The following is a 113377-nucleotide window of genomic DNA, read 5'->3' as shown; positions in this document are numbered from 1 at the left end:
TATTACGTGCAGGAGAAAACAAGCATGTGAAGGTTCCAGAAGATACTTGGTACCATAATCCAGCATCAGGCGTACGTTTTCAAGTAAAAGATGCTGTAGAGTCCTGGAAAAGGGAGCAAGAAGAATGGGATTCTAGAGAAAAAGTCTCTGAATCTGAGCTTTATCAAAGATATGTGGACCACTTTGAACATAAGTACGGCGGAAAGTTCGCAGACACCCTAGGAAAAAAAGAATGGAACCAACTATCGGACGAGGAAGATACGGACAAGTCGATGTGGGCTTTCTTTTTAGAAAGGACACGCGATGTCGCTGGGGATTAGTAAAAGTAACTTCCACTTGATTGAGAATCTACTCTTTAAGGATATCATTGAGGAAATTCGCCCTGGAAGTGCAAAGGATTTGCCTTATTACAATTCAAATGTCATTTCCGTTGTATCAAAAGTTATTGTGTTTCGAGATGACATGAGTAAGATGTACTGCGTAGAATTTGTAAACGCCAGACAGGAGCTCGAAGCCTATTATTACGACTGGGCAGACAGTCAGAACAGGATGTTTTTGAAGTTCCATGCCCATTATCATCCAGAAGAAACGGACCCGAGTGTTGCACAATTTGACCCGTTTCATTTGCACAAGAAGGCGAACGATGCGGACGATAAGTTAACATTAAGAGTCAAAGATGAGAGATACATGGAACTCAATAACGTCCTTGAATTCATTCGAGATTCCGTTTATGTAAAAAAGAATCGCAAATAGACGGTATGACAGTATCTCCTTTGAGTAGACAGTGTAAAAAGCCCACCCGCTTAGCGAGGGACGGCACACTCTACTTGGAGGGGATTTTTCATGACCCAAAAAGGTCAAACATTCAAGCGAAGCAATGTAAAAAAAGCCTTCCATTCAGGAAGGCTTAATCATTTATCGGGAGCATGCGTTCTTTTTGTAGTATTTGTCCGCGAATTGTCTCCCTTAAATCTTACAGATCGTAATACAACTCAAACTCTTTCGGATTCACCGTGCGCTCGACTTGTTGGATGTCGGCGCGTTTCAGGGCGATCCAGCTTTCGATGACTTCCTTCGTGAACACGTCGCCTTCGAGCAGGAAAGCGTGGTCTTGCTCCAGAGCAGTCAATGCTTCCTCCAAAGAGCCAGGGGCGCGCTTGATCTCGTGTTTTTCGGCGTCGGTCAAGTCGTAGATGTTTTTGTCCAGCGGGCCGTAGCCAAGCTCGCGCGGGTCGATTTTGCGCTTGATGCCGTCCAGACCAGCCATCAGCATGGCAGCGAAGGCCAGGTATGGGTTGGCGGTAGAGTCTGGCGTGCGAAATTCGATCCGGGACGCTTTCGGAGTCACGGCTGCTACCGGAATCCGTACAGCGGCGGAGCGGTTTCCTTTGGAGAATACGAGATTGACTGGCGCTTCGTAGCCAGGAACCAAGCGTTTAAACGAGTTGGTGCTCGGGTTAGTCAAGGCGATCAGGGCAGGCGCGTGGTGCAAAATGCCGCCGATGTAGTGGAGCGCAGTCTCGCTCAGGTTTGCATAGCCGCCTTGCTCGTAGAACAGCGGAGTGTCGCCGTCGAACAAGCTTTGGTGGACGTGCATGCCGGAGCCGTTGTCGCCGACGATTGGTTTCGGCATGAAAGTCGCTGTCTTGCCGTGCTTTGCCGCTACGTTGCGCACGATGTATTTGAACAGCAGCAAGTTGTCGGCAGTGCGTGTCAAAGTGTCGAAACGGAAGTTGATCTCGCCTTGGCCGGCAGTAGCTACTTCGTGGTGATGACGCTCCACGTAAAGTCCAGCCTGAGTCATCAAGGTGCACATTTCGTTGCGGATATCCATTTGGGAATCAGTCGGCTGCACAGGGAAGTATCCGCCTTTGTTGCGAACTTTGTATCCCAGGTTTTGGCCTTCTTTTCCGGTGTTCCAGAACGCTTCCTCGGAATCGATATGGAAGTAGGAGCCGGATGGGCCGGAGTCGTAGCGCACGCTGTCGAACAGGAAAAACTCGGATTCCGGGCCGAAGTAGGCTGCGGTAGCCAGACCAGTTTGTTGCAAGTACGCTTCTGCCTTGAGGGCGATGCCGCGCGGGTCGCGAGTGTATGTGGTGTTGTCCGGATTGGCAATGTTACAGACGATGTTCATTGTTTTTGCTTCTACGAAAGGATCGATAAAAGCGGTGGACGGGTCCGGCATGGCAACCATGTCGCTTTCCTCGATGGATTTGTAGCCGACGAGACTGGAACCATCGAAGGCAACGCCATTGCGGAAGGTGCCTTCATCTACGGCGTAAGCAGGAACGGTAACGTGGTGTTGACGGCCAAGCAGATCGACGATACGGAAATCTACATATTCCACTTTCTCTGCATCAATGGTGGACAAAACAGTTTTCATATCCAAAACAACCCACTCCAATCGCGAAATATTTTCGTATTTGGTAAATTATTGTTCGTGTTTTCGTGAATTTCTATATCTCGAATTATAGCGATAACAAACAATGTTCGTCAAGAGGTTTTCTAACTTTATATGTTAGTTTTTCTAACATGATATTGCGGGGTTTTGAAATTGGTTCCGGTTTTGTAGAATATAGACGAACTATTACGAATAAATGGAGGCGAACGGCGATGAAAGTATTGGTACTGGGAGCGGGCGGAATTGGCGGTTACTTTGGCGGCAGATTGGCGGAGTCAGGGGTGGATGTAACGTTTCTGGTGCGCGAACGTAGATACAAGCAAATGCAAGAGCGGGGATTGCGGGTGCAAAGCATTCACGGCGACTTGCATCTGGAACAGCCGCAGATGATTCAGGCGGGGGAAGCTGCGGGGCCTTTTGACGTCGTATTGTTGTCCAACAAAGCGTACACGCTAACAGAAAGCATCGACGCGATTGCTCCCTACGTCAGTGAACATACGGTCGTCATCCCGTTGCTGAACGGAATCGCTCACATGGAGCTGCTGTGGGATCGCTTCGGGCGCGAGCGTGTGCTGGGAGGGCTTTGTTTTATTGAAACAACGCTGAATGCAGAGGGCGATGTCGTGCAAACCAGCCCGATCCACGATGCGGTGTTCGGGGAATGGGAGGGCGGAAAAAGCGAGCGTGTCGAGAAGATCGAGCAAGCTTTTGCCAATATTAACGGAACGATGCGGGCCAGCAACAACATCCAGCGAGAGGCTTGGCACAAATACTTGTTCATTGCGACGTTCTCCGGGATCACCACGCTCATGAACTCCGCTGTCGGTCCGATTCGCGAAGCGGCGTACGGTGTAGAGCTGACAAGACAGCTGGCTGAGGAAATCGTTTCGGTCATGCAAGCTCTGGAAGCACCGATCAAGCCGGACATCGTCGAAAAGCAAATGGAGACTTTCCAAAACCAGCGCCCGCAGACGAAGTCCTCCATGCTCCGCGACATGGAAAAAGGGCTTCCGGTCGAAGCCGACCATCTGCAAGGCTACCTTTTGGAGCGAGCCGAGCAAAGCGGCTTGTCCACTCCGCTTTTGAAAGTTGTCTACAATAATCTGAAGGTTTACGAACTGAAGCGGGAAGAAGGCAAATAAGGTATAATAGTGGGCGAACATCATTAGAAATTTAGGAGGGGTTATAGATGGAAGTCATCAAGATTTCCCCCCGCGGATATTGCTATGGTGTTGTCGAGGCCATGGTCTTGGCAGCGCGTACAGCCAACAATCTCGACTTTCCCCGCCCGATTCACATATTGGGCATGATCGTACACAATGCCCACATCGTTGAGGCGTTTGAAAAACAAGGCGTCAAAACGTTGGACGGAGAAGACCGGATGGCTCTCTTGGATCAGATCGACGAAGGAACCGTCATCTTCACCGCGCACGGCGTCTCTCCCGAGGTGCGGAAAAAAGCAAGGGACAAAGGGCTGACAGTAGTCGATGCGACCTGCCCGGACGTGACCAAAACACACGATCTGATCCGTGAAAAAATCGCGGACGGCTACCATGTGATTTACATCGGGAAAAAGGGGCATCCAGAGCCGGAGGGCGCTGTCGGCATTGCGCCGGATCGCGTGCATCTCGTGCAAAAAATCGAAGAGCTGAAGCAGCTCGACGTACCGACTGACAAACTCATCGTGACCAATCAGACGACGATGAGCCAGTGGGATGTCAAGCATTTGATGGACGCCATTCTGGAGCGCTTCCCAGGGGTGGAAGTGCACAACGAGATTTGTCTGGCAACGCAAGTTCGTCAAGAAGCGGTGGCTGGCCAGGCAGGAGAAGCCGATCTGTGTCTCGTCGTGGGCGATCCGCGAAGCAACAACTCGAACCGATTGGCCCAAGTGTCGGAGGAGATCGCGAATGTGCCGTCCTATCGGATTGCCGATTTGTCCGAGCTGGACATCGAATGGCTGCGCGGAAAGAAAAACGTGGCGGTTACGTCCGGGGCGTCTACGCCAACTCCTTTGACCAAGGAAGTCATTTCGTTCCTGGAGCAATTTGACGAGTTCAACCCGGCTACATGGGAAAAGAAACGGACTGTCGACATGACGAAAATTTTGCCGAGGGTGAAATAGGAGAGCCATATGCCAGGATCACAGGTCGGTATCGGATTATCGGGCGCTGGCGGGAGATACTTCAGTCTCAGCGCCCTTTACCTTTTTATTTATTACGGGTTTGGGGCATTTTCTCCGCTCATTACCCAGTATTACAATTCCATTTCGCTCACAGGCACCCAGATTGGATTGATCAGTGCCGTAGCCCCAGTCGTTTCGATTATCGCTCAGCCGATGTGGGGCCTTTTTTGTGACCGCTTTCAAATTCGCAAAACTGTGTTGATTCTGACACTTGTTGTCTCGGGATTGGTAGGATTGTTTTTCATCGGGACGTCTGCCTTTGCTTTTGTCTTTTTGCTTTACCTGATCCTGTCGTTTTTTCAAAGCGCGATTATCCCGGTCTCCGACAGTCTGGCGTTGGGATATGCGAAAAAAAACGGGCTGCAATTCGGCGACATCCGCTTATGGGGAGCGGTAGGGTTTGCGCTTGCGGCATTTGTCACAGGGCTGCTGGTTGAGAAGCTGGGGCCGTCCGTGCTCTTTTATTCTTACTGTTTCGCGCTGTTGATCGCCGTGCTGCTTGTGTTGCGCGTACCGGATGAGTCGCAGGAGACGCCGCGCTTTCGGGTTGGCATGCTGACTGGCATGCGCGATCTGCTGCGGATGCCGCGCTATTTGTTGTTTCTTTTGGCGTCGTTTTGCGTGCTCGGAGCTGTGAACGCGAACAACATCTGGTTTTCGCTGTTTTATCAGGAGATTGGCGGCACTGTGGCGGGAGTAGGGCTGGCTTTTCTGTTGTTCGCAGGCAGTGAAGCGCCGTTCATGAAGCTGGCAGGCATGATCGTGCGGCGGTGGGGGCTGGAGCTGACACTTTTGCTCGCCGCTGTATTCGGAGCGGCACGCTGGCTTTGGTACAGCTCGGCTCCAAGCACGACGCTGGTCATCGCCATGTTTTTCGTCCAGGGAATTTCGGTCGGATTTTACTTGGCGACATCCGCCCAATTTGTGCGCGAAAATACGCCCGCTTCCCTCCAGGTGACGGCGCTGGCCATCTTCTTTTCCGTGGGAGGCGGGCTGGGAACGATGCTGTGCAATCTGGCGGCTGGCTGGATCAAAGATTCCTATTCCACGCTAGGCATTTATTTATTTTTCGGGATCATCACGGTAATCGGGATCATTCCGTTGGTGATGATCAAATTCGGGCCGTGGAAGCAGCGTTCGTTCGACGAGGACGCGGAGGTTACTCAATAATGAGCATGCCCTGATAGCCGCTTTCCGGATAGCCAGGTGCATCCGAAACGAAGAAGAACCGCCCTTTTTTAGCGGCGGAAAACTGCAACATGGTCGACTGGGTAGGCTTCAGCTCCATGGAAGCCAGGTTCAGCTCGCGTATGGACAGATTGTGCGGCCGGGTGTCTGTGTTGACGATCATGAGGGAGACTCGCTCGCCTTCTTTGGCAGACAGCTGGCTGGGGAGAAAGCCGGCGCCGGAAATCGTGACGGTGTGCGTCCGCGTTGTGGCGGCGTAGGAAGTAAGCATGTGTTGATGATGATGCGTCCAAAGCAGCGTTAATGTCACGGCAAGTGCGAGGAGTGGATAGCGAAGCTGCCGGAACCATTGACGAGACATTTTGCATTCAGCTCCTTTGCGGCAATAACATGGTGGTTGTAGATTGTACTATTATCCTGTCCTCAGTCATTGCCCAATAAACACATTTTTCCTCAGCCCCCGACGCAAGGCGAAATGCTGCCATGGCGGGCGAAAGGTCTGTGCCTTGCAGGAGTGAATAGTGAAAAGCTCTCTTGAAAAAGAGGGCTTTTTCTTTTTGCGGAACAGAGCGATTCAATCTATCTCACGCATATTACTTTGTCACACATAGTAATATGTGCTATGCTGTACTTGCGAGGTGAGCCGGATGAGTGACAAAGGCATTAGCAGCGATTTGATCCGCGGACACATCGATACGATCATTCTGCGGGTTTTGTGTGAAAAAGACAGTTACGGATATGAGATCATCAAAACGATTTTTCAAAACAGCGAGCAGCAATATGAATTGAAGGAGCCTTCCCTGTACACCAGTCTGAAAAGATTGGAGGGGCAAAAGCTCATTTCGTCATATTGGGGCGATGAAAGTCAGGGCGGCAGGCGCAAATATTATCAGATCACCGCAGAAGGCAGGGCGGCATATGCAAGCGCGCTCGCTTCGTGGCAGGTCGCCAAACGGTTGATAGACAAGCTGATCGCCAGACAGGAGGAAGCGTGATGGAACATCTGCAAGCTCATGTGGAAAAGCTGTTTTACAAATACAAAAAGAGCAACCAGATAGAAGAGTTGAAGTGGGAAATGCTGAGCAATCTGGAAGCGCGAGTCGCGGATTTGGTCGCAGACGGGATGGAGCTGGAAGAAGCGATGCGTGTCGCCATCGAGCAGCTTCCCTCGGCGGATCAGCTCGTCGGGGAAAAGCGCAAGGTATACGTCGCGATCTTTTTGCAGGAGCTGGTACAGCGCGCGCTTTTGTACACCTTGGTCGCCTGGGTGCTGACGATGCCGCTGCGGATATGGGGAATGGGCATTTTGCTGAATCACAGTTTGCTTGCCCTTTGTTTGCTGGAAGGAGCTGTGTTTGCTGTTTTGCTCGGGATAAATCGGAAGACTGGCAAGCGAAAAGCTGTCGAGCTGAGCCTTCGCTCTGCTTTTACTTTGCGAAAAACGGCCTGGTTGCTGTGGGGATTGTATATGGCTGTATCGGTTGCGTATACGACAGCGCTGCATTTTGGCAGCGATATTTGGTTCGCCAGGGAGATCAGCCTGTCCGGGCCGTATCAGTTTGCCACGGTCGCCGTAGAGTATGTGTTGCCCCTCGTCTCTATCATCGTGCCGCTGTTGTTGCACGTCGTCCCAGATGTGATGATGCAGTGCGAAGCGAGGGAGGAAGATTGAGATGAGAACGAAGCTGATTGTTTTGCTCGCGGTAATCGGTTTGGGGATGTTTGCCTTGATTCAGGGCGTCATCATTCCTGACAGAGAGCTTGCTGCCAAACAGTATTTGGAAGACCAGCAAAATCCGCTGACACACGATTTGCAAACGATTTTGCCGTACAAGCACAAATACATGGGGGCGGTTTCCAACCTGAATTTGTTCAACCATTTGCCGTTGAGCAATGAGCGGCGCTCGTTTCAGCTGCGTCCCGAGCAATTTGCGATTGAGGTCAAGTACGAAGCCAGCGAGTTGCGTTCCGACGAGAAAAAGATCAGGCAAGCTCTGCTGTACAATTCTGTTGCGGCTTTTGCCCTGATTGACAATTTGCAAATCATCGAGTACCAGTTCGTGGACGAGACGCTGACGATTGCCCGCGCCGACATTCAAAAAGCGTTTGGAGACGATTTGGATTTGAAGTCGCTGTTGACGACAGACAAGTGGCGGTCCGAAGTGCAGGAGAAGTGGAGAGACGAGGCGTTTTTGGCAGAGAGTGTGAAGTTGCTGCAAGAAAAGCGGCAGTAGAGGTGGGAAAAGCAAGAAGTCTTCTGTTTGGGGGTCAGTCCCGTCTCCCGGCAAGCAGGGGAAGGCTTGCTTTTTCTGTTTGGCCGGGAGCAGGCTTGAGGGCCGCTTGCGCTTGCCTTAGGCAAAAAACGCTGGAGAATAGCGAACCGTTCCATGGACGCCATCCAGACCGCCAGGAACAAGCTCCAGCGCCATGAATGCTTCGTCCGGCACTTCAAAAGGAGCGCGGATATCCCATTGCGAAGCGGGACGGAAGCCGAACTTGGGGTAGTATTTCGCATGTCCGAGCACGACGATCGCTGTATACCCAAGCTCTTTGGCGATCTCGATCGACTTGTTGATCAGCGCAGTCCCGATTCCTTTTCCTTGCTGGGAAGGGAGGACGGAGACGGGAGCCAGGGCGAGCGCCTGATGGGAGGAGCCGCCAGCGTGAACGATCTCGATTTTGCTCAGCAACAAATGTCCGATGATGCTGTCGTGCTCTTCATAGACGAGTGACAGGGCAGGGATGAATGCGTCGGATGCTCGCAAGCGCGAAACCAAAAGATGCTCGCTGTGATCACTGAAAGGCTCATCGGCAAAGGCGGCTTGTACTACTTGCTCGGTTGCGAGATAATCGCTCGGTTTTTCTGCACGAATCGGCATGATCTATTCCTCCGAATGTCTTTTCCCCATTGTACATCAAGCTGATTCAGATGGCGTACTGGCGATCACATTCGCGAAGGCGGCTTTGAATACAGCCCCCCATTAAAAAAACAGGCTTAACACGTAGTAAAAGAAAGCAGCAAGCAGCGCGGAGATGGGGAGGGTGATAAACCACGTAATGATGATTCGCTTGGCGACGCCCCAGTTGACCCCTTTCAGCCGTTTTGCCGCCCCGACGCCCATAATTCCCGACGAAATCACATGGGTGGAGCTGACCGGAAGCCCCAGTTGTGTAAAGGTAAAAATGATCGTGGAGGAGCTTAAATCGGCGGTTGCGCCGTTGATCGGCTCGATTTTCGTAATTTTGCCGCCGACGGTCTTGATAATTTTCCAGCCGCCAACAGAGGTGCCAAGCCCCATCGATATCGCGCAAATCAGCTGGACCCAAAACGGGATGGTCGCCGTATCAGTATGCAAGCCAGCAGCTACCAGGGCAAAGACGATAATGCCCATCGCTTTTTGTGCATCGTTCGTTCCGTGTGTAAAAGATTGCAGGGCGGCGGTGACGATCTGAAAGTAACGAAAGCCCCGGTTCACTTTGGCGGGCGGGATGTGGATGCTGCGAAACACGGCGTAAACGAGCTTCATCAACACAAAAGCGGCGACGAGCGCGATGATCGGCGACAAAATCAACGCCTCGAAAATTTCGATGAAGCCGTTCCAGTTAATTTGCTGCACGCCGGCCGAAGTGAGAACCGCTCCCACGACTGAGCCGATCAACGCGTGGGAAGAACTGCTGGGAATGCCGTACCACCACGTAACCAGGTTCCAGAAGATCGCGGCCAACAGCGCAGCCAGCACGATCAATACGCCAAATTCCAGCTTGGCGGGATCGGCGATTTTTCCTCCGATCGTTTTCGCGACTCCGGTAAAGGCGAGAGCGCCGACAAAATTCATCACGGCAGCCAGCGCAATAGCCGTTTTCGGCGGCAATGCTTTTGTCGAGACGGTGGTGGCGATCGCGTTGGCCGTATCGTGGAAGCCGTTGATAAAGTCAAAAGAAACAGCCAGCACAATAACAGCCACAACAAGAGGCAGGCTTGTATGCATGAGAGTAGCCTCCTAGGTTTATGTATTGCCCATGATTACAGTCTCCATCGCGTCAGCGACATCCTCGCAATGATCCATGACGTCCTCCAGTACCTCGTAAATCTCCTTGAACTGCATAATGTGAATCGGATCGCTCGACGCTTTGAACAGCCGGCGAATACTTTCCCGCTCAAGCTCATCCCCGGTACTTTCCAAATCGTTGATCCGAATAATGTACTCCTTCATGCCTGGCAGCTTTTGCTTTTGCAACAGCTCGATGGCGAGCAAAATTTGCTGGGTAGAATCCTCGATCAGTTGGCCGAACCGCACCATCGTTTCATCCGGCTCCATGATGTCGTACATGTAAAGGCGAGCCGCACACCCTTCCAGACCGTCCAGCACATCGTCCAGCTTGATCGCCAGGTTCATCACGTCTTCACGCTCGATTGCCGTGATGAACGTCTTGTTGATGCGCACAATGATTTCGTGGATCAGCTTGTCGCCCTTTGACTCAAGCACTTTCATTTCCTCGGCAAAGCTTTTTAAGGTGTCCAGCGAATTGATTTTATATTGGTTGAAATACACAGCGGAATCATGCACGTTTTTGGCGATTTCGTACAAGTCGTCCAAAAGGGCATCCGATTTGGTAAAAAGCATAAAAAGACCTCCACATCGTAAGTCGACTAGACATAGTGTGAGTGGAGGCGGGTTTCGTTATTCACTTTTCGCAAATCTAGAGCGAAAGGAGCTGGCTTGCCATGTAAACGGCGACACCCCACATGATCAGCGCCGAAACGATGTTCAATGTGCGCAGCAAGCTGCCGGAGCGATCCAGCTTGCCCGTGATTCTGCCTGCCAGCGCCAAGCCGAAAAACCAGAGGCAGGATACGAGAATGCAGGCGAGCGTAAAGCCCCACTTTTCCGTGCCTGCATAGCTGAGCGAGCTGGTCCCGATTATGCCGATCGTATCGAGGATCGCATGCGGATTGAGCAGCGACACCGAAGCGGCAAACATCATTTGCTTTTTCGCGGAAAAGCTTTCCTTCTCTCTGTTTTCCGGATCGGGACGGCTGCGCCAGGTCAAGTAGCCCATGTACAGCAAAAAGCAGACGCCGATTATGTACAAGACCGTTTTCAACCAGGTCACGGTCAACACGATCAAGGATACGCCGAGAACAGCGAGCAAAATCAGGATGGCATCGCATACGGCAGCCGTAACAATGACAGGTGCGGCTCGCCACAACGTAGGCTGCGAAGCTCCTTGATTGAATACAAACACGTTTTGCGCTCCAAGCGGCAAAATCAGCCCAAAGGCGAGCACAAAACCGTGCAAAATGGCTTCGGCCACGATTTCTTCCTCCTTTTTCCCATAAGCACATGAGTGATTGCGTTACCGACATTATGGCGGAGGAAGGGCGGAATGTCTCCAGCCAATTGGTTTGCTCGCATCCCAACCAATTTGTAAAATGGACGTAAGAGGAGGAGAGAACGGATGCTGACGATTGACTGGAAGCCGGACAAAGCGGGAGACATGCCTGTGTATGCCCAGATTGTCGCCTATATAAAAGGGAAGATTGCCGGGGGCGAATGGCCGATCAACAGCAAGCTGCCTGCGCAGCGCGCTTTGGCCGCAGCTTTCGGAGTGAACCGCAGCACGGTTGTGACCGCCCTGGAGGAGCTGAAAGCGGAAGGACTGATTGAAGCGACGGTCGGCAGCGGTTCGGTCGTCTGCAATAACTCGTGGTCGCTCTTGGCCACTACGCCGCCTCCTGATTGGCTCGGGTACGTGCAGTCGGGCACGCATTTGCCCAATTTGCCGACGATTCAAGAGATTAATCGCTACGAGCCAGATCCGCGCTACATCCGGCTGGGAACGGGAGAGCTGTCGCCGCGGTTGATTCCGACAGCGGAGATGGAGGATGTTCTCGCTGATTTGCGGGGAAAAATGACGCAGCTTGGCTACCCGGAACCAAAAGGGCTGCTTCCGTTGCGCGAAGCCATCAGCGCGCATCTGCTCACGCGAGGAATCGCAGCCTCGCCAGCATCGATTTTGGTTGTATCGGGAGCGTTGCAAGCGTTGCAGCTGATTTCCCTCGGCATTTTGCACAAAGGCTCGACGATTTTGCTTGAGCAGCCATCCTACTTGTTTTCGCTGCCGCTGTTTCAGTCTTCGGGAATGAGACTGGCAGGTGTTCCGATGGATGAACAAGGAATATCGCCACAAGCCCTCACACGGCAAAAGCAGCTTCACAACGGGGCGCTGTTGTATACGATTCCCGCCTTTCACAATCCGACCAGCATTTTGATGAGCGAACAGCGCAGACGCCAGATCATGGCGACATGCGAAAAAGCGCAATTGCCGATTTTGGAGGACGATGTGTACGGGGAGCTGTGGCTGGACGCGCCGGGACCTGCTCCGCTGAAAGCGAGTGATCGAAGCGGGCTGGTGCTTTACATGGGCAGCTTGTCCAAGACGCTAAGTCCTGGCTTGCGGATCGGCTGGATTGTCGGGCCGCAGCCGGTCATCGAACGGCTGGCTGATGTGAAAATGCAGATTGATTACGGCTCCAGCGCCCTCTCGCAATGGGCCGCAACCGAGTGGCTGACGTCAGGACGCTACGAGCGTCATCTGAGGCACATTCGCCAGTCCTTGCGTGTGCGAAGAGATCGCATGTGCGAGTTGCTTGCCCGCTGGTTTGGCGATTTGGCCGACTGGCATGTTCCCCAAGGAGGATTTTACGTCTGGCTCCGCTTGCGCCAGGCTGTGTCGATGCGCAAGCTGTTTACCCAAGCTTTGGCGGAAGGCATTTTGCTCAATCCTGGCTATGTGTACGACCAGACGGACAGCCAGCATTTGCGCTTGTCTTATGCGTATGCAGATGAGGCAGAAATGGAGCGGGCGCTACACACTGTCGCCAAGCTATTGAGGGCAAGCGAGTGAAAAGCGATCAATGAAAATGAATTGCGCCAGATTGTCAGCGCAAAACAGCCACGACCCGCAAAACAGAACGGGCCGTGGCTGTCCAAGACGGATGCTGCGTGAGCAGGCTTAATGATAAGGGAACTGGGTGGAATACCCGGAGAACTGCTGGTACGCTTGCTCCAGCTTTTGCTGTTCTGCCGCTTCGAGCTTGTACCAGCCTTTTTGGAACATCAAGTTGTACGCTTCCCGCGCTGATTGGTGCGTTTCATCCAGCATCTGCATCATATCGGCGTGCAGCTGTTGGTGGCTCGCTTCACGAACAGCGACGTTCAAGCCGTCGGTCACGTATTTGCATGTTGCCAGGCAGTCGTTGATAAAGTCGCGGTCGTTCATTTGCGGACCTTTGACTTGTGGCAGTTGACCGGATTGCGGATTGGCGATCTGATTTTGGTTTGGCATCGTCATTTTCCCTCCCTTACTGCATTTGTTGCTGCTGTTGTTGGGATTGCGTCTGCGGCAAGGTAGCCATGATCGCTGTGTTGTTGTTCTGGAGATGGGAGAGCAGCTTCTGGTAATGCTGTTGGTGCATGCGTCCGGTTTTCTCCAGACATTGTTTTACATCCGGGTCAGTCGCTTGCTGGGCAAAGAAATGTAGCTTCTTAAAGGCAAGCAGCTCCCAGGAGAGCGCGTCCTTTATATAGCTCAAGTCTTTTGTCGAGATGACTTTGGGCGGCTCGGGAATCGGCGCTTGCGTAAAAGGCAGGGAAGACATGATGGATGGCATCTGATTGCTCCTTTCATGTTGAGATACATGTATAGGATGGACAACTCCGAAGCAAGTAACCCTGCCTGTTTCCGGCAAAAAAAAGAACCGATCAGCGCAGGATCGGTTCCATATATTACGAATGAGACAGCTCCAGCGAGGCGACCTGGATGTCGATACTGGCAGGAGCGATATTCAGGCAAAAGCTTGCTTCCTTGTGCAAATCCTCCTGAATGTCGCGGACGAGCTTGGTTATATCCGTCAAATAAGGCAGCTTGAGCGCCAATGTAATTTGAAGCCGCGGCAAATCTTCAAACGAGAACAGCACTTTGACGACCTGGCTGACTTCCTCATAGCGGCTGCATGTAGCCTGAGCGATTTTGCGCAAAACTTGCGGGTGAATGACGATCCGTCCGCCGGAAAAAGGCGGATGCACGACGGTCGATTCTCCGATGACCTCTTTTTTCGAACTGAATATTTGGGTGGCGGAGGAGATCAGCCGTTGCAAAAAGTCTTTTTCCACTTCGACGCGCGGAATCGGAATGACGTGTCTGCCCATCGTTTCCCGTACATAGCGGGCAGCCTCGATTTCCTGCGGCGGTTTGATCGATTCGATGGGAATGTATTCGATGGAAGCGGGCAAATGCAGCGCCTCTACAATCCGGGTGATCATGCGCTGGGACGTGCCGAGAATCAGCAGCCGTCCCGGTTGATGCTGTTCGAGACTGCGCCGCACTTCCTCGGCGTGCTCCTCGTAATGAAAAATCGCCCGTTTGACAGCCTGGATTTTCGTCTTTTCGTATTTGGCGGAGGTTCCGGCCACCTTGCGCCCCTGGTAGATCAGGATGCCATCGTCAATAATGGCGTCGATGTTCATGCGATGGGCGAGTTCTAGTGCGCTGGAGCTTTTTCCTGTGCCACTGGTTCCGTACAGGGCGTAGATTTCCATGGAATCCCTCCTTCGACTGTTTTTTTCTATTATACAAGAAGCAGAAGAGGGACAAAAGCTTAGCGGTACTCGGCACCCATTTCTCTGGACCGTTCTGTCGCCCGCAAAATCGCGGCGGTGACGGCCTCCTGAAATTGATACGATTCCAACACGGCAAGCCCAGCCTGCGTCGTTCCTCCCGGACTGGTCACTTGCTTGCGCAGCAAGGCTGGCTCCGCTCTTGTTTCCAGCAGCATCGTAGCGGCTCCGATTACGGTTTGAAGCGTCAGTTGGCGGGCCATTTCCCGATCCAGTCCCGCTGTCGCACCAGCGCCCATCATGGCTTCGACCAGGTAGTAAATGTAGGCGGGACCGCTGCCGGACAGACCCGTGATAATATCCAGCTCTTCTTCCGCGACTTCGTACACGGTGCCAATCGCTTCGAACAGGCGCGTAGCGAGAGTAAGCTGCTCTGGCTGAACAAAAGCGTTGGCGCTCATCCCGGTTGCGGACAGCCCGACAGCAGAAGAAGTGTTGGGCATCGTGCGAATGATCGGGCAGTCAACGCCCAGCCATTCCCCGATCAGGCTGGTGGAAACGCCAGCGACTACGGAAATGATCAACTGATGGGGAGACACTTTTCCGCGAAGCTCCATCAGCGCTTCCCCCGCATCTTTTGGCTTGATTGCCAAAATTAATATATCGGATGTGCGGGCTACTGCGAATTTGTCCGTCGAGGTGCTTACGCCGTAGGCAGTAGCCAGCTCCTCCAGCCGTTCGAGGTTGTTCCGGTTTGTGACCGTCATTCGCTCAGCCTGAATCAAGCCTTTTTTCAAAATTCCCGAGAGCATCGCTTCGACGATGGAGCCGGCTCCGAGAAAGCCGATTCGTCCGTTTGTGATGGCGGTTGCTTGGTTGCTCATAGCTGTTATCCTCCTTTTGGACTAGCGGATTTGTCCCGTGCCGCGCACGACGTATTTGTAAGAGGTGAGAGCAGGCAGTCCCATAGGCCCGCGAGCGTGCAATTTTTGCGTACTGATGCCGATCTCGGCCCCGAAGCCAAATTCGCCGCCATCGGTGAAGCGGGTAGACGCATTGTGATAGACGGCAGTAGCATCGACGGAAGCCAAAAAGTGCCGGGCTGCCTCCAAGTCCTCCGTCACGATTGCTTCGGAATGCCCTGTGGTATGTGTGGCGATGTGCTCAATCGCTTCTGCCAGACTGTCCACCGTGCGGACAGCCAGGACGAGATCGGAGTATTCCGTATCCCAGTCAGTCGGCTCAGCGCTGACCAACAAGTCGGCGAGATCGTGGTGAACTGCTCGCGTCTTTTCGCAGACGCGCAACTCGACCCCGGCTGCCAGCAGCTTCTGCAAAAGGGAGCGCTGGGAATCGTGCGCCCAGCTTGCATGGATCAACAGCGTTTCCGCAGCGTTGCAAACGGCAGGCCGGCTTGTTTTGGCGTTGACCGCGATTGCTTCCGCCATGTCGTAGCGGGCGGCTTGATCCACGTAGATGTGACAATTGCCCACCCCTGTCTCCAACACAGGCACGCTTGCCAGCTTTAGCACCCGCTGAATCAACCCGGCGCCGCCGCGAGGAATGATGACGTCCACGAGTCCGTTGGCGGTGCATAAAACGTCGACAGATTCATGTTCGGCAAAAGGCAAATATTGGACAGCTTCTTGCGGAAGGCCAGCGACCGCCAGCGCTTCGCGAATCGAGCGGACGAGCGCCAGATTGCTGTGAACCGCGCTGTGGCTGCCGCGCAGGACGATGGCATTCCCGGTTTTGAGCGCGATCGCTGCCGCATCTACCGTGACATTCGGCCGGGCTTCGTACACCATGCCGATGACGCCAAGCGGAACGCGAACTTGCTCGATGACAAGACCGTTGGGCCGGGTCCATGAGTCGATTTGCTGCCCGACGGGATCGTCAAGAGCCGCCAGCGAAGTCAGGCTGTCTGCCAAATCTGTCATCCGCGCAGGCGTCAGACGCAAGCGATCGAGATAGGAAGCGGGTTGCCCGTCAGCTTCCGCCTTGGCGATATCTTGTTCGTTGGCTGCCAAAATGATCTTAGTGTCTGCCAGCAGCTTTTTCCCGATTTCCGTGAGAGCTTTGTCTTTTTCCGCTCGGCCAAGCAGAGCCATCTGCCGCGAAGCCTGCTTTGCCAGTGAGAGTTGTGCCAGCACGTTTTCCTTCAAGCTTTTCATTTTCTCCCCAACTCCTTGTTCTTTGTCTCTTTGTCTATAAAAAGGCGCTAAAAAACGCTTACCGTGTCGGTGTCCATTCATCGCGATGTATGACTGTGCCGCTGCGTCGCGTCAAGTTGGAAGGAGAAAGAGAAGCGAGCAACTGGTCAGCGCCATATCTGCTGACGCCCCGTCCGATCAGGGAACCGTCGCAATACACTTCAATGACTTCGCCTTCCGCGAACTTCCCTGAGACTTCGCGCACCCCCGCAAGAAGCAGGCTGCGGCTTTTCTCTAAAATCGCTTCTGCCGCTCCGCTGTCGACCGTGATCGTGCCGCGAACAGGGGAGTGCAGCGCAATCCATTGTTTGCGGGTAGAAACGCCGGAGGAGGAAGGAGCTTCCGGGTGATAGCCGACATAAGTGCCATCGCCGTTGCCTGCCAGCGCTTGCACGAGATCTGCTGGTTGCGCCAATTTTCCGATAAAGCTTGGAATCCCCAGACCTTGCGCCGTTCGCGCTGCAATCAGTTTGGAGCGCATCCCGCCAGTACCTAGCTGCGACGCCCCTTTTGCCAGTGCCTCGATTTCGTCCGTGACTTCTGCAAGCGAGCTGATCCGCTGGGCGTCAGGATGGTAGCGAGGGTCTTTGTCATACAGTCCGTTCGTATCGGTGAGAATCATGTACAAATCGGCGTGTACCAAGCCTGCGACCAGTGCGCCGAGCATGTCGTTGTCGCCAAAGGTCAGCTCTGCGACCGATACGGTGTCGTTTTCGTTGATGATCGGCAAAATGTTTTTGTCGAGCAAAAGCGACAGCGTCTGAAAAGCGTGCTGATACCGCTCCCGGTGCGAGAAGTCCCCCCGCGTCAGCAAAATTTGCGCCACGCTGAAGTGGTGGGCAGCGAACATTTGCGTGTACGTTTGCATCAACAGACTTTGGCCGATGGCTGCGGCAGCCTGCTTTGCTGCCAACGAGCGGGGGCGCTGCTGATAGCCGAGACTTTGATAACCGCTTGCGACTGCTCCCGAAGAAACGAGTACAACCTGATGCCCGGCCGCGCGGAGCTTGCTGATGGCTGCGACGAGCAGCGACATTTTTGCGGGATCAACTCCACCGCCCACAGCGGCAATCGAGCTGCTGCCCACTTTGACAACGAGACGCAATTTTCCCTTCTTCATGCTTTAACCTCCTAGCTAGGACAATAAAAAAAGCCCAATCGTCTCTTTGATTAAGGACGAAAGGGCATGTTTAGCCTTACGCGGTACCACCTTATTTGACGTTTGCGGACAGGGAAGTCCAGTCGCAAACATCCGGCTCTCTTTCTTTGATAACAGGTGAAAGAAACCTGTCCAGGTCTTCCCTGGATGCTCTGGGGTGGGTTCGAACCGATTCATGGGCGAAACCTCTCAGCCGCTGGATTTCGCTCTCTGGACCTGAAGGGCGGTTTTACTGTTCCCCGTCATTGCCGATCACTATGCGCTTATTAATTCACTATTATTCTGTAGGCCCACAAGAAATGTCAAGAGGGTTATTGAAATTGTTCGCTGCCATATGCTCCCGATCTGGCCTTGATCTCGAAGCGCTTCGTCTTCTGATCGCGGACGAGACGGTAGCGCAGCGTGCGGTCGGAGGCAAAAGACGAATCGGTTGCGTCCTGCACCGTGACATCCAACTCGCCGTTGCTTTTGGCTACTGTCGTATTGCGCACGGAGATGAGAACCGGATAGTCCACGCGCGGAATGGCGACAAATACTTTGTCCTTGATCAGCTTGGTAGTCAGCTTGTCGTACATGGACAGAGCAAGCGGCATGCTCCAATAACGACCGAAGTAGCCGACGATTTTGTCTTTGCTCTCAAATTGCTTCGGCAGCTCCCGGAAGACCAGCCCATCTTCGTAGACGGTTTTGCCTTTCGCGTTGTCGAGCGCCGCGAAATACACTTCTTCCAGTACATGCTCTGCGCGGTTCAAAAACAGCACAACGTCCATTTTGTTGTCGCCGAGCTTCTGAATAGCGGACAGCTTCACAGGCTTGTTTTGGGCTTTCGTCTTGCTTTTGCTCTCCTCTTTGGCGGGCATCGTGCAGCCGACAGAGAACAGAGGCAAGGAAAGAGAAAGAAAAATCACCCAGTTTTTCCAGTTGTTTTTCATGGCGCACCTCTTTTGAAAAAACGGTAGTTTCCTGTTAGCGTGTGTGGGAAAAGAGATCAATAACCAAGAGAAAAGCTGCCAGTTGCCAAAGGATGAGGTTTGCGCGGAAAAAGGAAACAGGATAGGGGTTGTCTGACACACGGATTATGTCTATCATGAAGAGAGTTGTGCAGATCGAACAATTGAGGTGGAAAATAAATGTTTGGATTTGGAAAAAAGGCAAAAAAACCGGACGGTATTGATATTTTGATCATCAAAACGGTCGATGCCAAAAACCGTAATTTTTACCAGGTAGCTTTTCCGAGCGTAGTAGCAAATGATGTACTGTCTATGCTGCAAAAACTGGAAAAATCGAAAATCAACCAGCAAGAGTTTTTGGGGGAAATCGGCGGATTCCGGATCGTTACCCATCTGGAAGCGCTGACCAGCTATGACGTGCTCGACGATGCTGACATGGAAGCACATCCTATTCAAATTCCTGACTTCGCCAATATGCTGCTGCGCCGTCTGGAAGCGTTGGATGAGAGCGGAGCGATGGGAGAATCCGAGGATTTGGCTTTTATCATGGGCGAGTTGACCATGCTGCGCGACGGCAGCTTTGTGCCGCAAAACTAAAACGAAAAAACGTAAGGTATCTGCTGGCTCGTGCCGGGCAGAATACATCAGGGGCCGTGGGAGAAACCGACGGCTCTTTTGCGTATTCGCAACTTTTGGGCAAGACCGTTCGTATACATAAGGTGGAAGCTGCTGGAAACAGGCTGGGAAAGAGCGCGGGCTAGGAGGGACAAACATGATTGAACTGGTGAATGTGACAAAAAGCTACAACGGTGCGACAAAAGCAGTCGACCAGTTGACGCTGACCGTGCCAAAAGGCGAGATATTCGGGTTTCTTGGCCCAAACGGCGCCGGAAAAACAACGACGATCAAGATGGTGACAGGAGTGATTCGCCCCGACCAAGGCGAGATCACGATTAACGGAAAAAATATTGGCACGACCCCGCTTGAAGCCAAACAGCAATTTGGCTATGTGCCCGATAGTCCCGATCAGTTTTTGCGGCTCAAGGGGCTGGAGTACGTCAACTTCATGGCCGATATGTACCAGGTGCCAAAAGAAGTGCGGGGGCAGAGAATCATGGAGCTGGCCAGAAGATTCGACATGACGAGCGCACTGGGCGATTCCATTCAGAGCTATTCGCACGGCATGCGGCAAAAGATCATGATCATGGGCGTGCTCGTGCACAATCCGGAAGTGTGGATTCTCGATGAACCGCTCACAGGACTTGATCCGAAATCGTCGTTTACGTTGAAAGAAATGATGCGGGAGCATGCAGACAGTGGACGGACCGTCTTTTTCTCCACCCACGTGCTTGAGGTGGCCGAAAAGTTGTGTGATCGGGTTGCGATCATCAACAAGGGGAAAATTTTGTTTTGTGGCACCTTTAAAGAGATGCAGCAGCATTTTCAGTCGGACGTGTCGCTGGAAAGCTTGTTCCTGGAGTTGACCAAGCATGAATAAAGTAGTGGGTTTGACAAAAGTGCTGCTCAAAAACGCAGGAGGGACGAAGCAAAAAGCCAGCGCCTGGAAGACGGTCCTGATTATGATTGCGATTGCCATGGGAATGATCCCGATGATTCTCGGGGCTGTCGTCTTTCTTTCCGCGCTATATGACGGGCTGGAACTGATCGGGCAGCAGGCCGCATTGCTCGGACTCGGGGTGACAGTGGCTTCCCTGGCGATTTTTATGTTCGGAATTTTGTACGTTCTGAGCGTTTTTTACTACTCGCAGGATGTGGAGCAGCTATTGCCTTTGCCTCTGTCGCCTGGGCACATTCTCAGTGCAAAATTCCTGGTTGCACTGGTCTATGAGTATCTTACGGCACTGGTCTTGCTGGGGCCGCTTCTGATAACATACGGAGTGAAGAGCGGAGGGGGCTTTTTTTACTATTTGTTTGCCCTGTTCATTTTTTTGCTGGTGCCGATCTTGCCGCTCGTGATGGCGGCTCTCGTCGTCATGCTGTTCATGCGCTTCACAAACGTAGGCAAAAGCAAGGAACGCTTCCGCTTGATCAGCGGTTTGCTGGCGATTGGTGTCGCGCTCGGCTTCCAGATGTTTGTGCAGCGTCAGGTCAGCAGCAAGGCGGACAGCATTGAACAGTTGCAACAGATGATCGTCAGCCAGGAAAACGGACTGCTGAACATGATTACGCAGTTCTTTCCGGCAAGCAAGCTGGCAGCCCTCGCCCTGCAAAACAGCGGAACGTTGCTCTCCTGGGGCTTTCTCGCCAGTTTCCTGCTGGTGGCACTGGCGAGCTTCGGCGTGTTTCTGGTGATTGGAAACCGTTTTTACTTTGCCGGGGTAATGGGAATCAGCGAAGCGGTGGCCAAGCGAAAAATGGTCGGTGCGGCCGCTTTTCAAAAGCTGATCCGTGAGCGCTCCAGGCTTGCGTCTTACTTTTTAAAAGAATGGAAAATACTTTGGCGAACGCCCGCGTTTTTGCTGAATTGTACGTTATCCAGCATCCTCGTTCCGCTCCTTGTTTTGCTGCCGCTTTTGGCACGAGAGGATAGCGAAAAGCTGATTGCGCATTTGCAAAGCCTCATGCAAGGCGAGCAGGCGGGCGGGATCGGCCTGGCGATCGTGTTCGGGGCGTTTTTGATACTGGGCAGCATGAATAGTACATCGGTAACAGCCATCTCTAGAGATGGGCAAGGGTTTTTTTACAATAAAACATTGCCGATCGGGCCTGGGCAGCTGATATTGGCGAAGGTGCTGCCGGGATTGCTCCTCAGTGGCATCAGTGTTCTTGTGCTGCTGGCCGAAGCTGCCTGGCTGCTGGCGCTGCCTGGCGAGTTCCTCTTGTTCGCTGCCTTGTGCGTGATTCCGTCCGTGCTGTTCACCAACCTGGCAGGCATCGCGATTGATCTGCTTCATCCCAAGCTTGGATGGGGTTCAGAACAGGAAGCAGTAAAGCAAAACATGAATACGTTGCTGCTGTTTATGATCGGCTTGGTGGCGGGAGGGTTGGTCGTTGTGGCTAACTTCCTGATCGGGGCTTCGCTTTGGGTCACGGCTTTGGGACTTTTTGTGCTTTTTGTACTCCTCGATTTTTTGATTTACAGACTGCTTGTTGCCAAAGGACCAGGATGGCTGGAAAAGATCGAAGAGTGAGGATACGCTAGGATGCTTGCAAAAGCCGTTCTCCCCTTGATGGAGCGCGGCTTTTTTTGCTTATGACGTTTTACCGAGCACATTTTGCGAAAAGAGGGTATAAAGAAGTGCGTGATACCGCCCGATACATGTAAGGGAGATCGTTTTGCATTCGGGACTATAGTCGGTTCCGGGGCGACGCTCGCAAGGGAAAAGGGAATAAAGACTCTGGCAAAGGAGAAAGGAGTAACTGCAAACATGATGAAGCGTTTTGCTCTCTGTTTTTTGATGGCATGGCTGCTTGTTCAGGCTGTGTGGACGAGCGGAGCGAATGCCGCCGCTGGTTTTGACGACATCGATGGACACTGGGCAGAGCAACAAATTAATGAACTGGCGAGCCTGGGGATTATCAAGTCGAACGGCAAACACTTGTTTTATCCCAACAAGCCGATTTCACGCGGCGAAGCTTTGGCGCTGCTCAATCGCGTTGTTGAGAAAGTATACGGTTCGCTCGATCTTCCGCAGCGGAAGGAAAATCTTGACTACAACTTTCTGCTCCGGGGGGAAGTAGAACAGCTGCTGGTCAATATGAAAACGGTTTGGCAAGTCGAGACAAATGCCCTGTCGACGTACGATCCTGGCGACAGGATGCTCTATTACTTGTATCTCGCTGAAAGCGGTCAGTTGATCAAAAAGCAACAGAAAGAAAATCCGAAATGGTGGCTGTCCAGTGCAGCTTTGCAGCAGTCGCTGTCTAGAGAAGAGGCCAGCCTGTTGCTCTTCCATGTGCTTGCACCGCAAAAATTCAGAACAGCCAATCTAAAACCACAGGACGCGGCTACGTACTTCGACAGCTTCTATGAGTGGAAGCAGGATCGGTATTACCGCGATACATACTCGCCTTACCCATTGGCTATTCGAGAGTTTCAGCTGTTTTTGACGGAAAAGACATTCTCGCCTGACAAGGTCATGACGCGGGCAGAATACGCTGTAGTCATGAAGCGCTTGCTTGATTATTATCGCATAGACACGCTGGCCCAATTTCGTGCCGCGATCAATCAGCAGCAAAAAATCGCTCAGTTGTATTTGCGTTCAGCCAATTTGGCCTGGGAGAAAAAAGATCAGGCCCGTTTGTCCGTCGTATTTAGTCCTGACGCATTGAAAAGCATGGCCGCGCTCCCGCAAGTTCCCAAGTACAACGGCCCGGTAACGATCACGAGCAAAGTAGACATCAATGATCCGAAAATTCTCTGGCTGATCGGTTTTTATCCCGATCCGGTAAAAGGAGATTTTCAAATCGAATACAAGCTGGAGCAGGCAGACGCCAATGCATTTGGACGCAAAATTACTGCGGTAATCTACAGCGAAAAATAGACAAAGCAATCAGGGCATTCGCGATGGATGCCCTGATTTTTTTAAATGCCGCACCGACAAGTGACGATTGCAAATGACAGAATTTTCGATTACAATAAAACTGAACGGTGACTCAGTAAGTGGCAGCCGGATCTGACATCTCAAGGCGGGAACTTTAGCCAATATGCGAGATGTATTTTTTGGCCCATCTACTGAATGAGTATTCATTCAACTAAGACATGAGCTTTTGCATACAGGAATATCTTTAAGAATGGTAGAAGTAAATAAAATGATCTAGTAGTCAGAAAATTATGGGATTATGGCAACAACCGTGAGTAGCCTCGACAGAGGATTTCTAAAGGAGGATTTGGAGATGGAACGCAAAATTCGCAAAGCGGCGGTTCTCGGTTCCGGTGTCATGGGTGCGGGAATTGCAGCTCATCTGGCAAACGTCGGGATTCCTACCTATTTGCTTGACATCGTGCCACGGGAATTGACGGCGGACGAGAGCAAAAAGGGACTGACACTGGCTGATTCTGTCGTCAAAAACCGGATTGCACAAGCGGGCAAAGACAGGCTTTTGAAAGAAAAGCCGGCACCGCTTTACGATAAAAAGAACATGGAACTGATCACGGTAGGCAACTTCGAGGATCATCTGCCACTCCTCGCAGAAGTCGACTGGATCATCGAAGTAGTCGTGGAAAATCTCGATGTGAAGAAAAGCGTCTTCGCCCAGGTAGAAGCCCATCGCAAGCCAGGGACGATCGTCACTTCGAATACATCCGGTGTGTCGATCAACGAGATGGCAGAAGGGCGCTCGGACGATTTTCGCAAGCATTTTCTCGGCACGCACTTTTTCAACCCGCCGCGCTATCTGAAGCTTTTGGAGCTGATCCCGGGGCATGATACCGATCCGGAAATCGTCTCGTTCATGAAGCAATTCGGGGAGCATGTGCTCGGAAAAGGCATGGTTGTCTGCAAGGACACGCCGAACTTCATCGCCAATCGCATCGGTACATACGGGCTGCAAGTCTCGATCCACGAGATGGTGCGCCTCGGCCTGGGAGTGGATGAAGTCGATGCGTTGACTGGTCCGGTCATCGGCAGGCCGAAAAGCGCCACGTTCCGCACGCTGGATGTCGTCGGTCTGGACACTTATGTGCACGTGGCGGGGAACGTCCGCAACAAGAGCACGGATGAAGCGGAACGGGCTGTTTTTGCGGTGCCGGAGTTTGTTTTGCAGATGGTGGAGAAGCGCTGGATCGGTCAAAAGGCCGGGCAAGGATTTTTCAAGCAGGTCAAGTCGGCGCAAGGAAAAGAAATTTTGGCGCTCGATATCAACACCTTGGAGTATCGCCCGAGCGTGAAGCCGAAGTACCCTTCCCTAGATGCTGCGAAGACGGCAAAAACGTTGCCGGAAAAACTGCGCGCGCTCGCATACGGCAAGGACAAGGGCAGCGAGTTTGTCTGGAGCGTCTTCAAGAAAGTTTTGCTGTATTCCGCTGAAAAAGCTTACGAAATCGCGGATGACATCGTCGCAGTCGATCAGGCGATGAAATGGGGCTTCGGCTGGGAGCTTGGTCCGTTCGAGACGTGGGATGCGATCGGCGTGGAAAAATCAGTCGCCAAAATGCGCGCGGAGAACGAACAGATTCCGGCGCTGGTCGAGGAGCTTTTGGCAAGTGGAAAAACGACGTTCTATCAGAAAGCGGAAGGACGGCGCGAAGCCTTTTCGATCGGCGGCAAGTATAAAGCGATAGAGGAAGACAAGAAAAATATCAATCTCGCTGCCCTCAAAGAACAAGGCAAGCTGATCAAGAAAAATGCAGGCGCGGCGTTGATCGATCTTGGCGACGGCGTTGCGTGTCTGGAATTTACCTCTCCCCATAACGCGCTCGGTCTGGATGTGCTGCAAATGGCGAACCAGGCTGCGGAAGAGGTGCAAAAAAACTTCGCGGGTCTGGTCATCGGCAATCAGGGCAAAAACTTCTGCGTCGGGATGAATCTCGCGATGGCCTTGATGGAGGCGCAGGATGAAAACTGGCTGGAGCTAGACATGCTCGTCAGCAACTTCCACAAAGCCGCTCGCGCGATTCGCTACATGCACCGTCCAGTCGTCGCAGCACCTTTCGGCATGACGCTCGGTGGCGGCGTCGAGGTGACCTATCTCGCTGACCGTGTACAAGTAGCGGCAGAAACGTACCTCGGACTCGTCGAGGTCGGTGTCGGGCTGTTGCCAGGCGGCGGGGGAACGAAGGAAATGCTGTTTAGGGCGATGGAAAACGTGCCGGAAGGAGGCAGCATGCCAGTTGATCCGTTCCCGTTCGTCGCAAGAGCTTTTGAAACGATTGCGATGGCAAAAGTGTCGACCAGCGGACAGGAGGCAATCAATCTCGGTTATTTGCGGCCGACCGACCGGATCAGTGTCAATGCGGACCACCTTTTGTACGATGCGAAACAGCTTGTGCTTGCGATGGACCAAGAAGGCTACACGCCGCCTGCGCCGCGCAAAATCCGCGTGATCGGGGAGACGGGCTACGCCAATTTGCGCCAAAACATTTACGCGATGAGAAAGAGCGGCTACATTTCCGAGCACGATGAGCTGATCGCAAGCAAAATCGCCTATGTCATGTCCGGCGGAAATGTGCCGGCGGGTACGGAAGTGACAGAAAGCTACATTTTGGAGCTGGAGAAGCAAGCGTTCCTTGCCCTGATCAAGACGCCGAAAACCCAGCAAAGAATGCAGCATATGCTGACGAAAAACAAGCCTTTGCGCAACTAGGGGAGGGTGAGGGATAACGATGAGAGAAGCAGTTATCGTCGCAGGAGCCCGCACAGCGGTCGGCCGAGCGAAAAAAGGAAGCCTCAGGGACGTGCATCCAGTCGATATGGGAGCGGCGGTCGTTTCCGATTTGTTGCGGCGCGTCCCGCAGCTGGACCCGGCGGACATCGAGGACGTCATTATGGGAACAGCCGTACCGGAGGCGGAGCAAGGCATGAATATGGCGCGACTGATCGGATTGCGCGCCGGGTTGCCGACGAATGTAGCGGGAATTACGATCAACCGTTTTTGCTCCTCGGGCTTGCAGACTATTGCCTATGCAGCGCAGCAAATTATGGTCGGCAGCTCTGACGTCCTGGTGGCAGGCGGGGTGGAGAGCATGAGTCTGGTGCCGATGCTCGGCCACAAGGTCGCGCTGAATCCGGCGCTGGTCGAAACGAAGCCGGAAGCGTACATGAGCATGGGGCACACGGCAGAGGAAGTAGCAAGACGATACAGCGTGACGAGAGAAGATCAGGATGCATTTGCCCTCCGCAGCCATCAACGAGCGACGGCAGCGATCACGTCAGGCAAGTTCCAGGACGAAATCGTTCCGCTGACCGTGAAAAATTACTCCGTCGATGACGCGGGCAAGGTGCATGTTCGTGAAGCTATTTTTGACAAGGATGAAGGCGCTCGTGCAGATACGTCCCTGGAAGCGCTCGCCAAGCTGAAGCCTGTCTTTCACGTCCAGGGCAGCGTAACAGCCGGAAACTCGTCGCAAACAAGCGATGGAGCGGCAGCAGTATTGGTGATGTCAGCCGAAAAGGCAGCCGAGCTGGGTGTCCAGCCGATTGCCAAATTCCGTTCCTTTACGGTAGGCGGGGTCGACCCGGATGTGATGGGAATCGGTCCGGTTGTCGCTATCCCTAAAGCTTTGAGGCTGGCAGGAATCGGCCTGGAAGATGTGGATTTGTTCGAGCTGAACGAAGCGTTTGCGTCCCAGTCGATCGCGGTGATTCGCGAGCTTGGTCTCGACCCGGAAAAGGTCAATGTCAACGGCGGCGCTATCGCACTGGGCCATCCGCTCGGTTGCAGCGGAGCCAAGCTGACCGTGTCGCTTCTGAACGAAATGAAGCGCAGGGGCGGCAAATACGGAGTGGTTACGATGTGTATTGGCGGAGGAATGGGGGCCGCTGGCGTTTTTGAAATGGTCGGAGAGTAGGTACGTCTATTTTCATAAAAGGAGAGGGATAGTATGGCAGATACAAAAGAATTGATCCGCGGTGGGAGCTTTTTGATTGATGCTGGTTCGGCTGACGATGTATTCGTGCCGGAGGAGTACAGCGACGAGCAAAAAATGATCGCGAAAACGACGGAAGATTTTGTCGTCAATGAAGTTCGCCCGCATCTGGAGGAACTGGAAAAGCACAGCTTCGACATTTCCGTGCGGTTGCTGAAGGAAGCAGGGGAATTGGGACTTTTGGCTGGCGATGTGCCGGAGAAATACGATGGGCTTGGTCTGGATAAAGTCAGCACCGCGCTCGTCACCGAGAAATTTTCGCTCGCACGCGGCTTCGCGCTGAGCTACGGCGCCCATGTGGGAATCGGTTCCTTGCCGATTGTGTACTTCGGGAACGAGGATCAGAAGCAGCGCTACTTGCCCGATCTGGCGTATGGAAAACGGATCGCAGCGTACTGCCTGACCGAACCAGGCTCCGGCTCTGATGCGCTTGGCGCCAAGACGACAGCGACTCTTTCCGCAGACGGCACCCATTACATTCTCAACGGGGAAAAACAGTGGATCACCAACGCAGGCTTTGCAGACGTGTTCATTGTGTACGCAAAAATTGACGGCGAGAAGTTCACGGCTTTCATCGTGGAGCGGGACTTCCCGGGCGTATCGTTTGGCCCGGAAGAGAAAAAAATGGGCATCAAATGCTCCTCGACTCGTACGGTCATTTTGCAGGATGTGCCTGTTCCGGTAGCCAACCTGTTGGGCGAGCCGGGCAGAGGCCACGTCATCGCCTTCAACATTTTGAACGTAGGCCGGTACAAGCTGGCTGTTGGGGCGGTCGGCTCGGCGAAAAAAGCATTGGAGCTGGCGACGAACTACGCGAAGGAACGCAAGCAGTTTAAAACACCTATCGCCAACTTCACGCTGATCAAAAACAAGCTGGCGAACATGGCTACCAAAGCGTACGCCGCAGAAAGCTCCGTCTACCGGACGGTTGGCTTGTTCGACACCGCGCTTAGCCGCCTGGGCGAGAAAGCGGATGACGGCGCGGAAGTAGCGAAGGCGATTGCCGACTACGCGATCGAATGCTCGATCAACAAAGTGTTTGCTACGGAAGTGCTGGACTACTGCGTGGACGAGGGCGTGCAAATCCACGGTGGCTACGGCTTCATGTCGGAATACGAGATTGAGAACATGTACCGCGACTCGCGGATCAACCGGATTTTTGAAGGGACGAATGAAATCAACCGCTTGCTCATCCCGGATACGCTGGTGAAAAAGGCGATGAAAGGCGAACTGCCTCTCATGCAAGCAGCGACGAGCTTGCAAGCCGAGCTGATGAGCTACTACCCGGAGGAAATCGAGGATGCGCCGCTTGCTGTCGAGAAGCATCTGCTCGGCATGACTCGCAAAATCATTTTGATGGTCGCAGGCTCTGCGCTGATGAAATACCAGCAAGCGATCTCCAAAGAACAGGAGCTGCTCGCTTTTGCTGCCGACATGCTGATCGAGCTGTACGCGATGGACAGCATCGTGAAGCGTACGGAAAAAGCGGTTGCCGCAAACGGACTGGAAGCCGAGCAGCACAAGCTCGCGCTGACAGCAGTGTATGTGCATGAAGCGTTTGACCGCGTTGAGGCGTGGGCCAAAGAAGCGCTCGCTGCGATGGAAGAAGGCGATGAACTGCGCCTGCGTCTCTCCATTTTGAAAAAATTGACTCGCCGCACACCGATCAACACCGTTGGATTGAAGCGGGCGATTGCTGATCGCGTGATCGAAGCAGGCGGCTACGTCGTATAAGCTAAAACAGGCACGAAAAAAGAGCAGGGACATATCTCTGCTCTTTTTTGTGTGCGAAAAATGTCCCGCCGACTTTTCTGATACGGGAGATGTTTGCTTGCAGTCGACGGAGTGCCTCAGTTGGCTTGCTTCACTTTCGAGATGCCCCCGTTGTTTAGCTTCACCTGAACGTTGACGGCAGACAGCGATTCTTGCGAAAGCGGGAGCGCGTTGTTTTTCTGCAATCGTTTCCACTCTTGCGGGTATTTGCGATAGAGAGCGTGTCCCAGCTGCAAGGTGTCGATGTTATGTTTTCGGCCCTTTGCAAAAAGCGCCCGTACTTCCGCCTCGATTTTTTTCGCTGCTTCCTTTTCGATTTCATTGATCGGCCCGACTGTCACTACCTGCGTGATATAGCCAGTGGCGTGAATGTCGATGGCGAAGGTTACGGTGCCGTTTTGCAATCGTGGCTCGATTTTCACTTTGGGCTTTTCGAGGATGGTCATCGCCAGCAGTTGCCCTCCTTTGCTGATCCCTAGCAGTGTCCGGACGGTGTGTTCATCGAGCCAGCGCAGCCCCAGCAAGTCTGAGCGCGGCCAGCAGCCTCGGGACTCCAAGTTTTGCAGCAGGCATGCGCCGATCATCTTTAATTTGGGCAACGCTTTCTTGTCTTCGCTCCAGCTGTTTCGGTTGATCGAAAGAATCGGGACGTAGACAACGAGGTTCGGTTCATCTCTTCTCGCGATGAATTGAAACAGCTTCATCGGACGCAGCACAGAGTTTTGCTCATACAGATCGGATGGATTCGCCAGTTGCGAGTAAATCACAGGCAAATCGAACACCTGCTTTGCATTGAAAATGTCGATAATCGGGTCTTTGGTGGCAAACGTCCAGAGCGTGTAGCGAAACTCGTAAAAACGGTCCAGCTCGTCCAAAATCTCCTCCATATGTTTCTTTTCCAAGGCGCTTTCACTAAAGACGATGGAGCGGATATGGCTCCAGGTCATTTGCTTTTGGCTGGTGGGATAAATGTTGAACAGCGCGTTTACGAACGTTTTGCCAGTTCCTTTGGCCACAGCCGATCCACTGGTGGAGCGCGCGCCGCCAGCTTCTGTTTTGGCGATGCTGGAAAAGCTCAAGATTTGCGCGTACACGACAAACTCATCGTTAACGTAATCGATGCCGAGGGCGTTGACGTAAAGCAAATTTTCAATTTCCCGCGCGTTCCAGCAACCGCAGAGCAAAACAGGGAAAACGAGTGTGATTGCAATCGCTCGAAGGTGGGGCATCATCGTTGGCCCTCCCCTTTTTCCGAAGGGTCGTGCAGGAACTCGGGACTTCGTTCGGCTTTGCGCCATGGCGTGCGAAACACGGTTTTGTACAAATCGGGCCAGAAAGTCGGTGCGAGCGGAGACAAGTAATACAAGCCAAAGGAACGCATGTTGGCAAAGTACAAAAGTGTCGCCAGAGCCGAGATCATAAAACCGAACATCCCCAAAAGCGAGCAGACTACGCTGATGCCAAGCCGGAGCAAGGTGATCGTTCCGACAATGTGCTGGTTCGTCAGGGTGAACGTTGCCATGACAGAAAGCGCCACAATTACAAGGCTGCCTGTAGAGGTCAGTCCGGCTGAAATCGCAGCTTGTCCGACGATCAATCCGCCGACGACCGAAAGCGTTTGGCCGATCGCCATGGGCAGACGCAGGCCAGCCTCCTTGAACAGCTCAAACAGCAGCACCATGAGCAACACTTCGAGGGCAGCAGGCAACGGCACTCCTTGCCGAGATTTTACGATGGTGGCGATCAATGTGTAGGGCAGCTGTTCCTGATGATAAGTGATCAGGGCGACCCAAAAGCCGGGCAAAAACAGGGCGATCAGCACGCAGAAAATCCGCAGAAACCGGACAAAGGCGATCGAGAAGACAGAGGAGCTGGCATCTTCTGCGGCGTTCAGCAGCATGGAAAAGTTGACAGGGCCGATCAAGGCGGTCGGGGAACCGTCAACTAAAATGGCAAAACGTCCTTTTAACAAAGCGTTGGTCACGTAGTCAGGTCTTCCCGAGTATTGGTACTCCGGGAGCAGTGTCAGTGGGGTGTGGGACAAATTCTCTTCTACTTGCAACCCGCTGATGATGCCCTTGCTGCCCAACTTATCCAGGCGCGAGCATATCTCGCGTTCCAGCTCCGGCGCGATCTGGTCTTTCAGGTACAAGAGACCGACTCGTGTGTGGGTGTGGCTGCCTAGGATGTATGGGAGATACTTCAACTGGTGTGTCCGCATTCTTTTGCGAATCAAAGCCAGATTCGTACTGATCTCCTCCGTGAACCCATCCCGAGGTCCGCGGATGGACACATCGGTATTGGACTCTTCGGGATCGCGCTTGGGCGGATTGCCTGTCTCGACGTAAAAAGCGATTTGAAACTCCTCGAACACCATGAGCAGGTTTCCGCTAAAGACGTGCCTGCAAATCCAGCCAATATCGGTCGGGTACGTCAACTCGTTCATGAAAAACAGCTTTTTCTCGCGCAAATCATCTGCGCTCCTGATCTGCTCGTCGGAAAACAGCCGGGTCAACTGCGGCATCAAATATTCGCTGATCCGATCCAGGTCACAAATGCAGTCGGAGTATACGAAGGAGACATAGCAGGGCTCGGGGCCAGGGATCAATGTATGTTCCTCGATGCAAACGTCATTGCAGTCCGTAAACAGCTCATGAAAAGACCGCATGCTAAGGGAGGAAAGCTCTGCATGGTCCGCTGTGGCAGTAGAGTGTTCCAGTATCTGCTTCACCTTGGCAAACCTACGATTTTTCATGTGGCTTCCTCCTTGGGGCAAAGGCTGTCAGGAGCGCTAGCAAAAGGGAAAGCGATACAGCCAGGACGAGCATGGCAGGCAGAATCAGCTTGGACAGTAAACTGTAAAATTCAATCGTACTGATCGGATAGAGCGAAAGCACGGTCGCGAGGAAACAAAGTCCGAGCAGCCACCAGAAGCGCGAGCGTCCTTTTGGAATTAAAAAAACATCGACAATGAGGAGCAGGGATAGGGAGACGCGTGTGAACGCTCCGCTAAACCACTGGTAGATGCTCAAAAAGTCCAGATGCTCAATGTACAGGCCAATGTTGGCCAGCCGCCATTCCTCGTAAGCCGGATAGCGCAGCTTGGTCGCCTCCAGCGGCCCGAACTCCACGATGGCGCCAATGGTCGGTCCGATGGTCAAACCGATGAAGATGACAGCAAGCAAAAAAATTTGATAGTAAGGCATTGGAGCGCGCAAGTGATGTTTGATCAGCAAAAACAAGATCATCTCGGTAAAGCCTGCCCCTGCGTACACCATGCCTTTGGCTACAGGCGCCAGGCCATCTTCCATGATCGGGAGCAGCAGACTGTAGTCTTTGTTTTGGAAATTGGTCGCCATCACGAAAAATCCGAGCACTACGACAAAGGGCAATAAAACGGTCGAAGTCACGGCAATCGACCGGATGCCGAGCAAAGCATTTCCCAGGCAAAGCAGGGCGAACAGACCTGCATGGACAGAGAGCGGGGTTTGCGGGGCAAAAGATAAATTGATCCACGTGACCGTATCCGTCAAGGTGGTCGTGGCGATGACAAAGCAATAGAGCGAGATCAAGATGGCCAGAAAGTAAGCGACAGCCGGGCCATAGCGCTGCTTCATCCATTGCAGGAGCGGCTCGCTGCCTGTTTTGCGGTAAATGAAATAGAGCAGAGCCGTCCAGATAAGGTATAAGACGCCTGCAAACAGGACGGATATCCAGGAATCTCTTTTGGCCGAGTCCAACATCATGGGGATGACCAGAACGTGATTCATCAGTCCATTTGTCAGCATCAGCATCACTACGATTTGGGTAAAGGCTAGTCCATTTTTCATGAGTCTCCCGCCAAACTGTTCCAGTTCTCCTGTCAGTATTTGCAGGTCGTTTGGATTTATGCGATTTTCGCGTTCGCTTGTGAGAAGTTGAATGCATATTTTTGGAATCAGTCACGAACGCTAATACAACAAACTACGCAGAGGATGGGAACCAAAACAGATGGGGATGAGAGGATGGCTGAGACGAAGAAGGGCATCGGCAAAAGACAGATTCAGTCACTCTTCTGTCCCGGTGCCTGCGCGTGAGATCAGTGACAGTTTAAGCGATAACATCACAGAGTTGCGCACGATGTTTACCCTGACGCCCGATCTAGTAATCCGCACGTTCGAGAGCAAGTTTGTCGAGGGAAGCGTCGCGCTAGTCTATTTGACGGGTTTGGTAGACAAAAGCTCGGTGAACAACAATGTGCTTCGGCCGCTTCTTTCCCAGCAAAGCGAAGGGCCTGCCAGCATCTACGATCTTTTGTCCGTAGGAAAAGTGTTTAATATATACGATTTTCACGAGGTCGAAAGGCAGATTCTCGATGGCAGCAGCTTGCTGTTTATCGAGGGGCGCAAAGAAGCGCTCGCTGTCGAGACACATGGCTGGCCGCAGCGCGCCATCGAGGACCCTCAGCTTGAAGCGTCCTTGAAGGGAGCGCATCAAGGCTTCGTCGAGACAGGGATGCAAAACATCGCCTTGATCCGCCGCTATCTTCCCAATCGGGAGATGAAGATCAAGGAGTATTGGGTGGGGGACAGGGCGCCGACAAGGGTGTCGCTGCTGTTTTTGGCAGATGTGGTTCATCCCGAGGTGCTGCAAGAGTTTGAGGATCGAATCAAGCTGATTCGGATCGATTCGATTTTGAACACGGGAGAGCTGGAGGAGTTGGTGGAGGACAACCCGTACTCGCCTTTTCCGCAATTCATGATGACAGAACGGCCGGACTCGGTTGCTTCGCACATTTTGCAGGGAAAGGTTGCTGTTGTCGTCGATCGCTCTCCCAGCGTTTTGATCGGCCCTGCGACCTTTGCCTCGTTTTTTCAAAATGTGGACGACTACAGTACCCGCTGGCTGGTCGCCACTTTTATCCGGCTGTTGCGCTTTATGGCGTTTCTGGTGGCTACCTTTTTGCCAGCCGTCTACATCGCGGTGATCTCTTTTAACTACGAGGTCATTCCGCTCGACTTGATTTTGTCAGTGGGAGAGTCGCGGGAGAGAGTGCCGTTTCCTCCCTTGCTGGAAGCGATGATCATGGAACTGACGCTGGAAATGTTGCGGGAAGCCGGGGTGAGGCTGCCTGCGCCGATCGGACAGACGGTGGGCATCGTCGGCGGTATCGTTATCGGACAGGCGGTTGTACAGGCCGGGATCGTCAGCAACATCATGGTGATTGTAGTCGCTTTTACCGCGATCTCTTCCTTTATCATCCCGAACTACGACATGGCGTCAGCAGTGCGGCTGCTGCGGTTTTTGATGATGGGACTGGCTGCGATGTTCGGGATTATTGGCATTGTGATCGGGATGATGGGGCTGATCGGTCATTTGATCTCGCTGGAATCTTTGGGCGTGCCTTACGGAAGTCCGCTGGCACCCGTACGATTTTCAGACTGGAAGGACTTGTTTCTGCGCTTGCCGTTGTGGAGCATGAAAAATCGTCCGGCCAGCGCCCGCGTCGTCCAGTCCAAGCGTCAGGGGGATAACCGTCCTCGGGGGGATGGCGAATGAAAAAATACGCATTTAACGAGCTGACTGTCCTCCAGTACGTATTTTTTATTCATGGAACACAAGTGGGGATCGGAGTCTTGTCCATGCCGCGAGAGTTGGCCGAGGAAGCGGGAACGGACGGATGGATTTCCATTCTCATTGGCTGGGTATGCGCTACTGTGGCAAGCCTCCTCATTGTGAACATCATGAAGCGCTATCCGGGCAAAACGATCGTCGATTTGATTCCCGTCTTTTTTGGCAAATGGCTGGGAATGGTCGTTTCCGCGCTTGTCGCCTGTTATTGCGCCCTCGCCGCCATGACGGTAATCGCCAACGGGATCGGGATTGTGAACGTGTGGATTTTGTCCCAGACGCCAGGATACGTTTTGGCGATATTGACGGTGATCCCTACCTATATGGTTGTGCAGGGCGGGCTGCGGGTGCTGGGACGGTATGCCGAGTTGATTTTTTACTTGACGCTGTGGATGCCGATCGTTGTCTTTTCCATCTTGCCGTATTCCAATTGGCTTCACTTGCTGCCTGTGCTAAAAGAAGGGTGGATGCCGGTTTTCTCCGCAACCAAATCGACGATTTTGTCCTTTCTCGGGTTTGAGCTGGCGTTTTTTCTGTACCCGTTTTTGCAGCGAAAACAGTATGCCTCGCTGGGAATTGTGGTGGCAAACACATTGTCCATGCTGATTTTTATGCATATTACTGTGTTCAGCTTTTCCTTTTTTAGTCCGGATGAAATCACGCAATATACGTGGCCGACACTCAATTTGTGGAAAGTAATCGAGTATCGCTTTCTGGAGCGAATCGACATCATTTTTCTTGCGTTCTACTTGTTCTTTTTGTCGACGACCACGCTGCCGTACATGTATTTTACGGTGTTCACGACGAGCCAAATGGTCGGGTCAGCCGATCATCGCAAGCACTTGTTCATTCTGATGATCCTGATCGTCGTGGGAGCCTGGCTGTATACGCCCACGTTCATCGATCTGAAAAAGTGGAGCGAGGTGTGGAGCATGACTGGAATGGTTGGCGGATACATCATCCCCGTGATCTGGTGGCTGGCGATCCAGTTGTTTCGGCGCGGAAAAGGGGGGCAAAAGGGATGAGCAAAGCCGGAAAGCTGCTGTTGATCTCGGCGCTGTTTTTCTTTTTGTCGGGCTGCATGGATCGAATCGATTTGGAAGATGCGACGATTACGCTGATGGCCGGAGTTGACGTGAATGAGAAGGATGAGCTGCTGTTTTATTTGTCCAGTCCGGTTTTCAGCCGAGAAGCGAAGAAAAAAAGCGAAGAATTTGGCGTAAAAGCGGAGTCTTTCCGACAGGCGCGGGCACGATTGGACGAGATGGTGACGGGGCTTACTCTTTCAGGGAAAATCCAGGCGATCGTGCTGGGAAAGCGACTTTTGGAGCACCCTGACTGGTTCAAGATTCTCGACGTCATTTTCCGTGATGCGCGCTTTACGGTCAACGCCCGGATGGTCTATTTTGACGGCGAGGTAGGTGACTTGTTTCACTTTCAACCGCCAGACAAGCCGAGGCTGTCCCTGCATCTGACCAAGCTGATCGATACCGCTAATCAGCGGAATTTGACCGTGCGGACGAGGGCGCAAGATTTTCATCGGCAAATGTTTGAAAAAGGGATTAATCCAACCATCACGGCTGTGGGCAAAGAAAAAGCGATCAAGATTTTGGGAACAGCGGTGCTGAGCAAGGAGGGCACGTATGTCGAGCTGCTGCAAAGTCAGGAAACGATGCTGCTCCAGTTGTTTCTGCACGGAAAAGAGGGCGAAGTGACCTTTACGGTGCCGATCCCTGCGCCCAATGACAGCAAAAAGATGATCAAGCACAGAGTCAGCCTCATCGCAAAGCAAGCATCCAAAAAAGTGAAGACGACCTTTCGGGACGGCAAGTTTCATTTCGAAGTAAAGATGAAGTTCGGCGGCGGTATTTCGGAGAGATTGTTCCCTTTTGACATGGAAAAGGATTATAAGGACATGGAGCAGATGGTTAATGCGGAGCTGCGCAAAGAATTTGAGAAACTGGTCGTGAAGTGCCAGCAAAATGAAGTCGATCCATTCGGATTCGGGTTGTACGCGCGAGCGCATGCGTATCAGGAGTGGAAAAAGGTGCAAGATAATTGGCCCAAAGCTTTTGCCCAGGCGGAAGTGAAGTTCGTGCCGGAGCTGTCGATCAAGGGCAACGGCGTCATCCGCTAAAATACGTTAAAAGAAACAAGAACACCCTGGTGCAGCATTCGCTCCAGGGTGTTTCGCATTCCGCACTTTGTATTAGTAGATAGCTTCCCAGCCAGCAGGTGTGACAAACAGACGGATCGCTTTGATTTTGCGGTCATCCATCAGCGTGAAGTAGTGGCGGAAGTTCGGCGGTACCGAAATCAGATCGCCAGGGGAAAGCTCAACGTCGAAGTAACGTCCGTCTTTTCCTTTGATCGCGAAAATGCCGTGCCCGTCTACGCAGAAGCGGCACTCATCATCTGTGTGGTGATGCTCGCCTTTGAATTTTACCAACAGCTCGTCGAGGTTCGGCGTTTTGTCGGAGAGGACGATAATATCGGCAGTCAAGTAGCCGCGGCGTTGGCTGATCGCATCGATTTCCGGCTTGAAGGTGTCGAGAATTTCTTGCTTTTCTTCGTCTGTCGGGCTGTAGTTGTCGCGGTGCTTCGGATCGAGGCGAGCTACATCCCATTTTTCATAAATGATTTCTTGGGTGTCCAGGAAGGAAATGACTTCCTCCGGAGCGGAAATGTACTCGTTGTTGTCGTGGAAACGAATTTGTGCCATGATGCTTGCCTCCCTTGATTAGTTGGATGTAGTGGACACGACAGCTTGGCGCAGCTGCAGCCAGCGGGCGTGGTACTCAAACAGAAATTCAAATGCTTCCAGGTGGCGCTTCGCTTCAAAGTCGTTGCCGCCCCAGGCGTAAATGCCGTGGTTGCGGATCAGAACACCCGGAATTTCCGGGGTGATGACTTTTTCGATCGCGGCTGCGAGGGTCGGAATATCGGCAAAGTTCTCAACAATCGGAACAGTGATCCGCGCATTTTCCTCCCAAATCCCAAGGCCCTTGATCAGCTCCTGGCCTTGAATGGTGAAAGCCCGTTGGCCGAAGTACAGCTCGGAGATGAGATTGTTCCAGACCGTATGGACGTGGAAGCAGGCACCTGCTTTGGCAAACTTTTGATAGACGACTGCGTGGATCAACGTTTCGGCGGACGGCTTGAGCGAGGTTGCCTCCACGGGACGGGAATCTTGATCGACCACCAGATAGTCTTCCGGCGACAGCTTCGTCTTGTCCTTGCCGCTTGCCGTCACGGCAAATTGCAGCGGCTCGTCTTGAATCTTGATGGAGAGATTGCCGCTTGTGCCGGGAAACCAGTCCCGGCGGGCAAATGTCAGCTTGGCGTCATCGAGACGACGAAACGCGTCCAGACGCTGTTCGAGTGTTGCGGTCATGTGTCAGACAACCTCCTGTTTCAGTTGCGTAAGTGTGGCGATCACGTCGTGGAAGGTGGCGAAAGTGCTGTGTGACAGCTGTAGCTCCTCGGCTTTTTGCGCGAGGAAGGAGCGGGCGATCACGAAATCGGCAATTTTGGCGCCAGCCAGGTCAGTGATGGAATCACCAATGACGACACGATAGTGAGTGGCGGGATCGTAGCGGCGAATAATGGTTGTCTTGCACATGCCACAGCCGTTTGTGCAATGCTCGTCGCAGGAATGCGGCCACGTAATCGTGATGTTCTCTCCGGAGAAGTCGCTGCCGTTGCAGTAAATCGGGACATGATCCAGATCAAACGGGGCGAGGATCGGCTTTACGAAAAAGTCGATGCCGCCGCTCGTGATCAGCAGCTCGATGCCTTCCTCGCGGCAAAAGCGGACAAAATCGGCAAAGCCGGGGCGAATGGTCGCTTCGTTCACGATGTAGTCCACAATGTCCTGGCGCAGGGAGGAGGGCAAGAGCTGAAACAGCTTGCCGACGCCTTCCTGTACGCTGATTTTTTGCGACAAAATTTGTTCGGTAAGAGCTTCCCACTCAGGGGGAGCGAATTTTTTTACAATCGCGACGATGTTGTCTTTTTCCGTAATCGTTCCGTCAAAATCGCAGAACAGCACGAGCTTTTTGCTCATCGTGCGCCACCCCATTTCTCCAGGGCTGCCGCCAGTTCAGGCGATTGGTTCGCCGCTTCTTCCAGGCTGTGTCCAGCCGTGACTGCTGCGATTGCATCGACGAACGCTTTGGCTCCTGCGGTAGCGCCGCCCGGATGTCCGTGAATGCCGCCGCCAGCATTGACGATTTGGTCCAGACCGAAATCCGCATAAAGCTGCGGGACGAGTCCCGGATGGATGCCGGCTGATGGAACCGGGAACGAGCGGCGCACGCCTTCCAACGGAGTGGTCAAGTTGGTCGCCAGTTGCAGCGCTTCTGTTTTGTCCAGGGCGACGTTGCCGTATGGCGACGGGAACAGCACCAGGTCTGCTCCGGCAATTCGCATCAGGGTGCCGAGCAAAAGCGGAGTGGCGATCCCGTAATCAGGCGACGGATAGTAAGCGCCAGCGAGAGCGGGGTGGGCCATGATCGGGATGTTGACGTCCGGATCGGCTGCCAGGCGGTGCAAGGCATCGAAGCCAAAAGCGAGGACGTTGAACAGCAGGCAATCTGCGCCAGCTTCCACGGCACGCTTTGCTTTTTCGTTCAGCTCGTTGATCGGGCCAGTCAGGTTGGCCGCGTAGAGGACAGGCTTGCCAGTTTGCGCTTCTGTCTCCTGCGCGATCTCCTTGAAGGCGCGGATACGCTCCAAAAACGGCGCGCGATCGTCTGCGAAGAAGATTTCGTCATCTTTGACCAGATCGACGCCACCGAGCGCCTGTGCCCGGAATTGCGTCTTCAAATCTTCGAACGGAAGACCGAGGCAAGATTTGAAAATGCTCATCAACAGCGGGCGGTTTTGTGCATCCAAACGTCCGCGCAGTCCGTCAATGCCGAACTTTGGTCCGGGAAAAGCTTGTAGAAACGACTCAGGGAAAGTGATGTCCACCAGCTTGATTTTTCCGTCCATGGACAGTTTCCCGAAGATTCCGGTCAAAAGCGAAGGAATGTCGTGCGTAAAATTGCGCGTCGGGTAACTGACGGTGATCAGTCCGCGCGTCTCGCCGTTTTCCAATGTCTCAAGCGGCGTAGCGCTCACGGCTTCCCCGAGATAAGGAGCCAGCTCAGCTTGCTTCGCTGCGGGCAAATCCGTCCAGGAGCCGACCGTCATGCCAACGGCGATGGCGGCTGCTTTTTTGTGTAAGTCTTTGGCTTGCGTCAAATAAGTGACGAGGATGCGTTGATCACTCATGCTAGTCCTCCTTGGGCAGCTTGAAAAGTTTCGTGAAGCTTTCGGGCATGTAAAAAAGCCTCCCCAGAGCGGGGAGGCGGTTGTCGACTATAAAAACGTCTCGTCTCCTCTCATCTCTCGGGTCAGTAGTCGGGACAGAAGACGCAGCAATGCCGCTTCTCGTACCGACTCTTATCCGTTGGAATTAGCACCGTTTCGCTATTCAAGAAAAAAATAGCGCCGGTTGCCGGGCATCATAGGGCCAGTCCCTCAGCCAGCTCGCGATAAGAGTTATGTGGTTCACAGGCCAGTCAGCCGTGTGTGCTACACCCATGATATGACTTCTGTTGTCCGTAGTCAATCTTTGTTTTTTGCCGGAATGTGCTCTCTGTAGAGAGGGAAAAAGTGGCCGGAAGTGAAACTTTTTTCGCTAGAGGGCGTGGTACGTAAAGAAGGGATGTGGAGGCATTGGGAAAGTAGGCTTGGAGTATGTGTACCAGATGCACGTAAACGACATATACCGCTACCTTTTCCGGCTGACACGCGATACCAGGCATGCGGAGGACTTGACGCAGGAGGTTTTTTTCCGGGCGTATGCCTCCCTGGAAGACTACCGCGGCGAAAAGGTCAGGCCATGGCTGTTCAAGGTCGCTTACCACGCTTTTATCGATTGGCACCGCAAGCAAAAGCGCCGCCCGGTCGACTACATGGAAAAGATGCCGGAACGACCGGACGCATCCGCGAGCGACCCGGCGGAACTGTTGGTCGCTCAGGAATTGTGGAAAGAGGCATATGCGCATCTGGAGCAATTGCCGCCCAAGCAACGACAGGTCATTTTGCTGTCAGCCATGCAATTTTCCTACGCGGAAATGGCAGAGGTGTTGGAGATCGAACTGGCGGACGTCAAACGCTCGCTGTTTCGCGGTCGGCAAAAGATGCGGAAGCTGTGGAAGGAGGAAGGGCCATGACGCACCAAAACGGTCATGATCGCGAGCAAAAGCTGCTCGCTTATTTGAGAGGGGAACTGACAGGGGAAGAAGCAAAGCGGCTTGGCGAGGAGCTGGCAGCCGATGAGGCATGCGCAGAGCGGCTGGAGCGGCTTTTGCTGGGCGAAGAAGGAGAGCAGCAACCACGGGAACTCGACGCGCTGGACGAGGGCGGGCACAGCCAGCTTTCCGAAGCGAAGCAGAGGGCGATTGTCCGGCGGGGAAAATGGAAAAATCGCTTGCTCAGTTCCGTGTACGCTTTTGCCATCCCGTTTGTAATTGGCGTGGTATTTCTGGGCGTCAACGGATGGGTAGGGTCGTCGATGCACGATGATCTGCACCGGGTAGCGAAGGACATGGTCAATTTTACGCAGCCGGGTGTCAGCGTGGGCAGCAGCGGCGCGCAGGTGGGACTGCTGTACGGCAGCATCCAGATGGAGCTTCGCGAGCGAGTAGGGGCGGACATCAAAAACGCAGGCCGCTTTGAAAGCACCAACGTGTTGTGGAACGTCAACGCCAAGCCGCAATGGACCAACGGAGTGAGGGAGCAAAAGCTGTTTTTCCGCTATCCGCTTCAAAGCGGGCAAAAACCGGACGCAGACGAACTGGCGCATTGGCGCACGCCAGCCTGGACGACTTTGGAGAAGCTCCCCGAAGGAACCGTTGCCCAGTTGGCTGTCTCTTTTGCTGATTTTTTGACGTACGAGCAGTATTATGAGCGAATCTCCCGCTACATCAGCTCCGCCAACCAGGATACGGTCTGGTTGGCAGTGGACACCGGAGTGGAAGCCAGGCACGAAGACCAAAAAGACGGCTACCTGCTCTTGGGGCCGGGAGAAGCATGGGGATTTGCGGAGCACGAGCTGAATTACGGAGCGGCTCCGATTCAGGTCAACGGAGAAGGAAGCCGACGGATGGCAGCCTTTTTGGGGGAAATGGCCTACCTTGTCGAGCAAAAAAGCCTCGCGCGCGACATGGGACAATATTTGGTCTCGCGAAGCGATCCGCAAGTCGAGGAGCGCTATCGCTACTTGCAGGAAAAAGGCGTTCGCCTCTACGGAGCAGTCCTGACCGGACCGACGAAGGAACTGCTCAAACTCAAGGATGAGAAGTCGATTACCGCTGCCTTTGTCGGCCAAATTGACTGGTGGAACTGGGATCGCCCGGCTGCTTCCGGCACTCAGCACGTCTGGTAGGAGAGAAGCGCGGTTTGCGAAAAAAGGGTGTTGACATCGTGGAACGGCAGGTTGTATGATTCAAACTAAATCAAAACCGCATACGTTTGGATACCTTATCCAGAGAAGGTGGAGGGACTGGCCCGATGATACCCGGCAACCGACACGACGCTATTTCAACGCGAGCAGCGGCTGAAACAAAAAGCGACGTGCACGGTGCTAATTCCTGCAGAAACAAAAGTGGTCTGGAAGATAAGGGGGACATGACACGTTTATTATACGTGGCGACAGCGACCTCTTTTCTTCGGGAAAGAGGTCTTTTTTGTGCGTTTGGACACGGATTCCTGACCATTTTGTCATTCCGTTCGAGATAGAGAAAAAAACGATTTGTGAGGGGAGTAATCAATCATGGCATACCGCGCATTGACTGAGCAGGAAGCAGTAGAGTACGTAAAAGGCTTGCCGGGTCTGTTTACAGAAGGAGCAGAGCTGACCAGCCGCGAAATCGGTGACGGGAATCTGAACCTCGTGTTCGATATCCAGGAGCCGGCTACCGGAAAAAAAGTCATCGTGAAGCAAGCGTTGCCGTTTGCGAGAGTCGTGGGAGAATCATGGCCGCTGACGATTGACCGTGCCCGCATCGAGAGTGAAGCGCTCCGCATCCAGCACAAATACGTGCCTGACCTGGTGCCGGAAGTATACCACTTCGATCAGGAGCTGGCGCTGACGGTGATGGAGAACGTAGGCGACCACGTCATCATGCGCAAAGGCTTGATTGAGGGCAAGCGCTACCCGCTTTTTCCGAAGCAGATCGGACGTTTTCTCGCGCAAACCTTGTTCTACACATCCGATTTGGGGGCGCATCCGTACGACAAAAAAGCGCTAGTCGGAACATTCATAAATCCGGAATTATGCAAAATCACAGAAGATCTCGTCTTTACCGACCCGTATGAAAATGCGCCGACCAACGACTTTAACCCGCTGATCCGCAAAGAAGTAGAGGCCATCTGGAACAACAAGCCGCTCAAGCTGGAAATCGCCAAGCTGAAATTCGATTTCCTGACTCGCGCAGAAGCACTTTTGCACGGCGATTTGCACACAGGCAGCATCTTCATCACCGAGAGCAGCCTGAAAGCGATCGACCCCGAATTTGCCTACTACGGGCCGATCGGTTTTGACATCGGTGCCGTTATCGCCAACCTGCTGCTCAACTACGCCGGTCAGCACGGCTTGCAAAATGACCAAGGAGAACGCGACTCCTACCGCGAATACTTACTGGAAACGGTTGAAGATGTCTGGAACGAATTTGTTTCCCAGTTTGTCCAGCTCTGGCACAAGCAGGCTAAAGAACGCAGCGCTCATGTCGAGGGCTTGTGGCAAAGCTACGTGAAACGACTGATTCAGGATACGGCAGGCTATGCCGGATGCAAAATTTTGCGCCGTGTGATCGGCCTGGCAGGAGTGGCTGATCTGAATGCCATCGCAGACGCCGAAAAACGCGCCGAAGCAGAACGACTGGCGCTGGCGATCGGGGAAGCGCTGATTCTCGGACGCAACGACATTGAGGAATCGACAGACATCACGGACATCGTCCGCAACGTAACCGCACGCTACTATCAGGAGGCAACGACAGTATGACAACCAGTACACAAACAACGCCAGTCAAGTGGGAAGACGACGTACTCGTCTTGCTTGATCAGACGCGTTTGCCAGTAGAAACGATTTATTTGCAGCTGACGACCGCCGAACAAGTATGGGGCTCGATTCGCCGCCTGGAAGTGCGCGGAGCACCGGCAATCGGCATGGCCGCCGCCTACGGACTGTATTTGGGAATCCGCGGCAGCGAAGCGCAAACGTATGAACAGTTTTGGCAAGAGCTGAACAGCCAGGCAGACTATTTGGGAACGTCCCGGCCAACTGCTGTGAATCTGTTCTGGGCGCTTGACCGGATCAAAGCACGCGTGCAACAAAACTCCGCCTTGCCCGTTGACGAGCTGAAAAAAGCTGTGCTCGACGAAGCACTGGCGATTCAAAAAGAAGACGCAGAAGTATGTCGCACGATCGGCGAACATTTGCTGACGCTGTTGCAAGACGGCATGGGCGTGCTTACACACTGTAATCCGGGTGCGCTGGCTACTGCTGCATACGGTACGGCTACCGCTCCTTTCTATTTGGCAAAAGAACGCGGGTGGGATTTGAAAGTATACGCCGACGAGACGCGCCCCGTATTGCAAGGCGCTCGCCTGACCGCCTATGAATTGCAGCAGGCTGGGATTGATGTCACCTTGATTTGCGACAACATGGCAGCTATGGTCATGTCGCAAGGCAAAGTGCAGGCCGTTGTCGTGGGAACAGACCGTGTAGCGGCCAACGGCGACGTCGCCAACAAAATCGGCACGTATGGAGTAGCCGTTTTGGCAAAAGCGCATGGCATTCCTTTCTATGTAGCGGCGCCGCTGTCCTCTGTCGATCTGGCGACGGCGACAGGTGCGGAAATTCCGATCGAGGAACGTCCGGCAGAAGAGATCACACACGGCTTGGGCAAACAGGTAGCACCGGATGATATCAAGGTGTACAATCCGGCGTTTGACGTGACGCCTGCCCAGTACATTACCGCGATTGTGACAGAGACGGGCATTTTCAAGCCGGAAGAGATCGCGAAAAGCAAACAATAGTCCGTCGTATCAGGAGCGTCTGCCTTTTTATGGCGGGCGCTTTTTTTCAGGAATAGATCGTCTGATTCTTGCTAAATTATGGAACCAGCCGCATAATCGAGCGTAAGAAGTTGCTTGCCCGTTGAAAGCGAATGAGAAGGAGGAGCGGTTATCATGAGAACGATCCCGATTTCCGAAGAAGCATTTCTCAAACAGTTGGAGTTGTCGGATGCCAGCGAAATGTTTTGGCTCACCGATACGAACCGATCCTACCTCAAAGAGTGGCTGCCTTGGCTGAATTACACGAAGTGCGAGGATGACACGAGCTATTTCATCCAAAGAACGATTCAACAGTATGACGACAATCAAGGGATTCACTACGGAATCTGGTATAACGGTCGGATGGCCGGGACTCTCGGTGTGCACAATCTGGACTGGATCAACAAGAAGACATCACTGGGCTATTGGCTTGGCGCCGGCTTTCAGGGCAAGGGGCTGATGACCAAAGCAGTGGCGGCGTATATGGATCACCTTGTTTTCGGTTCATGGAACTTGGAGAAAATCACGATTCAGGCGGCGACAGGCAATTCGAAAAGCAGAGCGATCCCCGAGAGACTCGGCTTTCAACTGGAGGGAATCCTGCGGCGCAATGAGTTTTTGTATGACCATTTTGTCGACCATGCCGTGTACAGCATGTTGAAGGAAGAATGGCAGGAAAGAGCCAGACAAAAAAGGTAGATTGACAAAGAAAATTCAGTCAATTACGATGAAGGAAGCAAAAAGGGGCTGCGCGATTCGCACGCCCTTTTTTGCTCGATAAAAAGAGGTGATTAGCTTGAAGACACTCAAGGAGCTATCCTGGTTTTTTCGTGCCCACTGGAAGCGGTACACGATCGGCATAGCCTTTTTGTTTTTCATCGACATTTTGATGCTCTGGCCGCCGCGGCTGATCGGCGAGACTGTCGACGCGATGCGCAACAGCTCTTTGACTGCCCAAGACTTGACGCGGACAGTCACGATTTTGCTCGCGCTTGGGGTCGGGCTGTACGCGATGCGCTTTGCCTGGAGGTATTTGCTGAACGGCGGCGCGTTGATTTTGGAGCGAACTTTGCGAGAGCGGCTTTTCGGGCATTTGACCCGGATGACGCCGTCTTTTTACCATCGCAAGCGCAGCGGTGATTTGATGGCTGTGGCAACCAACGACATTCCCGCCATCGAGCAGACGGCGAGTACCGGAGTGCTCACGCTGGTCGATTCGTTGTTCATGACGCTTTTGACGCTCGGAGTCATGGTGACCGCGATCGACTGGAAGCTGACGCTCGCCGCTTTGATTCCGATGCCTTTTTTGGCCTGGTCGACTGCCTATTACGGCCGCTTGCTGCATGAGCGCTTTTACTTGGCGCAGGAAGCGTTCGGCGAGATGAACGATCACGTCCAGCAGTCGATTTCCGGCGTGCGGGTACTGCGGGCGTTTGTGCAGGAAAAGGAAGATATTGAAGCCTACAGAAGAGTCAGCGAGAAAACGCTGGAGCGAAACGTCAGCGTGTCGCGGATCGACGCCCTGTTCGAGCCGACAATTGCCATCATTATAGGTTTCAGCTTTTTGATCGGGCTTGGCTATGGAACATACCTTGTCTTTACGAGCGCGATTTCTTTGGGGGAACTGGTCGCCTTCAACCTGTACCTCGGGCTGTTGATCTGGCCGATGTTCGCTTTTGGCTGGCTAGTCAATGTGTTGCAGCGTGGCGGCGCGTCCCACAAGCGTCTGTCCGAGCTGCTTGTGGAGCAGCCCGATGTGCACGAGGTTGACCATCCGATTGCGGCAGAGACACCCCATACAGTAGAAGCTCGCCACTTTTCGTTCGCCTACCCGGGCAGTGACAAGCTGGCGCTGTCCGACATTACGTTTTTTTTGCGCGAAGGGGAGACGCTGGGCATTGTCGGCCGGACAGGGAGCGGGAAGTCGACCTTGTGCCGCGCTCTTTTGCACCAGTATGAAATGAAAAGTCAGACGCTGTTCGTCGGAGGCGTGCCGATTGAGGAGCTGTCTTTTGATACGCTGCGGCAAAAGATCGCGTATGTGCCCCAGGAGCACTTGCTGTTCTCCCGCACGATTGCGGAAAACGTCTCGTTCGGCAAGCCGGGTGCGAGCGAGGCGGAAGTGCTGCACGCGATGCGGCTGGCGGAAATGGAGAGCGACCTGATGCAATTCCGCGAAGGATTGAAAACGATGGTCGGAGAAAAAGGCGTGACGCTCTCCGGGGGACAAAAGCAACGAATCTCGATTGCCCGCGCCCTGCTGCTCGATGCGGGCATCCTCGTCTTGGACGATTCCTTGTCGGCGGTTGACGCACGCACGGAGGAGGCGATTTTGCGCCATCTGCGCCAGGAGCGTGCCAACAAGACGACGATCATTACGGCGCATCGCCTGTCTGCCGTCCAGCATGCCGAGCTGATCCTCGTGCTCGATGAGGGGCGAATTGTCGAGCGGGGAACACATGCCGAGCTGATGCAGCAAAACGGCTGGTACGCCGAGCAGTATCGCAGGCAGCAGATGGAGCAAGACGTTGCTGGATAAATCGGCATAGTGGGAGGGAGAGCGTTTCGTGAGTAAAGAAAAAAGCTGGAAGCGGCTGGTTGAATTTGCCCGGCCGTTTCAGAAACAAATATGGGGAGCGCTGTTCCTGCTTTTACTTGGAACCAGCGCGGAGCTGGCAGGCCCTTTTCTCGCCAAGGTGATGATCGACAATCACATTTTGGCGATCCAGAAGCCGTGGTATCAGCTGGAAGAACGGCCGCAAGCGTCAGCCGAAAAAGCGGTCGCCATCCAGGATCGGTATTATATGCGCGAAGATGCGCTCCAGGAGGCGGGGTTGACTCGGGAAAGCGTCCGAGGCGCAGAAATGACCGTGCTTTCCGAAGGAGCTACGTACTATTTAATGGAGGGCAAGCTCAGTGAGAATGCCCAAAATACGGAAAAGAAGTTTGCGCCAGTCGAGCCGGAAAATGGCCGGGAGCGCTTCGCGGTAACGACGGAAGCTGCTGACGGAACGGAAACGACGTTGACGGGCATCAAGCTGACAGCCGACGAAGTGCTGGCGCTGTATCAAAACGACGTGCAGCCGATCATCTGGCTGTCAGTCGGGTACGGGGCGCTGATTTTGCTGTCGGCGTGCTTCAACTACATCCAGATTTTGTGGTTGCAGACGACCGCCCAGCGCATCATTCAGCGCATGCGGATGAAGTTGTTCGTTCATTTGCAAAAGCTCCCGGTGTCCTTTTTTGACAAGACACCTGTCGGCTCGCTCGTCTCCCGCGTCAGCAACGATACCGAAGCGATCCGCGAGCTTTACGTGAGTGTGCTGGCTACTTTTGTCCAGAACGGCATTTATTTGGTCGGGATTTTGATCGCGCTGTTCGTGCTCCAGCCGCAGCTCGCTTTGTTTTGCTGTTTGACGGTTCCGCTGCTCGTCGCTTTGATTTATGTATACCAAAAGTACAGCTCGCGCTACTATGCGGTGATTCGGGCGAAGCTGGGCGACATGAATGCCACTATTAATGAAATGATTCAAAACATGACGATTGTCCAGGCGTTTCGCCGCGAAAAAGGCGTGCAGGAAGAGTTCGCGCAGGTGAACGAGAGCTACTTCAAGATGCGGATGAAGGAGATCAACCTGGAATCTCTTTTGCTGCGGCCTGCTGTCGACTTGATCTGGAAAATCGCCCTGACGGTGATCATCTGGTATTACGGTTCCGCGTCTTTTCACAGTGTCATCTCGTTTGGGGCGCTGTTTGCCTTTGTCGATTACATGGGACGTTTTTTCGAGCCGATCAACATGATCATGAATCGTCTGTCGCAAATGCAGCAGGCAACGATCGCCGCGGCTCGCGTGTTCGATATTTTGGATACGGCGCCGGAAATGGAGCAGGCCGGCAAGCAAATCGAGCGGCCGCGCGGGGAAGTCGTTTTCGACCAAGTATCATTCGCTTACAACGAGGATGACTACGTGCTCAAAAACGTCTCGTTCACGGCAAAGCCTGGTCAGACGATTGCGCTAGTCGGTCATACCGGATCGGGAAAAAGCTCGCTGATGAACCTGCTGCTCGGTTTTTATCCGGTGACAAAAGGAAGCATTTTGATTGACGGGCAAAACATGCGCGAGATCGATACGCATTCGTTGCGCAGCCATGTAGGGCTTGTGCTGCAAGATCCGTTTTTGTTTACAGGTACGATCGGCTTCAACATTCGCATGTACGACGACGCGATCTCGGATGAAGATGTCGTGCAGGCAGCCAAGGCGGTGCGGGCTGATGAATTTATTACCCGCCTGCCGAACGGCTACGAGGAACCAGTCGTGGAGCGCGGGATGACGCTGTCAGCTGGTCAGCGGCAACTCATCTCTTTTGCCCGCGCGCTGGCTGCCGATCCGGCCATTCTGATTCTCGACGAGGCGACCGCCAGTATCGACAGCGAAACAGAGCTGGCGATCCAGGAAGCTTTGCACGTCCTGTCGCGTGGACGTACGACGTTTATCATTGCCCATCGGCTTTCGACGATTCAGCATGCCGACCAGATTCTCGTCCTCTCCCGGGGAGAAATTGTGGAGCGGGGCAATCACGAGGAACTGATGGCGCAGGATGGACTGTATCAAAAAATGTACCAGCTTCAACAGGGCAGTGTTTCTGTTAAACTGGGTGGATAGAGGTTTTTTGGAGAGAAAGGAGCTTCAACACCATGTCTTCATCGCGCTACACCTTCTGGGTGTTGATTTTGGTGGTAGCCATAGCTGGACTGAGCCAAGGGTTGAGCATTCCGTTGTTGGCTGTGCTGTTGGAAAAGCAGGGCGTGTCATCTGTCATGAACGGACTGAACGCCGCCGCCCTGTACATCGGGATGGTATTGGTTTCGCCCTTGCTGGAAATTCCGCTCCGGCGGATTGGTTACCGATCCACGATTTTGTGGGGGATGCTGCTGCTTACCGTCGCGACAGGGCTGATTCCGCTGTTCAGCCATCTGGCCGTGTGGTTCGTGCTCAGGATGCTGATGGGGATCGGGGATACCAGCTTGCACTATTCGAGTCAAATGTGGGTAACGAAGATCGCCTCGCCGCAAACGCGCGGGCGCGACTTGTCCCTGTACGGTTTGGCGTACGGAGTGGGCTTCAGTATCGGGCCGCTGGGCTTGAATTTGTTGCCGCTGGGACTGTGGGTGCCTTTTGGCGTGCTGCTGTTTTTGTACGCCATCGCTTTTTTGCTCATCTTGCGGATTCAAAACGAGTTTCCCGAAGCGATTGTGCAGGCGGAAAAGAAACAGAACAAGTACGCCACGGTTTTGCGCATCGGTTGGCTGTCCCTGATTCCGTCTTTCTTGTACGGATTCATGGAGACTTCTTTGAACGGCAGCTTCCCGGTCTACGCGCTGCGCACCGGGCTGTCGATTGAATGGGTATCGCTTATTCTCCCGGCGTTTGTGGTAGGCAGCATCATTTTGCAAATGCCGCTTGGCACTTTGAGCGATCGGATCGGCCGCAGGCAAGTCATGCTCGCTTGCGCCATCGTCGGCGGAGTTGCTTTTTTCCTGTTCCCGCTCGCCGGGGAAAACGTTTGGCTGATGATGCTTTTGCTGGCGATTGCCGGAGCAGCAGTCGGTTCATTTTATTCGCTCGGTTTGGCCTATTCCGCCGATATTTTGCCTGCGGCGATGGTGCCGACCGCAGGCATCATTGCCGGAATCAATTTCGGTGTGGCGAGCATTCTCGCGCCGAATGTCAACGGCGTGCTCATGGAGTGGTGGGAGCCGTGGACGATGTTTTGGGTAATGGGGGCGCTGCTGGTTGTTTTTGCCGCAGCCTGCCTGTTTGCGAAAAACAGCAAGTCGCAAGATACACAATGCTCGTTGCCTTTGCAAAAACAAGGGTGACAGGGGGCAAGCCAGATCGCCATCTCTCGTGTTTGTTCGAGGGATGGTTTTTTTCTGTGGGAAAAAAGCATAAACGGGCGCAGGGGAGGGAAGCGTATGAATAAAGTAGAAATGCTTGTGGAAGGGGTTGACCCGATGCTGACTCCGTGCATATTCAAGCGGGGACTCGTCTGGATTTTGTTTTTCGTTCTCAGTCTGGTCGTTATCCCGTTCTTTTCTGACGAGGGCCAGACACCGCCCGCGAATCCTCCTGCTGCGAACGCTGCTGCCCAGCCGTAGTTGGCTTGGCGAGCGATTTTTGCAGATGTAGACACGCTCCGTTACATGAACTTTGGGGCAGGACGTCGCGACGTTTTGCCCACAAAAAACACGCCAGGTCAGTCCTTGGCGTGTTTTTCTTGGCTATAGCGTTTATTTGGTGACGAAGTTTTGCGTGTAGAACGGCTGACCGGCTTTGATCACGACACCGACGCCCAATTGCTTGTAGTTTTGATTCAAAAGATTTTGGCGATGCCCGGAGGAGTTCATCCAGCCCATGTGGACTTCAATGCCGTCCAACTGGCCGTAGGCGATATTCTCTCCCGCATAGCTGTAGCGAATGCCCGCTTTTTTCAGGCGGTCAAACGGGCTTCCGGTCGTCGGCGAATTGTGGCTGAAATAATTATGCTGCGCCATGTCATTGCTGTGCGCACGGGCGACGACTGCTACCTGCTCGTCCCACGTCAGGACAGGCAGCTTGGCACGCTGCCGCGCTACGTTCAGCAAGTCGAAATTTTCTTTCTCATAGGCGATTGCCACTTGCTTGATTTGCGCATCCGTCAGCTTGGGTGCAGCGGGCAATTCCGTGTACACAATCGGATACATCAAGCCCATGGCAATAGTGGCAAAGTGCTCGGGCGTAGAGATGCGGACACCTGCGACCTTGTTTCCGCCCAATTGGTCGATGGAAAAGGTGAATACCTGATTGTTTTGCATATAGGTCGGATGGCTAAGCGTATTTTCCTGAATGCGCAAGCCAGACGTGATCGGCAAAGTGCTTTTCGGCGCTCCCCACGCATCTTGCAAAGCTTTCGTGGTCGAACCGATGGTCACTCCCCCGACGTTTACATTCGCTCCGTTGGAAAACAGCGTGACGGCTTTGCCGTTCTGGATGCCTACTTGTATGTAATGGTTCAAGTCCCGATTGTAAATCCACCATTCCACTCCTGTGTGGCTCGGGTCTTTGCGTGCTGGCTTGCCCAGCTTTTGCTCGACTTGCGCGGCAGTCATTCCGAGCGCAATCCCGTAGGTCGACACGGATTTGACGGCAGCTTGCTGGGTGGAGACAGGGGAAGCCGCTGTCACAAAAGTGGGCTGCAGCTGACCCAACAGCGCCAGGGAAAGGCCAAAGGCGAGGATGCTGGCTACTTTTTTCTTGTTCATCTGTCTACCTCCTCGGATGGAAAAGCTTTGGTTGATACAAGTATCGGTGTATGCACAGGCGAAAAACAGAGGCTAAGGATGCAATTTATGTCGAAAAAAGGAACAAGCCCCACTGCAAGAGTGGAGGCTTGTCATTTGCGATCCCATATGACGTACGTTTTGGCGAGCAAGTCGTGCCAGCCCTGCTTTTGCGGATTCCAGCCCACCCACATGTAGCCGATGCAAAAGACGAGCGAGGAAAGCAGCTTGCCAAGCACCTCGCGCAAAATGACTTGTCCGCCAGTCAGCCTGCCGCGAGCGTGCCTGGCGCTGATGACGCGGATGCCGATAATTTGCTTCCCCAGCGTCTGACCTGTCCACCATGTCAAAAGAACTAAATAAAGCAGACCGAACAGCGCTTCCAACAGATCGATCAGCGAAAGAAAGTCGCCGGATATGCCGAGATTGCGGCGAAGCGGATTGAAAAACAGCATGCTCACGCCAACCAAAAACAGCGAGTCCAAGAGAGTAGCAGCTACCCGAATCCAAAAGCCTGCAAACTGATGCTCGCGCGGCGGCTCCTGACTGTTTTCCAAAGCTTGAATGGCATCTGGATCGCTCATTCGTTTCACTCCTTTATCAAAACGAAGGGATAAATTGGTACAACAGTCGGGGAGAGCTTTGGCGCTGCAAAATGTTCCCGATTCCAAGCGGGTCCGGATTGGACCAATGCTGCTTCAAGCTGAACAGTAGCTTGCTGATGGAGAGCTGATCACTGTAGCGCACGACCATGGCGTCTTGCTCCCCGGAGAGGGAGAGCGCGTGCCGGGTCGCTTCTTCCAAATCGCCGAACTCATCGATCAGCCCGAGCTTTTTGGCTTGCTCGCCGGAATACACCCGTCCATCGGCAATTTCCAGCACGCGTTGGCGCGAGAGATTGCGGCCTTTTGCAATCACGTCGACGAACTTGCCGTAGCTTTCATTCACCAGCGACTGAAAAATTTGCCGCTCAGGCTCGGTCAAAGGACGCGCCGGACTGCCGATATCCTTGTACCGCCCGCTTTTGATCGCAAACTGCTTGACTCCCAGCTTGGCAGCCGCTTCGCTGTAGTTCACCAGCGAGAAGATGACGCCTAGACTTCCGGTCAATGTATTCGGATTGGCGAAAATCGAATCTCCAGCCGTCGCCAAATAATACCCGCCTGACGCGGCCGTGGAGCCCATGCTGACGACAATCGGAATATCGCGGAGCTGTTTGAGCCGCAAAAGACGGGTGTGCAGCTCATCGGTAGCGACAACCTCGCCGCCGGGACTGTCGATCCTGAGCACCAACGCCTTGACCAGCTCATCTTCCTCGACTCTCCGCAACTGTTCGGCGAGCAGCTCTGCCATGGAGGGCATCCCGGTTGCGTTTGGCTCCCCGGAAATGACGCCGTTTACGAACAACTGCACGATCTTGCTGCTGCCTGAGCCGTACACAATATTTTCTTCCCAGGCAAATCCGGGATTGTCGGCCAGCTCTTCATACCCTCCAGCCAAGCCTTCCACGGTAATGCCTGCGAAAAAGACAACCAGCACGATCAGGAGGGCGACCCATTTTTTACGATGCATGAAAACCACCTCCCCTTTAGGATGAGCAGCGAAGGGAATCATTACGCTGGGACGGGCGTTGGAAAAATGCGGATTGCTGGGAATACCAAAAAGAAGTAAGAGTATTCATGCAATTGCTTCTATATTGCGGTACAATATGATTGTGGAATACAGCGAACGCAGCAACTGCAATAGGGGGATGACAATGATCATACAAGTGACTGATTTGACCAAAAGCTACGGAGAGCTTCAGGTTTTGAAAGGAATTACGACACAGGTGGCGGAAAAGGAGGTCGTGTGCATCATCGGGCCGTCCGGGTCGGGCAAAAGCACCTTTTTGCGCTGTCTGAACCAGTTGGAGCCATTGACCAGCGGAAAAGTCGTCATCAACGGTCACGACTTGTCGGACCCCAAGACAGACATCAACAAAGTCAGGGAAGAAGTAGGCATGGTTTTTCAGCGCTTTAACCTGTTTCCGCATAAAACGGTTTTGGAAAATGTCATGCTCGCTCCGATCAAGGTCAGAAAGCTCGCGCATGAGGAAGCTCGCAAGCAAGGACTGGCATTGCTGGAAAAGGTGGGGCTGCAGGACAAGGCAGACGTTTATCCGGAGCGGCTGTCCGGGGGGCAGATGCAGCGGGTCGCCATCGCCAGAGCGCTTGCGATGAATCCAAAAGTGATGCTGTTTGACGAGCCGACTTCCGCGCTTGACCCGGAGCTGGTAGGAGAAGTGTTGGCCGTGATGAAAAGCTTGGCCAAGGAAGGAATGACCATGGTGGTAGTCACGCATGAAATGGGATTTGCCAAAGAAGTGGGCGACCGCATCATTTTCATGGATCAAGGCATTATCATGGCTGAAGGAAGTCCCAAAGAGTTTTTTGACAACATCAGCCATGAACGCCTGCGTTCTTTCCTGGGAAAAGTGCTTGCTTAAAAGCAACGGCACCTGCTGCATCGCCGCAAGCGATCGCGACGGTGCCTTTTACTTGGACGCGTCGAGCAGCTGAGAGACCGTGACAAAGCGATAGCCTTGCGCGCGCAGATCACTGATCAATTCTTGCAGGGCAGCCACCGTCTGCTTTTGGTTCAGGCCACCATCGTGAAACAAAATGATATCGCCGGACGAGACGTTGCTTTTCACGCTTTTGGCAATGACCGAGGCAGTTCTGGCCAGTGACCAGTCTCTGGGATCGACAGACCAGTGGATGATGTCGTAGCCGCTTGCCTGAACCGCGTTCATGACGTCGTGGGTCATGACGCCGCCAGCCGGACGATAATATTGGGCGAGAATGCCAGTAGTTTTCAGGATGGAGCGTTCAGCGTGCTTGAGATCCTCGTACACCTCGTGCTCCGTCAGTTTATTCAGGTCAAAATGATGATAGCCGTGGTTGCCGATTTCGTGTCCGGCTTTGTAAATCCATTGGAGCACTTTCGGATGCTTGTCTACCTGGGAGCCAAGGACGAAAAAGGTAGCTTGCACCCCGTTTTTGTGGAGCACTTCCAAAATTTTCGGAGTATAGGTAGCGTCCGGGCCGTCATCAAAGGTCAGGGCGACTACCTTTTTGTTCGTGTCGATGCGGTGAATCGGCTCATAGGAAGGGAGCAGTTCCTTCGCAAAAGCAGGAGTGCTCCCGAAGCCGAGCAGGCAGACGATCAGCAATGCAACGAGCGAGCCGCGGCTCATGGCGGATGCCTCCTTTTTACTGAAGATGCTTCTAGGTTCACCCATGCTGGAGAAAACATGCTGCCAAAAGAAAACAGCGCCCGGCGCAGACAGACAATATGGTAAAATGAAAGAACTGTAATGGGGAGAGGAGAGAATGAAGTGGAACTCCGCGGTATCCTGCATGGGCTGACCCATGACTATCATGGAAAAGACAAGCCTGTCGACTATTATTTGAACATCGGGGAAGAACGCATGCCCTTGAACGAATGGCTGGGCAGTGAACTGTCCATTGCTTTTTTGGGGCAAAAAAATTGCATCGCCTGTGGGCGGAAGACGAACAAAACATTCAACAGCGGGTACTGCTACCCCTGTTTTACCAAACTGCCGGAAAATGACTTGTGCATCGTCAAGCCGCACGAATGTCATTTTGACCAGGGAACGTGCCGGGATGAAAGCTTCGGCGAACAGTATTGCATGATCCCGCACTACGTCTATCTGGCAGTTTCCAGCGACATCAAGGTCGGGCTGACGCGCAAGCACAATCAGCTCAAACGTTGGGTGGATCAGGGAGCGATTCGGGCGATTCCGATTGCGGAAGTGCCGACACGCCGGATGGCAGGCGAGCTGGAGTATCACCTGAGCCAATTTTTGCCGGACAAGACCAACTGGCGAAAAATGCTCAAGGGCGACGTCAAGGAAATCGACCTGATTGCGATGCGCGATGAAGTGTACAGCCATTTTCCCGAACCGTTCAAAGCTTTCCAATATAGAGAAGACGAATGGGTGGACATTACATACCCGATTTTGGAATCGCTGGACAAAATCAACTCGAAAACGTTGGACAAAGAAGAACAGCTCGGCGGACGACTGATTGGCGTTAAAGCGCAGTACCTGATTTTCGAAAACGGCGTGTTCCAGGTGAGAAAGCACGCCGGCTATCAGGTGGAAATCAAAACGGCTCATTCTGCATAAGTTCGCGCAAACTCCTCACACTGAAAAAGCAAGCCGATGAGCGAGGAGGAAGCGGGCATGGAACAGAAAATCGAGTATACGCAGCCGCTGACCGGAACGTTGGCTGAAGCGGTGGAAACGCAGAATGCAAAGCAGCTGGGGGTTCCTTATTCGCCGCTTGCCAACATGTGGCAGGTAAACCCCGGGAATGAAGCGGTGGAAAATGAAGAGAGCGAAGATGCTTATTCATGAACAAAAAACAAGCCTCCAGCCCACGAGCTCGTGTGGAGTTGGAGGTTTGTTTGCATCTGCTCCCGAAACGGAGGCTCAGGCATGCGATGTCAGCGGGAACAAGAAATGCTCCGGTAGCTCTGGAAGCGATGGTCGGACGAACAAGGTGTCATCCGTCTCGGTGATCAGCTCAGCCTGGATGTGTTCATTGTCACTCTCAGGCATGAAGTGAAACTGAATGACATTCGTTTCATTAGTCAGCAAATGCCCGATGATCCGCTCTGGATCGACTGCTCTTTTGCTTACGATGTCAAAGACATGCAACTGGTCGTCTTCGCGCTCGAACAAGACAATGACGTCTTCCTGCTCGATGTAATAGAGCGAATCGGGAAAGACGAGCAAAAAATAAAACAGGGACAAATGCTCGCTTGCTTGCACACCCCAGCGCGTCGATACCGGAACGCGGCTGGCCGCAAATTCCTTCATTAAGGCAAAATCATCTGCACTGTCGACATCAAGCTTGTGCAGAGCGGATTTGGAGGGGACAGTCGCTTTTACGCGGGATGCCAGCAAGCTGAACCGGCTTTCCTGAACCTTTTGAAAACCGAACTTGGGATAAAAGTCGAGCACGGACGGATTGGCGAACAAGTACAGAAAATCATAGTCCTGTTCGTACTTGGTAATGACGTGGTTCGTCAGCTTTGCTGCCAGCCCTTGCTGACGGTAATCGGGATGCGTCATCACCGTCCCTAGTTGCAGTGCCTGATAAGTTCTGCCGTTGGAAGTCACGATCATTTTATTGACGGAAACATTCGCGATGACTTTTTCTCCGTCCACGTAGGAATAGCAGATGTAATCGTCATTCCAGCAGCCTCTCGTGTACCATTCGTGAAAATCAAGCTCGAATACTTGCTTTGCCAGCTCGTTAAAGCTTTCTTTATAGGTTTGATTGTGCTTGTAGTCACTGATCAGTTGATACTCACGCATTTTGCAGTCCTCCTTTTTGTCTCAAGCCCTGTCATTGTTGCAGCAGCAATGTTTTGTAGCCATCGCCTCCTTTCACCAGAGCAAGTGCTGCATAAAAAAGACCACAAGAAGAAAAATCTCCTCGTGGTCTCGTTTCCAGATATAGGTATACTTCAAACGCCTGCTCCAAAGTAAACAATAGGGCGGATGAACAACGCTGGAATCTGGTTTTGATCAGATTAGATGTCTTCTTAATCGCTGTTGGAAAAAGGGAATACAAAAGAAACGGAGGGCATGCCCTTCATTTGACCTTTTTCCGTATAAAATTCATTGGAATTTTATTTAGCGATTAATAAGTTTCATCATATTCTGCCAAAACCTCGTTTCCTAACAATTAACAGTTCCTTTTCACTATAGCATTGATTTTATTTGATAGCAAAATCATATTTAATCGGTGGTGTTGCTTGCAAACGTTGTGTTCTTTGTTGGTATTCTCTTACAATAAATAGGAAGACGATTACGAATGAAAAGCGAGGAAGACGCCCATGACGACGAAAGCTTATTTGTACAGCAAATGTGATACATGCCGCAAAGCGAAAAAATGGCTCACCGAGCAAAATGTCAGCTTCGAGGAAGTGCCTATTGTCGACTCGCCGCCATCGAAAGAAGAGCTGCGCCAGATTTGGCAAACGAGCGGGCTTGATCTGCGCAAGTTTTTCAATGTCAGCGGCGTGCAATACCGCGAGCTTGGCTTGAAGGACAAGCTGCCGACGATGACGGACGAGGAAATGCTTGAATTGCTGGCTTCAAACGGCAAGCTGATCAAGCGCCCGCTGATCGCGAGCGACAACACCGTTACATTGGGCTTCAAGGAAGACGAGTTGCAAAAGGCTTGGGGAGGCAAATAAGAAATGCGCCAACCGTCGAAGAGACTGGAAAAGTTGTCTGCCGCTATTTTTTCGGAGATGGCTGCCCGTAAAAAGGAAGTTGCCCGAAAACGGACCGTGTACGATTTGAGCATCGGCAGTCCTGACCAAGCGCCGGAGGACCAGCTGCTGCATACGCTTCTCGATGCTGCGCGGCAGCCGGGCGCGTTTGGCTACGCGTTGAGCGAAGGAACAGCTGCTTTTCGCGAAGAGGTGGCCCGCTGGTACCGATTCCGCTTCGGCGTCGAGCTGTCGCCGGACGGAGAAATTCATTCTTTGATGGGCTCGCAGGATGGGCTGGCGCACTTTGCTCTGGCCTGGACCGATCCGGGCGACATCGTGCTCGTGCCCGACCCTGGCTATCCGATTTACGAAGGAAGCGTGCATTTGGCGGGGGCGATCCCGTACCGGATGCCGCTGCGCGCAGAAAACGGCTTTTTGCCCAAGCTTGACGATATCCCGGAGGAGATCGCGGCAAGGGCGAAGTTCATGATTTTGAACTATCCGAACAATCCGGTATCGGCTGTCGCCACGATCGCTTTTTTCGAAGAGGTGGTAGCTTTTGCGAAGCGTCACGACATCATCGTCGTGCATGATTTGGCGTACTCGGAAATGGCTTTTGACGGCTATCGGCCGCCGAGCTTTTTGCAGGCGGCGGGGGCCAAAGAGGTCGGGATCGAGTTCAACTCGTTTTCCAAAAGCTTCAACATGGCAGGCTGCCGGGTTGCTTATGTAGTCGGAAACAGCGAGATCATCAAGCCGCTTGCGATCGTCAAGTCCAATGTGGACTACGGCGTCTTTTTGCCTGTACAGCAAATGGCGGTGGAAGCGCTGCGGATGGATCGGGAGTCAGGCGGCGCCAATCAAGTCGGACCGATTTACGAGGAACGCCGCGACGTCCTGCTGGCTGCCCTGGCAGAAGCGGGCTGGAACATCACTCCGCCGAAAGCGACCATGTTCGTCTGGGCTCCTGTCCCTGCAGGCTGGACATCACGCGAGTTTGCGATTGCCTTGCTGGAAGAGGCAGGCGTGGTCGTGATCCCGGGCAGTGCTTTTGGCGACGAAGGCGAGGGCTACGTCAGGATCGCGCTTGTACAAGAACCGGAAATTTTGCGCCAAGCTGCGCGCTCTGTGGCCGACTCGGGCATTTTGAGCAGAAAAGCGGGCGAATAAGCGGCAGGTCAAACGGTTAATCTAGTTTTTGGGCATGAAAAGATCACAGGTATAAATGAAAAACAATTACAGGTTGAAATCATTCCTACATTGTATTGACTATAAAGTGGCTCGTTTGTTATCATGAAATAGGTAGGCAAGAACACATTCCTAAGGAGGTTTTACATAATGGCTCAACGTTTGATTGGACTCCCGGCTCCTGACTTTACATTGGAAACAGCTTTGGGTAACGGAAAAGATTTTGGCAAGGTTTCCTTGTCTGACTACCGTGGAAAATGGCTGGTACTGTTCTTCTATCCACTCGATTTCACATTCGTTTGCCCAACTGAAATCATCTCCATGAGCGATGCTATCGAAGACTTCAAAGACCTCGATGCAGAAATTCTCGGTGTATCCGTAGACTCCGTTCACTCCCACCGCGCTTGGATCAACACTCCTCGCGACCAAAACGGTCTGGGTGGCTTGAACTACCCGCTGGCTGCTGACTTCCTGAAAACAACAGCTCGTGACTACGGCGTACTGGATGAAGAAGGCGGCCAAGCTCACCGCGGCCTGTTCATCATCGATCCAGAAGGCATCCTGAAATATCAAGTAGTAACTGACCTGAACGTAGGTCGTTCCGTTGACGAAACACTGCGGGTGCTGCAAGCACTGCAATCTGGCGGTCTGTGCCCAGCTAACTGGCGCCCAGGTCAAGCTCAACTGTCTGCGAAATAATTTTTGCCTGGACGAACAGGCTGTAAAAGGGTCTAACTTCTTGCTGTTAGACCCTTTTTTTAGCATATAATCCACTTTAGATAGACAAAGCTGAGTAAAAAGGGGATGAGTTTCCATGCGTTTGCGCGAAGAATTGCCGGATTTCCCAGGAATTACCGAATGGGTGAACGGACAAGTAAGCAAAGCGGATCTGGCAGGCAGCCCTGTTTTGGTGCATTTTTGGTCGGTTAGTTGCTACATGTGTAAAGAGTCAATGCCGAACATTAACGAATGGCGCGACAAGTACGCTGCCAATGGCCTGAAAGTCATAGGTATTCATATGCCGCGTTCGGAAAAAGATACAGATATTGAAGTGATCAAACAGACGATTGCCGAGCACAACCTGACGCATCCGATTGCGATCGACAACGACATGAAGACGGTTGATGCTTTCCAGAACGAGTACGTTCCTGCTTTTTACCTGTTTGACGAGAACCTCCAGCTGCGTCACTTCCAGGCTGGCGAGAAGGGTCTTAATCTGGTAAAAAAACGTCTGTTCAGAATTTTGGGGATCGAAGAGGAATCCTAGAATGTTCGTCTAATTATGTATGTGTAATGGATTGTACCTGATAGGAGGATATGTAAACGATGGAATTCCCGAAAAATCTACGTTACAGTGAAGAGCATGAGTGGGTGCGAGTAGAAGGTAACAAAGCGTACATCGGAATCACCGCTTTTGCTCAATCAGAGCTGGGTGACATCGTGTTTGTCGAGCTGCCAGAAGTAGGCGCGACAATCCAGCAAGATGAGCCATTTGGCAGCGTTGAGTCCGTAAAAACCGTTTCCGAGCTGTACGCTCCTGTAACCGGAAAAGTAGTAGAAGTAAACGGCGAATTGGAAGATGCTCCTGAACTGGTTAACTCCTCGCCATACGAGCAAGCCTGGATGATCGCTGTCGAGCTGTCCGACGAAGCTGAGCTTGACAAGCTGATGGATGCCGACAAATACGAGGCAATGGTAAAAGAATAGTCGCAAACACAAAAAGCCGGGGCGCATGCTCTGGCTTTTTTCATTTGAAAATGGCTGCTGCTCGGGGCTTCGGTGGAGGGAGGAAACAGGAGAAACCGCTGCAGGGCACCTTGCCACTTGCGGGGAAGCGGAGACTGGCCGCCTGCGGTGAAAAAGGAAAACCGCGGCAAAAGTAGCGTGCTCGAAGAAGCGTGTTCACGTTGCCGCTTAAAAGCCGTTTTCCTTTTTCGCCTCCGGCTTGGTAGGAGTCCGAAAGCCCTGCCGCTTGTTTCTCCTGTTTCCTCGGCCAACGATTCGTCTCTTTCCTCGCCACGCCTGAAGCGCCGATGACGTAATCTACAAAGCGTCACCCCCCAATTGCCTTCACCACCAAAACAAAAAGACTTCGCCCACAAAAACGTGGCGAAGTCTTTTATTGCGAAAACGGAAGCCGTAAACCAACTAACTGAGCTTGAACGAACGAACGTTGTCGTTCAACTCTTCGGCCATTTTGGCCAGCATGGTCGCTGCTGCCGAGATTTCTTCCATGGAAGCGTTTTGTTCTTCCGCTGCGGCTGCGACGGTTTGGGAATTGCCCGCGGATTGCATCGCGATTTGCGAAATGTGGTCGATGGCTGAGACGATCGCTTGCATTTCCTGGCTGATTTTTCGCATTTCAGCCGATACCTCGTCTGTGCGGGTAAGCAGGAGCGAGGTGGAGTCAGTAATTTGCTCGAATGCCGTTCCCGTCGAGTTCACCAAAGACATGCCTTCTCCGAGGATGACGGAGCCGTGACTCATGGCAGCGATGGCGGATTCCGTATCGCGCTGAATGTCGGCGACGATGTTGCTTACTTGTTCAGCCGCCGAGCTGGACTGTTCAGCCAGTTTGCGCACCTCGTCGGCTACTACGGCGAAGCCGCGACCTTGTTCGCCTGCTCTGGCAGCTTCGATGGCGGCGTTCAGGGCAAGCAGGTTGGTCTGGTTGGCAATCGAAGTGATGAGCGAGATCATCTGTCCAATTTCCTGAGAGCGTTGACCCAGTGCGTTGACAGTCGTTGCCGTTTGCTTCATTTGGTCGTGAATCACGGTCATGTGCTCTACCGTTTTGGCGGCCATCTGGTTGCCTTCTGTCGCCTGACGGTTTGCATCGCGAGTGGAGGAGCTGACTTCTTCGATTCCTTTTTCCATCAAAGAAATATGTTGGGCAATTTCGTTGATCACATCGCTGCCCTGATTGGTCGCGTCCACTTGCAGTTCTGTCCCGTAGGCGATTTCCTGGACAGACTGGGCGATCTGCTCTGTCGCTTTGCTCGTCTGCTCGGCGCTAGCCATCAGTTGTTCGGAAGTAGCGGCGACCTGCTGTGCGTTATAGCTGACCTGCCCAAGCGTGTCGCGCAGATTGGCGGTCATCGTATTGAAGCGGCTGGCCATGACGCCCATCTCATCGGCCGTTTTCACATCCATCGAAGCGGTGAAATCGCCAGCGGACAATGCTTGCGAGAGCTGGTTTGCCTTGTTGATTTGTCCGGTCAAATACTTGCTGAAGAAATAAATGACGGCGATGAGAATCAAAAGCCCAAACAGGCTGACTGCCAAAAGCTGATAAAACAGCATGCTCAAAGGCTCGAAAAATTCATTTTCCGGCATGACGAGAGCAATTGTCCAGTTTGTGCCAGCGATTTTTTGGAAGTACAAGCGATTGATCCCGTTCTCATCGGTAAAAGTTTTCGCGCCTTCCTTTTCTGAAAGCAACGCCGGGCCAATTTCGGCAAGAGACGTGTTGCTGTCGCTTTGCACGGATTGCACCATCAGCTTGTCCGTTTGCGGATGAGACAGGAATTTGCCGTCCTGATCAAGCATGAAAGCCCAGCCAGTCTTGCCTACTTGCGTGCCGGAAACCATCGTTTGAATGTCTGTGAGCGTAATGTCGTCTGTGGCTACACCCAAAAGCTTTTTGTCGGGGGAGTAAAACGGAGCCACCACAGTCATCATAGAAATTTTGGAAACCTCATCATAGTAAGGCGGCGTGTAATCGGTTACCTTTGATGTTGCTTTTCCGATTTTGTACCATTCTTGACTAGGGTAGTTGTAGGCGGGTGTACTGTATTCATACGTAATGTCCACCTTGCCGTCTTTTTTTGCGCCATAAGTCGAAACGAACTGTTTGCTCGGATCGAAGGCATACGGCTCCATGAAAATTCCCATCCCGACCGAGGTCTGGTTCACGGGAACTGTTTTGTTCAGCAGGGAATCTAGTTGCTCCAGCGAATACGTAAGAGGAGTCATTTCAATTGTCCGTGCCATGTGCTCTGTGACTTTGCTGTGTGTCTCCAGTTCTTTCTCCACTTTGCCGCTAAGCACGTCCAACTGATAGTTCATTTTGTCCGTCAGTTCCTTGTTCAACAGCGTGTAGGAGAACATAAAGGCCATGCCCATGAGAAGTGCCAAGGTAATGACAATGACAGGAAGGGTAATGGTAAGAGTCCTGGCTCGTAGGCTTTTAAAACGAAACATACATCCGCTCTCCTTTTTCGTTTACTAGCTGAATAACTATTCCCTATATCGGTTTGATTCAAACTTCTCTGTATGAAATCTGTATGAAATTTAGGTGAATGCGGGAAAAGTTTCAAATTAATCAGAAAACGGTGTTCAAACAGTGGCAAATCGAGTACAATGGGATAACTAATTGTTTTACCATAAACCGATTGGTATCTTTTTGCGGGTAGAGCATTCATGGGATTACGGGTTACAATGCGGATACAGACAGATAGTTTCGGCCAGACGCAGTTGTTCTGAAGTCTGGAGAACAAGGAGGGAGACTATTTATGAGTTTTTGTTGTGGTGCTGGAATGGTAGGTTCCGTAGGCTCAGTCCGTCATTATAAAACGCTTGTACACAATGTCCCCATCATGTTTTGTCCTGTATGTGACAGAATTGAGGTTCATCCCGCTATTGAGGGAGAGTACGAAATTTTAGTAGAATATGCTCAGGGAGATCAGGCGCCGGAAGTCGATTTCGCTGATTTTGTCAATGTTGACAATACATCCGAGTTGTTTGAGAATTGTACCATGACGGATGAAGCTGCAAGCTTCGCAGAAGTTTTGAAGCAGCAGATCGATATTTCCTTGGATTTGCTCGGAGTCGCGAAGGAGTTGCAGGATGACGAGTGGCGCGAAGCCCTTATGAATCGCTTGAAACGGTTAAGCGAACGACTGAAGCAGTACAATAAACGCAAGCAAGTGTCGCAAAAAAGCGCATGACCTTTAGTTGACGTGGGAGGCAGTGTGAATGTTTCATTTGAAAGGCGTTCACCACATCGCGTTGAATTGCAGCGATGTCGTGAAGGTAGCTCGGTTTTTTAAGGACATTTTGGAAGTCCCCATCCCGGAAGAGAATATGGTGGAAGGAGCACCTGTCTACTTTCAAATTGGCACATACACACGGATCGGTCTCCATCCGCATGGCGGGGCGGAAGGCAAGGGTGGCGTAGGGCAGGTAGATCACCTCGCCTTTTCCGTAACGAGCCGTGCTGAGCTGGACTATCTGGTCGACAAGCTGGAAGCAGAAAACATTTGCTACCGAGGTCCGATCACGCAGCCTACGAGTTTTAACTTGTACTTTGAGACGCCAGATGGCCATCATCTGGAGGTTCGACTGGACAAGGACGAATTTGATGAATAACAGGTAAAGGCAAACAGGCATCTGCGGCAATCGCAGGTGCTTTTTTTATGATTTCGACAGGCGAAAAAAACAGTGTCGAGAAAAAGGCAGCCGCCGTGACAAGACCCGACAACGGTTCTTATTCCTCGCCAAAGGATTCGACGGAGCAAAAAACGAACCCATTGGAAAAGAGAGGGGGCGTACCTATGATCGGGATCGGCAAATTGCTTGACGAGGTTGGCGAACGGCTGCAAAAGAAGACGCACCTGCGGTTTGTAACGACTGGCTGGGAAAAACGGATCGGGATCGTGATTGATGATACGGCATCGCGTTGGCAGTTGACGATATCAAAAGGCGGCGTTTCGGCAGGCATTTGGGAGGAGGAGCAATCCGCCGACCTGATCGTCAGGGGAGGCGAACATCAGATGGAGATGCTGTTTGGCGGGGATGAGCTTGTATATGCACTAGCCAAGCAGCAGGTGAAAATAGTCGGCACGCTGCGCGATCAGTTGAAGCTCGATGCGATTTTGCGGCTGACGTGCAAGTAGCCGGCCAGCCGCCCCCACTTTCGAACGATTCCGAATAAATAGCGAAAATGTGGTATAATGAGGAAGAAACGATTGGGGGAGGCGCAATCATGTCTAATAGCTTGGCGTTGAAAGAGGCGATTGTTTCGCGTGGGCAAATGATTGACGAAACATTCAGTTATTTGCATGCGAATCCGGAAATCAGCTGGCAAGAGGTCGAGACGACACGCTATCTGGTCGAAAGGATGCAGGCGCTTGGGCTTAAGGTAACCACTTTTGCCGATTGTACGGGACTTGTCGCCGAATGGGGAGAAGGCAAGCCTGTCGTAGGACTTCGAACCGATATTGATGCACTGTGGCAAGAAGTGGACGGGGAGTGGCGCGCCAATCATTCCTGCGGGCACGATGCGCACATGACCATGATTGTCGAAACCGTGGAGGCGTTGATTGCATCCGGCTACCAGCCGCCCGGAAAGCTGAAAATCTTGTTCCAGCCGGCAGAAGAAAAAGGCACAGGCGCTTTGAAGCTGGTGGAAAAAGGTGTCGTGGACGACATCGACTATTTGTACGGCGTTCATCTCCGACCGATTCAGGAAATGGCGAATGGCACAGCAGGGCCAGCCATTTACAACGGCGGGGCGATGTTTTTGTACGGAGAGATCACGGGAGTGTCAGCGCATGGAGCCAGACCTCACCTCGGGGTGAATGCGATCGAAGTGGCAGGAGCGATCATCTCGGGAATCGGTCAAATCCATTTGAATCCGATGGTTCCGGCCACTGTCAAAATGACGATGCTGCAAGCGGGAGGAGAGAGCTACAACATCATTCCCGACAAAGCGAGATTCGCCCTCGATTTGCGCGCGCAAACGAATCAGGCGATGGACGAGCTGATTGCCCGCGTCCGCCAGATGATAGAAGGAATTGCTGCGTCTTATCAAGCGCAAATCAAGCTGGAAGAAGGTTCGCGAATGGTTGCCGCGGAAGTGGATGAGGAAGCGAAAGGATTGATGGAACAGGCGATCGTCGACGTGCTCGGAGCGGACAACCTGAAGCCTGCGCCAGTCAGCCCGGGAGCGGAAGACTTCCATTATTACACAGTGGAGCGGCCGCGAATCAAAGCGACAATGCTCGCTCTCGGTTGCGACTTGCAGCCTGGATTGCATCACCCGCACATGCAATTCGAGCAGTCGGCTCTAAAAGACGGCGTCGGAATCCTCAGCCGCGTCATCGTTCGCACGTTTGAGCACGCTGCTGCCAAGACTTTGGGCTAAAAAATGCACTGTCTAACCCGCTGATGCAGCGGGTTTTTTGCATCCATTCTTTCACTAGGGGGTGGACATGAAGAGGAAGAACTGAAATACTGTAGGATGGGAAAACTACAAGGGAGGTTATTCACACATTCTCCACAACAGATTATAAAATTATGTGGCTTATTTGATTAAATGTGATATACTAATTACAAATCGAACGACAATGAAAAAGTTAACTTAACTGGATATACATTTTGGGAAGGAGATCGTTCACACATGGAGACCAATACGGTTCACAAGCTTTCTGACATTCTGGGAGCTACTCAGGTACATCGCAACCTGCCTGTAGCTGGACTCGTTGAGATGGCAGTAAAGCGTGGCGAAGGGATTTTGACCGACAAGGGGGCGCTCAATGCGCTAACAGGCAAGTTTACCGGCCGTTCGCCAAAGGACAAATTTGTGGTGGACGAAGCTTCCGTACACGATAAGATTAACTGGGGGCCGGTTAACCAGCCGATTTCCCCGGAAAAATTCCAGGTACTCCAGCAGGACGCACTTCACTACTTGCAAACGAAAAACGAGCTGTTTGTGTTTGACGGTTTTGCTGGCGCAGACAGGACTTACCGTCTGCCAATCCGCGTCGTAAACGAATACGCTTGGCACAACCTGTTTGCGCATCAGCTGTTCATCCGTCCTTCTGCGGACGAACTGGCAGCGCACGAAGCAGAGTTTACTGTCATCTACGTGCCGAACTTCAAAGCAAATCCGGCGGTTCACGGAACCAACTCCGAAACTTTCATCGTGATGAGCTTTGAGCAAAAAACCGTATTGATCGGTGGCACCGAGTATGCGGGCGAGATGAAAAAATCGATTTTCAGCGTCATGAACATGCTCTTGCCTGAGCGCAACGTACTGTCCATGCACTGCTCGGCAAACGTAGGCAAAGACGGCGACGTAGCGTTGTTCTTCGGATTGTCCGGTACAGGCAAAACGACTTTGTCCGCTGACCCGAACCGCTTCTTGATCGGTGACGACGAGCACGGCTGGTCCGACAATGGCGTATTCAACATCGAGGGCGGATGCTACGCAAAATGCGTCAAGCTGTCCGAAGAAGGCGAACCGCAAATCTGGAACGCCATCAAATTCGGCACGGTTCTGGAAAACGTAGACGTAGACCCTGTTACTCACGCAGCAGATTACGACAGCACCAAATATACGGAAAATACGCGCGCAGCTTACCCGGTAGAGGCAATCTCCGGCGCAGTGATTCCTGGAGTGGGCGGCCAGCCAAACGTCATCATTTTCCTGACTGCCGATTCGTTTGGCGTTCTGCCTCCAATCTCCAAGCTGAACAAAGAGCAAGCGATGTATCACTTCCTGTCCGGCTATACAAGCAAAATGGCAGGTACAGAGCGCGGCGTAACGGCTCCGCAAACCGAGTTCTCTACATGCTTCGGATCTCCTTTCCTGCCGCTGCATCCGGTTGTTTATGCCGAAATGCTCGGTAAAAAGATCGATGAGCGCGATGTTCAGGTTTACCTCGTAAACACTGGCTGGACTGGCGGCCCTGTAGGTGTCGGACAGCGCATGAAGCTTTCCTACACGCGTGCAATGGTTACCGCAGCTTTGAACGGCGAGCTGGAAAAAGTAGAGTACGTGCAAGATGCAATCTTTGGCGTACACGTGCCGACTTCTTGCCCGAACGTGCCGGCAGAAGTGCTGCAACCGCGCAACACATGGGCAAACAAGGAAGACTACGACAAACAGGCAGCTGACTTGGCTGCACGTTTCATCGAGAACTTCCAGAAGAAATTCCCGAACGCAACGGATATCGCTACGGCAGGTCCAAAAGCGTAAGCGCACCTATACCTATAGCTTGATTGCGAAACCCGTCAGTTTGTCGCTGACGGGTTTTTTTGTGGCAGGCACAGCTTTTCCATTTGACGCGCGATATTTACTCGGGTAAGCTTCCAATGGCAGGCTTTTACACGAGCCATCGGGTGTGGCTTTTTCCATTTCGGGAACAATCTCGGGCAACTGAGGACAAGAAACTTTTTCAGGAATTTGGAAAAGGGTATTGGAAGAAGCGAACTGGGAAAAAATGCTTGGGTGGGTGCCCTATTTGGAAAGGAAATAGGAAGCAAAAGCGTACTTTCTATATATAATGATATAAAAAATACAGATATGTTTCATTCCTTGATTTATAATTATTCTTATTATAAGATAGTTATTGAGAATGGATTGAGAATTTACCAACTCACTTTTGACGTGTATGGAGGGAATTCAGATGACAGCAGTACCGCATTTGCAAATAAAAAACCTTCGCGCCAAGATCGAAGAAAAAGAGATCCTCAAGGGTCTGAATTTGGAAATCAAGGGCGGAGAAGTGCACGCGATCATGGGACCGAATGGTACCGGTAAATCGACACTGGCATCTACGCTGATGGGTCACCCGAAATATGAGGTAACAGATGGCGAAGTGCTGATCAATGGCGACGACCTTTTGGAAATGGAAGTAGACGAGCGCGCACGCGCAGGTCTGTTCCTGGCTATGCAATACCCGTCCGAAATCAGTGGCGTAACGAACTCTGACTTCCTGCGTTCCGCAATCAATGCGCGTCGCGGCGAAGGCAACGAAATCTCCCTGATGAAATTCATCCGCGAGATGGACAAAAAAATGAACACGCTGGAAATGGACGATTCTTTTGCTCACCGCTACCTGAACGAAGGTTTCTCCGGCGGGGAGAAAAAGCGCAATGAAATTTTGCAAATGATGCTCCTGGAGCCAAGCATCTGTATCCTCGATGAGATTGACTCCGGCCTGGACATCGACGCGCTGAAAATCGTAGCCAATGGTGTAAACGAAATGCGTTCCGCTGACCGCGGTTTCTTGATCATCACTCACTACCAACGTTTGCTGAACTATGTAAAGCCTGACTTCGTACACGTCATGATGCAAGGTCGTATCGTGAAGTCCGGTGGTCCTGAATTGGCTGAGCGCCTGGAGGCAGAAGGCTACGACTGGATCAAAGAAGAGCTCGGCATCGAGGACGAAACCGTAAACGCCAACGTGTAGGAAGAAGGAGGCAGCAGTGAAATGAGTGTGGATGTACAGCTCCGCTTCGGTTCCGAAGCGATCACCGAGTACTCCAAAGCTAATCAGGAGCCTGCCTGGTTCCTGGAAAAGCGCCTCGCCGGACTGAAGGCGGCGGGAGAGCTTCCGCTTCCCGCTTTGGAGAAAACGAAGATTGACAAGTGGAATACTGTTGATTTCGATCCGTTTCAAACCACTGCCAAGGTAGCGTCGGCCAATGAGCTGAGCGAATTGGTAAAAGGGCAAATAGATGTGGACAGCGTGAAAAACCTGGTTGTGCAAAAAAATGCCTCCACCGTTTTTCATGCCGTGACAGACGAGCTGAAAGCACAAGGCGTGATTTTTACAACGCTGGCTGACGCTTTGCAAAATCATGGCGAACTCGTTCAAAAATACATGCATCAAGTTATCGCGCAAGACGAGCATAAACTGAGTGCGCTGCATGCCGCAGTTGCAAACGGCGGCGTTTTCCTCTACGTTCCGAAAAATGTAGAAGTAGATGCACCGCTTCAGGTTGTATACGAAATCGCTGGTGACCATGCGCTGTTGGCTCCTCACGTGTTGATCGTGGCAGAAGCGAACAGCAAAGTAACCTACGTCGATACATACGTATCTGGCGAAGGCAAAAGCATGGTAGCGAACAGCATTGTGGAAGTGTTCGTAGGAGCTGGCGCATCCGTGCAGGTAGCTTCCGTGCGTTCCTTGTCCACAGAAGTTCACGACTACAGCTTCCGTCGCGCAATCGTTGATCGTGACGGAAACATGGAATGGATTTTGGGCGAAATGAACGATGGCAACACGGTTGCCAACAATACTACTGTTCTCAAAGGAACAGGTTCGAACGCACTGACCAAGTCCATTTCGGTAGGGACAGGTTCCCAGCGTCAAAACTTGACTTCCCAGGTGCAGCATATCGGAACCCACTCCGAGTCTGACATGGTGAGCAAGGCTGTTATGACAGGTGAAGCAGTCAGCATTTTGAACGGTATCACCAAAATCGAAAAAGGCGCTGAAAAGGCAAACGGTGTGCAGGCGGAAAATATCCTGATGCTGAGTGAAAAAGCTCGTGGCGATGCCAACCCGATCCTTTTGATCGATGAGGATGACGTCAAAGCGGGGCATGCTGCTTCGGTAGGACGCTTCAGTGAAGAGTCCATCTACTACTTGATGTCGCGTGGAATTTCCCGTCAGGGCGCAGAACGTCTGATCATTCTCGGCTTCCTCGATCCGGTCGTTTCCGAGATTCCGGTGGAAGAAGTGAGAAACAAACTCCGTCAGGCGCTTGAAAGGAAGTTAGGCTAATGAACGCCAAGGAGCTTCGGAAATATTTTCCCATCCTTCACCAAGAGGTAAACGGCCATCCGCTCGTTTATCTAGACAATGGAGCAACCTCTCAAAAACCGCTTCCGGTAATTGAGGCGATGGATAAATACTACAAGGAGTTCAACTCCAACGTGCACCGCGGCGTGCACACCTTGGGCAACCGGGCGACAGACGGCTACGAGGGCGCGAGAGAGAAGGTTCGCGCCTTCATCAACGCCCGCGAAGCGGCGGAGATCGTCTTTACGCGCGGCACGACGTCGGCGATCAATACGATTGCCTACGGCTACGCGCGTCTGGTTCTGAAGCCCGGGGATGAGATTGTGACCACACTGGTCGAGCACCACGCCAATTTCATTCCGTGGCAGCAGGCAGCCAAGGCTACCGGAGCGACCTTCAAGTTCATTCCGCTGGCAGAGGACGGTACCGTCACTCTCGAAGCGGTCAAGGAAACAGTAACAGACAATACCAAGATCGTTGCCATTCACCATATTTCCAACGTACTTGGAGATACTACTCCGATCAAGGAAATTGCCCAGATTGCCCATCAGCACGGTGCCCTTTTGTTCGTGGACGGCGCTCAGGGCGCTCCGCACAAAAAAATCGACGTCCAGGATTTGGATTGCGATTTTTACACGTTTTCTGCCCACAAAATGGCTGGCCCTACCGGAGTCGGCGTTTTGTACGGAAAGCGCGAGGTGCTGGAGCAAGTCGAGCCGATGGAATTTGGCGGTGAAATGATCGACTACGTGGATATGTACGATTCTACGTGGAAAGAGCTTCCGTGGAAATTCGAGGGCGGAACGCCGATCATCGCAGGCGCGATCGGACTTGGTGCTGCGATCGACTTCCTGGAAGAAATCGGGATGGAAAACATCGAGCGTCATGAAAAGCACCTGGTGAAATACGCCATGGAGCAAATGCGCGAGATCGAAGGACTGAAAATTTACGGACCGCAGCAAGACCGCAGCAGTTTAATTACATTCAATCTGGATACGGTGCATCCGCATGACCTGGCTACTGTGCTGGACAGCTACGGGATCGCAGTTCGTGCAGGCCATCACTGCGCACAGCCGCTTATGCGCTGGCTGAATGTGACGGCTACCGCTCGGGCAAGCTTCTACCTGTACAACACAGAGGAAGAAGTGGATGTGCTGGTAGCGGGATTGAAGAAGACGAAGGAGTATTTCGGCAATGTCTTCTCTTGATGATTTATACCGCCGCGTGATCATGGACCACTACCAGAAACCGCGCAATCGCGGCAAGCTGGAAGAATCCGACGGACTCATTGTTAATTTGAATAACCCGACTTGTGGCGACAGCATCTCGCTCTCTTTGAAAGTGGAAGAGGGCAAGGTGGTAGATGCGAAGTTTCTCGGCGAAGGCTGTTCGATCAGCATGTCATCGGCTTCGATGATGACGGATGCGGTCAAAGGCATGCCAGTGGAGGAAGCACTTGAACTGGCGCACAAGTTCTCCGAGATGATGCAGGGCAAAGAAATCGACGACTCGATTGATTTGGGTGACATCGAAGCTTTGTCAGGCGTAGCCAAGTTCCCTGCGCGGATCAAGTGCGCCACTCTGGCCTGGAAAGCGCTGGAGCAAGGCATCAAACAGGCAGAGCAAAAATAGCATCAGGTAAGGACATGAATGAAGAAGGAGTGAGCAACGATGGCTAAAAAAGCCCCTGAGATACAGGATTACCAGTACGGCTTTCACGATAAGGACGTTTCTGTATTCCGTACGAAAAAGGGTTTGACCCGCGAGATCGTCGAGGAAATTTCCAAGATCAAAGACGAGCCGGCGTGGATGCTGGAGTTTCGTTTGAAAGCTTTGGATATTTTCAACAGCATGCCGATGCCAAAATGGGGCGGCGATCTGGACGACCTCGATTTCGACAGCATCACCTACTATGTAAAGCCTTCGGAAAAGCAAGGCCGCAGCTGGGATGAGGTGCCGGAAGAAATCAAGGCAACCTTTGACAAGCTGGGTATCCCGGAAGCGGAGCAAAAGTTCCTCGCAGGTGTATCGGCTCAGTACGAATCCGAGGTAGTTTACCACAACATGCAGGAAGACCTGGAAAAACTGGGCGTTCTGTTCTGCGACATGGATTCGGCAGTAAAGCTGTATCCTGACATCGTGAAGGAATACTTCGCGACCGTAATCCCGCCAGCAGACAACAAGTTTGCGGCACTGAACTCGGCAGTATGGTCCGGCGGTTCCTTCATTTACGTGCCAAAAGGCATCAAAGTGGAAACACCGCTGCAAGCTTACTTCCGTATCAACTCGGAAAACATGGGCCAATTCGAGCGTACGCTGATCATCGCGGACGAAGATTCGTTCGTGCATTACGTAGAGGGCTGTACAGCTCCGATCTACAGCACGGATTCCTTGCACTCCGCTGTTGTAGAAATCATCATCAAAGAGCGCGCGCGTTGCCGTTACACTACGATCCAAAACTGGTCCAACAACGTATACAACCTCGTAACCAAACGTGCGGTTGCTTACGCTGATGCGAACATGGAATGGATCGATGGCAACATCGGTTCCAAGCTGACGATGAAATACCCGGCAGTTATCATGAAAGGCCCACGCGCCAAAGGTACGGTTCTTTCCATCGCAGTAGCAGGAAAAGGACAGCACCAGGACGCAGGCGCCAAAATGATTCACTTGGCACCGGATTGCACGTCCACAATCATTTCCAAATCGATCTCCCGTGACGGCGGAAAAGTAACCTATCGCGGTCTGGCACAGTTTGGACGCAAGTCGGAAGGCTCCAAGTCCAACATCAAGTGCGACACGCTGATTCTCGATAAACTGTCCACGTCCGACACGATCCCGTACAACGAGATCATGAACGACAACATCACGCTGGAGCACGAAGCGACTGTATCCAAAGTGTCCGAGGATCAGCTTTTCTACCTGCGAAGCCGCGGCCTGTCGGAAGCAGAAGCGACCGAAATGATCGTCATGGGCTTCATCGAGCCATTCACGAAAGAATTGCCGATGGAGTATGCGGTGGAGATGAACCGTCTCATTAAGTTTGAGATGGAAGGCTCCATCGGTTAACCCTTGCGCCACAAGGGTTTCCGGGCTTCGTAAATAGGCGTGCCTATTTATTGCCGCCTGAATTTTGACGTATCGCTCGTAGAGGGATGAAGATGCGTCCATAATGTATGAACATATAAATACGTGTCCGTTTTGACTTTCACGCTTGCGTGCTCAAGTCTTTCGGACACGTATTTTTTGTATGTAGGTGATGATCAAAAAGTAGTTGAAAATAAAAATGTGAAATATATACATAAATAGTAAAATATTATAAAAAACAAATGTAATATAAAATAAAAGATGGAGGTAATAACCTTGAAAAAGTTTATGCTATCTTTTTTGTGTGCAGCAATTTTAGCGGTACCTGGCACCTCTTTTGCAAAGGAACCAGGTGTGGATATTATTGAGACCAACGCTAAAGAAGAGATACAAAATATGGAAACTATAATTGATAACACTTGGGAGGACAGTCCTGATATTTTTCCTGACAGCGACAATAAAGTTACTTTGTTTAGAGAAGATTGTGGATGCGATGATGTTATTCAGAAGAAGACAAACATGATCTATATTGGGGGTGAAATGCCATTGGAGTACACGATTCACAAAGGGCGCCTTGTGGTAATGAAAAGACCTGATCTTCATTACTACACACAAAACTTTGAACAGACTTGGTGGAACCAATATTCTGGAAAGTTCGCCCAAAAAGCCAGCGAAGGACTGGGTACTTACGTAAGTTTCAGAATAGGTGGTAAACTTCCATATATGGCAAGATTGTTGAAATTAAAAGATCGGGGGGAAAAACCTTTCCAATATGCGGATTATGCTTTTGGGGTACTTGGATATATGGAGCAAGAACAGATACCGCTTTGGGGTGATATTATCTCTGCTGGTGTGCCTAAGAGCGGAACTGAAATTTCTATTGTTTACATTAGCAAAACAGGTAAAGATAACAGCTGGAAGTATCGAGCAAGATTTGAAGTTGAAGATGATGGGACGGTTAAAATCGACCATTGGACTGTGAAATAGTGATAAAAGGGAAGCACTCTCGCTTCCCTTAAAAATTTTGTTGGTATACAATAAGTGGAAAAATAGGGGGACGGAAATGTACACTGGTGTGTTTAGTATCAGTGATTTGTTAGGTATAGCAGTTGGAATTGTTTTTTTTATGGTGATTAAATATACATTTAGTAAACAAAAGTCAACATGGAGCTATAAGGTGAGGGAGTACATCATACTCGTAATGATTATTTGGGTATTAAAATCCCTGGTTAATAAGTTCTTTTGATATATTCGTAATTAAAAATCGTTCTCGGAAAAGTTATTGAAGATTGTGGGCTGATATACAGTAAAAGCTCCGGAACATAATTCTGTAGGCTTTCATTGATGCTCAAGAAATCTCATGAAAAATGTAGAGAGAAGCGAAAAATCTATCGTGCAAAAGAACATGCAAATACGTGTCCGCTTGTGACTTTCACGCTCGCGTGCCTGGTCAATCGGACACGTATTTTTGTATTCGCATGAATGTTCCTTCCAGCAAAAGTCGTCCTCTCTTCAAAGCAACCACGCATCATGCCCCACATGCCCCGTGAACAACCATCGTGCAACGAGTCGAGAACACCCGTGACAAAACCCCCACCAAACCCCCCACCAAACCCGTACATAACAATGACACGAAACAAAAAAAGAGAGGCAATATCGCCTCTCTTTTCACAACGATTACCAATCCGGCTCCACCAGATAAGGCTTCGCTTTTGGCTTTGCAGCGGCACTGACGTCTTCTGATACGACGGGCGAGGAAAAGAACAAGACAAGAGCAAGAATCCAAAGAATCTTTTTCATGAAGCTTTCCTCCTTTTCTATGTTTATATAATATTATCACATATATCTTCAAGAATTTCCATATTTTTGAAAGATAGATTTTTGTTGTTTGTGCGATGGTGGCGGAGGAACAGGCGGATGCCATCGATGACCTCGGAGGTTGTGCCCAGTTGTTTGAAATATTTGATGCTTTCGCTCAGGCTGTGGAATCCTTGATCGAACTTCTCCAGCGAGATCAAGCAGAGTGCCTTGCGCCTGTAGTATTGCGCCAATGTTTTCATTCGATAAGGATGTTGCGGCGTGGCTTCCGGGAGAAACTGATCTTCCGATTCGATCAGCCGCAGAAGCTCGTCTGTTTTTCCAGCCTCCAGATAAGATGCCATGAGGTCGACGACGATGGATATCCGCCCTTCTTTTTTCGCCTCCTGCAAGCAGACGCGGAACAACTCGATCGCTTCCTCGTGCTGGCCTTTTTTCGCCAACAGGGTGGCGCGAAAATGATTTTTGCGAAAATCGGCGTATTGGCTGTTCTCGTATTCTTTCAAGTAGATGGCAGCGACGTGGATGTCTCCGAAGTAGACACATGAGTTGAACAGCGAGATGTAGGCCGATGCTTTTTGCTTGCTATCCGTCCGATCCTCGCGCAAGCCCAGCCTGCATAACTCGATGCTTTCGTCGTGCAGTCCCAGAATGTTGGCGTGAACACCCATTTTGTAATAGTAGTCGATGCGATCTTCTGTATAGAGATGCTCGGTGTAGAGGAGCAGCTCCTTCCCGCGACGATACGTTTCCTCGAAACGGGAGAAGTCGTCTCGTTCGATCAAATACCGTTCATACAGGGCGCTGGCGAGATAGGATGGTATGCCCCGACTTCTCGTGAATGTAATAATCGAATCGCATAAAATACGTTTGATTCGCTTGTTCTCCGTATCTCTGGCGGTGCCGTCGATATGATCCAACGCTCTGAATGTATCAATCCGGGGAGATTCCAAATAGCGAATGGCAACTTTCGCGACAAGTGCTTCCCAGCCTTCCCGAATCACCTCTGCCAGGACAATTTCCAGCGTTTTCGGATGATAGGTCGTGTCTACAAAAGCGTTTATGATCGTGCTAGGCGCTATATCCATAGCGTCCGCTATTTTTTTCCACGTGGTATAACTGGGCCGCTTCGTCTCCCCCGATTCAATGGAGGATAAGGTACTTTTGCTGACCCCGGACATTTCTGCGAGATCTGAAAGAGATAGATTGCGTCGACTACGATGGCTGCTAATGAGTTCACCTAATGAAAGCGACACCACACCGAGCCTCCTTTTCCATTATCTGTATCTATACCCACTTTACCACAAAATAAATTGGACGGGTCAATAAATTTCCAGTATAGGCAAACGTATCAGAAAATAAAAAGGGGGAGGGAAGTCTTTGCTGAGAAGACACCCGGCTGTTCCCTTGCGGACTGTACTTTGAAGTTGGTTATACTCGCAAATTTTCGATTTCCTCATATTTACAATTTAAATTTACAAATGTAATATTATCAACATATCATTTACAACTGTAAATTTAAAGGAGTGAATGCGTGGGAGAATTGCCGAAAATATCTGAATCGGAACCGGAAAACATGAAAGAGATTTGGAAGAGAAGCCCGATCACGGCTGAGCAGATTGCGATTTATTTGTCCGACTCCAGCGAGCGGAGCGACCAGGCGGTTCGATAGGGTGATCGAACTTTTGCAACAGGTGCTACAGGAGAAGAAAGAGAAAAAGGAAACGGTTCTCAGACCTAAGCAAAGGCTGGAAACTATAAAAAGAGGGAAAAGACATGGATATGGTAGTTGACGTTTTTTTATGGTTCTTTTATTCCACACTGACCGCAAGTGTTGTTGCCTTGCTGGTGATGGCTGTGCAAAAAATGTTTCATCGCCGCATGAGCGCACGCTTTCGCCATTTGCTGTGGATGATCGTCTTGCTTCGGTTGCTGCTTCCTGACTTCCCTGACAGCCCTGTCAGCATGTTTCACGGACTGCCATATGCTTCCGACATAAAAAGAGCTGTTCTTGCGCTAAATCCTTTTGCGGACGGGCAAACGTCCAAGGAATTACCACAAAACAGCCAAGAAAATGTATCTACTCCAAACCATTTTACCACGATGAACGAGAAAAATCATGGGATCGCGAAGCCTGTTCTTTCCGAACAAGCTCAACAGCAACAAGCCCCTGCTGCATCCCGGCATGGTCTTGCCTTGCAATTGATTTCACTGGTGTGGCTGATCGGCTCCGTGACGATCATCGCCGCATTGTTCGCCTATACGCAAAAAATAAAGAGACGGTTTCGGACATACAAACGGATTACGGACGAGCAGACTCTGGCTGTCATGAACAATTGCCGCCGGAAGTTCCGCATCAGGCAGCCGATTCCTTTGTATACGGGAAGCGATTCGATCGGCCCGTACGTTTTCGGAATACTCGCTCCGCGGGTGTATTTGCCACAAGCGATGGAAAAGGAGTTGGACCATGTTCAACTCGCCCACGTTCTGGCGCATGAGGTAGCCCACGTAAAAAGACGGGATACGCTGTGGAACACGCTGAGTGTTTTGGCGCTGGCGATTCACTGGATGAATCCGCTTGTCTGGTTGTGCATGAAACAGATGAAAACAGACGGAGAGCTTGCGTGTGACGCATGTGCGCTGGAAGTTTTGGGAGAAGCCGAGGCGATCCCTTATGGACTGACCATGATTGAGTTTCTCAAGCATGCATCGACGAAACAGAGCCGGCAACCGTTGCTGTTCTTTTTCGAATCGAACGATAAAAAGGAAATTCTCAGGAGGATTACGATGATCCAATCGTTTAAAAAAGGCTCTTACCGCTTGTCGGCAATCGCTGGCGTGTGCGTCGTTTGCATCGGGACAGCGGCGTTGACCCATGCGGCCCAGCCGGGAGCAGGAACCATACAGGAGAGCCATGCTGTGAGCAGTTTGGCGGCGAACAAAAAGGAAGTGCTGGTTGATGCGCCGATTCGAAGCTATACGGAATTGGAGAGAGCAGTCAAGGTCGCGGATTTTCCGTTTAAAGTTCCCGCTGCTTTACCAAAAGGCTATATGTTGCTAGGCATCGATGTAGGACCTGAGGATGTCATGAAGCACGGATCAGACGAGAACAAACATACAGGAAAAAAACGGACAATGGTCCGCATGTATTTGCAAAAGATGGGAAATGACGGAGAGCATGATTACATTGACGGCGGCCTGGAAATTACCGCAATCCATGGCGGAGCGGGGCTGGATGCCGCTTACACGGAAATTGTCAAAGAAGAAGAGCTGGGCTGGCCCATCCGGGACGGCAGCATCAAAGAGATGAAAAAGGAAACGCTGAATGTACAAGGAGTGAATGTGCTAAAGGCGGCTGCCCACAGGGAAAAGGAAGTGGACAAATACAGCGTCTGGCTGGATAACGGCGTACAGTATCGCATCCATAATCGTCTGGATGGCGTTCTTGGAAAAGACATCACAGACGCCGATTTCGCCAAAATGATCACTAGCATGACAGCTCCTGATCAGCAGGCGTACAAACAATACACCGTGCAACGAAAAGGCGCGTCCCGCGATATTTATGACACCGACGATTTGCAGCAAGTGCAAAAAGCGATCGGATTTGCACCCAAATTTCCCGTTCAGCCCCTCGGGAAGTATCGGATCGAACGTGCTCAACTTCAACCAGCAGCAATTTATCTAGGGGAGAAGGACGGCAAGGCAAGTGAAAGCCAGCTGCTCAATATGGAGTACATGGGAGCGGACATCAACCAGGAAGGGATTTACCAATTCTGGTTTGTGCAGTTCAAAGACGTTAACCTGTTGGAGCAGTTCAAAAAAACCGGAATGGTCCTGGACGGCTCCACAGAGAAACGTACAGGAAAAACCAGTTCTGTCTCCATTGCTGGAAAAGAAGTGATCAAAACAGAAGTGCTTCAGGAGAATGCCTCTCCACAGCTGCTTCATGTCAGCTACACTTGGGCAGAGCAAAATGCATACTACGCAATCGGATTTAGCCTGGTCAAATCGAAGAACAATCCTGATTGGGACAAGAATATCGATCAATCTGTGCTGGTGGAATACTTGATGAAGCAACAAAAGATGAACCTCGCCGATCCGAAGTAAGACAGAAGAAAAGGGGCGTCGACCTGGACGCTCCTTTTTCAATGAACAAACAAACACTTAACCTTGGATAGTGGAGGGGAAATGATGATTTCTCCTACAATAATCGTGCCCGTTGTAAATTTTTCCTTATCCGCTGATGGAACGCCGTGTGCGATGAAAGTCGCCCGCACGGTGTAGGCTCGAGCAAAACTCCCGCGCAAAAGATGGGAGCAAGTCGAGAATAGCGGATTGCCGGCACCTGCTTTGAACGTTGTGCTCAAAAGCAACGGCATGTTTGAAATCGCGTTTGCCGATAACTTGAATTGGCGCGAGAACATTGTCCGTATCCGCAACAAAACAGAAAACAGGATCATCGCTGAGAGTGACATCGATACGACACAAGCCGGAAAAATCATGATGAATCAGTCGAACTACGTCTATGAGCCGGGGAGATACGAATTTGTCATTTCCGCAACAGGCTACCAGGATGTGACAGTCGAGATTGACGTGGCTCCGCCAGTGGCGCCCCCTGCCTTAACAGGGACGGTCGTGAGTGAGCATGAATTTCACATCACGTTTTCGGACGATCCAAGCTGGCGCGAACACATCACGAAAGTATGGGATCGCTCGAACGAAAGATGGATTGACGGATTCCGGCTGGATACCACTCAGCCAGGAAAAGTTATCATGAATGTTCAGGGAAGAAACTATGCGCCTGGTACGTATGAATTTGCTATCACGGTAGACGGATACACGAATGCCATCGTGGAGTTTGAGGTCATAGAACGTCGATAATGTTGTGCATGAAAGCTCCATCAGCGGCCCCCGGGAAAAGTCCGGGGGTTTTCTTTTGCCGAAAAAGGCTTGCCGGGATTGCGATGAAAGCCGCAATGGGACGCACCGTGAGCAAAAAAACAGCCAAGCGGGACATATTCGCCCCGCTCGGCTGTTGACTGAAAAAGACTATTGCCTGCTTTGCAAGCGGCAAGACAGCTCATCCAAGGCTTGGATAATCGATAATAATCGCTCGGAAGTGGAATCGAGCTGATCGGCTGATTGCGCGGAAAGCGTGACCTGTTGCTCGATTTTTTGCAGTTGGGAAACCATGCTGCCAAGCGAATGATTGATTTCTTTGGAAGAAGCGTTTGACTTGTCCGCGAGCTTGCGCACTTCATCGGCGACGACGCCAAAGCCGCGCCCGTGTTCTCCCGCCCGTGCCGCTTCGATGGCTGCATTCAAGCCCAGCAAATTCGTCTGCACAGACACATCGGATACGAAGCCGCTCAATTTCTCGATTTCTTCGTTTTGCTCTTTGAGCACGCGCATGGATTGGGCGATCTCTTCATTGTATACGGCAAGATTGGTTGCAGACTCGGCAAACACAGAGGAGATGCGCAACGCTTCCTGGGTAGTCGTGCTTAACTCGGCAGCCATTTGCTCCATGTTCTCGCGGTAGATCGCATTTTCGCGCATAGTTTCGCCTATGTATTGTTCCAGAATGATCGCGGAATCAAAGAACACCCTTTTGGACAGCGCCTGGTAAAAGGCATCCGGATCGCTGAGGGAGTGCAGCCTTTGGGAAAACAGCCGCAAATAAAGAGAATAGCCCCCCAAAAACCAGGAAGCGGACAAACCGATTCTGGCATGAGTGGAGCCGATCCGTTGGCGACTTGTGATGTAGTGGGCGTCGATGACATTGCTCGTCAGCGATTCCACGTAGTCATACTGCATGTTTTTCAGTCTGTCGACCGCTGCATTCGCCTGTATCAACTTGCGCAGATGCGAATGCTTTTCCAGTTCTTCGTAAAAACAGTCAACAATTTCGTGCAGGTGAGTCTGGACGTACTCTTTGTGACGAGCTAACAAATCCAGATCCGCCTCCGTCAAAGCGTAAAAATCCAGTAGTTCTCTCCACTTCTTTTCTACTTCAATCAATGCTGCCGACCCCTTTTTCTTGTCTGATTGTCTGATAGGTTAAGAAAACACTTTTCAAATTTTACCAGAAAATCTATAGGAAAATGCGATGATTTTGTGAATACTTTGCATAATGTTCCGCTGCTGAAAGAAATTGGGGAACATGTACATTCGTTTGGGGCAATGATAAAATAAATAGGTATGGTCAAGGGGCTGGATCAGAAATAAGATACGCTCAGTATGCTTGCGATTCGGAGCATGCTTTTTTCGGGTGAACCGCACATTTTTTTCTTGTTGAAGCGAGGATATACATATGCTAGTAACAGGGCAACTGATCGATCATTGCGAGCGTTTTTTCGGGTGTCGGGGAGAATTGTATCAGCTCGAAGCGGCGGATGTGCTGATTGCGGTTTATCCGGCATCGCGCAGGCGCGGATGGTGGACATACGTGACGCTGGAGTTGCACAAGACCGGAGCGAGCGAATGCATGCTGTATTCCTATCAGTTTCAAAAAGGAATGATCGCGCATCTGGCGACGATTGCGTCGGCGGTGATCCGTCAGTGGGAACAGGAGCAGAAGCGCGTGCAGGCAGGAGAGCTGTTCAAGCTGGAAGAGGCGATTGTCGAAGGCTCTGTGCTGAATCACGCCGTGCTTACCCCCGCCTATTTTGAAGAGGTCGGCTTTGAATATTATACGAACGGCGCCGACGTCATCCGCTTCATGATGCTGCATGCGATCGCAGAATCGGAAGCCGGGTATGTCGAGCGTTTTGGACTGGATGCCTTGCAGGAATGTTTTGCGCACTCCGGTGTCGATTCCCTGCATGTTATGCGTACCCCTGCCATCTGAGAAGGGAGCGAGCGGGATGAAAGAAATACGTTTGCGAGTCACAGTAGTGGTCTGGCACGAAGGAAAAGTGCTGGTGATTCGGGAAAAGGGCAAAAACGGAACCTGTTACAGCTTGCCGGGTGGAAATGTGGAGTATTTGGAAGCCATCCCGGACGCCACGAGGCGGGAAGTATGGGAAGAGACCGGACTGCTGGTCGAAATGGAGCGTCTGCTCTGGGTGGACGACCGGATTGATCAGGAAGGCACTGGCAAGCATACGGTGGGGATTGCTGTCCTCGCCAAGCTGGTGGGAGAGGACAAGACGCCGATTCCCGGCGGGCTGGAGGACGAAGAGATCGATTGGGCAGGCTGGGTGACGCTGGAGGAGTGGCGAACGTTGCCACAGTATCATAGCGCGCGGCCCGATCAGGTTTTGCAAGCGTTGAGCGATCCAGTCTATCGCCCGGGATATATGGGAAACATGCTGGATCAGACGAATTGACCAGTTGGCTAATGGAACGATAGCAGCAAAAGCACCGTCCTTTTCATCGGGGAGCGGTGCTTTTTTATGCGCAGCAGACAAGATGCCTGTGAGCTTGGTGGAAAGGAGTCGCTGCCTGCTGTTTGTGGGCGGTGCTTTTTTATGTGCCGCAGACAAGATGCTTGTGAGCTTGGTGGAAAGGAGTCGCTGTCTGCTGTTTGTGGGCGGTGCTTTTTTATGTGCCGCAGACAAGATGCTTGTGAGCTTGGTGGAAAGGAGTCGCTGCCTGCTGTTTGTGGGCGGTGCTTTTTTATGTGCCGCAGACAAGATGCTTGTGAGCTTGGAGGAAGCAGTTGTTATCTGCCAGGCGTGGACGGCGCTGGCTGTTTTTCGGTGACAGAGGCATTTTTTCCTTTGGCAACAGCGAGCACGACGATGACGGTCGCCAGCACGGCTCCCCATGTAAAAGGCTCGGCGAGAAGCAGCCAGGAGGCGATAATCGACAAAAACGGCTGGAAGTATTGGGTCTGGCTGACGCGGGCGACGCCGCCAAGCGCAAGGCCGTGATACCAGGCAAAAAAGCCGAGAAACATGCTGACGACGCTGATGTAGCCAAAGCCAGCCCAGACGGTCCAGGAGGCATGCTGCAATTCCGTCAGGAGCGGACCCGCGATTGGGACGACGAGAAACGGGAAAGCGATAATCAACGACCAGCTGATCACTTGCCAGCCGCCAAGCGTTTTGGAGAGCTGCCCGCCGACGGCGTAGCCGATGGCAGCGGACACGACGGCTCCGAGCAACGCGAGGTCAGCCCATTGCAAGGCGCCAAACCCGGAGAGAACAGCGTAGCCGATAATCGTCAGGCACGCGACTATGCTGGAAAGCCAGTACGTTTTTCCCGGGCGCTCTCCGGCAAAAAAGGCGGCTGCGCCTGCTGTTGCGAGCGGCAGCAGGGCGATAATGACCGCGCCGTGGGTAGCGGGCACGCGCTCCATTGCCCATGAGGAGAAAAAAGGAAAGCCGATCACCACGCCAGCGGAAACGAGGACGAGCTGCCTGAATTGGGCCAAGGACGGCAGCGGAACGCGCTTGAACACGAGAACCAATGCAGCCAAGATGGCAGCGATCAGCGCACGGCCAAGTCCGGCCGATGCGGGCGAGAGCGCAGTGACGACCACTTTTGTCACAGGCAGGGTGAGGCTGAAGCTGCATACGCCGAGCAAGCCGTATAGCATGCCCGCCTTTTCCAAGGTCATGCCGCCGTCAGGCTTTGCGTGTGCGGGCGTGTCTTGCGCCCGTTTTGTGTGTGCTTCCTCAGGTAGAGAGTCTGCTTTCATTTGTGATCCCGTCCTTTGTTGATGAGAAGTGCGAACTGCGAACTGTGTGCTTTCAGCTTAGTAGAGGACGGATGGGAACGGTAGGGCCAATTGGCAGCAGGATGAGTAGGCCAATTTGTCGAAGCTAATGGAAAAAAAAGACGGTGAAGAGGCGGGGACGAGATGGAGTGGAAGCCTGACAAGCTTGCGGGGATTCCGGTGTATCAGCAAATCGCGAAAAGATTGGAGCAGCAAATCGTATCCGGGGAGCTGCCGCCAGGCGCTTCTTTGCCGCCCGAGCGGGTATTGGCGAGAAGATTCGGCGTAAACCGGGGAACGGTATCAGCGGCATATGAGGAATTGCGGGCAACAGGGCTGTTGCAATCGTGGCAAGGAAGCGGTACATGGGTCAGCCGACATTTGTGGGGAGTCCAGCAAATGCCGAACTGGTACAAATACACGAACGGAGGGGCGTTTTTGCCTGCCTATCCGCTTGCCAAACGCATCCAGGATGCTTGCCTGGATTCCTCGATCATTAACCTGGCGAAAGCAGAGCTGCATACGTCGATGATTCCGTCTATGTCTGCCGAGCAGTTGGGCGGTTTGAAGCATATGCACCTGGAGCTTGGCTACGCGCAGCCAAAAGGAGATCCGGGACTGCGGGCCGTGCTGTCCGAGCATTTGGCGCAGCATTACGGGATCAAAGCGGACAGCGAGGAAATTTTGGTGACCTCCGGGGCGCAGCAGGCGCTGCATCTGATTACGCAGTGCCTGTTGAATCCGGGCGATGCGGTCGCGATGGAAGGGCCGTCTTACTCGTATTCCTTGCCGCTGTTCAGCTCGGCCGGGCTGCGCCTGTTTCGGCTGCCGCAAGACGAGCAAGGGATCATCACGGAGGCATTGGTTGCGTTGCATCGAGAACAGCGGATCAAAATGGTTTTCGCCAATCCGACATACCATAATCCGACCGGAATTGTGATGAGTGAACCGAGGCGGGCGCAGCTTTTGGCCGCTTGTCAGGACTTGCGGATTCCTTTGGTGGAGGATGACGCCTACGGGGCGCTCAGTCTGGCAGGAGCGGCACTTCCTCCGCGACCGATCAAGGCGATTGACCAAGCGGGACATGTGCTTTACGTCAACAGTGTGTCCAAGACGGTAGCTCCGGGGCTGCGGATCGGCTGGCTGGTGGGGCCGCGCTCTGTCGTGGAGCGGCTTGCTGACGCCAAGCAGCAGATGGACTTCGGCACAAGCAGTATCTCGCAGCAGCTTGCGCGTCATTTTTTGCAGGAAGCAAGCTGGCAGGAGCAAATAAACAAACTCGCCATTTACTTGCGAGAGCAGCAACAGGCGATGAACGCTGCTTTGGAAACCGAATTGCAACAATATGCTGCCTGGAACAGACCAGCGGGCAGCTATCACATCTGGTGCCAACTGCATGAGCCGCTAGAGAAACAGGAGCTGCTGGATCGTGCAATCCGGGAGGGAGTCGTCTTCACTCCGGGCGGGGTGTATGGTGCCGAGCCGGGTTGGCTCCGGCTGACGTATTCGTGGGAAGAGCCGGACAAAATCAGGGAAGGGATTCGCCGCATGAAAAAGGTGCTTCAAATGAGCAAGCGATAAGGAACGTCCCCCTGGACCATACTAGGAAAATCACACCAGGATGGAAAAGGGGGAGTACGATGGGATTTTCGCTTGTTATCGGATTTCTCGAATCCCTGACCTCTTATTATTTGGTCATTTTGCTTTTGGTGGTCGGCCTGATTTTGCGTTTTCGGTACTATGTCGCCTACCGCAATCGGCAGCTGACCCGTGATGCGGCTGTACGAGACCTTCAGGGGGACCGCCAACAAGATGCGGATTTTGTACGCTGAGGCATGGATAACAGAAAAAATGCCGGTATCCTGTACGCTAAGGATTACTGGCATTAACAATTGATCTGCTACTTCGGATTATCTTCTGGAAGTAGCGAATATTCTAAACCCATAAAACTAGCTACAGAGAGCTTTTCTTCGTTTATGACCTGAAATCGGTAACTAGCAGGAGACAGTAGCGCCTGGTTATCAGCTTCTGTTACATTTTCTTTTAGCTTTAGCCGTTGCGAAATCGTATACCGATTCTCTTTGCTGTTTAACTCAATTTGAACGAGTGAAGGAGTCTCAACAAGCAAATTTTTAATTGTCTCGTTCCCTGGCAAATCTGCAAACGTAAAGTAAATGGGTTTTTCAGTATGCATCATTTTTTCTTTCAAATGGTCCGAAAGTAAGATTCGTAACGTGAGTTCTACCGAATTACCGTTTTTTGTTATCTGAAGCACGGATGTTTTTAAATTCTCACCTGTAAATTCATCAAAATATTCGTAAACGCTTACATATGACTTCTCTTTAGGGACTGTATCAGATGAACTAGCCTCGCTGCAACCGCTAAGGAGAACTATGAACAGAAGGAGAAAACTATAGAGAGGGCGGATCATAGATCTCTTGATTTTTTGCTAGAATACTCTTTGTACGAGTATTTCACGTTAACATAGTGAGAATCTTTTACTCTGCCTTGAAAATATTCGACTAAGCTTCCGGTTGTTTTTACGGCTTTCGATCCGTATTCAACAGTTGTAAGAGTACGCTTTGGTATGACCCATGTATGGGTTGTTTCTACAGTATCTTCACTTCCAAATGAAACTTCTGCATTAATGCCTACTTTCCCCTCTATTATCCTCCAGTTGACTTTTGTCTCGGCAGACGCACCTATTTTTCCAGTCAGAAAGGTTTTTCTTGTCACTTTTCTTGAAAAGGAATCGTTTTCGTTACTATCATTTTCAATATCAGCCTCATAGGATTTTGAATTGTATAGGTCCTTAGAAGAAATTTCATAGACTTTTCCAGTCATATCATTTCCTAAAGGCCTAAATTTAGATGAATCGTTCTTTGTAAGGGCATCTGTAAAATCGTACTCTACTGGGTTCTCATATACACGTTCAACGATCTGTAGGTTACCTATTTTAATAGGCGCACCTTGAGATACTGCGAAGGCAGAACCAGCTCCAGATACAACTAAACTGCTAAGTAAGAGAGTTGCGAAAGAAAGTTTTTTAATATTCATTTTTATCCTCCTGTATATTATCAGAATTTTTAAATACAAAACGATTACAATATATATTTTCAATTAAGGTTGTGATTACTTCGATTCAAATATCATTCTTGATTGAATTAACAGAATGTACTGATCTAATTGCTGACTTAATTCCACGACTTCATCATCCAACAAATCATTCTTCTCCAAAAACAATTGCACCAGTTGTTCCCTTAATTGTTCCACAATGTTTTTCAAATGATCTACATCGTGATAAGTCTCTCCTTCCCGATCTAAAGGTAGCATGGTACTTTTACTTATAGGAGCTGTAACTGCTCCTCCTGTGGGCGTTCCTTTAACCTGGTGAAGGGGTGGAACGCCCTTTTTATAGGCAATAGCTCCTATGGTTATCACTTCCCTTTTTATTACAATAAAGTACATTTATAACTATATACTAACATTCAAAAAGTTAGCGATTGATAAAATTTGAATAGTAAAAAAAAACATCCTCAAAAGAGGATGATTACTTTTAGTGTTTATCCACCAACACCGTGCTCATATTGTATAACGGTTCCTTTAGGAATTGCTGTTTGTCCACTCGCGACGCTGCTACACAGTCCCAAAACTAGAGCTATTGATAGCAAAATCGACCTCTTCATTTCGTATCCCCTCCATGATTCGCTTGTACTCCCTTTGTTGTTGATCTGTTGCATGTGATCGGAAAGTTTCAAATAGTGTAACGCAACGAATGAAATTACTGTCATTCTTCATGATAGCCGATAAAACCAGACAACGTAAAGTATCCTCCATTCCGCTTACGTACTGGTCATTGTGAAGTCGATACATAGCTAGCTCATATCGAAAACGAAAATAACGATCCGTCTGGATGGGATCACTGTAATCATTAAAATCATTAATCTGATTTGAAATTTGTTTGAGAATCTCATCCACTTTAAATCTATGCTTATTGGCTGATTCCATAATGCCTATTAGGCCAGAAAGGAGTTCGTTGGGGTGATCGATAAGGAAACGAGTGTATATAGGCAGAACATCGATGTCACCCAGAAGGACCTCTAACGTATATCGATTAGCCGTTGCCCACAGTCGAAACTTTTCTACCTCTATCCGTCCAGTTTCATCCAATAGTTCAAACCCACTCAGATCAGCATAACCAGAGATATACTCCTTCGCTTCTTCATACAATCCTTGTTTTTCCAGGGCAGCACTCTTCAAAAGGAATCCCTGACCGTAGTATACAACTAAATGCCGTTCTGTCTTCAGCGGAAGGGTTTTTCTGTTGATTTTTCGCCCACGCAACTCATTCTGATAAACAGCAGTTGCCAACTCTCTTAGCTCATCTGCATAGCGCTCTACCTCTTTCCATTTGTGAAGCGAAAAGCATACATTGGCAAGCTGTAATAGGGCATCCAATTGATAGTTTTCAGGCAGTCTCTTTCGATATGGGTCAAATTGTATAACTGCCCTCCAATTTTTCTCGGAATCGGTGCCTTGTAGAACTCGAAATAATCGATACTGTGCGATGACAAAACGTTCATTGTGGCTGTCTTTATCCGTATCAATGACGAACTGATAAAAAAGAACCGACTCCTTACGTTTCCCTTTGGTAAAAAGTTGCTCAGCTACCTGAAAAAGAATGGATGTGTTTTTCTGATAGTCCAGTAGCTTGGAAACAATCGAATCAATGCAATCCCGCCGACCAATTTCCGCGCATCGAACCAGGAATGGGATAACCCTGGAGCGCGAAACTCTTCCTTCTACAAAACACTCTGCCTCGTACAATTCGTACAGCCAGCCTTGAGCTTGCTCAAACACATGAGCGAATGCATCCAAGTGCCCAATCGTCATTGCCCGTGGTGGAATTCGATTTACGAGGTCGCTCAATACTCCCTGATTAATACCTGTTATCTCGCTAAGTCTAGTCAGTGTGTAACCACGTTCTTTTAAATGATATTCAATCTCTGATCGTAATGATCGTTGAACTGTCTTGCCTTCCCCCATATTACATCTATTCCTCCTTAACACAAGTAACACCAGGCTTCCTATATTTTACAGAAGGTGCAATCTTATGTAAATATTTTACAAAAAAATATCACCCTTCAATATTTGTGAAGTGCCCCCTGTCAAGTAGACAGTGAAAAAAACAAAAAGCTTAGACACCAATCTGAACCTAGGTTGGTGTCTTTTTTATGCCACAGAACTTTGTAAATAGTGCCTATATTCTAGGGGCGTCATACAGTTTAGCCTTTTCTGGTACCGATGATTATTGTAGTAATGTATGTATTCCGTAATGGCTACTTCTAGCTCTTCGTATGTATTGAATTTCTGGAGATAGTACATCTCCGATTTTAACGTTCCCCAGAATGATTCCATTGGACCATTGTCGATACACCTAGCTACCCTCGACATGCTCTGAGTCATTCCCGTATCATCTAGTTTCTTCTTGAACATTTTGTTCGTGTATTGAAATCCTCGATCACTATGAAAGATGGGTTTCGCATTAGGATATGCCCGATGGGCAATATCAAACGTTCTAAACACAAGCTCATTGTTGTTCGAGTGCCCAATCACAAAAGAAACAATACTTTTATCCGACAAGTCCAGAATCGCACTCAAATAAGCCTTGCTTTGAAGGCCGTACTTCATTTCCGTTACGTCTGTGAGCCACTTTGTACCGAATTCTACGGATTTGAAATCCCTGCTCAAGACATTTTCTGCCGTGATTTCAGGCGTTGTCGGAACGTAATTCTTTTTCTTTTTGCGGCAAACGGATTTCAATTCTAAAATACCCATGAGTCTGTATACGCGTTTATAGTTGATAGAAAGATGGAACTGTCGATTCAGTTTGATGGTCATCTGGCGATAACCAAGAATCCCCTTTTTTTCTTCGTAGGCACGCTTAATCATAGGCAGCAACCCTTTGTTGAATTTCTCGTTTTCAGTTTCTTTCCTATTTCGCCACTTATAATACGACGAACGCGGAATCCCTGCGATTTCACAAAGCTGACTGATGGCATATGATTTACTGTCGTACAGATTACGGATGGCAAGATAAATAGGTTCATTGCGGACTTGGTTTAGGGTCGCCCCCTTTGAATTTCGTCTAGCTTTTTTAGAAAATCGATCTCCATTTGCTTTCTTTTATTCTCAGCTTGAAGCAATGTATTTTGTGCTCGTAGCTTCTCCACCTCAGACATCTCGTTTTCAGATTTTCGTTTCCCACGTTTGTCCTGAAGCGCATCTACGCCAAATTTTATGTATTTGTGTGTCCATGAGTAAACCTGCTGATAGGAAACCTGAAATTCTTTGGCTGTTTGGGCATGATTATGCTGATGTTCTAAGCAGAATTTCACAATTTCGATTCTTTCTTCGAAAGTAGTCGCTCGTCCTTTTGTCATGATTGGTGTTCCTCCTGCTCCGGAAGATTTCAACTTCTCATGACCATTATACTTTAGAATCCATTTACGCAGTTGGCGGGTTGATTTAATGCCATATCGCTTACATATCTCCATATGAGAAGCACCGCCAGCTAGATAGTCCTCAACAGCAGATAACTTCAGTTCTGCGGAATAAGTCCTGTTCTTAGGTGTACTGAGCAGTCCATCTGGACCTAATGATTGATAGGTTTGAAGCCATTGTTTCATGGAGGAAAAGGTAACGTCTAGCGTGCTTGCTAGATGATTGAGAGAATCTTCTCCACGGAGATATTTTTCGATAGCTGCGATCTTTTCTGGTCCAGCTATTTTTGCTTTATGGGACATAAAAAAATGCTCCTCCTTACAGGTAGACAGTTTTATTATTTCAACTGTCTACCCAAAGGGGAGCATATCATTGTTCATTTAGATTACACCTTCATCCTGAATATAGTTGGCCTCGACCAAACACTCTAAATAACATACCGTGTAGACATTTTCTCCGATCCGCAGCTGTTGCTGGACGTAATCGGAGCTGCCGCTCATCTGCTCGGCCAGTTCCTGTTCCCAATTCACGATCAAGCCCTCCTGAAAAGGAATACGAGTAGTGTTCAACAAGCGCCCAAATATATGCAGGGCAACCATTGCAAAAGGGCGGAATCGGAGTATAATAAAACATATATTTCGCTAGGTAAACATTTTTGGTGGAGGCAAATTTCTATATTTTTTTGACCAAGAGTTGCCTTGGGGCAAAAAAGGTGACTTGATCCACAAATTGAGGTGAAGGGTTATGCTATCCAGATCAAACTCAGGCGAAGCTGCCCAAAATCAGCAAGCATGGAGAAAAGAGGCGGATGGGCCATCGTTGCCGGAAGTCCACCGCTCTATGAAAGTTCCGACCAAAGGCTCGTGGGTTCGCAAGTTTCTAGCTTTCGCTGGCCCCGGCTATCTCGTGGCGGTCGGCTATATGGACCCGGGCAACTGGGCGACGGATATTGCGGGCGGCTCCCTTTTCGGCTACTCCTTGCTCTCCGTTATTTTGCTATCGAACCTGATGGCGATCTTGCTGCAAGCGCTGGCTGGAAAGCTGGGGATTGTGACAGGAAGAGACTTGGCGCAGGCATGCCGGGATCACTACAGCAAGCCGGTAGCCATGGGACTGTGGGTACTGTGCGAGCTTGCCATCGCGGCGTGCGACCTGGCAGAAGTCATCGGGGCGGCAATCGCCCTGAATTTGCTTTTCGGAATACCGCTCGTGTACGGTGTGTTGATTACCGCGCTTGATGTCATGATCGTCCTGTTTTTGCAAAACAAAGGATTCCGCTATATTGAAGCGCTCGTGATTGCCCTGATTGCGACGATCGGTGCTTGCTTCGCATTCGAGATGTTTTGGTCGCAGCCGGACATCGCCGGGATTCTCGGCGGCTTCATCCCCAGCACAGAGATTGTGAAAAATCCGGAGATGCTCTACATTGCGATCGGGATTTTGGGGGCGACGGTCATGCCGCACAACTTGTACTTGCACTCGTCCATCGTGCAAACGAGACAGTACGACCAGACGACGTTGGGGAAAAAGGAAGCGATCAAATACGCAACGCTCGATTCGACGATTGCCCTGGTGTTCGCCATGGCGATCAATGCAGCGATCCTGATCTTGTCCTCCGCGACATTTCACCAGGCGGGGATGACAGATGTGGCCGACATTGCAGACGCTTATCACCTGCTGGCTCCCCTGCTCGGCACGACGCTTGGCAGCATTTTGTTCGGGGTCGCTCTGTTGGCGGCGGGGATGAACTCGACATTGACGGGAACGCTCGCAGGCCAGATCGTCATGGAAGGCTTTTTGAACTTGCGAATCACCCCATGGCTGCGCCGGTTGATTACCCGCCTGATTGCCATCGTGCCAGCCGTCATCGTCACCGCGCTGTACGGCGAGAGCGGGGCTACCGACTTGCTGATTTTGAGCCAGGTCATTTTGTCCCTCCAACTGTCCTTTGCTGTCGTGCCGCTCGTTAAATTCACCAGCGACAAGGCCAAAATGGGCGAGTTTGCCAACGCCGGGTGGCTGAAATGGCTGGCCTGGATCGTGGCGACGATCATTATGGGGCTGAATCTGTATTTGCTCGTGCAAACATTTATCGGATAAAAGCGAGAAAATCCTCTCTGTATACAGGGAGGATTTTCCTTAATTATGAAACCTTTTCCGAGCTGAAACGTATGAAAAATAGATGCAATCTTGGAAAGGAGTGACAAGCGTGGGCGTACTTGAAACCGTCTACATGGTCTGCCTTGTGAGTGGCATTATTTATACCGTCTTATCGCTTTTATTCGGCGATGCGGTCTCGGATTGGCTCGATCATTTTCATTTGCCGCTGTTTCAGCCAATCACTTTTGTCAGCGGCCTCACCGCTTTTGGCGGCGCCGGGTATATTTTGTCCCGTTTTACCAGTTTGTCTGACCTCGTCGTGTTTGTGTTGGCCGCGGTCATCGGTGCGGGTTTGGCAGTCTTCGCGTACTTTCTCTGGGTAAAGCCGATGAGCCAGGCAGAGAACTCAACAGGCTATTCCATGACCCAACTGGGCGGAAAGCTGGGCGAGGTGGGCACGACGATTCCGGCAGAGGGCTTGGGCGAAGTGCTGTTGCCCATGCTCAGCGGGACGACCTACCATATGGCTGCCAGTCTGGAGCGGGTAAGCATCCCGCAAGGAACGCGCGTCGTAGTGGTAGAAGTGCGCGACCATGTCTTGTACGTTATTCCTTTCCAGCCTGAATCATAGAAAAAGGAGCTGAGAGTGCATGTTTGAACCGGACATTTTAGTAACGGTCGGTATCGTAGTCGCAGTCTTTCTCGTTTTGGGGATCGCATTTTGGGCAAGGTACAAAACCGTTGGTGCCGATGAAGCGATGATCGTGACAGGGAGTTATTTGGGCACGAAAAATGTGCTGAGCGACGAGTCTGGCCGCAAAATGAAAATCGTCCGCGGCGGCGGTGCGTTCATCCTCCCGATTTTTCAACAAGCAAATTTTCTGAGTCTTCTGTCCCACAAGCTCGATGTGTCCACGCCAGAAGTATATACAGAGCAAGGTGTACCTGTCATGGCGGACGGTGTGGCGATTATCAAGGTCGGCGGTTCGATCGAGGATATTGCCACCGCTGCTGAGCAGTTCATGGGCAAAAAAGATGAGGCTCTGCGTGCCGAGGCGCAGGAAGTGCTCGAAGGCTACTTGCGGGCGATTCTCGGCAGCATGACGGTGGAGGAAATTTACAAAAACCGCGAGCGCTTTGCCCAGGAAGTTCAATCGGTCGCGACCAAAGATTTGAAAAAAATGGGGCTGTCCGTGGTCAGCTTCACGATCAAGGATGTGCGCGACAAAAACGGTTATTTGGCAGCGCTGGGGATTCCGCAGATCGCGGCAGTCAAGCGCGATGCGACGATCTCGCAAGCCGACGCAGACAAGGAAGCGCGGATCAGACAGGCCCAGGCCGAAGAAGAGGCGCGCAAAGCCGAGCTGCTGAAAGAAACGAACATCGCGGAAGCGGAGAAAGATAAAGAGCTGAAGGTAGCTGCCTTCAAACAGGAGCAGGACCGGGCGAAAGCAAGCGCGGACCAAGCCTACAAGCTGCAAGAAGCTGTCGCCAAGCAGCAGGTTACGGAAGAAGAAATGAAAATCGATCTGGTGCGCAAGCAAAAAGAGATCGAGCTGGAAGAAAAAGAAATTTTGCGCCGCGAGAAGCAATATGACGCGGAAGTGAAGAAAAAAGCCGATGCGGATCGCTACTCCGTGGAGCAAGCGGCGGAAGCGGAAAAAGCGAAAAAACTGCGCGAAGCCGATGCGCTCAAATACCGGATCGAGGCAGAGGCGAAAGCGATGGCGGAGCAGAAGCGACTGGAAGGTCTGGCGATTGCCGAAGCCGAGAAGGCGAAAGGAAGCGCGGAGGCAGAAGTAACGCGCCTCAAGCTGGAAGCCGAAGCGGAAGGGAAGGAAAAGCTCGCGGAAGCGTTCGAGAAGTTCGGTCATGCCGCCATCTTGGACATCATCGCCAAAATGCTGCCTGAACTGGCCGAAAAAATTGCCGAGCCGATGAAGGCGATCGACAAAGTAACGATTGTGGATGCGGGCGGCGGTCAGGGAGACGGCGTCAACCGACTGAGCGGCAATGTCACGAAGCTGATGGCCCAACTGCCAGAGATGCTCAAAGACGTATCCGGGCTTGATATGAACAAAATGATTTCCGATTTCATGCAAAAGGGCAGTGCGGCGCAGTCTGTTCCAACGGCGAACCAAAGTCAGCCTGTTGCTCCGTCTATCTCCCACTTGCTCGCGGGCAATCCCGCAGATGACAAGGCACGACCAGCAAACAAAACGGATCACAAAGCATAATGCGAAGGTGACAAAACACAAATCCCCCTTCAGCCACAAGGGGGATTTGTGCTGTTTAATCCGCTCGGTCTACTTGCTTGAGTCTACCGGAGTGCTTCATCAGCTCACTGACGGTAACGAAGCTGTAGCCGCGTTTTTTCAGCTCGGGCAAAATTTGTTCCAGCGCCTGCACCGTCTGTTTCCGGTTTCCGCCGTAGTCATGGAACAGGACAATATCGCCGTTGCGGGCGTTGTTCAGCACCTTGTCGACGATCTTTTTGACGCCGGGGTCTGCCCAATCGCGCGTATCCTGATGCCACGACCACATGATGACCAAAAAGCCGGACTGCTTCGCCGTATGCACGATGGACTCGCTGTAGTATCCCCCAGGCGGACGGAACAGCGCAGGTCGTATTCCTGTTGCCGAATGAATCGCTTCCTGAGTCTTTTCGACTTCCTCTCGCAACTGCTCCGGGGAAAGGCGGCGAATATCGGGGTGGCTGTAGGTATGGTTGGCAATCTCGTGCTGATCCTGAGCCAGTAAGCGAACGACTTCCGGGTACTGGCTTACACGTGAGCCAACCACGAAAAAGGTAGACTTGGCCTCGTACTTTTTCAGCAGGGCGGCAATTTGCGGGGTGTAGCCCGGGTCCGGACCGTCGTCAAAAGTGAGGGCAATGATCTTGCTTTTCGTGGGAACTTCCCAGACGATCTCCCCGCGCGTCTCGTAGTATTCGCGATTTTTTTCGCGAATCGCGGACGCCGTTTGGCTGTAGGAGAGAAGCAGGAACACGGCACAGGTGAGGAGGAGCAAGCGTACATGTTTTTTCATAACACACCTCATTGTGGAATCTCTCACCCGTTACTATGCGTCAACTTGTCCAAATTATTCTGTTGTGTACTTGTGGAAAAGACACTTGTTCTTTTTAGGTGGATGCATTAAGCTAGTAACATAATTCATGAAAGAAAAAGACCGGACAAGAGCGGATAGATGGAGGAGTAAAGAATGAAGGTAGCAAAATTTGGTGGCACTTCCCTGGCGAATGCCGAGCAAATAAAAAAAGTGTGCAGCATCGTCATGGCGGATCGGGACAGACGTCTCGTCGTCGTTTCAGCCCCTGGCAAAAGACATAAGGAAGATACAAAAGTAACAGACCTCTTGATCAGCTGCGCGAACCGTTTTTTGCAGCAGCAACAGGCCGAGGAAGAAAAGCAGGCTGTTTTTGCGCGTTATGAGGAGATCATCGCTGAGCTGGGGCTGGGAGAAGCTGTCGCAGAGCAAATCAAAAGCGAGCTGGATGACGTGCTGAGCAATCGGCAAGGCTTGTCAGCGGAGCGCTTCATGGATGCTGCCAAAGCAGCGGGAGAGGATACGTGCGCCAAAATCGTGGCCCACTACTTGCGAAGCTTGGGCGAGGAAGCGAGCTACGTCAATCCGCAGGACGCGGGGATGCTCGTATCCGACGAAGCGGGCAACGCCCACGTTTTGCCGGAAGCTTACGCGAAGCTCGCTTCTTTGCGGGAACGTAGCGGAATTACTGTCTTTCCCGGCTTTTTCGGGTATGCGAAAAGCGGTGAGTTGGTGACGTTCTCGCGTGGCGGCTCGGACATTACCGGCTCGATTTTGGCGGCAGCGGTGACTGCGGAAGTGTACGAAAACTTTACCGATGTCGACTCGGTGTACGTCGTGAATCCGAACTTGATTGCCAACCCGAAGGAAGTGAAGGAAATCACGTACCGCGAGATGCGGGAGCTGTCTTATTCGGGATTCAGCGTGTTTCATGAGGAAGCGCTAATTCCGGCTTACGAGGCTGACATTCCGGTGTGCATCAAAAATACGAACAATCCGTCTGCGCCAGGCACCATGATCGTTGCCGAGCGTCCGTTTGCGACAAACAGGGTGTCGGGAATCGCCAGCGACAGCGGCTTTTGCAGCATTTACGTCAGCAAGTATTTGATGAACAAAGAAATCGGCTTTGGCCGCAAGCTGTTGCAAATTTTTGAGGAGGAAGGGATTTCGTACGAGCACACTCCTTCCGGGATCGACAATATTTCGGTCATTTTGCGCGAGAAAGACCTGACAGAAGAGAAGGAAAAGCGGATCATCGAGCGCATGTTTCGCGAGCTGGGAGCGGACGACGTCGCGGTGCAGCACAGTCTCGCACTCGTCATGATCGTCGGGGAAGGAATGCGCCAATCGGTGGGCACCACAGCCAGAGCGACTACTGCTTTGGCTGCGGCGAAGGTGAATCTGGAGATGATCAATCAAGGCTCTTCTGAAGTCAGCATGATGTTCGGGGTGAAAGCGGCAGAAGCCGACCGCGCCGTAATCGCCTTGTATCAGGAGTTTTTTGGAGACGAAGGGGAGACAGCAGCAGAACTGTTGACTGCTTCGTCCGCCGCTTCTGTCACGGTGTAATCGCGCAACAGAAATGCCCCGTTCTTCCATTGATAGACGCGCCACTCCGGTGTCTCAGACGCCAAGCTGACGATCCAGTAGGAAAGCGTAGGGTAGTGCCAGCCCAAAACGTCTTGTCTGGACGGGATGGGAGCGGTATGCGGGTGCGTGTGCAGGACGCCCAGCCATTGCAGCTGGCGCTTGCGAATGGAGTGAAGCGCCTGGAGAAAGGCAGGGCCGTCCCAGGAAAAGTTGCCTGTGTCCGAAGAGATCGGCATGGCAACTGCATCGGTAATCGTCGCGTCTCTGCCCGCGAGCAGAGCGGAAAACTCATAAGGAACCGCCTCCTGAGCGTCACGCAGGAGGCGGTTCGCTACTTTTCGGCCCATGTATAATTTGTTATCCTTAAACGCAAAGGGGTCACCCAACCAGTCAGTTGTTTTCATGCGAAGGGACTCCTCCTGTTTGATTTCGCTTGATTTTGTTAGGGGTGTTTGCCATGAGTACGATACATGTGGGTGTCTGTGGCTGGGGCGATCATGACACGCTGTACGGACAAGGGGTGCGCAGCGGCGATAAATTGGCGGTGTACGCCAGCCATTTTCCGATTGTGGAAGTAGACAGCTCTTTTTACGCCATTTTACCACAGCGAAACTACGAGTCGTGGGTCCGGGACACTCCGGACCGTTTTGGATTTATCGTGAAGCCGCACCAGGCGATGACGGGCCATCAGCGGGGAGATGCGCCTGTGAACCGGCGCGAGCTGTTTCAACAGTTTGAGGAGAGCATCCAGCCGCTTGTCGAGGCCGGGAAGCTGAAGTCGCTTCTGTTTCAATTCCCGCCCTGGTTTGACTGCACCAGGGAACATGTCCAGTATGTCCAGGCTTGCCGGCAAGCGATGAAGGCGTATCCGTTTGCGGTGGAATTTCGCCATCAGAGCTGGTTCGAAGCGCGGTTTAGAGAGCGCACGCTGGACTTTTTACATAAAATCGAAGCCGTGCACGTCTTGTGCGATGAACCACAGGCAGGGCAAGGATCGGTTCCGATTGTGCCCGCCGTCACGCATTCTTCGCTGGCTCTCGTCCGGTTTCACGGGCGCAACAAATCGGGGTGGCGCGATCCGGGAGAAGGTCAAAAATGGCGCGATGTGCGCTACTTGTACCGCTACAGCGAGGAAGAACTGGCAGAGTGGCTTGTCCACATCCGGCAGATTGAGCAGGAAGCGGATGAAGTTTGCATTTTGTTCAACAATAACTCTGGAGGCGATGCGGCAGCGAACGCCAAGCAGTTTTCAGACATGCTGGGACTTGATCCGAGCGGTTTGAATCCCAGACAGATGGAGTTGTTTTAACAAGGAAGAAAGAAGGGGAGACATGCTTGTAGCCATCGCTGTTTTGTTTTTGGTGATCGGGGTGGTCGCCGGAGTCATTGGCAGTATCGCCGGGCTTGGCGGCGGCATCTTTTTTGTTCCGGCGTTGCTGTTTTTCGCCAACTGGTATGAGCCGAACTCCATGTCTCCGCAAGTAGCGGCAGCGACCTCGCTGCTTGTGATTGCGGTGACGGCGCTGTCCTCGTCCATATCGTATATCAAGCAAAAAAAAGTCGATATGCAAAGCGCCCTGCTTTTTTTTATTGGCAGCGCGCCTGGTGCTATCGTGGGTGTCTACCTTAATACATTACTAGCAACAGAAGATTTTACACTGCTTTTTGGCTTGTTTCAGTTGTGCATGTTCGTCATCCTGATGGTCAAGGACAAACTCCGGCCGCGCCAGATCAACTGGGAAATCAAGCGGCAGTTTGTCGACAACGAGGGCAATGAATACGAGTATGGATATAGCAGGGTGAGTGTCATTACGATCGCTTTTTTTGTCGGGATCACGTCTTCTTTGTTTGGCGTGGGTGGCGGAGTGTTGATGGTTCCGGCGATGATGCTGTTGTTCCGGTTTCCTCCGCACATTGCCACGGCGACCTCCATGCTGGTCATTTTTTTCTCGGCGGTGATCGGCTCGGTCACAAACATTTTTCACGATCATGTGAACTGGCTGTATGCGGCGATGCTGGCACCTGGCGCATGGGCGGGCGGCAAGCTGGGCGCGGTCATAGCCAGCAAGCTGAAAGGACGCACGATTGTGCTGTTCTTGCGCATCCTGATTTTGGCGATAGCTGTACAAATGATCATAAAAGCGATCATCGGTTGACCTTAGAGACAAAAGGGAGGGGAAAGTCGTGGCGGACACCTGGACCTTGCACTTGCTGCACACGAATGACCTGCATAGTCATTTCGAAAAAATGCCGCAGATTGCGACTTGCCTGAAAACAAGCCGCCAGCTGTGGGAGGCCCAACAGGAACATGTGCTGACAGTCGATATCGGGGATCATATGGATCGCATGGATGTCCGCTCGGAGGCAAGCTTCGGAAAAGCGAATGTCCAAGTCATGAACAGATGCGGCTACCAGTATGCGACGATCGGCAACAACGAGGGCATCACGCTGCCCAAAGAGAAGCTCGACGAGATGTACGAGCAAGCGGACTTCACGGTCATCGTCGGCAACTTGCTGGATAAAGCCAGCTCGGCACCTCCACAGTGGGCTGTCCCCTATGCTATCCATACGCTTGGAGAGCTGCGGGTCGCTTTGCTTGGCATGACGATTCCTTTTTCTACTTATCAGAGCCTGGGCTGGGAAATTCTCGATCCGCTTCCGCTTATTCGTGAGCAGGTTGCTGCCTTGCGCTCTTCGGCGGATATTTTGATTTTGCTGTCTCATCTCGGTTATCAGACGGACTGCCGGATCGCCGCGGAAGTCGAAGGGCTGGACGTGATTTTGGGCGGTCATACGCACCATACGCTTCCGCACGGGGAACGGGTCGGAAACACGTTGATTGCCCAGACGGGGCGTTTTGGCGAGCACGTAGGCCACATCCGGCTTGTGTGGGATCGCGACGGCAAACAGATTGCGGATGTCTCGGCAGAGTTGTTTGACACCGCCAGCTACGCGCCGGATGAGGCGCTGCGCGATTTTTTGCAAAAGGAAAAGGCAGCGGCAGATGCCAGTCTGTTTCAGCCGATCGCTGAGCTGGAGCAGGATTTGCACGTCAACTGGACGGAGGAGACGCCGTTTGGCTCGTTTGTGGCGGCGAGCATTCGCAGATGGACCAAAGCAGAAGTGGGGATCGCCAACGGAGGACTGTTGCTGTCCGACTTGCATCAGGGCCGTCTGACGTTTGCCCAGCTTTTGGAAAGCGTGCCGCACCCGATCAACGCCTGCGCTGTCACGTTGACGGGGGAGCAGCTCGCCAGTGTGCTGGAGCAGGCGATCCAGCCGCAAATCGTGCATCGCGAGCTGCGCGGCTGCGGTTTTCGCGGCAAAATCGAAGGCTGGATGGCAGTGGACGGGCTGCGGATTCGTTATGAAGAGTCGGGGCAGCCGCACATCCTCGCGATTGAAGTCAACGGGCAACCGCTAATCCGCGAACGGGAGTATCGTGTCGGTACGGTTGACATGTTCATGTACAATCGCCTGTTTCCCGACTTGCTGCAAGGGCGGGAGATTGAATTTTTCCACCCGGAAATGCTTCGCGAAGTGATTGCCAGTACGATCACAGACCGAACTTTGGTGCAAAGCGCTTTTTTGCCGAGATGGGAAAAGGTGTCCCCTGAAAGTTCTGGGCATGCTATCGAATGAAGCAGGGGGGATGAGCCATGAGATTTATCGACGAAGTATACGAGCTGTACAAAGGTCATTTCAACGGTGACGAAGAGGACATTACGGCCGTGGTGGTTGGAGTTTTGCACGAGCAGGACCGCGACGCCCTGCTCGGACTGGCGGAAGAAATGGACGAGGAAGAGCTGTTTCACATGATGGCTACGTATATGATTGAAGTGATGAAGCGCAAGGTCGCAATGGAAGACGAGCAGTTCCCGGCTGTGAACTTGCACTGATTCACACACTTTTCGCTCCTGTGTCATAGGATGGTAACGCAAAAGGCAGGAGAGAAAAGGAGGGAGCAGGATGGTCGAGGTATTGCCTATCCACTTTCCGGAAGGGACGGCGATTGCCGTCACGGTACGGCTTCCCAAGACGACATTGCTTGCGGTGACGACAGACAAAGGGTACATCATGTGCGGAGCATTGGACGTGGGTCTGTTGAATGAGCGGCTGGCGAGCCGGGAGATTTTGGCTGGCAGGGCTGTCGGGGTGAAAACGATTGAGGAGCTGCTGGATGCGCCGCTGGAATCGGTGACGACAACAGCGGAGGCGCAAGGCATCAAAGCGGGGATGATCGGACGGGAAGCGGTCGTCAAAATGCTGTAGCGATGATGAATTAACGGTTCAGAAATGGACAGCGGAACGCCTTTGTCGATGAGACGAAGGTGTTTTTTGTTTTTAGACTGACCCCAATAAATGAAACAGCGGCGACCTAAGACCGGAAAAGAAAGCTTAGACTCGCCGCTGCTTTATTGAACTATCGCTCTCGTTAGATTAATCAACCATCGGTGCCTCGTAATTTTTTAACGGCATTCCTACGTATTCTCGGAAGGAGCGGACCCGATCCTTCTCAAACTCGAAGACGACCGAAAGCTCATTTTGGAAAGGCCTGCCGTACAGCAATCCTTCCGAGCGAAATACGACCATCCCGTAGCTCTCATTCTCTAGCTCGATCAGCGGTGTGAGGCTCATCTGAAATACCGAGCGCTCAAACCTGATTAATTCCTCGAACCGCTCTTGGCCTTGCTGCTTCTGATTCCAGCCTTCCAGCGGCAGCGGAACGAAGAAATGAAAATCATCCGTAACCTTTTTCAGGAAATCGCTTGTATTCCCTGTTTCGAAAGCACGCCTAAAAGCAGCAAATACTTCATGGATTTTCGTCATAACAAGCCTCCTCATTTCATTGTGTGATCCATCGCTTTAGGTATCTAGACGCAGGGCTTCATTTTATAAGCTTAAGCTGGCTTGAAACTGTACCAAGGTGAATCCCTTCGTGGACCAGAGCAAAGTTGAACAGCTCGCCTGCCGTATCGAATTGGAATGGCCCCATGACATACGGCGATTTCAATGGTGCATCGAGCATCTCAGGCGTCAGCTCGGATAGCCGGGAAAGCTGCATCGTCAGCAATTGAAGCAATTCTTCCTTGCTCGGGGGAGCTATCGTCCATGAAGCTGGCTTCGTACCGGACGTAAACAGCGCTTCATACTGATCTGGAATCAAGGATGGAGAATCGAAACAAAGCGTGGAGTACCGATCCATCCAAAAGATGATGTGACCGACATTCCAGCGGATTGTGTTGTGGAAGCCCATCGGTTGTATGTCGAGCTGTTCCTCGGAAATGGCTTGAACCTGACCAATGACAACCTGACGAAGTACGTTACCAGTGTGGATAATGGTTTGACTCATAAGATCATGCCTCCTTTTTTGTTGCTGCTCTCTTAATGCAAGTGTAGCTCTCCCCTGAATACGCAACAATCACACGATTCCGATGCAATTGATCGGTCTCACTAATCGATCGATTACCGATTCGTGCAAATCATCCATATAGTGGGTATACTGAAAAGGAGTCATTCGCTTCTAAGACGTGCAAAAAATGGAAAAGGGGCATGACGGTATGGAACTAAGACAACTCCAGTATTTTGCTGCCATCTGCAAGGAGATGCACTTCTCCAAAGCGGCAGAAAATCTCTGTACGACTCAGTCGAACCTCAGTCAACAAATTAAGTTTTTGGAAAATGAACTGGGACTTCCGCTATTTGATCGCATTGGGAGACGGATTGCTTTAACTGATGCGGGGCAAATTCTTTTGGAGCAGAGCAAGATCATCTTCGAACGCATTGACTACATTCAGGGGGCCATTGCGGACTTAAAGAAAGTAGATGGTGGCAAGCTGGATATCGGGATTCTTCCTGGCGACGGAGACCTTTTGTTTGACGCCCTTCTTATCGACTTTCATCGCTCGTACCCGAAGTTGTCGATTAAAGTCACGGAGTCGACAGATGTGTACGAACAGGTTGTCGACGGTATCCGGGATCTTGGCGTTACCACAACTCCTGACAAACCTGATGATCGTATCACCGTTATACCGCTGTTCCATGAGGAGTTCGTCTTGGCACTACGCTCGGATCACCCCGCTGCGAAAGCGAAAGCCATTCCCTTCGAGCAATTGCAGAATATGAAGCTGGTCATGTTCGGTTCGGAACATCAAATTTCAAAGGTCATTAATGCCTGCTGCCAGCAAAAGGGGATCAAGATCGATAGCCCGATTGTAACTTCCACCCTTTCGACATTGCTATCCTTGGTCGAGCAAGGCGTAGGAGCTTGCATTCTTCCCCGCTTGTTAGTGGACAATCTCAATCGCGATACGATCACCGCCGTCACCCTTTTGAATCCTACGCCAAGCCAGGATATTTGTATCATCTACCATGCGGACAGGTTTATGGGGAAAGCGGCCAAATTGTTCATCGAGGTACTGGAGTCTTATATTCAGAGAGTCATGGAAAACAGCAACCGATCGTTAGGCTGAACGTAGTTGACAGCATTAGATTCCTAAAAAGCGTTTCTATACAAAATAAATGCCCAATCCAACACATAAAGCCTCAAACATATTAGATGTACACAATATGTTTGAGGCTTTCATTTATATAGTTTTCTTAAATTAGGTGTTGATCATTTTCAGTTGAAAACTTTATTTTCTCAGAACAACTGGCATCTTGCGGGAAGTTTGGAAAGTCCGTCTCCGGCCAGTAAAAAAGGAAAACCGCGACAAAAGCAGATGGCTTATGGAAGCGAAATCAAGTTGCTGCTTAAAGGCGTGTTTTCCTTTTTTTGCTCCGACTGGGTAGGAGTCCGAAAGCTCTGCCGCTAGTTTCTCCTGTTTCCTTGGTCAACGTTAGGCTTTGGTCGGATTGGGATTTTTGAGGGATGATCTGGGGGAAATCCAGTGCGGCTAATGAACGAACTTTTGCATGGATGAGGTGCATTCAGCAATTGACTTCATGAAAAAACTTCATCATGTTTTCATGTCTTTTTGTTACTTACGTCCAACTCACCAGCCCTTGCCTCGCCCCGCCTAAAGTACCGATGAAGCGGACTACAAAGGGCCATCCCAAGCAAGCTTTTTAGCATTTGGTATTTTCTTTAAAACCCGCGCCGACCACCACCAGCTCCTGACGAGGAAAGAGACGAAATGCGCGAAAGCTCTTTGGGATACCGACCGAGGTTCCGAGGAAAAAGCGAAACACGGTTTTAAGCGTCAACGTGCTCCCGCATCTGTGAGCGAGCTGCTTTTGACGCGGTTTCGCTTTTTCCCCGGAGCCGTGCAGTCCAGACCCACAGAGGGTATCCCAAGAAGCTACAGCGATTCGTCTCTTTCCTCGCCACAACAAAAGTACCGATGACGCATTCTACAAAGCGGCGCCCCAGCAAGCTTCCTGCATTCAATCTTTCTTCGCCGCAGCAAAAGTACCTACCGATGACGCGTTCTACAAAGCGTCACCCAAACAAGCTTCCTGCATTCAATCTTTCCCTGCCACAGCAAAAAGTACCTACCGATAACGCAATCTCCCAAGCGTCACCCCAAGCAAGCTTTCTGTCATTCCGCATTTTCCTCAAAATTCCCCCCGGAAGTACCGATAACCTAAAAACATACCGCAGCTTCTTCCAAGCTATTTCACCTGTGTCTCCCGTCCATATGTCTAATTGAAAGACTTGAAAATTTTTCATGTAGAATTACGTCGAATCACGCTATAATAGGGATACTCTGATGAAAGGCGAAGGTTGGAAATGAGACTGAAATCCATTCAAAAATGCCAGCCGGGCGACAAGCTTGCCCGTTCCATCTATGCAGAAAACGGAACGGTACTCGTTGGGGCGGGAGTTGAACTGACCCAGCGAATGATCGGACGCCTCATGAGCAAGAACATCAACAGCCTGTACATACAAGATGAACGCACGGACGATATCATGGTGGATACAGTCATTTCCGAGGGCACGCGCAGACAGGCGATGTCCATTATTCACGATACGTTTCGCAGTGTCCAGGAGGTACCGCAAAAATGGCAGCAGCTGTTCACGGACAAGAACCTGGGCCGTCAGCTCAGACAGGTCATGGCTGCGGTAGCCGACGAGCTGAAAGGCAGCAAATCGGCGATCAACCTGTTGGCGGATGCCTGCGCCTTCGATAATTATATTTTCAGCCATTCCTTTAACGTCGCCCTCTACAGTACGGCTCTGGCGATTAATACAGGCTGTACAGAGCGGGAGATTCTCGATGTGTCTATTGGCGGCATGCTTCACGATATCGGGAAAGTGCAAATTCCGGACACGATTTTGAAAAAGCCGGGCCGCCTGACGCCAGAAGAGTTTGAAGTGATGAAAAAACATACCGAAATCGGTTTTGAAATGCTGCGCAGGCAAGACGACATCCCGTTGCTTGCTGCCCACTGCGCTTTTCAGCACCACGAGCGCTGGGACGGGTCCGGATATCCGCGCCATCTGAAGCAAGATCAAATTCACCCGTTCGGTCGCCTGATGGCGGTAGCGGATGTATTCGACGCCTTGACTTCCGATCGCATCTATCGCTGGGGAATGCTGCCCCACGAAGCGATGGAAGTGCTCTATTCCGGCTCGGGAAGACTGTTTGACCAGTTTTATGTAGAAGCGCTGCGCGACACCATCGCTCTGTACCCGGTCGGGTTGAGCGTCACGCTCAATACAGGGGTGTCAGGCATCGTGATTGATTCCAACAAAGGCATGCCAAGCCGCCCGCTCATTCGCATTTTGGTCGATGAAGATGGGCAGGAGCTGGCACAGCCGTATGAGTGCGACTTGTCTAAAATACTTTCGCTGATGATCGTCGCCTGCGGTGATCTCGTCTAGCCTGTTCGTTTACAGCCACTCTTTTTTCTTGAACAGAATGAACATCGTCAGCCCGATGAGCGCCATGCACCCGAGCACGACGTAATAGCCGTAGGGCGAATGCAGCTCTGGCATGAAGTCGAAGTTCATGCCGTAAATGCCCGTCACGATCGTGAGCGGCATGAAAATGGTGGTCAAAGCCGTAAACACGCGCATGATGTCGTTTGCCCGTCCGGCGAGGGCCGCCTGATAAGCTTCGCGCAAGTTCCCGATGAGGTCGCGGAATGTCTCGAAGTTTTCCACGATTTTACTCGCGTCCTCCCAAATATCGCCAAAGAACTTCCGCAGCTTCGGACGAATCAGCGGGAGTTCTTTTTTGTGCAGAGCGTCAATCAAATCGCGCTGCGGCAACAGCATTTTTCGCGCGTACAAAATCTCGCTTCGCAGCCCGATGATCTGTTCCAGGTGCGATTTGCGCGTCTTCATCAATATTTCCTCTTCCAGCGCTTCAATCAAGTCCTCGATTTTTTCCGTCACATCAAAATAACGATCGACAATTTGGTCAATCAGGTGATACAAAAACGTGTCCGGGTGATTCACTTCTTTTTCCCTGATAATCGGAAGCATGGAGGCAAATTCGGGAGCTTCCTGCTTCGTTACCGTAATAATCGCATGACTGCCGAAAAAAATATTGATCTCGCGCAAAAAAATATCCTGGTTATGAAAAGCAATGCCGTTTAGCACGAGAAAATAATGATCGTCGTAAATTTGCAGCTTGGGCCGCTGTTCTTCTTCGTCGATACAGTCCTCGATTGCCAGAGGGTGGAGATCGTACAGCGGCTGTAAAATATCCAGATCAAACGGAGAAGCGTCAATCCAAAAAAAGCCTTGTCCGGGTGCTTGGGTAGCGTCCTCTATGTCATCGATCTGCGTGATGATCCCGTTTTCGATCAGTCGTATCTTCATGTTCGCATCTCCTGCCAGTAGATTGAGAGGTCGGCGGCAGACGCGGCAAAATCCGTGTGAGAATCAGCTCATAAGCCGTGCGCAGCGCTTCGCGGCTGGGCGGAGCCTGTGCGACCCGCCGTTTTTCTGGCGTACTCACGCTTGCATCGCCTCCTGATTGGACTGTCATTCTCATACGTATGAAAACATGCTCGTCTGCTTGCCTATACGGTCAACATTCTTGGAATAGTGTACCGCACTTTCCATAAATTCATCTAGCCATTTTGACCAGCCGATGCGCGCAACAAAAAGGCATGGCAGCACAGCTTTTTTTGCATACTACGCCTAAGGTTCAAAAAAGCAAAGGTGGATGGATATGGACAAAAGAAAACGATTTGGCTGGGCAGTCATTTTGGCCTGTGTATTGATCGCGGGAGGAGCGGGGCCTGCTCTGGCAGAGGAAGTGCGCCAGCCTCAGCAGCAACCAGGCGTTTTTGAGGAAATCCAGATCAAAAGACAGGACGTGACCGGAGACGGAAAGCCGGATGTCGTGACGCTGCTCGGTCAACGCTTTGCTGCGGACAGCCCGTATTTTGAAAAGCTGAAGGTCATGGTCCAAGATCCAGTCGCGAAAAAGACGACCTTTTTCACGACGGCGTATGGCGGTTATCAGCCGGACATGGCCTTTTGCGATTTTATCGGAAACGGCACCAAACAAATTTTGGTGCAAGCGCCTACGGGCGGAAGCGGGGGAACGTCCGACTTTTATTTGTTCAGCAACAAGGACAACAAGCCTGTTGTGCTGCCCGTGCCGCAGCCTTTGACGATTTCCGGTTCGTATCAGGACAACTACAAGGTTCCGATTTTGATCAAAGAGACGAATCAGACTACGGTTCTCGATTTGTCCGATCGCAAAAAAATATACGAAGAAAACGGCGTTTACAAAAACGGCAAGCTGGTGACGCCCACAGACGTGATGCCGAACAGCTTCAGCGTGCTTGCGCCTGTCGACGAAAACCGCGATGGCATCTGCGAACTGAAAGGTGTGCAGCGGGTGAGCGGTGTCGCGAATGCTGACACGATTGCCTACGTCGAGTCGCTTTGGAAATGGGACAAGACGAGCTGGAAGCTGCAAAAAGCGGAAGTGAAGAAAGCAGAGATGTAAAAATGAGGGCGCCGACTTCCCGTTCGGAAGCGCGGTTGCCCTCTTTTCTTGCTCATTTGGTTTACACTCTAGATCAAACGGGTATATAATTGAAAGGATATGCCAATTGGAAATAATTCGTTTACTCTACCTAATATGGTAATTCCAGCCATTTTTTAATCGGTCAAAAGGAGTTCGGCGTATGAGTACATGTCCATTTTCCAGCCTGTTTGGATTAAAAGGAAAAGCCAAAAAGGAGTCGTTTTTCCAGGATCACAAGGAACAAGGGAAGGTAAAGCTTCAAGGACAAAACACCCTCTCCAGGCAACTGGCTCTGATTCATCTGACAGAGGAGGACTTGTCGATCGTCAAAGCGCTTCAACCGCTCATCATTCAAAATATTGACAAAATTGTAGATTTCTTTTATTCGAATATCGAAACTGAGCCATTGCTCATGGACATTGTGGACAAGAACAGCACGATTCAAAGACTGAAAGGGACACTGACCCGGCACATCACCGAAATGTTCAATGGCTGTATAGATGCTGCTTACATCGAGCAGCGCAGCAAGATTGCCATCATACATATGCGAATCGGACTGGAACCGAAATGGTACATGAGCGCGTTCCAAAATCTGCTCGTTTCTATTATGGACATCTTGAACAAGCATATTGCCGACAAGAACGAGCTGATGGTGGCCCTTACGGCGGTGACCAAAATTCTCAACATCGAGCAGCAAATTGTGCTGGAAGAGTACGAGAACGAACATGAGCGTGTTCGGCGTGCCGAGCAGGACAAAAAAGATGAGCTGCGGATCATGCTGACCAATTCCGCCCATGAGCTGGCAGCGGTATCGGAAGAAAACAGCGCGTCCGTCGAGCAGTTGACGGAGCAGTCGCGCGAGATGCTGCGCTATGCCGAAAACGGCACCGGATTTTCCAGCAAGGCGCAGGAGCTGTCCCGGGAGGGCAAGGAAAAGCTGGAGAAGCAGCAAGAACAGATGGGATTGATTCAGCAAAGCGTGAGGCAAATCTCCGGGGAAATGAACACGCTGGAGGACAATGCCGAAAAAATTCGCGGGATCGTCGATGTGGTAACGGCGATAGCCGAGCAGACGAATCTGCTTGCCCTAAACGCTGCGATTGAGGCGGCGAGAGCGGGTGAACAGGGACGAGGCTTTGCGGTCGTGGCCGACGAGGTGCGCAAGCTGGCGGAGCAGACGAAGAAGTCTGTCTTCGGCGTGCGGGAGCTGATTGAGAAAACGAACCAGCAAACAACAGTGCTGTCTTCGGTCGTTCTGGAAATTCAAGGGCTTGTTCAGTCGAGCAGCAAAATGACCGATGAGACGAACGCGTTTTTCGAAGGAATTATCGGCGCTGTAGCAGACAGCAAGGAGCAAAGCACGCACATTCAAAAAGAACTGGAAAACTTCTTCAAAGTCATGGAAGACATGAACCAGGCAGTGGCGCAAGTAGCCAGCTCTGCTGATGAGCTGTCCGAGATTACGGAAAATTTGTAGACGCGAAAAACCAGTACGACCGCTCTTTTGGCGGTGTACTGGTTTTTTTGTAACTTTTCCAATCCTACGTGGGGGATTGGACGGCGCGGTACTGACGGGAGTTTTGCAGCGGGGGCGTATACACATTGAGCGAGAGGACAGGTCCGTCTGTGTTGTTGCGAATGGCGTGAATCTCGCCGGGAGCGACGTAATAGCAATCTCCTGCGCTGACATGGGTCGTTTGTGCCCGAAAAACTTCGTCTTCGCGGTCAGCCGGGAGGTAGACGACATTGGTGAGCGTGCCGGATATGACCCACTCCCAGCCAAACGAGTCGCCATGGTTGTGCGGGATGGACTCCTGCCTGGCAGGAAGATGGATGAGAACGACCTCTACGTGAGGCGTGAGATACAAAATCTTGCGGCCATATGGAAGCTGTTCCGGTTGGGGAACGAGTGACGCGATATCGTCTGGGCAGAGCGCGAGTGAAGCGACAGCCTGCCTCAATTCGGTAGGACTGGGGCAAACAAGGGAGCCAAAGGCACGTTCCAATCGTTCCAGATTCATGACAAACCTCCAGGGCAAAAAAGATCTTCCCCCTTACCATATGAAAGACAGAAGCAGTCTGACGTAGGAGAAGCGCCATTTTTTTGCGAAGGTTTTCCCGTTTTTCATGACAAGATAGGAGCGTCTCGTTATGATGGGAGTACGGCATGAGTTGCCGCACATAGACGGTTAAGGAACGGCCCCCGTCGAAAGTGACAGAACAAAAACGAGTCATGATTTTACACACTTACACACGAGGAGGCATGCGCATGTCAACTGCCATAATCAGTGTACGCACCCCGTAGATGGGGGCGTCAGTCTGAACCGCCTGTGATCACCAGGAGGTTTGGTACACATGAACATGAAAAAGTATTTGTACGTCAATGCGCTGTCCTCGCTCGGATCGCGAATGGACTTGATCGCGTGCAGCGCCTTGATTTTTACGTTTGAACATAGCGCGTTTTGGCTGATGGCTTTTTTTGTCGCCAGACAGGTGGGCGGAATGCTGTTCAGCCCGTTTGCTGGCATATTGGCAGACCGGATGGACAGAAGACAGGCGATGATCGCAAGCGACATCGGAGCGGGGCTGGCTTTGCTGGCGATTTTGCTCATTCCGCATCCATACGTTGTCGTCGCGGCGGCTTTTCTCAAAGGGATGCTGTACACGCTGTTTGCGATCAGCTTCCAGGCGTCATTGCCGCAGATGTTTGGACCGGAAAAATTGGCTTGGGTGAACAGTCTCAAGGTGAGGCTGGAATCGTTTGTCGGCATTGTCGGCTTCCTTTTGGGCGGCTTGTTAACCGATCATGTCGGCTATGCACTCGTCATTGGAGCAGACGCTGCGAGCTTTTTGTTTTCGGCAGCAATTTTGACGCGGATGCGCTGGGAGAGCAGAGCTACGCCGGACAAGGCGGAAAAAGCCGAAGAGAAAGAAACGGCAAGCGGCGGGATGCGCGCAGCTTTTGTGTATTTGCAAGGAGCGCCTGTGCTGCTCGCGGTCAGTCTGCTGGCTGCGCCGCTGGCGATCAGTACGGCCGCGCACAACTACGGCTTGCCGTTTTTAGCCGATGGGCTAAGCCGTGGCGATGCTACCCTGCACGGACTGATGTGGTCCGCGATGAGCGCAGGCGGGCTGGTTGGCGCTTACTTCGCCGTCCGTTTTTCCGTTGATTTTTGGCGTGGCTTGCTTGGCGCATACGGGCTGATGGCGCTGCTGGTCGTGGCGGCGTTTGCTGCCGAGTGGACGGCGGCGGTGCTGTTGTTGCTCGGTTGCGCCGGGCTTTTGAGCGGGGCGGCACAGGTGTACGAGGGCACGCTTTTGCAGCTGGCCAAAAATGAAGTGCGCGGCAAGGTGCTCGGGGTGCAGGGCTTTCTCGGCCGCAGCGGCTTTTTTATCGGTTTTCTTGGCGCACCGCTGTTAACGGCGGCGTGCGGCTTGTTCGGATTGGTTGTCTGTGCACAGGTGCTGCTGATTTTTGCGCTCGTCGGACTGGGCGTGTACGTGCAGAAAAGCGGGGGTGTTGCCGACTCTCGTCGCGGGTAGTCTTTTTTCCCTTCTCCTACCATAGGATGTACCAATTGGGAGGTGACGGGATTGGCCATATTTCGACCCCGTCGGCGTTGGAGGAACCCGCTTTCTCGAACGAAAGCGTTTTTGATTGCGCTGGTAATTTTTGTGGTTTTGTCGATTCAGTCACTCGTCTTTTTGCAGCAACGGCTGGAACCGACGCTCTTGATCCTGGCAACCCAAAAAGCAGAGCAATTGGCAAAAGAAGCGATTACGGACGCAGTCACCAAACGAATTTCCCAGCAGGGCGTCGATTTCAACCAGATCGTCAAGATCGAGAAGAACAACGAAGGGCAGATTCAGGCGTACCAGTTTAACTTCAGGGAATACGCGAGAATTGTCGGCGAGACTACTTCACGAGTGCAGAACAAGCTTCAGGAATTTGAGACGGAAAAAGTCGATCGCACCATTCCGCTTGGCTTGGCGACAGGAAATACGTTTTTGGCGCAGATGGGACCGAATTTGCCTGTCACTTTTGTACCGATCGGCTCTGTGAAAACAAAGCTGGAGACAGAGTTGAAGGAGGCGGGCATCAACATGGTGCTCGCAACCGTCTACATTTTCGTGGAGGTCGACTTGCAGATTGTCATCCCGTTTGCCACCGAGGAGCAGACGATCACCACGAAAATCCCGATCACACATTCACTGATTATCGGGGATGTGCCGCAGTATTTGTACAACAATCCGGAGGGCAAGCCGGATGTGCCCCGGGCGCAAATGGAAGGGGCAGACGATGCGCCATAGCGGACTTGGCGAATGGCGGGAAAAACAAAAAAGCGGCAGCAGCGGGCTGTCGCTTTTTTCGTTCCGTGAAAAGGTGTCGGGGAAGTCTACAGCTCACCCCAGGTGACGGTCAGCTCAATCACGCCCTCCTGGCAGCTGAGCGGGCTGTCGATCATGTTCCATGAGGTGTTTTTCTCCTGGTCCTGTCCCTGGATG

At 51.7% G+C, this 113377-nt stretch carries 113 protein-coding genes, 1 pseudogene and 2 riboswitches (1 of these 116 running past the window's edge); of the genes and pseudogenes, 69 read left to right on the top strand and 45 right to left on the bottom strand.

All coding sequences use genetic code 11. The annotated features are described in order from the left end of the window. Positions 1–320, top strand: partial view of a helix-turn-helix domain-containing protein gene (locus tag HP435_RS24015; protein ID WP_122964388.1) — the end only. It extends 409 nt beyond the left edge of the window; 320 of the gene's 729 nt are visible here — the last part of the coding sequence; its start codon lies beyond the left edge, outside the window; it ends in the stop codon at positions 318–320. Next, positions 304–753 (top strand): toxin-antitoxin system TumE family protein, encoded by a 450-nt coding sequence (locus HP435_RS24010; RefSeq protein WP_122964389.1) that lies wholly within the window; start codon positions 304–306, stop codon positions 751–753. Before HP435_RS24015 ends, HP435_RS24010 begins: the two co-directional genes overlap by 17 nt. 220 nt (positions 754–973) lie before the next feature. On the opposite strand, the gene glnA is transcribed toward HP435_RS24010, so the two are convergent. Beyond that, positions 974–2392, bottom strand: a complete 1419-nt coding sequence (glnA, locus tag HP435_RS24005; RefSeq protein ID WP_063227267.1) for a type I glutamate--ammonia ligase — start codon at positions 2390–2392, stop codon at positions 974–976. A gap of 224 nt (positions 2393–2616) precedes the next feature. Between glnA and panE the strand changes: the two genes are divergently transcribed. From panE to HP435_RS23990, 3 genes are read left to right on the top strand one after another with little or no spacing between them, the layout of a single operon-like run. Continuing rightward, on the top strand, positions 2617–3546 hold the full coding sequence (panE, locus tag HP435_RS24000) for a 2-dehydropantoate 2-reductase (protein WP_122964390.1): 930 nt from the start codon (positions 2617–2619) through the stop codon (positions 3544–3546). A 47-nt stretch (positions 3547–3593) separates the two neighbouring features. Continuing rightward, positions 3594–4529, top strand: coding sequence for a 4-hydroxy-3-methylbut-2-enyl diphosphate reductase (locus HP435_RS23995; RefSeq protein WP_173598525.1), 936 nt, complete (start codon positions 3594–3596; stop codon positions 4527–4529). A gap of 9 nt (positions 4530–4538) precedes the next feature. Next, a complete protein-coding gene (locus HP435_RS23990) occupies positions 4539–5759 on the top strand; it encodes an MFS transporter (RefSeq protein WP_173598524.1) in 1221 nt (406 codons plus the stop codon). On the opposite strand, the gene HP435_RS23985 is transcribed toward HP435_RS23990, so the two are convergent. Continuing rightward, the gene (locus HP435_RS23985; protein WP_122964393.1) at positions 5749–6138 is read right to left on the bottom strand and encodes a cupredoxin domain-containing protein; all 390 of its coding nucleotides are present in this window, start codon (positions 6136–6138) and stop codon (positions 5749–5751) included. The two genes, HP435_RS23990 and HP435_RS23985, sit on opposite strands and share 11 nt — an antisense overlap. A 286-nt stretch (positions 6139–6424) precedes the next feature. Between HP435_RS23985 and HP435_RS23980 the strand changes: the two genes are divergently transcribed. Genes HP435_RS23980 through HP435_RS23970 form a run of 3 tightly spaced genes read left to right on the top strand, consistent with a single transcriptional unit; the run spans position 6425 to position 8011 of the window. Continuing rightward, positions 6425–6772, top strand: a complete 348-nt coding sequence (locus HP435_RS23980) for a PadR family transcriptional regulator (protein WP_122964394.1) — start codon at positions 6425–6427, stop codon at positions 6770–6772. Then, the gene (locus HP435_RS23975) at positions 6772–7449 is read left to right on the top strand and encodes a permease prefix domain 1-containing protein (protein ID WP_173598523.1); all 678 of its coding nucleotides are present in this window, start codon (positions 6772–6774) and stop codon (positions 7447–7449) included. The genes HP435_RS23980 and HP435_RS23975 overlap by 1 nt, the downstream gene beginning before the upstream one ends. Before the next feature lies 1 nt (position 7450). Further along, positions 7451–8011: a DUF4825 domain-containing protein gene (locus HP435_RS23970; RefSeq protein ID WP_173598522.1), complete on the top strand. Its 561-nt coding sequence runs from the start codon at positions 7451–7453 to the stop codon at positions 8009–8011. 117 nt (positions 8012–8128) lie between these two features. Here HP435_RS23970 and HP435_RS23965 read toward each other — a convergent pair whose 3' ends face one another. The 4 genes from HP435_RS23965 to HP435_RS23950 form a co-directional block, all read right to left on the bottom strand. Beyond that, positions 8129–8656 (bottom strand): GNAT family N-acetyltransferase, encoded by a 528-nt coding sequence (locus tag HP435_RS23965; protein ID WP_173598521.1) that lies wholly within the window; start codon positions 8654–8656, stop codon positions 8129–8131. A 102-nt stretch (positions 8657–8758) separates the two neighbouring features. Continuing rightward, positions 8759–9766 carry an inorganic phosphate transporter gene (locus tag HP435_RS23960; RefSeq protein ID WP_173596697.1) on the bottom strand — a complete coding sequence of 336 codons (1008 nt, stop codon included), beginning with the start codon at positions 9764–9766 and terminating at the stop codon, positions 8759–8761. Between the two features lie 18 nt (positions 9767–9784). Then, positions 9785–10402, bottom strand: a complete 618-nt coding sequence (locus HP435_RS23955; protein ID WP_173598520.1) for a DUF47 domain-containing protein — start codon at positions 10400–10402, stop codon at positions 9785–9787. 76 nt (positions 10403–10478) lie between these two features. Continuing rightward, a complete protein-coding gene (locus tag HP435_RS23950; RefSeq protein WP_173598519.1) occupies positions 10479–11093 on the bottom strand; it encodes a LysE/ArgO family amino acid transporter in 615 nt (204 codons plus the stop codon). A gap of 144 nt (positions 11094–11237) precedes the next feature. On the opposite strand from HP435_RS23950, the gene HP435_RS23945 reads away from it, so the two are divergent. Continuing rightward, positions 11238–12686, top strand: a complete 1449-nt coding sequence (locus tag HP435_RS23945) for an aminotransferase-like domain-containing protein (protein WP_173598518.1) — start codon at positions 11238–11240, stop codon at positions 12684–12686. Positions 12687–12794: 108 nt separating this feature from the next. Here HP435_RS23945 and HP435_RS23940 read toward each other — a convergent pair whose 3' ends face one another. From HP435_RS23940 to HP435_RS23910, 7 genes are all read right to left on the bottom strand, one after another. Beyond that, entirely contained in the window at positions 12795–13127 is a 333-nt protein-coding gene (locus HP435_RS23940; RefSeq protein WP_122964733.1) for a spore coat protein, read from the bottom strand. Positions 13128–13143: 16 nt separating this feature from the next. Next, positions 13144–13452 carry a ferritin-like domain-containing protein gene (locus HP435_RS23935; RefSeq protein WP_122964402.1) on the bottom strand — a complete coding sequence of 103 codons (309 nt, stop codon included), beginning with the start codon at positions 13450–13452 and terminating at the stop codon, positions 13144–13146. A 115-nt stretch (positions 13453–13567) separates the two neighbouring features. Then, positions 13568–14380 (bottom strand): hypothetical protein, encoded by an 813-nt coding sequence (locus tag HP435_RS23930; protein WP_122964403.1) that lies wholly within the window; start codon positions 14378–14380, stop codon positions 13568–13570. Positions 14381–14439: 59 nt separating this feature from the next. Next, a complete protein-coding gene (proC, locus tag HP435_RS23925; RefSeq protein WP_173596700.1) occupies positions 14440–15282 on the bottom strand; it encodes a pyrroline-5-carboxylate reductase in 843 nt (280 codons plus the stop codon). A 21-nt stretch (positions 15283–15303) separates the two neighbouring features. After that, positions 15304–16572: a glutamate-5-semialdehyde dehydrogenase gene (locus tag HP435_RS23920; RefSeq protein WP_122964405.1), complete on the bottom strand. Its 1269-nt coding sequence runs from the start codon at positions 16570–16572 to the stop codon at positions 15304–15306. Between the two features lie 58 nt (positions 16573–16630). After that, a complete protein-coding gene (gene proB, locus HP435_RS23915; RefSeq protein WP_122964406.1) occupies positions 16631–17731 on the bottom strand; it encodes a glutamate 5-kinase in 1101 nt (366 codons plus the stop codon). 350 nt (positions 17732–18081) lie between these two features. Then, a complete protein-coding gene (locus HP435_RS23910) occupies positions 18082–18702 on the bottom strand; it encodes a hypothetical protein (protein WP_122964407.1) in 621 nt (206 codons plus the stop codon). Positions 18703–18900: 198 nt separating this feature from the next. On the opposite strand from HP435_RS23910, the gene HP435_RS23905 reads away from it, so the two are divergent. The 7 genes from HP435_RS23905 (at position 18901) to HP435_RS23875 (ending at position 29002) form a co-directional block, all read left to right on the top strand. After that, positions 18901–19317: a hypothetical protein gene (locus HP435_RS23905; RefSeq protein WP_122964408.1), complete on the top strand. Its 417-nt coding sequence runs from the start codon at positions 18901–18903 to the stop codon at positions 19315–19317. Positions 19318–19492: 175 nt separating this feature from the next. Then, positions 19493–20218, top strand: coding sequence for an ABC transporter ATP-binding protein (locus tag HP435_RS23900; protein WP_122964409.1), 726 nt, complete (start codon positions 19493–19495; stop codon positions 20216–20218). Next, positions 20211–21872: a putative ABC transporter permease subunit gene (locus HP435_RS23895; protein WP_173598517.1), complete on the top strand. Its 1662-nt coding sequence runs from the start codon at positions 20211–20213 to the stop codon at positions 21870–21872. Before HP435_RS23900 ends, HP435_RS23895 begins: the two co-directional genes overlap by 8 nt. 237 nt (positions 21873–22109) lie before the next feature. Continuing rightward, positions 22110–23225 (top strand): S-layer homology domain-containing protein, encoded by a 1116-nt coding sequence (locus tag HP435_RS23890; protein ID WP_173598516.1) that lies wholly within the window; start codon positions 22110–22112, stop codon positions 23223–23225. A gap of 352 nt (positions 23226–23577) precedes the next feature. Then, the gene (locus tag HP435_RS23885; protein WP_173598515.1) at positions 23578–25986 is read left to right on the top strand and encodes a 3-hydroxyacyl-CoA dehydrogenase/enoyl-CoA hydratase family protein; all 2409 of its coding nucleotides are present in this window, start codon (positions 23578–23580) and stop codon (positions 25984–25986) included. 19 nt (positions 25987–26005) lie between these two features. Beyond that, the gene (locus HP435_RS23880) at positions 26006–27190 is read left to right on the top strand and encodes an acetyl-CoA C-acetyltransferase (protein ID WP_173598514.1); all 1185 of its coding nucleotides are present in this window, start codon (positions 26006–26008) and stop codon (positions 27188–27190) included. Positions 27191–27223: 33 nt separating this feature from the next. Then, the gene (locus HP435_RS23875) at positions 27224–29002 is read left to right on the top strand and encodes an acyl-CoA dehydrogenase family protein (protein WP_122964414.1); all 1779 of its coding nucleotides are present in this window, start codon (positions 27224–27226) and stop codon (positions 29000–29002) included. Between the two features lie 116 nt (positions 29003–29118). Here HP435_RS23875 and HP435_RS23870 read toward each other — a convergent pair whose 3' ends face one another. From HP435_RS23870 to HP435_RS23860, 3 genes are read right to left on the bottom strand one after another with little or no spacing between them, the layout of a single operon-like run. Then, entirely contained in the window at positions 29119–30273 is a 1155-nt protein-coding gene (locus tag HP435_RS23870; RefSeq protein ID WP_229049748.1) for a Ger(x)C family spore germination protein, read from the bottom strand. Next, the gene (locus HP435_RS23865; RefSeq protein WP_122964415.1) at positions 30270–31796 is read right to left on the bottom strand and encodes a spore germination protein; all 1527 of its coding nucleotides are present in this window, start codon (positions 31794–31796) and stop codon (positions 30270–30272) included. Before HP435_RS23865 ends, HP435_RS23870 begins: the two co-directional genes overlap by 4 nt. Further along, on the bottom strand, positions 31783–32871 hold the full coding sequence (locus HP435_RS23860; protein WP_122964416.1) for an endospore germination permease: 1089 nt from the start codon (positions 32869–32871) through the stop codon (positions 31783–31785). The genes HP435_RS23865 and HP435_RS23860 overlap by 14 nt, the downstream gene beginning before the upstream one ends. Before the next feature lie 160 nt (positions 32872–33031). On the opposite strand from HP435_RS23860, the gene HP435_RS23855 reads away from it, so the two are divergent. Genes HP435_RS23855 through HP435_RS23845 form a run of 3 tightly spaced genes read left to right on the top strand, consistent with a single transcriptional unit; the run spans position 33032 to position 36788 of the window. Then, positions 33032–34579, top strand: coding sequence for a spore germination protein (locus HP435_RS23855; protein ID WP_122964417.1), 1548 nt, complete (start codon positions 33032–33034; stop codon positions 34577–34579). Then, complete coding sequence (locus tag HP435_RS23850) at positions 34576–35676, top strand: GerAB/ArcD/ProY family transporter (protein WP_173598513.1); 1101 nt, start codon at positions 34576–34578, stop codon at positions 35674–35676. Before HP435_RS23855 ends, HP435_RS23850 begins: the two co-directional genes overlap by 4 nt. Then, the gene (locus HP435_RS23845; RefSeq protein ID WP_122964419.1) at positions 35673–36788 is read left to right on the top strand and encodes a Ger(x)C family spore germination protein; all 1116 of its coding nucleotides are present in this window, start codon (positions 35673–35675) and stop codon (positions 36786–36788) included. Before HP435_RS23850 ends, HP435_RS23845 begins: the two co-directional genes overlap by 4 nt. A 72-nt stretch (positions 36789–36860) precedes the next feature. Here the strand turns inward: HP435_RS23845 and HP435_RS23840 are convergent, their stop codons facing one another. The 4 genes from HP435_RS23840 to HP435_RS23825 are packed head-to-tail and all read right to left on the bottom strand — an operon-like array spanning position 36861 to position 39928. After that, positions 36861–37373: a 1,2-dihydroxy-3-keto-5-methylthiopentene dioxygenase gene (locus tag HP435_RS23840; RefSeq protein WP_063227299.1), complete on the bottom strand. Its 513-nt coding sequence runs from the start codon at positions 37371–37373 to the stop codon at positions 36861–36863. Between the two features lie 18 nt (positions 37374–37391). Then, complete coding sequence (locus tag HP435_RS23835) at positions 37392–38045, bottom strand: methylthioribulose 1-phosphate dehydratase (RefSeq protein WP_122964420.1); 654 nt, start codon at positions 38043–38045, stop codon at positions 37392–37394. Between the two features lie 3 nt (positions 38046–38048). Beyond that, complete coding sequence (locus HP435_RS23830) at positions 38049–38717, bottom strand: 2-hydroxy-3-keto-5-methylthiopentenyl-1-phosphate phosphatase (protein WP_173596709.1); 669 nt, start codon at positions 38715–38717, stop codon at positions 38049–38051. After that, on the bottom strand, positions 38714–39928 hold the full coding sequence (locus HP435_RS23825; RefSeq protein ID WP_173598512.1) for a 2,3-diketo-5-methylthiopentyl-1-phosphate enolase: 1215 nt from the start codon (positions 39926–39928) through the stop codon (positions 38714–38716). The genes HP435_RS23830 and HP435_RS23825 overlap by 4 nt, the downstream gene beginning before the upstream one ends. A gap of 168 nt (positions 39929–40096) precedes the next feature. Then, positions 40097–40198, bottom strand: a riboswitch (SAM riboswitch). Positions 40199–40398: 200 nt separating this feature from the next. Here HP435_RS23825 and HP435_RS23820 point away from each other — a divergent pair. The 9 genes from HP435_RS23820 (at position 40399) to HP435_RS23780 (ending at position 50921) form a co-directional block, all read left to right on the top strand. Next, a complete protein-coding gene (locus HP435_RS23820) occupies positions 40399–40875 on the top strand; it encodes a sigma-70 family RNA polymerase sigma factor (protein ID WP_173596769.1) in 477 nt (158 codons plus the stop codon). Next, complete coding sequence (locus HP435_RS23815; protein WP_173596711.1) at positions 40872–42089, top strand: anti-sigma factor; 1218 nt, start codon at positions 40872–40874, stop codon at positions 42087–42089. Before HP435_RS23820 ends, HP435_RS23815 begins: the two co-directional genes overlap by 4 nt. A 92-nt stretch (positions 42090–42181) precedes the next feature. Next, positions 42182–42327: riboswitch (SAM riboswitch) on the top strand. 149 nt (positions 42328–42476) lie between these two features. Continuing rightward, complete coding sequence (gene mtnK, locus HP435_RS23810; RefSeq protein WP_122964424.1) at positions 42477–43706, top strand: S-methyl-5-thioribose kinase; 1230 nt, start codon at positions 42477–42479, stop codon at positions 43704–43706. Continuing rightward, positions 43703–44743, top strand: a complete 1041-nt coding sequence (mtnA, locus tag HP435_RS23805) for an S-methyl-5-thioribose-1-phosphate isomerase (protein WP_173596712.1) — start codon at positions 43703–43705, stop codon at positions 44741–44743. Before mtnK ends, mtnA begins: the two co-directional genes overlap by 4 nt. Before the next feature lie 153 nt (positions 44744–44896). Beyond that, positions 44897–45460: a GNAT family N-acetyltransferase gene (locus HP435_RS23800; RefSeq protein ID WP_122964426.1), complete on the top strand. Its 564-nt coding sequence runs from the start codon at positions 44897–44899 to the stop codon at positions 45458–45460. Between the two features lie 97 nt (positions 45461–45557). Further along, positions 45558–47300 (top strand): ABC transporter ATP-binding protein, encoded by a 1743-nt coding sequence (locus HP435_RS23795; RefSeq protein WP_122964427.1) that lies wholly within the window; start codon positions 45558–45560, stop codon positions 47298–47300. 28 nt (positions 47301–47328) lie between these two features. Continuing rightward, positions 47329–49425: an ABC transporter ATP-binding protein gene (locus HP435_RS23790; RefSeq protein ID WP_173598511.1), complete on the top strand. Its 2097-nt coding sequence runs from the start codon at positions 47329–47331 to the stop codon at positions 49423–49425. Then, positions 49422–50642, top strand: a complete 1221-nt coding sequence (locus tag HP435_RS23785) for an MFS transporter (protein WP_255679265.1) — start codon at positions 49422–49424, stop codon at positions 50640–50642. The genes HP435_RS23790 and HP435_RS23785 overlap by 4 nt, the downstream gene beginning before the upstream one ends. 96 nt (positions 50643–50738) lie before the next feature. Next, the gene (locus tag HP435_RS23780) at positions 50739–50921 is read left to right on the top strand and encodes a hypothetical protein (protein ID WP_122964430.1); all 183 of its coding nucleotides are present in this window, start codon (positions 50739–50741) and stop codon (positions 50919–50921) included. Positions 50922–51053: 132 nt separating this feature from the next. Here HP435_RS23780 and HP435_RS23775 read toward each other — a convergent pair whose 3' ends face one another. The 3 genes from HP435_RS23775 to sppA all read right to left on the bottom strand — a co-directional run bounded on the left by HP435_RS23775 (position 51054) and on the right by sppA (position 53654). Beyond that, positions 51054–52064: a CAP domain-containing protein gene (locus HP435_RS23775; protein ID WP_122964431.1), complete on the bottom strand. Its 1011-nt coding sequence runs from the start codon at positions 52062–52064 to the stop codon at positions 51054–51056. 131 nt (positions 52065–52195) lie between these two features. Continuing rightward, a complete protein-coding gene (locus HP435_RS23770) occupies positions 52196–52666 on the bottom strand; it encodes an RDD family protein (protein WP_173596715.1) in 471 nt (156 codons plus the stop codon). Positions 52667–52682: 16 nt separating this feature from the next. Beyond that, the gene (gene sppA / locus HP435_RS23765) at positions 52683–53654 is read right to left on the bottom strand and encodes a signal peptide peptidase SppA (protein ID WP_122964433.1); all 972 of its coding nucleotides are present in this window, start codon (positions 53652–53654) and stop codon (positions 52683–52685) included. Positions 53655–53838: 184 nt separating this feature from the next. On the opposite strand from sppA, the gene HP435_RS23760 reads away from it, so the two are divergent. After that, entirely contained in the window at positions 53839–54567 is a 729-nt protein-coding gene (locus tag HP435_RS23760) for an amino acid ABC transporter ATP-binding protein (protein WP_217365093.1), read from the top strand. Positions 54568–54615: 48 nt separating this feature from the next. Here HP435_RS23760 and HP435_RS23755 read toward each other — a convergent pair whose 3' ends face one another. Next, positions 54616–55317 (bottom strand): polysaccharide deacetylase family protein, encoded by a 702-nt coding sequence (locus HP435_RS23755; protein WP_122964434.1) that lies wholly within the window; start codon positions 55315–55317, stop codon positions 54616–54618. 141 nt (positions 55318–55458) lie between these two features. Between HP435_RS23755 and HP435_RS23750 the strand changes: the two genes are divergently transcribed. Beyond that, complete coding sequence (locus HP435_RS23750; RefSeq protein WP_122964435.1) at positions 55459–56271, top strand: DUF2797 domain-containing protein; 813 nt, start codon at positions 55459–55461, stop codon at positions 56269–56271. A gap of 57 nt (positions 56272–56328) precedes the next feature. Further along, positions 56329–56502 carry a hypothetical protein gene (locus HP435_RS23745; RefSeq protein WP_173596716.1) on the top strand — a complete coding sequence of 58 codons (174 nt, stop codon included), beginning with the start codon at positions 56329–56331 and terminating at the stop codon, positions 56500–56502. 75 nt (positions 56503–56577) lie between these two features. Here HP435_RS23745 and HP435_RS23740 read toward each other — a convergent pair whose 3' ends face one another. Continuing rightward, on the bottom strand, positions 56578–57468 hold the full coding sequence (locus HP435_RS23740; protein WP_173596717.1) for a GNAT family N-acetyltransferase: 891 nt from the start codon (positions 57466–57468) through the stop codon (positions 56578–56580). A gap of 524 nt (positions 57469–57992) precedes the next feature. Here HP435_RS23740 and HP435_RS23735 point away from each other — a divergent pair. The 5 genes from HP435_RS23735 (at position 57993) to gcvH (ending at position 61271) form a co-directional block, all read left to right on the top strand. After that, entirely contained in the window at positions 57993–58355 is a 363-nt protein-coding gene (locus HP435_RS23735) for an arsenate reductase family protein (protein WP_122964437.1), read from the top strand. 3 nt (positions 58356–58358) lie between these two features. Then, positions 58359–59546, top strand: coding sequence for an aminotransferase class I/II-fold pyridoxal phosphate-dependent enzyme (locus HP435_RS23730; protein WP_122964438.1), 1188 nt, complete (start codon positions 58359–58361; stop codon positions 59544–59546). Positions 59547–59714: 168 nt separating this feature from the next. Beyond that, a complete protein-coding gene (locus HP435_RS23725) occupies positions 59715–60263 on the top strand; it encodes a peroxiredoxin (RefSeq protein ID WP_063227319.1) in 549 nt (182 codons plus the stop codon). Between the two features lie 115 nt (positions 60264–60378). Continuing rightward, on the top strand, positions 60379–60831 hold the full coding sequence (locus HP435_RS23720) for a redoxin domain-containing protein (protein ID WP_063227320.1): 453 nt from the start codon (positions 60379–60381) through the stop codon (positions 60829–60831). Between the two features lie 59 nt (positions 60832–60890). Continuing rightward, entirely contained in the window at positions 60891–61271 is a 381-nt protein-coding gene (gene gcvH / locus HP435_RS23715) for a glycine cleavage system protein GcvH (RefSeq protein ID WP_122964439.1), read from the top strand. 441 nt (positions 61272–61712) lie between these two features. Here the strand turns inward: gcvH and HP435_RS23710 are convergent, their stop codons facing one another. Beyond that, positions 61713–63767, bottom strand: coding sequence for a methyl-accepting chemotaxis protein (locus tag HP435_RS23710; protein WP_173596718.1), 2055 nt, complete (start codon positions 63765–63767; stop codon positions 61713–61715). 311 nt (positions 63768–64078) lie between these two features. Between HP435_RS23710 and HP435_RS23705 the strand changes: the two genes are divergently transcribed. From HP435_RS23705 to HP435_RS23655, 11 genes are all read left to right on the top strand, one after another. Further along, on the top strand, positions 64079–64513 hold the full coding sequence (locus HP435_RS23705; protein ID WP_063227323.1) for a hypothetical protein: 435 nt from the start codon (positions 64079–64081) through the stop codon (positions 64511–64513). A 28-nt stretch (positions 64514–64541) separates the two neighbouring features. Next, a complete protein-coding gene (locus tag HP435_RS23700) occupies positions 64542–64934 on the top strand; it encodes a VOC family protein (RefSeq protein WP_063227324.1) in 393 nt (130 codons plus the stop codon). A gap of 47 nt (positions 64935–64981) precedes the next feature. After that, entirely contained in the window at positions 64982–65461 is a 480-nt protein-coding gene (locus HP435_RS23695; RefSeq protein WP_229049746.1) for an SCP-2 sterol transfer family protein, read from the top strand. An 89-nt stretch (positions 65462–65550) separates the two neighbouring features. Further along, a complete protein-coding gene (locus tag HP435_RS23690; RefSeq protein WP_173598510.1) occupies positions 65551–66711 on the top strand; it encodes a M20 peptidase aminoacylase family protein in 1161 nt (386 codons plus the stop codon). Between the two features lie 255 nt (positions 66712–66966). Further along, positions 66967–68547, top strand: coding sequence for a phosphoenolpyruvate carboxykinase (ATP) (gene pckA, locus HP435_RS23685; RefSeq protein WP_173598509.1), 1581 nt, complete (start codon positions 66967–66969; stop codon positions 68545–68547). Positions 68548–68977: 430 nt separating this feature from the next. Continuing rightward, positions 68978–69766: a Fe-S cluster assembly ATPase SufC gene (sufC, locus tag HP435_RS23680; RefSeq protein ID WP_122964443.1), complete on the top strand. Its 789-nt coding sequence runs from the start codon at positions 68978–68980 to the stop codon at positions 69764–69766. A 21-nt stretch (positions 69767–69787) separates the two neighbouring features. Further along, positions 69788–71086 (top strand): Fe-S cluster assembly protein SufD, encoded by a 1299-nt coding sequence (gene sufD / locus HP435_RS23675; RefSeq protein WP_122964444.1) that lies wholly within the window; start codon positions 69788–69790, stop codon positions 71084–71086. Beyond that, a complete protein-coding gene (locus tag HP435_RS23670) occupies positions 71086–72312 on the top strand; it encodes a cysteine desulfurase (protein ID WP_063227330.1) in 1227 nt (408 codons plus the stop codon). The genes sufD and HP435_RS23670 overlap by 1 nt, the downstream gene beginning before the upstream one ends. Beyond that, positions 72299–72736, top strand: a complete 438-nt coding sequence (gene sufU / locus HP435_RS23665) for a Fe-S cluster assembly sulfur transfer protein SufU (protein ID WP_122964445.1) — start codon at positions 72299–72301, stop codon at positions 72734–72736. The genes HP435_RS23670 and sufU overlap by 14 nt, the downstream gene beginning before the upstream one ends. Before the next feature lie 39 nt (positions 72737–72775). Further along, the gene (gene sufB, locus HP435_RS23660; protein WP_122964446.1) at positions 72776–74173 is read left to right on the top strand and encodes a Fe-S cluster assembly protein SufB; all 1398 of its coding nucleotides are present in this window, start codon (positions 72776–72778) and stop codon (positions 74171–74173) included. Positions 74174–74467: 294 nt separating this feature from the next. Further along, positions 74468–75178, top strand: coding sequence for a hypothetical protein (locus tag HP435_RS23655; protein ID WP_173596721.1), 711 nt, complete (start codon positions 74468–74470; stop codon positions 75176–75178). A gap of 690 nt (positions 75179–75868) precedes the next feature. On the opposite strand, the gene HP435_RS29165 is transcribed toward HP435_RS23655, so the two are convergent. Continuing rightward, a complete protein-coding gene (locus tag HP435_RS29165; protein ID WP_255679174.1) occupies positions 75869–75991 on the bottom strand; it encodes a hypothetical protein in 123 nt (40 codons plus the stop codon). Between the two features lie 23 nt (positions 75992–76014). Beyond that, on the bottom strand, positions 76015–77265 hold the full coding sequence (locus HP435_RS23650) for a helix-turn-helix domain-containing protein (RefSeq protein ID WP_122964737.1): 1251 nt from the start codon (positions 77263–77265) through the stop codon (positions 76015–76017). Between the two features lie 278 nt (positions 77266–77543). Between HP435_RS23650 and HP435_RS23645 the strand changes: the two genes are divergently transcribed. From HP435_RS23645 to HP435_RS23635, 3 genes are all read left to right on the top strand, one after another. Then, positions 77544–77681 carry a hypothetical protein gene (locus tag HP435_RS23645; protein ID WP_173598508.1) on the top strand — a complete coding sequence of 46 codons (138 nt, stop codon included), beginning with the start codon at positions 77544–77546 and terminating at the stop codon, positions 77679–77681. Positions 77682–77785: 104 nt separating this feature from the next. Then, complete coding sequence (locus tag HP435_RS23640) at positions 77786–80116, top strand: M56 family metallopeptidase (protein ID WP_173598507.1); 2331 nt, start codon at positions 77786–77788, stop codon at positions 80114–80116. A gap of 228 nt (positions 80117–80344) precedes the next feature. Continuing rightward, a complete protein-coding gene (locus HP435_RS23635) occupies positions 80345–80890 on the top strand; it encodes a hemoblobin-interacting domain-containing protein (protein WP_173598506.1) in 546 nt (181 codons plus the stop codon). 168 nt (positions 80891–81058) lie between these two features. Here the strand turns inward: HP435_RS23635 and HP435_RS29320 are convergent, their stop codons facing one another. Together HP435_RS29320 and HP435_RS29315 are read right to left on the bottom strand one after the other, a co-directional pair. After that, positions 81059–81421, bottom strand: coding sequence for a methyl-accepting chemotaxis protein (locus tag HP435_RS29320; protein WP_370641110.1), 363 nt, complete (start codon positions 81419–81421; stop codon positions 81059–81061). 159 nt (positions 81422–81580) lie between these two features. Further along, positions 81581–82030, bottom strand: a pseudogene (locus HP435_RS29315) (protoglobin domain-containing protein); the annotation flags it as partial. 292 nt (positions 82031–82322) lie between these two features. Between HP435_RS29315 and HP435_RS23620 the strand changes: the two are divergent. Next, positions 82323–82859 (top strand): suppressor of fused domain protein, encoded by a 537-nt coding sequence (locus tag HP435_RS23620; RefSeq protein ID WP_122964460.1) that lies wholly within the window; start codon positions 82323–82325, stop codon positions 82857–82859. 16 nt (positions 82860–82875) lie between these two features. Continuing rightward, positions 82876–83340, top strand: coding sequence for an NUDIX domain-containing protein (locus HP435_RS23615; protein WP_122964461.1), 465 nt, complete (start codon positions 82876–82878; stop codon positions 83338–83340). Between the two features lie 335 nt (positions 83341–83675). Here the strand turns inward: HP435_RS23615 and HP435_RS23610 are convergent, their stop codons facing one another. Further along, entirely contained in the window at positions 83676–84575 is a 900-nt protein-coding gene (locus tag HP435_RS23610) for a DMT family transporter (RefSeq protein ID WP_173598571.1), read from the bottom strand. A gap of 243 nt (positions 84576–84818) precedes the next feature. Between HP435_RS23610 and HP435_RS23605 the strand changes: the two genes are divergently transcribed. Both HP435_RS23605 and HP435_RS23600 read left to right on the top strand, forming a co-directional pair. Next, on the top strand, positions 84819–86255 hold the full coding sequence (locus HP435_RS23605; protein ID WP_173598504.1) for an aminotransferase-like domain-containing protein: 1437 nt from the start codon (positions 84819–84821) through the stop codon (positions 86253–86255). A 59-nt stretch (positions 86256–86314) separates the two neighbouring features. Continuing rightward, on the top strand, positions 86315–86506 hold the full coding sequence (locus tag HP435_RS23600; RefSeq protein WP_173598503.1) for a hypothetical protein: 192 nt from the start codon (positions 86315–86317) through the stop codon (positions 86504–86506). 68 nt (positions 86507–86574) lie between these two features. Here HP435_RS23600 and HP435_RS23595 read toward each other — a convergent pair whose 3' ends face one another. From HP435_RS23595 to HP435_RS23565, 7 genes are all read right to left on the bottom strand, one after another. Beyond that, positions 86575–87105, bottom strand: a complete 531-nt coding sequence (locus HP435_RS23595; RefSeq protein ID WP_173598502.1) for a hypothetical protein — start codon at positions 87103–87105, stop codon at positions 86575–86577. Next, entirely contained in the window at positions 87102–87731 is a 630-nt protein-coding gene (locus HP435_RS23590) for a hypothetical protein (protein WP_173598501.1), read from the bottom strand. Before HP435_RS23590 ends, HP435_RS23595 begins: the two co-directional genes overlap by 4 nt. 75 nt (positions 87732–87806) lie before the next feature. Then, positions 87807–88142: an aspartyl-phosphate phosphatase Spo0E family protein gene (locus HP435_RS23585; protein WP_217365631.1), complete on the bottom strand. Its 336-nt coding sequence runs from the start codon at positions 88140–88142 to the stop codon at positions 87807–87809. A 168-nt stretch (positions 88143–88310) separates the two neighbouring features. Next, the gene (locus tag HP435_RS23580; protein ID WP_173598500.1) at positions 88311–89720 is read right to left on the bottom strand and encodes a helix-turn-helix domain-containing protein; all 1410 of its coding nucleotides are present in this window, start codon (positions 89718–89720) and stop codon (positions 88311–88313) included. A 186-nt stretch (positions 89721–89906) separates the two neighbouring features. Beyond that, a complete protein-coding gene (locus HP435_RS23575; protein ID WP_255679253.1) occupies positions 89907–90764 on the bottom strand; it encodes an IS3 family transposase in 858 nt (285 codons plus the stop codon). Between the two features lie 32 nt (positions 90765–90796). Continuing rightward, positions 90797–91480 carry a helix-turn-helix domain-containing protein gene (locus HP435_RS23570; RefSeq protein WP_173600257.1) on the bottom strand — a complete coding sequence of 228 codons (684 nt, stop codon included), beginning with the start codon at positions 91478–91480 and terminating at the stop codon, positions 90797–90799. A gap of 78 nt (positions 91481–91558) precedes the next feature. After that, the gene (locus tag HP435_RS23565) at positions 91559–91708 is read right to left on the bottom strand and encodes a hypothetical protein (protein ID WP_173599649.1); all 150 of its coding nucleotides are present in this window, start codon (positions 91706–91708) and stop codon (positions 91559–91561) included. 214 nt (positions 91709–91922) lie between these two features. On the opposite strand from HP435_RS23565, the gene HP435_RS23560 reads away from it, so the two are divergent. The 3 genes from HP435_RS23560 to HP435_RS23550 all read left to right on the top strand — a co-directional run bounded on the left by HP435_RS23560 (position 91923) and on the right by HP435_RS23550 (position 95515). Continuing rightward, positions 91923–93278: an Nramp family divalent metal transporter gene (locus HP435_RS23560; RefSeq protein ID WP_122964466.1), complete on the top strand. Its 1356-nt coding sequence runs from the start codon at positions 91923–91925 to the stop codon at positions 93276–93278. Between the two features lie 109 nt (positions 93279–93387). Then, a complete protein-coding gene (locus tag HP435_RS23555; protein ID WP_122964467.1) occupies positions 93388–93909 on the top strand; it encodes an NfeD family membrane protein in 522 nt (173 codons plus the stop codon). 19 nt (positions 93910–93928) lie between these two features. Next, positions 93929–95515, top strand: a complete 1587-nt coding sequence (locus HP435_RS23550) for a flotillin lipid rafts scaffold protein FloT (protein ID WP_173599648.1) — start codon at positions 93929–93931, stop codon at positions 95513–95515. Positions 95516–95570: 55 nt separating this feature from the next. On the opposite strand, the gene HP435_RS23545 is transcribed toward HP435_RS23550, so the two are convergent. Beyond that, positions 95571–96326: a polysaccharide deacetylase family protein gene (locus tag HP435_RS23545; RefSeq protein ID WP_122964469.1), complete on the bottom strand. Its 756-nt coding sequence runs from the start codon at positions 96324–96326 to the stop codon at positions 95571–95573. 174 nt (positions 96327–96500) lie between these two features. Here HP435_RS23545 and HP435_RS23540 point away from each other — a divergent pair, with 174 nt between their 5' ends. Further along, positions 96501–97913, top strand: coding sequence for an aspartate kinase (locus HP435_RS23540; RefSeq protein WP_173599647.1), 1413 nt, complete (start codon positions 96501–96503; stop codon positions 97911–97913). On the opposite strand, the gene HP435_RS23535 is transcribed toward HP435_RS23540, so the two are convergent. Continuing rightward, positions 97835–98281, bottom strand: coding sequence for a M67 family metallopeptidase (locus HP435_RS23535; protein WP_229049745.1), 447 nt, complete (start codon positions 98279–98281; stop codon positions 97835–97837). The two genes, HP435_RS23540 and HP435_RS23535, sit on opposite strands and share 79 nt — an antisense overlap. 110 nt (positions 98282–98391) lie before the next feature. Between HP435_RS23535 and HP435_RS23530 the strand changes: the two genes are divergently transcribed. The 5 genes from HP435_RS23530 (at position 98392) to HP435_RS23510 (ending at position 102206) form a co-directional block, all read left to right on the top strand. Continuing rightward, positions 98392–99243, top strand: a complete 852-nt coding sequence (locus HP435_RS23530) for a DUF72 domain-containing protein (RefSeq protein WP_122964472.1) — start codon at positions 98392–98394, stop codon at positions 99241–99243. 22 nt (positions 99244–99265) lie between these two features. Beyond that, positions 99266–100090 carry a sulfite exporter TauE/SafE family protein gene (locus HP435_RS23525; RefSeq protein ID WP_122964473.1) on the top strand — a complete coding sequence of 275 codons (825 nt, stop codon included), beginning with the start codon at positions 99266–99268 and terminating at the stop codon, positions 100088–100090. A gap of 28 nt (positions 100091–100118) precedes the next feature. Then, positions 100119–101576 (top strand): bifunctional metallophosphatase/5'-nucleotidase, encoded by a 1458-nt coding sequence (locus HP435_RS23520; protein ID WP_173599645.1) that lies wholly within the window; start codon positions 100119–100121, stop codon positions 101574–101576. Positions 101577–101593: 17 nt separating this feature from the next. Then, on the top strand, positions 101594–101833 hold the full coding sequence (locus tag HP435_RS23515) for a DUF6154 family protein (RefSeq protein WP_122964475.1): 240 nt from the start codon (positions 101594–101596) through the stop codon (positions 101831–101833). 70 nt (positions 101834–101903) lie between these two features. Then, positions 101904–102206, top strand: coding sequence for a YunC family protein (locus HP435_RS23510; protein ID WP_173599644.1), 303 nt, complete (start codon positions 101904–101906; stop codon positions 102204–102206). 168 nt (positions 102207–102374) lie between these two features. On the opposite strand, the gene HP435_RS23505 is transcribed toward HP435_RS23510, so the two are convergent. Both HP435_RS23505 and HP435_RS23500 read right to left on the bottom strand, forming a co-directional pair. Next, positions 102375–102764 carry a nuclear transport factor 2 family protein gene (locus HP435_RS23505; protein WP_370641083.1) on the bottom strand — a complete coding sequence of 130 codons (390 nt, stop codon included), beginning with the start codon at positions 102762–102764 and terminating at the stop codon, positions 102375–102377. A 58-nt stretch (positions 102765–102822) separates the two neighbouring features. After that, the gene (locus HP435_RS23500) at positions 102823–103287 is read right to left on the bottom strand and encodes a DinB family protein (RefSeq protein WP_173599642.1); all 465 of its coding nucleotides are present in this window, start codon (positions 103285–103287) and stop codon (positions 102823–102825) included. 208 nt (positions 103288–103495) lie between these two features. Here HP435_RS23500 and HP435_RS23495 point away from each other — a divergent pair, with 208 nt between their 5' ends. After that, positions 103496–104407, top strand: coding sequence for a LysR family transcriptional regulator (locus HP435_RS23495; RefSeq protein WP_173599641.1), 912 nt, complete (start codon positions 103496–103498; stop codon positions 104405–104407). Between the two features lie 1259 nt (positions 104408–105666). Then, positions 105667–106761, top strand: coding sequence for an HD-GYP domain-containing protein (locus tag HP435_RS23490; protein WP_173599640.1), 1095 nt, complete (start codon positions 105667–105669; stop codon positions 106759–106761). A gap of 9 nt (positions 106762–106770) precedes the next feature. Here the strand turns inward: HP435_RS23490 and corA are convergent, their stop codons facing one another. After that, a complete protein-coding gene (gene corA / locus HP435_RS23485; RefSeq protein ID WP_122964480.1) occupies positions 106771–107706 on the bottom strand; it encodes a magnesium/cobalt transporter CorA in 936 nt (311 codons plus the stop codon). Next, positions 107660–107845 (bottom strand): hypothetical protein, encoded by a 186-nt coding sequence (locus HP435_RS23480; RefSeq protein ID WP_141254221.1) that lies wholly within the window; start codon positions 107843–107845, stop codon positions 107660–107662. Before HP435_RS23480 ends, corA begins: the two co-directional genes overlap by 47 nt. A gap of 216 nt (positions 107846–108061) precedes the next feature. On the opposite strand from HP435_RS23480, the gene HP435_RS23475 reads away from it, so the two are divergent. Both HP435_RS23475 and HP435_RS23470 read left to right on the top strand, forming a co-directional pair. Next, complete coding sequence (locus HP435_RS23475; RefSeq protein WP_173599639.1) at positions 108062–108850, top strand: hypothetical protein; 789 nt, start codon at positions 108062–108064, stop codon at positions 108848–108850. Positions 108851–109031: 181 nt separating this feature from the next. Next, a complete protein-coding gene (locus tag HP435_RS23470) occupies positions 109032–110348 on the top strand; it encodes a globin-coupled sensor protein (protein ID WP_122964481.1) in 1317 nt (438 codons plus the stop codon). Positions 110349–110412: 64 nt separating this feature from the next. Here the strand turns inward: HP435_RS23470 and HP435_RS23465 are convergent, their stop codons facing one another. Further along, complete coding sequence (locus HP435_RS23465; protein WP_173596735.1) at positions 110413–110892, bottom strand: cysteine dioxygenase; 480 nt, start codon at positions 110890–110892, stop codon at positions 110413–110415. A 334-nt stretch (positions 110893–111226) separates the two neighbouring features. Here HP435_RS23465 and HP435_RS23460 point away from each other — a divergent pair, with 334 nt between their 5' ends. Continuing rightward, on the top strand, positions 111227–112414 hold the full coding sequence (locus HP435_RS23460; RefSeq protein WP_173599638.1) for an MFS transporter: 1188 nt from the start codon (positions 111227–111229) through the stop codon (positions 112412–112414). 42 nt (positions 112415–112456) lie between these two features. Beyond that, positions 112457–113182 (top strand): sporulation protein YunB, encoded by a 726-nt coding sequence (yunB, locus tag HP435_RS23455; protein WP_122964484.1) that lies wholly within the window; start codon positions 112457–112459, stop codon positions 113180–113182. The last annotated feature ends 195 nt before the right edge of the window (positions 113183–113377 follow it).

It is taken from the genome of Brevibacillus sp. HD3.3A (assembly GCF_013284375.2).
Taxonomy (GTDB): Bacteria; Bacillota; Bacilli; order Brevibacillales; family Brevibacillaceae; genus Brevibacillus; species Brevibacillus parabrevis.
The sequence above is the reverse complement of the archived record's forward strand: the minus strand, read 5'-3'. Positions and strand labels throughout refer to the sequence as shown.

Coding starts and splice junctions, on each gene's coding strand:
- HP435_RS23875 (WP_122964414.1), top strand. CDS start 27,224: ATGGCAGATACAAAAGAATTGATCCGCGGTGGGAGCTTTTTGATTGAT.
- HP435_RS23830 (WP_173596709.1), bottom strand. CDS start 38,717: ATGAGCAAAAAGCTCGTGCTGTTCTGCGATTTTGACGGAACGATTACG.
- HP435_RS23850 (WP_173598513.1), top strand. CDS start 34,576: ATGAAAAAATACGCATTTAACGAGCTGACTGTCCTCCAGTACGTATTT.
- sufB (WP_122964446.1), top strand. CDS start 72,776: ATGGCTAAAAAAGCCCCTGAGATACAGGATTACCAGTACGGCTTTCAC.
- HP435_RS23930 (WP_122964403.1), bottom strand. CDS start 14,380: ATGGAAATCTACGCCCTGTACGGAACCAGTGGCACAGGAAAAAGCTCC.
- HP435_RS23895 (WP_173598517.1), top strand. CDS start 20,211: ATGAATAAAGTAGTGGGTTTGACAAAAGTGCTGCTCAAAAACGCAGGA.
- HP435_RS23585 (WP_217365631.1), bottom strand. CDS start 88,142: ATGTACTTTATTGTAATAAAAAGGGAAGTGATAACCATAGGAGCTATT.
- HP435_RS23985 (WP_122964393.1), bottom strand. CDS start 6,138: ATGTCTCGTCAATGGTTCCGGCAGCTTCGCTATCCACTCCTCGCACTT.
- HP435_RS29320 (WP_370641110.1), bottom strand. CDS start 81,421: ATGCGCGTGCTCAAAGAGCAAAACGAAGAAATCGAGAAATTGAGCGGC.
- HP435_RS24010 (WP_122964389.1), top strand. CDS start 304: ATGTCGCTGGGGATTAGTAAAAGTAACTTCCACTTGATTGAGAATCTA.
- HP435_RS23545 (WP_122964469.1), bottom strand. CDS start 96,326: ATGAAAAAACATGTACGCTTGCTCCTCCTCACCTGTGCCGTGTTCCTG.
- HP435_RS23640 (WP_173598507.1), top strand. CDS start 77,786: ATGGATATGGTAGTTGACGTTTTTTTATGGTTCTTTTATTCCACACTG.
- HP435_RS23825 (WP_173598512.1), bottom strand. CDS start 39,928: ATGAGTGATCAACGCATCCTCGTCACTTATTTGACGCAAGCCAAAGAC.
- HP435_RS23690 (WP_173598510.1), top strand. CDS start 65,551: ATGTCTAATAGCTTGGCGTTGAAAGAGGCGATTGTTTCGCGTGGGCAA.
- HP435_RS23880 (WP_173598514.1), top strand. CDS start 26,006: ATGAGAGAAGCAGTTATCGTCGCAGGAGCCCGCACAGCGGTCGGCCGA.
- HP435_RS23470 (WP_122964481.1), top strand. CDS start 109,032: ATGAGTACATGTCCATTTTCCAGCCTGTTTGGATTAAAAGGAAAAGCC.
- HP435_RS23730 (WP_122964438.1), top strand. CDS start 58,359: ATGCGCCAACCGTCGAAGAGACTGGAAAAGTTGTCTGCCGCTATTTTT.
- HP435_RS23540 (WP_173599647.1), top strand. CDS start 96,501: ATGAAGGTAGCAAAATTTGGTGGCACTTCCCTGGCGAATGCCGAGCAA.
- HP435_RS23980 (WP_122964394.1), top strand. CDS start 6,425: ATGAGTGACAAAGGCATTAGCAGCGATTTGATCCGCGGACACATCGAT.
- HP435_RS23600 (WP_173598503.1), top strand. CDS start 86,315: ATGGGATTTTCGCTTGTTATCGGATTTCTCGAATCCCTGACCTCTTAT.
- HP435_RS23770 (WP_173596715.1), bottom strand. CDS start 52,666: ATGAGCGATCCAGATGCCATTCAAGCTTTGGAAAACAGTCAGGAGCCG.
- HP435_RS23710 (WP_173596718.1), bottom strand. CDS start 63,767: ATGTTTCGTTTTAAAAGCCTACGAGCCAGGACTCTTACCATTACCCTT.
- HP435_RS23580 (WP_173598500.1), bottom strand. CDS start 89,720: ATGGGGGAAGGCAAGACAGTTCAACGATCATTACGATCAGAGATTGAA.
- corA (WP_122964480.1), bottom strand. CDS start 107,706: ATGAAGATACGACTGATCGAAAACGGGATCATCACGCAGATCGATGAC.
- HP435_RS23900 (WP_122964409.1), top strand. CDS start 19,493: ATGATTGAACTGGTGAATGTGACAAAAAGCTACAACGGTGCGACAAAA.
- HP435_RS23760 (WP_217365093.1), top strand. CDS start 53,839: ATGATCATACAAGTGACTGATTTGACCAAAAGCTACGGAGAGCTTCAG.
- HP435_RS23920 (WP_122964405.1), bottom strand. CDS start 16,572: ATGAAAAGCTTGAAGGAAAACGTGCTGGCACAACTCTCACTGGCAAAG.
- HP435_RS23835 (WP_122964420.1), bottom strand. CDS start 38,045: ATGACCGCAACACTCGAACAGCGTCTGGACGCGTTTCGTCGTCTCGAT.
- HP435_RS23755 (WP_122964434.1), bottom strand. CDS start 55,317: ATGAGCCGCGGCTCGCTCGTTGCATTGCTGATCGTCTGCCTGCTCGGC.
- HP435_RS23965 (WP_173598521.1), bottom strand. CDS start 8,656: ATGCCGATTCGTGCAGAAAAACCGAGCGATTATCTCGCAACCGAGCAA.
- HP435_RS23815 (WP_173596711.1), top strand. CDS start 40,872: ATGACGCACCAAAACGGTCATGATCGCGAGCAAAAGCTGCTCGCTTAT.
- HP435_RS23535 (WP_229049745.1), bottom strand. CDS start 98,281: ATGGGCCGAAAAGTAGCGAACCGCCTCCTGCGTGACGCTCAGGAGGCG.
- mtnK (WP_122964424.1), top strand. CDS start 42,477: ATGGCATACCGCGCATTGACTGAGCAGGAAGCAGTAGAGTACGTAAAA.
- HP435_RS23845 (WP_122964419.1), top strand. CDS start 35,673: ATGAGCAAAGCCGGAAAGCTGCTGTTGATCTCGGCGCTGTTTTTCTTT.
- HP435_RS23460 (WP_173599638.1), top strand. CDS start 111,227: ATGAACATGAAAAAGTATTTGTACGTCAATGCGCTGTCCTCGCTCGGA.
- HP435_RS23590 (WP_173598501.1), bottom strand. CDS start 87,731: ATGAATATTAAAAAACTTTCTTTCGCAACTCTCTTACTTAGCAGTTTA.
- HP435_RS23865 (WP_122964415.1), bottom strand. CDS start 31,796: ATGAAAAATCGTAGGTTTGCCAAGGTGAAGCAGATACTGGAACACTCT.
- panE (WP_122964390.1), top strand. CDS start 2,617: ATGAAAGTATTGGTACTGGGAGCGGGCGGAATTGGCGGTTACTTTGGC.
- HP435_RS23745 (WP_173596716.1), top strand. CDS start 56,329: ATGGAACAGAAAATCGAGTATACGCAGCCGCTGACCGGAACGTTGGCT.
- HP435_RS23720 (WP_063227320.1), top strand. CDS start 60,379: ATGCGTTTGCGCGAAGAATTGCCGGATTTCCCAGGAATTACCGAATGG.
- HP435_RS29165 (WP_255679174.1), bottom strand. CDS start 75,991: ATGAAAAAGATTCTTTGGATTCTTGCTCTTGTCTTGTTCTTTTCCTCG.
- HP435_RS23870 (WP_229049748.1), bottom strand. CDS start 30,273: ATGATGCCCCACCTTCGAGCGATTGCAATCACACTCGTTTTCCCTGTT.
- HP435_RS23725 (WP_063227319.1), top strand. CDS start 59,715: ATGGCTCAACGTTTGATTGGACTCCCGGCTCCTGACTTTACATTGGAA.
- HP435_RS23735 (WP_122964437.1), top strand. CDS start 57,993: ATGACGACGAAAGCTTATTTGTACAGCAAATGTGATACATGCCGCAAA.
- HP435_RS23595 (WP_173598502.1), bottom strand. CDS start 87,105: ATGATCCGCCCTCTCTATAGTTTTCTCCTTCTGTTCATAGTTCTCCTT.
- HP435_RS23955 (WP_173598520.1), bottom strand. CDS start 10,402: ATGCTTTTTACCAAATCGGATGCCCTTTTGGACGACTTGTACGAAATC.
- HP435_RS23510 (WP_173599644.1), top strand. CDS start 101,904: ATGGTCGAGGTATTGCCTATCCACTTTCCGGAAGGGACGGCGATTGCC.
- HP435_RS23530 (WP_122964472.1), top strand. CDS start 98,392: ATGAGTACGATACATGTGGGTGTCTGTGGCTGGGGCGATCATGACACG.
- proC (WP_173596700.1), bottom strand. CDS start 15,282: ATGAGCAACCAAGCAACCGCCATCACAAACGGACGAATCGGCTTTCTC.
- HP435_RS23780 (WP_122964430.1), top strand. CDS start 50,739: ATGAATAAAGTAGAAATGCTTGTGGAAGGGGTTGACCCGATGCTGACT.
- HP435_RS23505 (WP_370641083.1), bottom strand. CDS start 102,764: ATGACGAAAATCCATGAAGTATTTGCTGCTTTTAGGCGTGCTTTCGAA.
- sufD (WP_122964444.1), top strand. CDS start 69,788: ATGAGTGTGGATGTACAGCTCCGCTTCGGTTCCGAAGCGATCACCGAG.
- HP435_RS23695 (WP_229049746.1), top strand. CDS start 64,982: ATGATTTCGACAGGCGAAAAAAACAGTGTCGAGAAAAAGGCAGCCGCC.
- HP435_RS23500 (WP_173599642.1), bottom strand. CDS start 103,287: ATGAGTCAAACCATTATCCACACTGGTAACGTACTTCGTCAGGTTGTC.
- HP435_RS23975 (WP_173598523.1), top strand. CDS start 6,772: ATGGAACATCTGCAAGCTCATGTGGAAAAGCTGTTTTACAAATACAAA.
- proB (WP_122964406.1), bottom strand. CDS start 17,731: ATGAAGAAGGGAAAATTGCGTCTCGTTGTCAAAGTGGGCAGCAGCTCG.
- HP435_RS23840 (WP_063227299.1), bottom strand. CDS start 37,373: ATGGCACAAATTCGTTTCCACGACAACAACGAGTACATTTCCGCTCCG.
- HP435_RS23610 (WP_173598571.1), bottom strand. CDS start 84,575: ATGACCTTGGAAAAGGCGGGCATGCTATACGGCTTGCTCGGCGTATGC.
- HP435_RS23995 (WP_173598525.1), top strand. CDS start 3,594: ATGGAAGTCATCAAGATTTCCCCCCGCGGATATTGCTATGGTGTTGTC.
- HP435_RS23615 (WP_122964461.1), top strand. CDS start 82,876: ATGAAAGAAATACGTTTGCGAGTCACAGTAGTGGTCTGGCACGAAGGA.
- HP435_RS23855 (WP_122964417.1), top strand. CDS start 33,032: ATGGGGATGAGAGGATGGCTGAGACGAAGAAGGGCATCGGCAAAAGAC.
- HP435_RS23885 (WP_173598515.1), top strand. CDS start 23,578: ATGGAACGCAAAATTCGCAAAGCGGCGGTTCTCGGTTCCGGTGTCATG.
- mtnA (WP_173596712.1), top strand. CDS start 43,703: ATGACAACCAGTACACAAACAACGCCAGTCAAGTGGGAAGACGACGTA.
- HP435_RS23490 (WP_173599640.1), top strand. CDS start 105,667: ATGAGACTGAAATCCATTCAAAAATGCCAGCCGGGCGACAAGCTTGCC.
- HP435_RS23940 (WP_122964733.1), bottom strand. CDS start 13,127: ATGCCAAACCAAAATCAGATCGCCAATCCGCAATCCGGTCAACTGCCA.
- HP435_RS23905 (WP_122964408.1), top strand. CDS start 18,901: ATGTTTGGATTTGGAAAAAAGGCAAAAAAACCGGACGGTATTGATATT.
- HP435_RS23495 (WP_173599641.1), top strand. CDS start 103,496: ATGGAACTAAGACAACTCCAGTATTTTGCTGCCATCTGCAAGGAGATG.
- HP435_RS23700 (WP_063227324.1), top strand. CDS start 64,542: ATGTTTCATTTGAAAGGCGTTCACCACATCGCGTTGAATTGCAGCGAT.
- HP435_RS23475 (WP_173599639.1), top strand. CDS start 108,062: ATGGACAAAAGAAAACGATTTGGCTGGGCAGTCATTTTGGCCTGTGTA.
- sufC (WP_122964443.1), top strand. CDS start 68,978: ATGACAGCAGTACCGCATTTGCAAATAAAAAACCTTCGCGCCAAGATC.
- HP435_RS23705 (WP_063227323.1), top strand. CDS start 64,079: ATGAGTTTTTGTTGTGGTGCTGGAATGGTAGGTTCCGTAGGCTCAGTC.
- HP435_RS23525 (WP_122964473.1), top strand. CDS start 99,266: ATGCTTGTAGCCATCGCTGTTTTGTTTTTGGTGATCGGGGTGGTCGCC.
- HP435_RS23465 (WP_173596735.1), bottom strand. CDS start 110,892: ATGAATCTGGAACGATTGGAACGTGCCTTTGGCTCCCTTGTTTGCCCC.
- gcvH (WP_122964439.1), top strand. CDS start 60,891: ATGGAATTCCCGAAAAATCTACGTTACAGTGAAGAGCATGAGTGGGTG.
- HP435_RS23515 (WP_122964475.1), top strand. CDS start 101,594: ATGAGATTTATCGACGAAGTATACGAGCTGTACAAAGGTCATTTCAAC.
- HP435_RS23670 (WP_063227330.1), top strand. CDS start 71,086: ATGAACGCCAAGGAGCTTCGGAAATATTTTCCCATCCTTCACCAAGAG.
- HP435_RS23740 (WP_173596717.1), bottom strand. CDS start 57,468: ATGCGTGAGTATCAACTGATCAGTGACTACAAGCACAATCAAACCTAT.
- sppA (WP_122964433.1), bottom strand. CDS start 53,654: ATGCATCGTAAAAAATGGGTCGCCCTCCTGATCGTGCTGGTTGTCTTT.
- HP435_RS23775 (WP_122964431.1), bottom strand. CDS start 52,064: ATGAACAAGAAAAAAGTAGCCAGCATCCTCGCCTTTGGCCTTTCCCTG.
- pckA (WP_173598509.1), top strand. CDS start 66,967: ATGGAGACCAATACGGTTCACAAGCTTTCTGACATTCTGGGAGCTACT.
- HP435_RS23560 (WP_122964466.1), top strand. CDS start 91,923: ATGCTATCCAGATCAAACTCAGGCGAAGCTGCCCAAAATCAGCAAGCA.
- HP435_RS23970 (WP_173598522.1), top strand. CDS start 7,451: ATGAGAACGAAGCTGATTGTTTTGCTCGCGGTAATCGGTTTGGGGATG.
- sufU (WP_122964445.1), top strand. CDS start 72,299: ATGTCTTCTCTTGATGATTTATACCGCCGCGTGATCATGGACCACTAC.
- HP435_RS23570 (WP_173600257.1), bottom strand. CDS start 91,480: ATGTCCCATAAAGCAAAAATAGCTGGACCAGAAAAGATCGCAGCTATC.
- HP435_RS23550 (WP_173599648.1), top strand. CDS start 93,929: ATGTTTGAACCGGACATTTTAGTAACGGTCGGTATCGTAGTCGCAGTC.
- HP435_RS23910 (WP_122964407.1), bottom strand. CDS start 18,702: ATGAAAAACAACTGGAAAAACTGGGTGATTTTTCTTTCTCTTTCCTTG.
- HP435_RS23990 (WP_173598524.1), top strand. CDS start 4,539: ATGCCAGGATCACAGGTCGGTATCGGATTATCGGGCGCTGGCGGGAGA.
- HP435_RS23800 (WP_122964426.1), top strand. CDS start 44,897: ATGAGAACGATCCCGATTTCCGAAGAAGCATTTCTCAAACAGTTGGAG.
- HP435_RS23890 (WP_173598516.1), top strand. CDS start 22,110: ATGATGAAGCGTTTTGCTCTCTGTTTTTTGATGGCATGGCTGCTTGTT.
- HP435_RS23620 (WP_122964460.1), top strand. CDS start 82,323: ATGCTAGTAACAGGGCAACTGATCGATCATTGCGAGCGTTTTTTCGGG.
- HP435_RS23945 (WP_173598518.1), top strand. CDS start 11,238: ATGCTGACGATTGACTGGAAGCCGGACAAAGCGGGAGACATGCCTGTG.
- HP435_RS23960 (WP_173596697.1), bottom strand. CDS start 9,766: ATGCATACAAGCCTGCCTCTTGTTGTGGCTGTTATTGTGCTGGCTGTT.
- HP435_RS23935 (WP_122964402.1), bottom strand. CDS start 13,452: ATGCCATCCATCATGTCTTCCCTGCCTTTTACGCAAGCGCCGATTCCC.
- HP435_RS23605 (WP_173598504.1), top strand. CDS start 84,819: ATGGAGTGGAAGCCTGACAAGCTTGCGGGGATTCCGGTGTATCAGCAA.
- HP435_RS23860 (WP_122964416.1), bottom strand. CDS start 32,871: ATGAAAAATGGACTAGCCTTTACCCAAATCGTAGTGATGCTGATGCTG.